99 protein-coding genes are annotated in these 112,665 nt (G+C 62.7%); 57 read left to right on the top strand and 42 right to left on the bottom strand.

What is annotated here, in order from left to right; all coding sequences use genetic code 11:
* Positions 1-602 precede the first annotated feature (602 nt).
* The 5 genes from dnaB to rpsF all read right to left on the bottom strand — a co-directional run bounded on the left by dnaB (position 603) and on the right by rpsF (position 4,510).
* Entirely contained in the window at positions 603-2,000 is a 1,398-nt protein-coding gene (dnaB, locus tag ACFSJC_RS14645; RefSeq protein ID WP_386027761.1) for a replicative DNA helicase, read from the bottom strand.
* A gap of 297 nt (positions 2,001-2,297) precedes the next feature.
* A complete protein-coding gene (gene rplI, locus ACFSJC_RS14640) occupies positions 2,298-2,747 on the bottom strand; it encodes a 50S ribosomal protein L9 (RefSeq protein ID WP_386027760.1) in 450 nt (149 codons plus the stop codon).
* 48 nt (positions 2,748-2,795) lie between these two features.
* Positions 2,796-3,707 carry a YybS family protein gene (locus tag ACFSJC_RS14635; protein WP_386027759.1) on the bottom strand — a complete coding sequence of 304 codons (912 nt, stop codon included), beginning with the start codon at positions 3,705-3,707 and terminating at the stop codon, positions 2,796-2,798.
* 96 nt (positions 3,708-3,803) lie between these two features.
* Entirely contained in the window at positions 3,804-4,028 is a 225-nt protein-coding gene (gene rpsR / locus ACFSJC_RS14630) for a 30S ribosomal protein S18 (RefSeq protein WP_007042066.1), read from the bottom strand.
* 68 nt (positions 4,029-4,096) lie between these two features.
* Complete coding sequence (rpsF, locus tag ACFSJC_RS14625) at positions 4,097-4,510, bottom strand: 30S ribosomal protein S6 (protein ID WP_386027758.1); 414 nt, start codon at positions 4,508-4,510, stop codon at positions 4,097-4,099.
* 211 nt (positions 4,511-4,721) lie between these two features.
* Here rpsF and ACFSJC_RS14620 point away from each other — a divergent pair, with 211 nt between their 5' ends.
* Positions 4,722-5,207 carry a cyclic nucleotide-binding domain-containing protein gene (locus ACFSJC_RS14620; RefSeq protein WP_386027757.1) on the top strand — a complete coding sequence of 162 codons (486 nt, stop codon included), beginning with the start codon at positions 4,722-4,724 and terminating at the stop codon, positions 5,205-5,207.
* 36 nt (positions 5,208-5,243) lie between these two features.
* Here ACFSJC_RS14620 and ACFSJC_RS14615 read toward each other — a convergent pair whose 3' ends face one another.
* Positions 5,244-5,759: a hypothetical protein gene (locus ACFSJC_RS14615; RefSeq protein ID WP_386027755.1), complete on the bottom strand. Its 516-nt coding sequence runs from the start codon at positions 5,757-5,759 to the stop codon at positions 5,244-5,246.
* Positions 5,760-6,179: 420 nt separating this feature from the next.
* Between ACFSJC_RS14615 and ACFSJC_RS14610 the strand changes: the two genes are divergently transcribed.
* Positions 6,180-6,380, top strand: coding sequence for a YgaP family membrane protein (locus ACFSJC_RS14610; RefSeq protein WP_386027754.1), 201 nt, complete (start codon positions 6,180-6,182; stop codon positions 6,378-6,380).
* 46 nt (positions 6,381-6,426) lie between these two features.
* On the opposite strand, the gene ACFSJC_RS14605 is transcribed toward ACFSJC_RS14610, so the two are convergent.
* Complete coding sequence (locus tag ACFSJC_RS14605) at positions 6,427-7,002, bottom strand: hypothetical protein (protein ID WP_386027752.1); 576 nt, start codon at positions 7,000-7,002, stop codon at positions 6,427-6,429.
* 83 nt (positions 7,003-7,085) lie between these two features.
* On the opposite strand from ACFSJC_RS14605, the gene ACFSJC_RS14600 reads away from it, so the two are divergent.
* From ACFSJC_RS14600 to ACFSJC_RS14585, 4 genes are all read left to right on the top strand, one after another.
* Complete coding sequence (locus ACFSJC_RS14600) at positions 7,086-7,760, top strand: Fe2+-dependent dioxygenase (protein ID WP_386027751.1); 675 nt, start codon at positions 7,086-7,088, stop codon at positions 7,758-7,760.
* Between the two features lie 126 nt (positions 7,761-7,886).
* On the top strand, positions 7,887-8,426 hold the full coding sequence (locus ACFSJC_RS14595) for a glycine cleavage system transcriptional repressor (protein ID WP_386027750.1): 540 nt from the start codon (positions 7,887-7,889) through the stop codon (positions 8,424-8,426).
* 97 nt (positions 8,427-8,523) lie between these two features.
* Entirely contained in the window at positions 8,524-8,997 is a 474-nt protein-coding gene (locus ACFSJC_RS14590; RefSeq protein WP_386027749.1) for a peroxiredoxin, read from the top strand.
* A 96-nt stretch (positions 8,998-9,093) separates the two neighbouring features.
* Complete coding sequence (locus tag ACFSJC_RS14585; RefSeq protein WP_386027748.1) at positions 9,094-10,509, top strand: PhoH family protein; 1,416 nt, start codon at positions 9,094-9,096, stop codon at positions 10,507-10,509.
* 122 nt (positions 10,510-10,631) lie between these two features.
* On the opposite strand, the gene ACFSJC_RS14580 is transcribed toward ACFSJC_RS14585, so the two are convergent.
* The 13 genes from ACFSJC_RS14580 to ACFSJC_RS14520 all read right to left on the bottom strand — a co-directional run bounded on the left by ACFSJC_RS14580 (position 10,632) and on the right by ACFSJC_RS14520 (position 24,201).
* Entirely contained in the window at positions 10,632-11,087 is a 456-nt protein-coding gene (locus ACFSJC_RS14580; RefSeq protein ID WP_386027747.1) for a BLUF domain-containing protein, read from the bottom strand.
* A 22-nt stretch (positions 11,088-11,109) separates the two neighbouring features.
* Complete coding sequence (locus ACFSJC_RS14575; protein ID WP_386027746.1) at positions 11,110-12,429, bottom strand: TldD/PmbA family protein; 1,320 nt, start codon at positions 12,427-12,429, stop codon at positions 11,110-11,112.
* Entirely contained in the window at positions 12,426-13,868 is a 1,443-nt protein-coding gene (locus ACFSJC_RS14570; RefSeq protein ID WP_386027744.1) for a TldD/PmbA family protein, read from the bottom strand. Before ACFSJC_RS14570 ends, ACFSJC_RS14575 begins: the two co-directional genes overlap by 4 nt.
* 65 nt (positions 13,869-13,933) lie before the next feature.
* A complete protein-coding gene (locus ACFSJC_RS14565; RefSeq protein ID WP_386027742.1) occupies positions 13,934-14,851 on the bottom strand; it encodes a response regulator in 918 nt (305 codons plus the stop codon).
* Between the two features lie 132 nt (positions 14,852-14,983).
* Positions 14,984-16,048, bottom strand: coding sequence for a tRNA pseudouridine(13) synthase TruD (truD, locus tag ACFSJC_RS14560; RefSeq protein WP_386027740.1), 1,065 nt, complete (start codon positions 16,046-16,048; stop codon positions 14,984-14,986).
* Complete coding sequence (ispF, locus tag ACFSJC_RS14555) at positions 16,041-16,520, bottom strand: 2-C-methyl-D-erythritol 2,4-cyclodiphosphate synthase (protein WP_386027739.1); 480 nt, start codon at positions 16,518-16,520, stop codon at positions 16,041-16,043. The genes truD and ispF overlap by 8 nt, the downstream gene beginning before the upstream one ends.
* A gap of 176 nt (positions 16,521-16,696) precedes the next feature.
* Positions 16,697-17,404: a 2-C-methyl-D-erythritol 4-phosphate cytidylyltransferase gene (gene ispD / locus ACFSJC_RS14550; RefSeq protein ID WP_386027737.1), complete on the bottom strand. Its 708-nt coding sequence runs from the start codon at positions 17,402-17,404 to the stop codon at positions 16,697-16,699.
* Entirely contained in the window at positions 17,401-17,694 is a 294-nt protein-coding gene (gene ftsB, locus ACFSJC_RS14545; protein ID WP_386027735.1) for a cell division protein FtsB, read from the bottom strand. The genes ispD and ftsB overlap by 4 nt, the downstream gene beginning before the upstream one ends.
* A 64-nt stretch (positions 17,695-17,758) precedes the next feature.
* Positions 17,759-19,036, bottom strand: coding sequence for a phosphopyruvate hydratase (eno, locus tag ACFSJC_RS14540; RefSeq protein WP_386027734.1), 1,278 nt, complete (start codon positions 19,034-19,036; stop codon positions 17,759-17,761).
* 173 nt (positions 19,037-19,209) lie between these two features.
* Entirely contained in the window at positions 19,210-20,004 is a 795-nt protein-coding gene (locus ACFSJC_RS14535) for a TIGR01458 family HAD-type hydrolase (RefSeq protein WP_386027733.1), read from the bottom strand.
* Between the two features lie 85 nt (positions 20,005-20,089).
* A complete protein-coding gene (locus tag ACFSJC_RS14530) occupies positions 20,090-21,430 on the bottom strand; it encodes a diguanylate cyclase domain-containing protein (RefSeq protein WP_386027732.1) in 1,341 nt (446 codons plus the stop codon).
* Between the two features lie 294 nt (positions 21,431-21,724).
* Positions 21,725-22,561: a 3-deoxy-8-phosphooctulonate synthase gene (kdsA, locus tag ACFSJC_RS14525; RefSeq protein ID WP_386027731.1), complete on the bottom strand. Its 837-nt coding sequence runs from the start codon at positions 22,559-22,561 to the stop codon at positions 21,725-21,727.
* Positions 22,558-24,201 (bottom strand): CTP synthase, encoded by a 1,644-nt coding sequence (locus ACFSJC_RS14520; RefSeq protein ID WP_386027730.1) that lies wholly within the window; start codon positions 24,199-24,201, stop codon positions 22,558-22,560. Before ACFSJC_RS14520 ends, kdsA begins: the two co-directional genes overlap by 4 nt.
* Positions 24,202-24,480: 279 nt before the next feature.
* On the opposite strand from ACFSJC_RS14520, the gene fnr reads away from it, so the two are divergent.
* Complete coding sequence (fnr, locus tag ACFSJC_RS14515) at positions 24,481-25,242, top strand: fumarate/nitrate reduction transcriptional regulator Fnr (RefSeq protein ID WP_386027729.1); 762 nt, start codon at positions 24,481-24,483, stop codon at positions 25,240-25,242.
* Between the two features lie 40 nt (positions 25,243-25,282).
* Here fnr and dnaQ read toward each other — a convergent pair whose 3' ends face one another.
* Genes dnaQ through ACFSJC_RS14500 form a run of 3 tightly spaced genes read right to left on the bottom strand, consistent with a single transcriptional unit; the run spans position 25,283 to position 27,201 of the window.
* Positions 25,283-26,002, bottom strand: coding sequence for a DNA polymerase III subunit epsilon (gene dnaQ, locus ACFSJC_RS14510; protein WP_386027727.1), 720 nt, complete (start codon positions 26,000-26,002; stop codon positions 25,283-25,285).
* Positions 25,983-26,444, bottom strand: coding sequence for a ribonuclease HI (gene rnhA / locus ACFSJC_RS14505; RefSeq protein ID WP_007042042.1), 462 nt, complete (start codon positions 26,442-26,444; stop codon positions 25,983-25,985). The genes dnaQ and rnhA overlap by 20 nt, the downstream gene beginning before the upstream one ends.
* Positions 26,437-27,201: a class I SAM-dependent methyltransferase gene (locus tag ACFSJC_RS14500; protein WP_386027725.1), complete on the bottom strand. Its 765-nt coding sequence runs from the start codon at positions 27,199-27,201 to the stop codon at positions 26,437-26,439. Before ACFSJC_RS14500 ends, rnhA begins: the two co-directional genes overlap by 8 nt.
* 178 nt (positions 27,202-27,379) lie before the next feature.
* On the opposite strand from ACFSJC_RS14500, the gene ACFSJC_RS14495 reads away from it, so the two are divergent.
* Entirely contained in the window at positions 27,380-28,813 is a 1,434-nt protein-coding gene (locus tag ACFSJC_RS14495) for a transglycosylase SLT domain-containing protein (protein WP_386027724.1), read from the top strand.
* Between the two features lie 141 nt (positions 28,814-28,954).
* On the opposite strand, the gene ACFSJC_RS14490 is transcribed toward ACFSJC_RS14495, so the two are convergent.
* Positions 28,955-29,494: a cytochrome b gene (locus ACFSJC_RS14490; protein ID WP_386027723.1), complete on the bottom strand. Its 540-nt coding sequence runs from the start codon at positions 29,492-29,494 to the stop codon at positions 28,955-28,957.
* 94 nt (positions 29,495-29,588) lie between these two features.
* On the bottom strand, positions 29,589-30,653 hold the full coding sequence (locus ACFSJC_RS14485; protein ID WP_386027722.1) for an extracellular catalytic domain type 1 short-chain-length polyhydroxyalkanoate depolymerase: 1,065 nt from the start codon (positions 30,651-30,653) through the stop codon (positions 29,589-29,591).
* 276 nt (positions 30,654-30,929) lie between these two features.
* Here ACFSJC_RS14485 and moaA point away from each other — a divergent pair, with 276 nt between their 5' ends.
* From moaA to ACFSJC_RS14470, 3 genes are all read left to right on the top strand, one after another.
* Positions 30,930-31,952 (top strand): GTP 3',8-cyclase MoaA, encoded by a 1,023-nt coding sequence (moaA, locus tag ACFSJC_RS14480; protein ID WP_386027721.1) that lies wholly within the window; start codon positions 30,930-30,932, stop codon positions 31,950-31,952.
* A gap of 178 nt (positions 31,953-32,130) precedes the next feature.
* Positions 32,131-32,769 carry a GTP cyclohydrolase I FolE gene (gene folE / locus ACFSJC_RS14475; protein WP_386027719.1) on the top strand — a complete coding sequence of 213 codons (639 nt, stop codon included), beginning with the start codon at positions 32,131-32,133 and terminating at the stop codon, positions 32,767-32,769.
* A 155-nt stretch (positions 32,770-32,924) separates the two neighbouring features.
* Positions 32,925-33,551 (top strand): GGDEF domain-containing protein, encoded by a 627-nt coding sequence (locus ACFSJC_RS14470; protein ID WP_386027718.1) that lies wholly within the window; start codon positions 32,925-32,927, stop codon positions 33,549-33,551.
* A 90-nt stretch (positions 33,552-33,641) separates the two neighbouring features.
* Here the strand turns inward: ACFSJC_RS14470 and ilvC are convergent, their stop codons facing one another.
* From ilvC to ACFSJC_RS14450, 4 genes are all read right to left on the bottom strand, one after another.
* Positions 33,642-34,658, bottom strand: coding sequence for a ketol-acid reductoisomerase (gene ilvC, locus ACFSJC_RS14465; protein WP_386027766.1), 1,017 nt, complete (start codon positions 34,656-34,658; stop codon positions 33,642-33,644).
* Between the two features lie 121 nt (positions 34,659-34,779).
* Positions 34,780-35,271 (bottom strand): acetolactate synthase small subunit, encoded by a 492-nt coding sequence (gene ilvN, locus ACFSJC_RS14460; protein ID WP_386027716.1) that lies wholly within the window; start codon positions 35,269-35,271, stop codon positions 34,780-34,782.
* A gap of 37 nt (positions 35,272-35,308) precedes the next feature.
* A complete protein-coding gene (locus tag ACFSJC_RS14455; protein ID WP_386027715.1) occupies positions 35,309-37,090 on the bottom strand; it encodes an acetolactate synthase 3 large subunit in 1,782 nt (593 codons plus the stop codon).
* A gap of 243 nt (positions 37,091-37,333) precedes the next feature.
* Positions 37,334-38,404 carry a PilZ domain-containing protein gene (locus ACFSJC_RS14450; protein WP_386027714.1) on the bottom strand — a complete coding sequence of 357 codons (1,071 nt, stop codon included), beginning with the start codon at positions 38,402-38,404 and terminating at the stop codon, positions 37,334-37,336.
* A 219-nt stretch (positions 38,405-38,623) separates the two neighbouring features.
* Here ACFSJC_RS14450 and ACFSJC_RS14445 point away from each other — a divergent pair, with 219 nt between their 5' ends.
* Positions 38,624-40,357: a proline--tRNA ligase gene (locus ACFSJC_RS14445; protein WP_386027713.1), complete on the top strand. Its 1,734-nt coding sequence runs from the start codon at positions 38,624-38,626 to the stop codon at positions 40,355-40,357.
* A 144-nt stretch (positions 40,358-40,501) separates the two neighbouring features.
* Complete coding sequence (gene fabA, locus ACFSJC_RS14440; RefSeq protein WP_386027711.1) at positions 40,502-41,017, top strand: 3-hydroxyacyl-[acyl-carrier-protein] dehydratase FabA; 516 nt, start codon at positions 40,502-40,504, stop codon at positions 41,015-41,017.
* Between the two features lie 93 nt (positions 41,018-41,110).
* On the opposite strand, the gene ACFSJC_RS14435 is transcribed toward fabA, so the two are convergent.
* Entirely contained in the window at positions 41,111-41,926 is an 816-nt protein-coding gene (locus ACFSJC_RS14435) for a MipA/OmpV family protein (protein WP_386027710.1), read from the bottom strand.
* A 298-nt stretch (positions 41,927-42,224) separates the two neighbouring features.
* On the opposite strand from ACFSJC_RS14435, the gene ACFSJC_RS14430 reads away from it, so the two are divergent.
* The 15 genes from ACFSJC_RS14430 to ACFSJC_RS14360 all read left to right on the top strand — a co-directional run bounded on the left by ACFSJC_RS14430 (position 42,225) and on the right by ACFSJC_RS14360 (position 55,289).
* Complete coding sequence (locus ACFSJC_RS14430; protein WP_386027708.1) at positions 42,225-43,190, top strand: chorismate transformation FkbO/Hyg5 family protein; 966 nt, start codon at positions 42,225-42,227, stop codon at positions 43,188-43,190.
* A complete protein-coding gene (locus ACFSJC_RS14425) occupies positions 43,172-44,068 on the top strand; it encodes a class I SAM-dependent methyltransferase (RefSeq protein ID WP_386027707.1) in 897 nt (298 codons plus the stop codon). The genes ACFSJC_RS14430 and ACFSJC_RS14425 overlap by 19 nt, the downstream gene beginning before the upstream one ends.
* Positions 44,069-44,096: 28 nt before the next feature.
* On the top strand, positions 44,097-44,366 hold the full coding sequence (locus ACFSJC_RS14420; RefSeq protein ID WP_386027705.1) for a phosphopantetheine-binding protein: 270 nt from the start codon (positions 44,097-44,099) through the stop codon (positions 44,364-44,366).
* 14 nt (positions 44,367-44,380) lie between these two features.
* Positions 44,381-45,709 carry an AMP-binding protein gene (locus ACFSJC_RS14415; RefSeq protein WP_386027704.1) on the top strand — a complete coding sequence of 443 codons (1,329 nt, stop codon included), beginning with the start codon at positions 44,381-44,383 and terminating at the stop codon, positions 45,707-45,709.
* The gene (locus tag ACFSJC_RS14410; protein WP_386027703.1) at positions 45,706-45,990 is read left to right on the top strand and encodes an ApeI family dehydratase; all 285 of its coding nucleotides are present in this window, start codon (positions 45,706-45,708) and stop codon (positions 45,988-45,990) included. Before ACFSJC_RS14415 ends, ACFSJC_RS14410 begins: the two co-directional genes overlap by 4 nt.
* The gene (locus ACFSJC_RS14405; protein ID WP_386027702.1) at positions 45,987-46,889 is read left to right on the top strand and encodes an LpxL/LpxP family acyltransferase; all 903 of its coding nucleotides are present in this window, start codon (positions 45,987-45,989) and stop codon (positions 46,887-46,889) included. The genes ACFSJC_RS14410 and ACFSJC_RS14405 overlap by 4 nt, the downstream gene beginning before the upstream one ends.
* 67 nt (positions 46,890-46,956) lie before the next feature.
* Positions 46,957-47,562 carry an outer membrane lipoprotein carrier protein LolA gene (locus tag ACFSJC_RS14400; RefSeq protein WP_386027701.1) on the top strand — a complete coding sequence of 202 codons (606 nt, stop codon included), beginning with the start codon at positions 46,957-46,959 and terminating at the stop codon, positions 47,560-47,562.
* Between the two features lie 115 nt (positions 47,563-47,677).
* Positions 47,678-50,020, top strand: a complete 2,343-nt coding sequence (locus ACFSJC_RS14395; protein WP_386027699.1) for an MMPL family transporter — start codon at positions 47,678-47,680, stop codon at positions 50,018-50,020.
* Positions 50,021-50,087: 67 nt separating this feature from the next.
* Positions 50,088-51,278 carry a beta-ketoacyl-[acyl-carrier-protein] synthase family protein gene (locus ACFSJC_RS14390; RefSeq protein WP_386027765.1) on the top strand — a complete coding sequence of 397 codons (1,191 nt, stop codon included), beginning with the start codon at positions 50,088-50,090 and terminating at the stop codon, positions 51,276-51,278.
* Positions 51,275-52,111, top strand: a complete 837-nt coding sequence (locus ACFSJC_RS14385; protein ID WP_386027697.1) for a beta-ketoacyl synthase chain length factor — start codon at positions 51,275-51,277, stop codon at positions 52,109-52,111. The genes ACFSJC_RS14390 and ACFSJC_RS14385 overlap by 4 nt, the downstream gene beginning before the upstream one ends.
* Positions 52,105-52,542 (top strand): hotdog family protein, encoded by a 438-nt coding sequence (locus ACFSJC_RS14380; protein WP_386027695.1) that lies wholly within the window; start codon positions 52,105-52,107, stop codon positions 52,540-52,542. Before ACFSJC_RS14385 ends, ACFSJC_RS14380 begins: the two co-directional genes overlap by 7 nt.
* On the top strand, positions 52,539-53,258 hold the full coding sequence (fabG, locus tag ACFSJC_RS14375; protein WP_386027693.1) for a 3-oxoacyl-ACP reductase FabG: 720 nt from the start codon (positions 52,539-52,541) through the stop codon (positions 53,256-53,258). The genes ACFSJC_RS14380 and fabG overlap by 4 nt, the downstream gene beginning before the upstream one ends.
* A complete protein-coding gene (locus tag ACFSJC_RS14370) occupies positions 53,255-54,046 on the top strand; it encodes a glycosyltransferase family 2 protein (RefSeq protein ID WP_386027691.1) in 792 nt (263 codons plus the stop codon). The genes fabG and ACFSJC_RS14370 overlap by 4 nt, the downstream gene beginning before the upstream one ends.
* On the top strand, positions 54,046-54,723 hold the full coding sequence (locus tag ACFSJC_RS14365) for a YdcF family protein (RefSeq protein ID WP_386027763.1): 678 nt from the start codon (positions 54,046-54,048) through the stop codon (positions 54,721-54,723). Before ACFSJC_RS14370 ends, ACFSJC_RS14365 begins: the two co-directional genes overlap by 1 nt.
* A gap of 134 nt (positions 54,724-54,857) precedes the next feature.
* Positions 54,858-55,289 (top strand): DNA polymerase III subunit chi, encoded by a 432-nt coding sequence (locus tag ACFSJC_RS14360; protein ID WP_386027689.1) that lies wholly within the window; start codon positions 54,858-54,860, stop codon positions 55,287-55,289.
* A gap of 310 nt (positions 55,290-55,599) precedes the next feature.
* Here the strand turns inward: ACFSJC_RS14360 and ACFSJC_RS14355 are convergent, their stop codons facing one another.
* The 4 genes from ACFSJC_RS14355 to ACFSJC_RS14340 all read right to left on the bottom strand — a co-directional run bounded on the left by ACFSJC_RS14355 (position 55,600) and on the right by ACFSJC_RS14340 (position 65,525).
* Entirely contained in the window at positions 55,600-60,249 is a 4,650-nt protein-coding gene (locus ACFSJC_RS14355) for a PAS domain-containing hybrid sensor histidine kinase/response regulator (protein WP_386027688.1), read from the bottom strand.
* A 79-nt stretch (positions 60,250-60,328) separates the two neighbouring features.
* Positions 60,329-61,438 carry a response regulator gene (locus tag ACFSJC_RS14350; RefSeq protein WP_386027687.1) on the bottom strand — a complete coding sequence of 370 codons (1,110 nt, stop codon included), beginning with the start codon at positions 61,436-61,438 and terminating at the stop codon, positions 60,329-60,331.
* A 401-nt stretch (positions 61,439-61,839) separates the two neighbouring features.
* Positions 61,840-64,092 carry a DNA topoisomerase IV subunit A gene (gene parC / locus ACFSJC_RS14345; RefSeq protein ID WP_386027685.1) on the bottom strand — a complete coding sequence of 751 codons (2,253 nt, stop codon included), beginning with the start codon at positions 64,090-64,092 and terminating at the stop codon, positions 61,840-61,842.
* Positions 64,093-64,289: 197 nt separating this feature from the next.
* On the bottom strand, positions 64,290-65,525 hold the full coding sequence (locus ACFSJC_RS14340; RefSeq protein ID WP_386027684.1) for a multifunctional CCA addition/repair protein: 1,236 nt from the start codon (positions 65,523-65,525) through the stop codon (positions 64,290-64,292).
* Between the two features lie 196 nt (positions 65,526-65,721).
* On the opposite strand from ACFSJC_RS14340, the gene ACFSJC_RS14335 reads away from it, so the two are divergent.
* Positions 65,722-66,204 carry a DUF2939 domain-containing protein gene (locus ACFSJC_RS14335; RefSeq protein WP_386027682.1) on the top strand — a complete coding sequence of 161 codons (483 nt, stop codon included), beginning with the start codon at positions 65,722-65,724 and terminating at the stop codon, positions 66,202-66,204.
* Positions 66,177-67,370 carry a 2-methylaconitate cis-trans isomerase PrpF gene (prpF, locus tag ACFSJC_RS14330; protein ID WP_386027680.1) on the top strand — a complete coding sequence of 398 codons (1,194 nt, stop codon included), beginning with the start codon at positions 66,177-66,179 and terminating at the stop codon, positions 67,368-67,370. The genes ACFSJC_RS14335 and prpF overlap by 28 nt, the downstream gene beginning before the upstream one ends.
* A 138-nt stretch (positions 67,371-67,508) precedes the next feature.
* On the opposite strand, the gene ychF is transcribed toward prpF, so the two are convergent.
* Both ychF and ACFSJC_RS14320 read right to left on the bottom strand, forming a co-directional pair.
* On the bottom strand, positions 67,509-68,600 hold the full coding sequence (gene ychF, locus ACFSJC_RS14325) for a redox-regulated ATPase YchF (protein WP_386027678.1): 1,092 nt from the start codon (positions 68,598-68,600) through the stop codon (positions 67,509-67,511).
* Positions 68,601-68,700: 100 nt separating this feature from the next.
* Positions 68,701-70,203 carry a mannose-1-phosphate guanylyltransferase/mannose-6-phosphate isomerase gene (locus ACFSJC_RS14320; protein WP_386027676.1) on the bottom strand — a complete coding sequence of 501 codons (1,503 nt, stop codon included), beginning with the start codon at positions 70,201-70,203 and terminating at the stop codon, positions 68,701-68,703.
* 153 nt (positions 70,204-70,356) lie between these two features.
* On the opposite strand from ACFSJC_RS14320, the gene ACFSJC_RS14315 reads away from it, so the two are divergent.
* Positions 70,357-71,175 carry an inositol monophosphatase family protein gene (locus ACFSJC_RS14315; RefSeq protein ID WP_386027675.1) on the top strand — a complete coding sequence of 273 codons (819 nt, stop codon included), beginning with the start codon at positions 70,357-70,359 and terminating at the stop codon, positions 71,173-71,175.
* 95 nt (positions 71,176-71,270) lie between these two features.
* Positions 71,271-71,714 (top strand): tetratricopeptide repeat protein, encoded by a 444-nt coding sequence (locus tag ACFSJC_RS14310; protein WP_386027674.1) that lies wholly within the window; start codon positions 71,271-71,273, stop codon positions 71,712-71,714.
* Positions 71,715-71,805: 91 nt separating this feature from the next.
* Here the strand turns inward: ACFSJC_RS14310 and ACFSJC_RS14305 are convergent, their stop codons facing one another.
* The 4 genes from ACFSJC_RS14305 to lapB all read right to left on the bottom strand — a co-directional run bounded on the left by ACFSJC_RS14305 (position 71,806) and on the right by lapB (position 79,180).
* Entirely contained in the window at positions 71,806-75,888 is a 4,083-nt protein-coding gene (locus ACFSJC_RS14305) for a PAS domain S-box protein (protein ID WP_386027673.1), read from the bottom strand.
* A gap of 433 nt (positions 75,889-76,321) precedes the next feature.
* Entirely contained in the window at positions 76,322-77,194 is an 873-nt protein-coding gene (gene galU, locus ACFSJC_RS14300) for a UTP--glucose-1-phosphate uridylyltransferase GalU (RefSeq protein WP_386027672.1), read from the bottom strand.
* A 23-nt stretch (positions 77,195-77,217) separates the two neighbouring features.
* Positions 77,218-77,934, bottom strand: coding sequence for an orotidine-5'-phosphate decarboxylase (gene pyrF, locus ACFSJC_RS14295; protein WP_386027670.1), 717 nt, complete (start codon positions 77,932-77,934; stop codon positions 77,218-77,220).
* A 46-nt stretch (positions 77,935-77,980) separates the two neighbouring features.
* Positions 77,981-79,180 (bottom strand): lipopolysaccharide assembly protein LapB, encoded by a 1,200-nt coding sequence (gene lapB, locus ACFSJC_RS14290; protein ID WP_386027668.1) that lies wholly within the window; start codon positions 79,178-79,180, stop codon positions 77,981-77,983.
* Positions 79,181-79,449: 269 nt separating this feature from the next.
* On the opposite strand from lapB, the gene ACFSJC_RS14285 reads away from it, so the two are divergent.
* Positions 79,450-80,163, top strand: coding sequence for an SDR family oxidoreductase (locus ACFSJC_RS14285; RefSeq protein WP_386027667.1), 714 nt, complete (start codon positions 79,450-79,452; stop codon positions 80,161-80,163).
* A 7-nt stretch (positions 80,164-80,170) separates the two neighbouring features.
* Complete coding sequence (locus ACFSJC_RS14280; protein ID WP_386027666.1) at positions 80,171-80,695, top strand: hypothetical protein; 525 nt, start codon at positions 80,171-80,173, stop codon at positions 80,693-80,695.
* 61 nt (positions 80,696-80,756) lie between these two features.
* Here the strand turns inward: ACFSJC_RS14280 and ACFSJC_RS14275 are convergent, their stop codons facing one another.
* Positions 80,757-81,236 carry a hypothetical protein gene (locus ACFSJC_RS14275; protein WP_386027665.1) on the bottom strand — a complete coding sequence of 160 codons (480 nt, stop codon included), beginning with the start codon at positions 81,234-81,236 and terminating at the stop codon, positions 80,757-80,759.
* 370 nt (positions 81,237-81,606) lie between these two features.
* Here ACFSJC_RS14275 and ACFSJC_RS14270 point away from each other — a divergent pair, with 370 nt between their 5' ends.
* Both ACFSJC_RS14270 and ACFSJC_RS14265 read left to right on the top strand, forming a co-directional pair.
* On the top strand, positions 81,607-82,419 hold the full coding sequence (locus tag ACFSJC_RS14270) for a phosphate/phosphite/phosphonate ABC transporter substrate-binding protein (RefSeq protein ID WP_386027664.1): 813 nt from the start codon (positions 81,607-81,609) through the stop codon (positions 82,417-82,419).
* Between the two features lie 3 nt (positions 82,420-82,422).
* Positions 82,423-84,591, top strand: coding sequence for an EAL domain-containing protein (locus ACFSJC_RS14265; RefSeq protein ID WP_386027663.1), 2,169 nt, complete (start codon positions 82,423-82,425; stop codon positions 84,589-84,591).
* Between the two features lie 73 nt (positions 84,592-84,664).
* Here ACFSJC_RS14265 and ACFSJC_RS14260 read toward each other — a convergent pair whose 3' ends face one another.
* Positions 84,665-86,020, bottom strand: a complete 1,356-nt coding sequence (locus tag ACFSJC_RS14260) for a hypothetical protein (RefSeq protein ID WP_386027661.1) — start codon at positions 86,018-86,020, stop codon at positions 84,665-84,667.
* Positions 86,021-86,216: 196 nt separating this feature from the next.
* Between ACFSJC_RS14260 and ACFSJC_RS14255 the strand changes: the two genes are divergently transcribed.
* The 21 genes from ACFSJC_RS14255 to ACFSJC_RS14155 all read left to right on the top strand — a co-directional run bounded on the left by ACFSJC_RS14255 (position 86,217) and on the right by ACFSJC_RS14155 (position 112,516).
* The gene (locus ACFSJC_RS14255) at positions 86,217-87,482 is read left to right on the top strand and encodes an inorganic phosphate transporter (RefSeq protein WP_386027659.1); all 1,266 of its coding nucleotides are present in this window, start codon (positions 86,217-86,219) and stop codon (positions 87,480-87,482) included.
* 112 nt (positions 87,483-87,594) lie between these two features.
* Positions 87,595-88,242 carry an ATP-binding cassette domain-containing protein gene (locus tag ACFSJC_RS14250; RefSeq protein ID WP_386027658.1) on the top strand — a complete coding sequence of 216 codons (648 nt, stop codon included), beginning with the start codon at positions 87,595-87,597 and terminating at the stop codon, positions 88,240-88,242.
* Complete coding sequence (locus ACFSJC_RS14245) at positions 88,214-89,689, top strand: metallophosphoesterase (RefSeq protein ID WP_386027657.1); 1,476 nt, start codon at positions 88,214-88,216, stop codon at positions 89,687-89,689. The genes ACFSJC_RS14250 and ACFSJC_RS14245 overlap by 29 nt, the downstream gene beginning before the upstream one ends.
* A gap of 401 nt (positions 89,690-90,090) precedes the next feature.
* On the top strand, positions 90,091-90,837 hold the full coding sequence (locus ACFSJC_RS14240; protein ID WP_386027656.1) for a hypothetical protein: 747 nt from the start codon (positions 90,091-90,093) through the stop codon (positions 90,835-90,837).
* Between the two features lie 173 nt (positions 90,838-91,010).
* Positions 91,011-92,297, top strand: a complete 1,287-nt coding sequence (locus ACFSJC_RS14235; RefSeq protein WP_386027654.1) for an outer membrane beta-barrel protein — start codon at positions 91,011-91,013, stop codon at positions 92,295-92,297.
* Positions 92,298-92,363: 66 nt separating this feature from the next.
* Complete coding sequence (locus ACFSJC_RS14230; RefSeq protein ID WP_386027653.1) at positions 92,364-92,891, top strand: polysaccharide biosynthesis/export family protein; 528 nt, start codon at positions 92,364-92,366, stop codon at positions 92,889-92,891.
* A gap of 158 nt (positions 92,892-93,049) precedes the next feature.
* On the top strand, positions 93,050-95,341 hold the full coding sequence (locus tag ACFSJC_RS14225; protein ID WP_386027652.1) for a GumC family protein: 2,292 nt from the start codon (positions 93,050-93,052) through the stop codon (positions 95,339-95,341).
* Entirely contained in the window at positions 95,331-96,092 is a 762-nt protein-coding gene (locus ACFSJC_RS14220) for a hypothetical protein (RefSeq protein WP_386027650.1), read from the top strand. Before ACFSJC_RS14225 ends, ACFSJC_RS14220 begins: the two co-directional genes overlap by 11 nt.
* A gap of 45 nt (positions 96,093-96,137) precedes the next feature.
* Positions 96,138-97,133, top strand: a complete 996-nt coding sequence (gene fcl, locus ACFSJC_RS14215; RefSeq protein WP_386027649.1) for a GDP-L-fucose synthase — start codon at positions 96,138-96,140, stop codon at positions 97,131-97,133.
* Positions 97,134-97,135: 2 nt separating this feature from the next.
* The gene (gene gmd, locus ACFSJC_RS14210) at positions 97,136-98,221 is read left to right on the top strand and encodes a GDP-mannose 4,6-dehydratase (RefSeq protein ID WP_386027647.1); all 1,086 of its coding nucleotides are present in this window, start codon (positions 97,136-97,138) and stop codon (positions 98,219-98,221) included.
* A 312-nt stretch (positions 98,222-98,533) separates the two neighbouring features.
* Positions 98,534-99,994: an undecaprenyl-phosphate glucose phosphotransferase gene (locus ACFSJC_RS14205; RefSeq protein WP_386027646.1), complete on the top strand. Its 1,461-nt coding sequence runs from the start codon at positions 98,534-98,536 to the stop codon at positions 99,992-99,994.
* A gap of 90 nt (positions 99,995-100,084) precedes the next feature.
* Positions 100,085-101,080 carry a GDP-L-fucose synthase gene (fcl, locus tag ACFSJC_RS14200; RefSeq protein WP_386027645.1) on the top strand — a complete coding sequence of 332 codons (996 nt, stop codon included), beginning with the start codon at positions 100,085-100,087 and terminating at the stop codon, positions 101,078-101,080.
* A 2-nt stretch (positions 101,081-101,082) separates the two neighbouring features.
* Positions 101,083-102,168, top strand: a complete 1,086-nt coding sequence (gmd, locus tag ACFSJC_RS14195) for a GDP-mannose 4,6-dehydratase (protein ID WP_386027644.1) — start codon at positions 101,083-101,085, stop codon at positions 102,166-102,168.
* A 290-nt stretch (positions 102,169-102,458) separates the two neighbouring features.
* On the top strand, positions 102,459-103,481 hold the full coding sequence (locus tag ACFSJC_RS14190; RefSeq protein ID WP_386027643.1) for a glycosyltransferase: 1,023 nt from the start codon (positions 102,459-102,461) through the stop codon (positions 103,479-103,481).
* Positions 103,478-104,602 carry a glycosyltransferase gene (locus ACFSJC_RS14185; protein WP_386027642.1) on the top strand — a complete coding sequence of 375 codons (1,125 nt, stop codon included), beginning with the start codon at positions 103,478-103,480 and terminating at the stop codon, positions 104,600-104,602. The genes ACFSJC_RS14190 and ACFSJC_RS14185 overlap by 4 nt, the downstream gene beginning before the upstream one ends.
* Positions 104,603-104,637: 35 nt before the next feature.
* Positions 104,638-105,846 carry a glycosyltransferase gene (locus ACFSJC_RS14180; protein ID WP_386027640.1) on the top strand — a complete coding sequence of 403 codons (1,209 nt, stop codon included), beginning with the start codon at positions 104,638-104,640 and terminating at the stop codon, positions 105,844-105,846.
* Positions 105,843-107,321 (top strand): lipopolysaccharide biosynthesis protein, encoded by a 1,479-nt coding sequence (locus tag ACFSJC_RS14175; protein WP_386027639.1) that lies wholly within the window; start codon positions 105,843-105,845, stop codon positions 107,319-107,321. Before ACFSJC_RS14180 ends, ACFSJC_RS14175 begins: the two co-directional genes overlap by 4 nt.
* A gap of 69 nt (positions 107,322-107,390) precedes the next feature.
* Positions 107,391-108,668, top strand: a complete 1,278-nt coding sequence (locus tag ACFSJC_RS14170; protein ID WP_386027637.1) for a hypothetical protein — start codon at positions 107,391-107,393, stop codon at positions 108,666-108,668.
* Between the two features lie 236 nt (positions 108,669-108,904).
* On the top strand, positions 108,905-109,675 hold the full coding sequence (locus ACFSJC_RS14165; protein ID WP_386027636.1) for a sulfotransferase domain-containing protein: 771 nt from the start codon (positions 108,905-108,907) through the stop codon (positions 109,673-109,675).
* Positions 109,676-109,888: 213 nt separating this feature from the next.
* The gene (locus tag ACFSJC_RS14160) at positions 109,889-110,746 is read left to right on the top strand and encodes an aldo/keto reductase (RefSeq protein ID WP_386027634.1); all 858 of its coding nucleotides are present in this window, start codon (positions 109,889-109,891) and stop codon (positions 110,744-110,746) included.
* Between the two features lie 234 nt (positions 110,747-110,980).
* Entirely contained in the window at positions 110,981-112,516 is a 1,536-nt protein-coding gene (locus ACFSJC_RS14155) for a heparinase II/III domain-containing protein (RefSeq protein ID WP_386027633.1), read from the top strand.
* Positions 112,517-112,665 lie beyond the last annotated feature (149 nt).

The following is a 112,665-nucleotide window of genomic DNA, read 5'->3' as shown; positions in this document are numbered from 1 at the left end:
TTCCATCTTCCGGAGACGCGATATGCTGCTCAATTTTAATGTCCGGATATCACATTAGATGGCTATACACCTCCGAAGTCGAGATCCTTAACGGTCATGCCCAAGTCTTTTAGATCCATCGCTAAATTCTCGCAGATTGCTTACAAGTGCGCCCAACAATGGATTATACCGTTTCCGTGTAACGTACCACTTCTCGTGAGGCGTTGGCGCGAAAACCGCTCTCGCGGTGGGAAATCTCCGTCTATCCTGGTTCGGTAGGCGTGATAAACAGAAGGACGGCTATATGCCTTGCGTTGGTTCCAGCCCGATTTGTCCTCCTGATTCGACGAGACCTTGTTGCGGCGAATTCGAGTGTTCCGCTGAGGGTCTATGCAACTTGTAACCATGCTCCTTGTCCGCCGTCTACCCGAATGCAGACCCCAGCCAACGATCCCCCGGCGACCGCAACTGGGACAGAGCAGGCAGATAGAACAAACTCCAGAGAACCCGCTTACCGAGGCATGTTAAGGGAGCTGGGCGAGAGCATGCTCTTGAATTCTGAACAACACGAAGGAGCAAATCGCGGTTTGTGAAATGGCCACTTGCTTCACTCCACTCCTAGTTCACTCGCCGTAATAGTTACCGATGAAGTTCTCGAACTTGGTGTACTTGCCAAGGAAGGTCAGACGCACGGTTCCGATCGGGCCGTTACGCTGCTTGGCGATGATGATCTCGGCGACACCCTTGTCGTTGCTGTCCTCGTGATAGACCTCGTCGCGATAGATGAAGACGATGAGGTCTGCGTCCTGTTCAATGGCTCCAGACTCACGAAGATCCGACATCACCGGACGCTTGTTCGGACGCTGCTCCAGGCTGCGGTTGAGCTGCGAGAGCGCGATGACCGGGACGTTGAGCTCCTTGGCCAGTCCCTTGAGCGAGCGCGAGATGGCCGAGATCTCGGTCGCCCGGTTCTCGCCCGCGCCCGGAGCCTGCATGAGCTGCAGATAGTCGAGCACGATCAGGCCCAGGTCGTTCTGCTCGCGCTTCAGACGCCGGGCCCGGGCGCGCACCTCGGTCGGGGACATCGCGGGGGTGTCGTCGATGAACATGGGCGCGCCGGCGAGGATGTTGACCGCCGAGGTCAGACGCGGCCATTCGTCGTCCTCCAGCTTGCCGGTGCGCACCCGGTGCTGATCGATGCGGCCCAGCGAGGACATCATGCGCATGGCGAGCGAGTCGCCCGGCATCTCCATACTGAAGACGGCCACCGGTCGCTTGGACTGGATGGCGACGTTCTCGGCGATATTCATCGCGAAGGTAGTCTTACCCATCGACGGGCGTCCGGCCACGATGATGAGATCCGAAGGCTGCAACCCAGAGGTCATCTCGTCGAAGTCAGAAAATCCGGTCCCCAGCCCGGTGATAGGCTCGTCGCGCTGATAGAGCGTGTCGATGCGCTCCACCGCCCGGCTCAACAGCACCTTGATCGATTGAAAACCGCCCCCGCCGCGCGACTCCTGCTCGGCGATGGCGAACACCTTACGCTCGGCATCATCGAGCAGCTCGGAGGCATCGCGCCCCTGAGGGTTGTAGCCGCTGTCGGCGATCTCGGTCCCGGCGGAGATCATCTGCCTGAGCACCGAGGTCTGACGCACGATCCGTGCGTAGGCCTTGATGTTCGCGGCGCTAGGGGTCTCGTTGACCAGCGTCCCCAGATAGGGCAAGCCGCCGGCGTCGCTCAGACGCTCGGTGCGCTCGAGCGTCTCCGCCAGCGTCACCACATCGAATGGCTGATCGCTCTCGGCGAGCTTGACGATGGCCGCAAAGATGAGCCGATGCTCGCGCCGGTAGAGATCCTTTTCCGCGACCATGTCGGCCACCCGGTCCCAGGCGCTGTTATCGAGCATGAGACCGCCAAGCAGGGACTGTTCGGCGTGGATATTGTGTGGAGGAACGCGCAGGTCGTCGACCCCCGCCTCCGATGCGAGTTTCGCAATCTCGTCGGCATCTGAATCGAACATGAGTCCTCGAACAGGCGAAGAAGCAGGCCGCGCTCTAGGGCGATAGACCTACGGAGACAATGGCGGAAGAAGGCGGTCACCGCACCCGGAGGCGGGAGACGACGGCCTCGTCGTAAGGCGTCATTCTGTCGCGCTGAACGAAGTGAAACAAGAGCGCCGCAGACGGAGCGAGGACAGGACAGAAAGCCCTGATGGGCGGAAACGGAAACGGATTCGAACGCGGCTACCCGGCCGAATGGGCCGAGCCGACCGAACGATCAGGCCCCATCCCGGCAAGGCCGGGATGGTCGCGAGACATCAGTCCCCAGGGACGACGTCGACCTTGATCTCAACGTCCACATCCACGTGCAGATGCAGAACGACGTCGTACTCGCCAACCGTACGGAAGGCGCCATTCGGCAAGCGGACCTCGGACTTGTCCAGCTCGAAACCGGCCTCGACTGCCGCCTGGGCGATGTCAGCGGTTCCGACCGAGCCGAAGAGACGACCCTCGTCGCCAGCCTTACGGGCGACGGTCAGTCGAACGCCTTCCAGACGCGCCTTGCGCGCCTCGGCCGCAGCCAGCAGCTCAGCAGCCTCGCGCTCCAGCTCGGCACGACGGGCCTCGAACGCCTCCAGGTTCTCCGGCGTCGCGGCGACCGCGAATCCGCCCGGAAGCAAATAGTTGCGACCGTAGCCCGAGCGAACCTTCACCTTGTCGCCGAGCACACCCAGGTTGCCCACATTCTTCAGCAGGATGACTTCCACTTGTGTATTCCTCTCAAAATTCGTTTGGATGCCGCAATCCGAATGATGTCAGCCTGGCTTTGAGGTACGACGCGCCACTCGGCCACGAATGTCCAGCCAGACATCCACCAAGCCGAGACAGGCAACCAACAGCCCCATCTGCGGCATGAACAACACCATCAGCACATATAAACCGATCAACCATCCCCGAGGAGCATTCCGGATGTGACGCACGCCATGCGCCACGGCCAGGCCCTGCAACAGCAGGAGCACGCCCGACACCGGCAACAGCCCAGCCGCAACGCCCGCGCCGGCCCCTATGAGGACCCAGCCCAACAGGACCAAAAACAGGCCCCCTGCGACACGACCGATGTCGAGCGCTCTGAATTCCTGCCCGAAGCCGCCCGGATTGAAGAGCACCGCCTGCCACCAACGCGCCAGAAAGAGACCGACGAGCGATTGCAGCACGAGCCCGGCCGCAAAGGCGCCGGTCATCCAGCGCTCGATTTCCGCAAACAGCGCCTGGCTGGACTCCGCCTCGATCAGACCATCTTTGAGCAGCGACTGGCGAACCGGATCCAGCAATTGATGCCAGTAGTCCGCCGGATCGCCGATCAGCGTAAAGAGGACGACCACCAGCAGCAGACCGCCGAGCCCTGCCAGCTGGACCGTTAGATCGAGCGAGCGCCCCAGACGCAGAACGACGGCCAACGCCCAGACGGGCAGCCAGAAGACTAGCAGGACCCCCAAGGCCGGCCAAGGCGAGCCGAGCGCGAGCCAGGCGAACATCCCGGCCCCCAGCGTCGACAACAGCATGAGCAGGGCACCCGCGCGCGCGCCATTGCGAAGCGTCACCAGCCCGACCGAAGCCGAGCTGATCAGCCCCAGAAGCGGCATCAGCATCGACAGCAGAGCCGAAACCGCAGCGACCAACGCCGCCTGCGAATAGCCCCGCATAACGAAATGAGCGAGCGCCTTCAATGCGGAGACCTATACCGGGGATGTCATGCGAGCGCGCCGGAAGTCAACATGGGCGCCGCAACGCGACGACCCACGAGACCCCGAGCGCGCCCTCGATCAGTGGCCGTCGGTGTAGGGGAGCAGGGCCAGATAGCGCGCGCGCTTGATGGCCTGGGCCAACTGACGCTGATACTTGGCCGAGGTGCCGGTGATACGGCTCGGCACGATCTTGCCGGACTCGCTCACATAGGCCTTGAGCAGGTTGAGATCTTTGTAATCGATCTCGGTGATGCCCTCAGCGGTGAAGCGGCAATAGCGCTTGCGGCGAAAGAAACGAGACATGGATTTCTCCGTAGTTTTTTAGCTTGAGCAGGATTCGCGATACGCGACGGATTCAGACGAGCGACGAATCAATCGTCGCTGGAATCGCTGTCACGGGAGCGGGAATCGTTATCGGAACGAGAATCGTCGTCGGACGAATCGGAATCGGAACGCTCACGCTCCTCACCAGTCTTCGCGAGCGGCGAAGGCTCGGTGACAGCGTCCTTGCGGCTGATGATCAGATTGCGCAGAACAGCGTCGTTGAAACGGAAGGTGTTCTCGAGCTCGTCGATCGTTTCCTGATCGCACTCGATGTTCATCAGCACATAATGCGCCTTGTGAACCTTGTTGATCGGATAGGCCAGCGGACGCCGCCCCCAGTCCTCAAGGCGATGGATGACACCGCCACGCTTCTCCAGATTGCCCTGATAGCGCTCGATCATGCCGGGCACCTGCTCGCTCTGGCTGGGATGAACCAGAAAAACCACTTCGTAATGTCGCATTGCTGCTCCCTTCGGATTGGCAGCCTCCCGACGAAAATCGGTGAGGCAAGGAGTATCCCCGATATTTCAGGGAATCGCGCATTCTATATGAAAAGAGCGCAACGATAAAACCCTAAAAAGCAACCCGCCACGAAGCGCCCCGCTTGCTCAAATTTCAACCCTGGATCAAACTGACGAAACATCAGTAAATCAGAATATTGGGGACTTCCAGATGAGCATCGAGAACGACTTCGCCTCGCTTCGCCGGTCTACTCTGAGTGCCAGCCTCACGGACGACGAGGTCGAGGCGCTGGCCGTCATCGCCTGCTGCAGACGGCTCGCCGACCAAGAGGTTCTGATCAAGGAAGGGAACGTGGACAACAGTCTGCACATCATCACGGAGGGGGCGATCGCGGTAACGCGCGATATCGGCAAGGGCGAATACACCACCATCCATGTGCTGCGCACCGGCGACCTGGCGGGCGAGATGGGCTTCATCAGCGGACAACCCCATACTGCGACGCTCCGCTCGCTCGGACGCACCCAGGTCTGCAGCTTCGAGCGCGACGCCTTCGAATCGCTCCTGGCCGAACACCCCTGGCTGGTCTATCGCGTGATGCAGAACATCGTCAAGGTGAGCCAGGACATTTTGAGACGCATGAACGCACAGCACGTCGAGCTGACCAAATACGTCAGCCGCTCGCACGCCCTCTACTGAGCGCCCGAGAACCCAAAACGCGGATCGTTCGCCGAGCTATCGCGACTGCAGGTCATGCAACCCCTGCCCGAGCTGCCGCGCCGCATCCTCGACGCCGCGCTGCGCACGCTCCAGCAGATCGCGCCCCTGCCCCAGCATGGCCCGACCGACCGCATCGGCCAGCTCGCGACCCGAGACCTCACGGCCGTTCAGGATGACGCGACTCGGCGAGGTCGAATAGGCGGACAGAGGGTCGGCCAACGTCAAGGCCGTATCCTCAACCGCATCGTACCGATAAAAACAGGCCGCGCGCATGGATCGGGGCGAGCCATCCCCGGCGCGGGACTCGAAGCCCAGATCCACCCTCAGCTCCTCGCTGCGGCGCATCCGGGTCTCGACCCGGGTCCATTCGACCGATTCGGGTGCAGGCCGCGACAACTCCAATGCGAGATCCTTGCACAGGACGACCCGCACGTCCTCGCGGGAATCCGAGCATCCGTTCACCGCGACGACCCCGGCCACCAAGAGCGCGCGGATCGCGGCACTCTGGAGATTCGAGAAGATGGCATTCATGCAAAGGCTCCAGGAAACAGCATCATTTTAGAAACGAACGGACCGGCGCTGCGGACGAAAACGCGGACACCACATATCGCAATCACGAAGGACGAGCGCGACGCGTATACTAGGCACGCCTACGCCATCCCTCTTCAGACGCGTGCCGATCGAAGCTGGGACTCATCGCAACCGAGGGCCGCGACCAGAGCGCCTTCCTCCGAAGAGCCGCTCGCGCCGAACCGACAACGACCGACGGACGCGCTCGGTCTCTCCCGCAAGGACGCAGCCCAAAGGGGCGCGACCGCACGCAGTGCCGACACCCCGAAGAAGGCAGGCCCGTTCGACCGAGATTCGAGCACGGCGGCTTCAAGCACGAAACGACGACTGACGACGAATCAACGCACGACAACGTAAACTCAAATAGCAGGAGATTCGACGATGACACTCCCTAAGAATGTCGGAACCATGGACCGCAACATCCGCCTGGCCGTAGCAGGCGTCCTCATCCTGGCCGGTCTCATGACCTCCTCGGTGATCCTGGACATCCTGGGCCTGATCGTGCTCGCCACCGGTGCGTTCGGTACCTGCCTGGCCTACATCCCGCTCAAGATCGACACCACCGAGAAGAAGGAAGACTGATCCGTCCGGTCTTCGGCCGAGGGGCGCGGCCATGCGGCCGCGCCCCTCAAGCTTCGCCCTTCAGCAGGGACTCGTAGCGCTCTCGAAACGCCGCCTGACGCAAACGTCCCGCCTCCTCTTCAGTAGCGATCAGCGGCGAATCGCACCAGTCCCCGGACACGGCATCGAACACCGAGAAACGGTAGCCGCGACCGACCTTGAAGACCTTGGTCACCGCATTTCCAGCCTGCTCCATCGCCTCCAGCTTGCTCAGCCCCGGCGACACTTCCACCGCCACGGCGCTCGATTCGACCGGCCGCTCCTCGATCTCGAAACTGTTGTTTTGCACCTCGCCCTGGATGTCGAGCTGGACCGACTTCAACCCTGGCATCCGCGCCAAGAGATAGCCTGCCATCATGACCCCGAGCCGCTCATTCTCGGACTCCATGGCCGTGAGAAGCTTGTCGGCCACGATCTGGCAGCGCTGAACCCGATCCGGACACTCCACCCACTCGCGCCCCATCTGCCAGCCACCGTCCATGTCGCTGTCGAGCTTATCGAAGAAACCCTCCGCCTGACCGAGCAGCGCATCCGGCACGTTGAGCTCGCAGACCTGATCGTCGATGATGGCATTCAGGATCATAGACACCCCCTCGTCTTCAAAGATGTGGATTCATCGGTATGGGGCGGTTCCCGCCCCCACGAACACGCGTGGAACCTCAGACCATGCTACTCACAATTCCCGAGCTCCTGAATCCGGCCCAACTCGCCAAGATCCAGGAAACCCTCGCCGACGCCCCGTTCGTCGACGGCAAACTCAGCGCCGGCTTCGCGGCGGCCCGCGTCAAGCACAACCAGGAGCTCGGCCCGGATCCGCAGCGCCAGCAGCGACTGACCCGAATCCTCATGGCGAGCCTGGGCCATCACCCGACCTTCCGCTCCGGGGCGCTTCCGCACAAGGTGGCCGAACTCATCTTTGCCCGCTATACGCCGGGCATGGCCTACGGCGAACATGTCGACGACCCCATCATGGGCACGAACGGACCGCGTTTTCGTAGCGACATCTCCATGACCGTATTCCTCAATTCACCCGAAGCCTACCTGGGCGGAGAACTGGTGATCCGAACCTCATTCGGCGAACGCCAGGTCAAGCTCCTGGCCGGAGATGCCGTCATCTATCCCTCATCGAGCCTGCACCGGGTCGCCGAAGTCGAGCAGGGCGAGCGACTGGTCGCTCTCACCTGGATCCAAAGCCATGTTCGCGATCCGGCACAGCGCGAGCTCCTCCACGAGCTGAACCTGGCCCGCGAGCAACTGCTGACGGATGCGCCCGACCAGTCGGCGACCGCCTACGTGAACCGCACATATGCCAATCTAGTGCGAATGTGGAGCGATCTCTAGCCAGAACGGAGGATTCGGACCGACACACCGCCCCTCTATCAGCGGCAATGTGGTTGCAGGTTGGCCCATGCTAAACTGCCCCCAAGCAATACAGCCCCCCTTAAACTCAGGATCCCCGGCACCTCCATGACCAGGCAGAAGACATTCCTCGTGATCTCGGCACTCGGCGAAGACCACCCAGGTATCGTCAACCAACTCTCGCAGGCCGTGCTCGACCACGGCTGCAACATCGAGGACAGCCGCATGACCGTCCTCGGCGGGGAATTCGCGGCGATACTGCTGGTGGAAGGCAAGTGGAACACACTGGCCAAGATCGAAAACACGCTTCCCGAGCTTGAGCGCCAGCTCGGCATGACCATCATCTCCAAACGCACCGGCGAGCGCGCCTCCGGACGCAACCTGCTGCCCTACGCGGTGGACGTGGTCTCCATGGATCACCCCGGAATCGTCAACAACCTGGCCGGATTCTTCGCCGAGCGCAGCATCAACATCGAGGACATGGCGACCAGCACCTATGCCGCCGCCCACACGGGCACGACCATGTTCTCGGTACACATGACCGTCGGCATCCCAGCCGACATCCATATCGCGGGTCTGCGCGAGGAATTCATGGACTACTGCGACGGACTCAATCTGGACGCGGTGTTGGAGCCGCTCAAAGGCTGACCCCTCACCTGGGGAGGACGTTCCCACCCGGCCCCTCGCCGGATCCGCGCGACGCCCTCCTCGTTTCGACGACGAGCTGACTTCGGAGCCCTCGACCATGCCTCCCGCTATCGGTGCAACGATCCCAGACCTCGAACGGCCGGCCACCGGCGACCAGACCATCAAGCTCTCCGACTACCGGGGCAAGCAACTCGTCCTCTATTTCTACCCCAAGGCCAGCACCCCCGGCTGCACCCAGGAAGGACAGGATTTCCGCGATGCCGCTGACGCCTTCGCCGATGCCAACACCCGGATCCTCGGCGTCTCGCGCGACGGCATCAAGGCCCAGGAAAACTTCAAGGCCAAGCAGGGATTCCCGTTCGATCTCATCTCGGACAAGGACGAGTCGCTCTGCCAGGCGTTCGACGTCATCAAGCTCAAAAAGATGTACGGCAAGGAGAGCCTGGGCATCGAGCGCAGCACCTTCCTGATCGACGCCGAGGGCGTCCTGCAACGCGAATGGCGCCAGGTGAAGGTCAAGGACCACGTCGAGGAGGTTCTGAACGCCGCTCGCGAACTCGCCGGACGCTGATTCTCTCGACGCCAGCCCCTGAAGCCGGCCTCGGGCCGGCTCCACGGCCAGACCCACGCCTGTCCTTCAGGACGGCCAACCGATCCCCGGCACCCAATGATCAAGCGCGAAAACGACAAGCCCTGCCTGTTCATTCTGGACACCAACGTGCTGATGCACGATCCGACCGCCCTCTTCCGCTTCCAGGAGCACGACATCTTCCTGCCGATGATGGTCCTGGAGGAACTCGACCACGGCAAGAAGGGCATGTCGGAGGTGGCCCGCAACGTGCGGCAGGTGAGCCGTTTCCTCGATCAACTGATGATCGACGCGGACAAACAGGAGATCGACGCCGGATTAGAGCTCATGCAATCCGGCACGAGCGGCGGCGTCGCCAGCCCCGCCACGGGGCGCCTCTTCTTCCAGACCGAGCCGCTCGATCTCAAGCTGCCCAACTCGCTCCCCGGCAGCACCCCGGACAACAACATCCTGGGCACCGCCCAGGCGTTGCGCGAACTGCGCACCGACCGCCAGGTGATCATCGTCTCCAAGGACATCAACCTGCGGATCAAAGCCGCCGTGCTCGGCATCCCGGCCGAGGACTATTCCAACGATCAAGTCCTGGACGATGCGGACCTTCTCTACACCGGGCTCGAGATCCTGCCGGAGGACTTCTGGGAGCGCCACGAAAAGAACCTCGACGCCTGGAAGGAGGAAGGACGCACCTTCTATCGCGTTACCGGACCGGATGTCGCCGACTGGTACAGCGCTCAATGCCTCGCACTGAGCGAGGACGCAAGCTTCGAGGCGATGGTGCACGAGAAGCGCTCCGACACCGAGGCCGTCATCGAGCTGATCGAGGACTACCGGCTCCCGCGCCACAATGTCTGGGGCATCACGGCGCGCAACCGCGAGCAGAACTTCGCGCTCAACATGCTGATGAATCCCGAGCTCGACTTCGTCACCCTGCTCGGCTCGGCCGGAACCGGCAAGACGCTGCTCGCGCTGGCCGCCGGGCTGGCGCAAGTGCTCGATCGCGGTCTCTACCGCGAGATCATCATGACCCGCGTCACGGTTCCGGTCGGCGAGGACATCGGCTTCCTGCCCGGCACCGAGGAGGAGAAGATGACACCCTGGATGGGCGCGCTCATGGACAACCTGGAGGTGCTCACCCAACCCGAGGGCGGCGAGTGGGGCCGGGCCGCGACCAACGACCTCATCCGCAATCGCATCCGCATCTCATCGCTCAACTTCATGCGCGGACGCACCTTCCTCAACAAGTACATCATCCTCGACGAGGCCCAAAACCTCACCGCCAAGCAGATGAAGACGCTCATCACCCGAGCCGGCCCCGGGACCAAATTCGTCTGTCTCGGCAACATCAGCCAGATCGACACGCCCTATCTGACCGAAACCACCTCCGGCCTGACCTACGTGGTGGACCGTTTCAAGAACTGGCCGCACAGCGGACATATCACGCTGATGCGCGGAGAGCGCTCGCGGCTCGCCGACTTCGCCTCTCAGGAGTTGTAGGCGACGCTCAAGAGCTACGCTGTCGCAGATCGGCGCCACCCGAGCATTCCGAGGTCCGCTTCGGTACGAGGGCGGGCCGACAAGGCCCGATGAAACGCCCTCGCGCCGCATGAGAAAACCCTTCAGTCCGCCCCGTCCTCCCAAGGCCGCCCCTGACACAGGAAGCGGGCGTCGAGCAGCAATGCGTAGACCTCATGGAGCCGCTCCGGGATGAGAATGGCGCCGTCACGCACGGAATACTTGCGCTCCAGCAGATCGCGCGCCGGCTTGGGCAGGTCGTAGAGATCGACCAGGGACATGCCCCAGTCGTCGAAATGGCGCTCCGCAATCGACTCATAGGAGATCAGCCTCAGATCCTTGTGACGCCGGTCGGCCATGATGTACGCATAGAGCCGGTTGACCGCATCCGCCGGCCCCTCCAAAACCTGCAGGAATTGGTCCCCACTCAGGATCAGCATGCCGGTAATCCCGGCGGCCCGGTTGTTATCGGCGCTCTTTGCGATCAGATCGCGCAACTGGGCGTTGTCGATAAAGCCGTCGCGACAGGTACTGCGATAGATGAGCCGGCAGTTTTCCATGATTCCCCCCAGAGATGTGCAGCTAGAGCGCCAGATCGATCCCCGACACCAGCAACCCAGGCAGCAAGGCACTGCTCGTCGAGCGCCCGTCGTAGGTATCGGCGGAGAGTATGAGCTCTCGATCCTGCGTCAGACCTTCCAGTCGATCGCCCAGCACATGATAGAGGCTGTCGTCGAACCGCATCACCTTGACCGGCCCCTGGACCTCGCCCTTCTCGATCCAGAAGGTACCGAAACGGGTCATTCCGGTGACGCGGCAGTCGTTGGCGTCGGACCAATTGCAATACCAGAGATTGCCAATGTAGAGCCCCGTATCCAGTCGCGCGGGGATATCCGCGAGCGGCAGATCGCCCGCGTCCAGGGCAAGCGACTCGGGCGACTCTCCGGCCGCGTTCACGGATTCGCCGTACTCCTTGGCGCTGCGGGCATCGACCAGGCACTCGGCATGACGGCCCTCCTCGATCAAGGTCACGGAGTCGGGCTGCAGAAACCCCTCGGAGGTGAAGGCCGGCGCCAGACCGCGTGACGACTCCTCGCGGATGCAAATCCTCGGATCCAGATGCCGCTCGCCCCGAATCAGCTTGAGCAGAGGCGTTTGCTGGGTACGATGGCTCTTGAGATCGAACCCGCCCCAGGCCAGCATCTCCATCAACTCCTGAACGGCCGCCGGCGCCAGATAGGCACGATAGCGACCCGGCGCGATGGTCACCGCCGGCTGCGCCATGACGTGCAAGGCATCCCGCATGGCGCCCAATTTGTTGCGCAGGACAGAAGGATCCCAACGGAATCCGCCGTAACCCGACTTGAGCGCCTTATCGGACTCCAGATGACAGCTCCAATCCAGATTGAAGCTGGTGCTCTGATGCCAGTGACGATGACCGATCGAGCTCGACAACCCCTCCTGGATCTCCCCGCTCGCCCAGATTCCGACCAGATCCAGCCCGTCGGCCGCACCGATCAGCTCGGCCAACGCCTCCTCGACCGGCGGCAGCTCGGCCTCGACTCGGCGCAGACTCTCGCTCGGCTCGGTCGAGTAGTGAAGATAGGGATCCTCCGGGACATGTCCGATACGGTTGCGCAAGGCCTGGAGCAAGCGGATGGCCTGGAGCAGATCCGGGCCAGAGTCGCCGGCCAGGTCGCAGCTGCCCTCGGCCTGGCGCGCACCGGAGATGAGCGTCAGCCCCAGGGTGGCCGAATGTACGTTCCCGGCCTGACGGATACGATTACGGGTCAGGCGAACGAAGTCGGAGGTCTCGCCACCCAGCGAGCAGAAGAGAATCTCCTCACCGTCCAGCCGGACGAAGAGGTGCTCGGCCAGTTTTTGAAAGTATTCCTGGTTCATTCACCACCCCCGAAGACGGCAACGTCACGAAACAGGCATGGCGGCGAGGCATGTCCGACAAAGATGGTTTGATTCGGCTCGCCTTTGCCGCAGTTGGCGACACCGCAGACCTCGCGGGTCTCGGGACCGCCGACCCCATCGAGACTGCGCCAGAACTCGGCCGAGATCCCTCGGTAGCCGGGATTGCGCACCAGACCGGTCAGCTGCCCATCTTCGATCAGACGCCCGAGCTCGCAACCGAACTGGAACTTGTTGCGACTGTCGTCGATCGACCAGGAGCGGTTGGTATCCATGAGCACGCCGCGTTCGACCCGGGCGATGAGATCCTCCAGACTCCCCTCGCCCGGCTCCAGATTGATGTTGCCCATGCGATCGATGGGCGGGCGGTCCCAACTGGACGCGCGACTACAGGCCACGCCAGGCAGGCCGGCACGCGCCTGGGATAGCGGACCGCCGAGCGGCCGCTCCAGGATGCCGCGCCGAATCAGATAGCGGCGACCGGCCGCGTTGCCCTCGTCGTCGGCGGCCATGGAAGCCAGCTCGCCAGGTACGGTGGGGTCGAAGGTGACATCCAGCAGATCGGACCCATAGCGATAGCGACCGAACATACCGGGCGTGACGAAACTGGTCCCGGCATAGTTGCGCTCGTCACCGAGGATGCGATCCAGTTCGAGCGGATGGCCGATGCTCTCATGGATCTGCAGCGCCATCTGATTGGGCAGCAGGATGAGGTCGCGGGTATCGGAGGGACATTCCGGGGCGTCCAGCAGGGCGATGGCCTCCTCCGCGATGCGCGGAGCCTCTTCCAGCAGCCGCGCAGCGACCAGACGTTCCAGCCCCCCCTGTTGCACGCTGTCCGCACCGCCGCCGTGGCGACGCTGTGTCTGAGAGCCGGCATTGGCGACGGCCAGCAAGCCGGGAAAGACGTATTCGAGTCGCTGCGCGATCCGCCCGCCGTCGCTGGTCACCAGGAGCTGTTTGAGCCGGCTGCGGGTGAGCCAGGCCGAGCCGTCGAGAATCCGTGCGTCGATGTCGAGCGCCGCGTCGGCCTGCTGTAGCAGGTCGAGCTTGTCCGCGACCGACATCCCCTTCCACGGCTCGGAGACCGGAGAGCGATAATCGGCCACCGTCGCGCTACGCGGAAAAAGATCGGCCTCGAAGAGACCGTAGCTCGCATGCATGTGCGCCCAGTCCGCCGCGCGCTCGGCGGCGCGACGTAGGCCGGCGGAGCTGAGATCGCTGGTGGCGCCGTAACCGACCCCGCCGGCGGTGACGATCGTGACCATCGCGCCCAGCGTGGAGGCGATGACGCTGGGCTCGACCACGCCCTGGCGCACCTCCAGATGGTCGGACTCCTCGGCGACCAGACGCAGGGTCCAGTAATCGCAGGCGGGTGCCTGCGAACGAAAACGTTCAGCGATGTCGTCGAGTAGTTCCATGGTTCGAGCACGTCCGTCTGGCTTGGAATGAACCGACTTTCGTCAGACGCGCCCCTCTTGTCAACCTAGGGGACAGGTTGGCCGTCCTCGCCCCCCTCCTCGATCGGGACGACCGTGACCCTGACTTGGCTGCCGCAGCCGAGGTATTCGAGCGAACTGAAGGCAAGATGGCGCGCCATCGCAATCCCGCGCCCGTGGCTGTCGAAGGCGCGCGCGGCGTCCAAATCCAGATAGCGGCCCCACTCGAATCCAGACCCCTGATCGCTGATGAGGAATGAAAGATGGTCGGACTCGCGACGGAATTCGATGGTCGCAAAACGCTCGGCCTGAGCCGGATCGGCCAGACGCCGCTCCACCTCCGCCTGCCAGTCCCCTGCCTCGATCAGTCGGCCCTTCTCGGCATAGTCGATACCCAGATTGCCGTGCTCCACGGCATTGAGCATGAGCTCCGAGAGCCCCATCGAAACCGCCTCCGCATGGGGACAGGCCTGCGCCAGCACGGATGCCAACATCGAGACATCGTCGAGATGACGAAAGGCATAGGTCGCCTGCTGCGTCATGGAGAGCATGCCCTTCATCTCCGAGCCCAGACGCGCGAGATCGCGCCGGCTGCGCCGGTCGTCCAGCGCGGCGGCGAGGATGCGGGTCAGCGCCTTGGTCGAATAGGGTTTCGCCAGGTAATACCAGGCACCGGCCGCCAGCCCCTCGGCGACCTCCTCCGAGCTGTCGGCCGCGCTCTGCATGATGACCGGGACATCCCTGAAGCGGATATCGGCCTTGAGCCGACGCAGCACGTCGATGCCATCCATGCGCGGCATCATGCGATCGAGGATGACGCCATCGAAGACATCCGGTTCCGATTGAAGAATCTGCCAGGCTTCCAGGCCGTCGTGGGCGAAGCTCAAGGTGTGATCATCACCGAGACAATGCGCAATGATTTCGAGATTGATGGGCTCATCGTCGACGATCAGCAGCCTAGCCATGTCACACGCCCTTTCGTTTTGGGTTTTGCAGGCAAAATCTTAGCCCCCTTCGCGTTCCCTCGAACCCTGAATTGGGACGCCACAGGATGAAATCCAGCGGACAACATGGCCCACGCGGCCAGAGTTCCTCGATCAGTCCTCGGATCGATCGGATGTCCAATCGATCAATTCGCGCAGCACGGCCGTGGCATAGGCGCCCGAAGTCAGGGAGAATTCGAGCACCAAATCCTCGCCTTGCAGTTCACCCAGCAGATCCGTCACGCCAAGACGCAGCGCACGGCGCTCCTGCTCCATACCGAAGGTCGCGAGCCCCAGCGCCCAATCGTCGAAGTCACGGGCGACCGACTCTTCGAGCGTGCGCGTAGCACCCAGGCTCGGCGGCATAGCCGCGCCCCAGAGGGGGCCGGTCGGATGCACGTCCATGCGCCGTGCGCGCTCCTCGAGCGTCTCGTCGATCCGTTCCGCAACGAAGAAGGAATGGCTGGCGTCGAGCTGGAGACAGTCGCCGTCCAGCGGACGATCCCAATCGCCGCGCTCGACGCGCCTGGCCAGTACCTCGTTGAAGATTTGAGAACGCGCCGCAGACAGCCAGAGGCTGCGCAGATGACGCGGAACACGCCGCGCCGCGCCGGAGAAGAGTTCGCCGGCCCGGATCAGATTCCCGTCCTCACGTCCGAACCGCTGCTCGCCGAAATAGTTGGGAACGCCACGCTCGACGATCGCTGCGATCCGCTCGGACAGCCGTGCCGCATCGAGTTGGCAGTCGCGAACCCGAATCCGAAAGCGGTTCCCCTGCAACGCCCCTCGACGCAGCTTACGCCGATGGGCATGCACCTCCAGCACCTCGATCCCCAGAGGCGCCAGCTCGGACCAATCTGGCAGCGATTCGCGCGGACGCGGCAACGAGAACCATTGGCAGGTAACCGCGTGGCGATCCTTGAGTCCGGCATAACCGACCGCCGACAGGGTCGCCCCGGCAAGGGAGGCCAGCTTGCGCGCCACCCATTCGGTATTGGCGCCGGTCTTGCGCACCCAGAGCAGGAGGTGCTCGCCTTCGCCGTCCGGCTCGAAACCGAGGCGCTCCTCGACCTGAAAATCCTCGGGAAGCACGCGCAGCCGACCGCTTCCGAGCGTGCCGCCATACGCCCGTGGCAGGGCCGTGAAGCGCGTCCAGCGCGTAGAGAGGGCCTCAGTCATCGGATTCTTTCAGGAGCACGGCCGCCGAGGCCGCAATCCCCTCGCCACGCCCGGTGAATCCCATCTTCTCCATGGTCGTCGCCTTGACGTTGACCCGCTCGACCGAACAGCCAAGGTCGCCGGCCAGGACCTCGCGCATGGCATCGATATAGGGAGACAGCTTGGGCTGCTGGGCGATGAGCGTCAGATCGGCGTTGTGCACCGAAAGACCGCGCCCAGCGAGGCTTTCCATGACGCGACGCAGCAGGATACGGCTGTCGATGCCCGCAAAGGCCGCGTCGGTGTCGGGGAAATGGCGCCCGATGTCGCCCAGTCCGGCGGCGCCGAGCAAGGCGTCGCACAGCGCGTGAATGAGAACGTCGCCGTCCGAATGGGCCAGCATTCCTTGGTCGTGAGGAATCTCGACCCCGCCCAGAATGAGCGGACGATCCGGCGCGAAACGATGGGCGTCGAAGCCCTGACCGATAAGCATGTGTCTGCCTCCAGCCGCCAGCTGCCAGCCTCCAGCTCCAACCTCGAGCCGCCATCGGGGACTCGTCCATGGCTCCAGACCGATCCATGCGATCGAGCAATGAACGGTCGAGGAATGAGTACCCCGAGGCTAGCGGCTGGCGGGTGAAAACTGGAAGCTGAAAGCTGGAAGCTCCGTCAAATACGTCCCTGCTGTTGCAGGTAGAAACGGGCCAGAGGAAGATCCTCGGCCCGGGTGATCTTGATGTTGTCCGCATGCCCCTCGATCAGACGCGGTGCCTGGCCGATACGCTCGATGGCCGAGGCGTCGTCCGTCACCAGATCGTTGGCCTCCAGGGCATCGCGCAGAGCATGCCGCAGCAATCCGAGACGAAACATCTGCGGCGTGTAGGCATGCCAGAGACTGGAGCGGTCGACGGTGGACTCGATACGCCCCCCCTCCCCGGCGCGCTTCATGGTATCGCGCACCTGGATGCCAAGCAGGCCACCCACCGGGTCGTCCATCAGTGTATCGATCAGACGATCCAGGTCGGCCACCCGCAGACAGGGCCGAGCGGCATCGTGCACCAAAACCCAATCGGCATCGTCGGCGCGCCCGTCGAGCGCGGCCAGCGCATTGAGTACCGAATGGCAACGCTCCGCCCCGCCGGGTGCGCGCACCACCTTGGGGTGGTCGGCGTAGCAGGTATCGCCCCAATAGGCATCCTCCAGCCCCAGCGCGACCACGACACCGCGAATCCGCTCATCCGCGACGAAGAGATCCAGGGTGTGCTCGATCACGGCGCGACCGGCCAGATCGAGATACTGTTTGGGGACGGTGCTGCCCATGCGGCGTCCGACGCCGGCAGCGGGCAGCACCCCCCAGAGTGCCGGATGCCCCGTCATTTGACGGCCTCCGGCCTAGGCGCCTCGATGACCTGAATGAAGGTCTCTCCGGGTTTGATCATACCGAGCTCGCTACGCGCCCGTTCCTCCACCGCATCCAATCCATCGCCGAGATCCTCGACCTCGGCCTGGAGCTCCTGGTTACGCGCGATCAGGCGCTTGCTCTCGTCCTCTTGGAGGGCGATCTCCTGCTTGAGGGCATGCAATTCGGCGAGGCTGCCCTCGCCGACCCAGAGCCGGTACTGGAGGGCGACCAGAAGGACGACCAAAATGGTGATCAGCCAACGCATATCCAGGCCTATGGCGATCAGAGGGAGGGACCAGCGAGACGACGCGATCCCCCATGACAGGGTATCAAAGCCACTTGAAGGCAGAGCGACCCGCATACTGGGCCTCGTCGGCCAGCTGATCCTCAATGCGCATCAGCTGGTTGTACTTGGCGACGCGGTCGGAGCGCGACAGCGAGCCCGTCTTGATCTGACCGGCGCTGGTGGCGACCACCAGATCGGCGATCGTGGTGTCCTCGGTCTCGCCCGAGCGGTGCGAAACGACGGCGGTATAACCCGCCTTGTGCGCCATGGCGATGGCCTCCAGGGTCTCGGTCAGTGTCCCGATCTGGTTGACCTTGATGAGGATGGAGTTGGCGACGCCCTTGTCGATGCCTTCCTGGAGGATGCGGGTGTTGGTGACGAAGAGGTCGTCCCCGACGATCTGCACCTTGCCGCCCAGACGGTCGGTCATGCGCTTCCAGCCGTGCCAGTCGCCCTCGGCCAGACCGTCCTCGATCGAGAGGATCGGATACTGGGAGACCCAGGCGTCGAGCAGGTCGATCATGCCGTCGGAATCGAGCGTGCGCCCCTCGCCCTTGAGCACGTACTTGCCATCCTCGTAGAACTCGGAGGCGGCCACGTCCAGCCCCAGATAGATATCGGAGCCGACCTTGAATCCGGTCTTCTCGATCGCCTCCAGGATGGCCTCGATCGCCGCCTCGTTGGAGGCGAGATCGGGCGCGAAGCCGCCCTCGTCGCCCACCGAGGTGGCCAAACCACGACCGTGCAGCACGGATTTGAGGGCATGAAAGACCTCGGCACCGTAGCGGACCGCCTCGCGGATGCTTCCGGCGCCCACGGGCAGAATCATGAACTCCTGGAAGTCGACGCTGTTGTCGGCATGCTCGCCGCCGTTGATGATGTTCATCATGGGCACGGGTAGGCGGTAGGGACCGGCGGACAGCGACTGGAACAGCGGCAGCGCCTTCTCCTGGGCCGCCGCATGGGCAGACGCCAGAGAGATACCGAGCAGCGCGTTCGCCCCGAGCCGACCCTTGTTGTCGGTACCGTCGAGCTCGATCATGCGTTGATCGAGCCCCTTCTGGTCGGCGACCTCCATGCCGATGATGGCATCGCGCAGCTCGCCCTGGATATTGGACACCGCCGTCCGAACGCCCTTGCCGCCAAAGCGAGACTTGTCGCCGTCGCGAAGCTCCAGTGCCTCGCGCGAACCGGTGGAGGCGCCGGACGGAACGATGGCGCGCCCGATGGCGCCGTCGGCGGTGATGACGTCGGCCTCGACGGTCGGGTTTCCACGGGAATCCAACACCTCGCGGGCGCGGACATCGACGATTTCAGACATGTTTGATGACTCCTCAATATTTGAGGGAAGGATTCTAACCCGCGCTTGGCAATACGTGGGCTGTTAAAGAGCCGCCAGCCGCCAGCCGCCAGCCGCCAGCCGCCAGCCGCCAGCCGCCAGCCGCCAGCCGCCAGCCGCCAGCAAGAGTGTACTGACGGCTGGCGGCCGCCCAATCACCGCGAAGCCGCGAACCAGGTCGGCAGATCGGCGAATGAATCGATCACGCCTGTGGGGCGGATCGGCTGCCCGAGATCGCTCGGTTGGAACTTTCCGGTTCTGACCAACAGGGCGCGCACACCGGCGCCTTGGGCTCCGCCGATGTCGCCCTTCAAATCGTCACCGATCATGCACGTCTCGTCGGCACCGACCCCGAGCACCGAGAGCGCGGTCTCGAAAAAAGGCGCGGCGGGTTTGCCCAGCACCACGGCGGACCGTCCGGTCGCCTGCTCCAGCGCGGCGACGAAGGGCCCCGTGTCGAGCCGCAGACCGTCCTCGGCCTTCCAGTAGCGAGTCATGCCGAGCGCAACCAAACGGGCATCATTCGAGCGCATCAGACAACGGAATGCCCGATTGAGCCTGGCAAAGCTCCAGTCATCGCCGAGATCCCCGATCACCACCGCGCCGACAGGTGCCTCGCCTTGCGGATCGGCAAACGGCAGTGCGGCGAAATCCGAGACGGTCCCCTCCGCGACGAAGAGCGCAACTGGACCGTCGACATGAGCGGCCAGCCAGTCTGCGGCGGCGACCGGCGGAGTAAGGATCTGGCCGGGCTCCGCCGCGATCCCGAGACCGGCGAGCTTCTCGACCAGCACGGAACGCGGACGCGAGCTGGTATTGGTCACGAAGAGGTACGGAAGCCCTTCGCGCCTCAGCCAATCGAGCGCCTCGGCCGCGCCGGGGATGGCACGCTCACCCTCGTAGAGGACGCCATCCATATCGATCAGGAACGCACGAATGCGGGTTGCCATCGTCTTCGCCTCGCCTCAAGCCCTATATCTACCAAGACTGTAGGGCGAAGCAGGCGGCCTTCAAGCCTAACGGACACGCTCGCGTTCAGACCGCCGTTTCGCTGCCGCCCGAGACCAATCCGCTCCCCTTGGACAGGCACGGCTCGGGCGCGAAGAAGCGATAGACGTCTCCACCCTGACCCTTCGCGCGGTAGAGCGCCCGGTCGGCATGGACGACCAGACGCTCGAAAGAGTCGTCGTCATCCGGATAGAGACTGATCCCGATGCTGCAGCCGATCCGCACCGAGTGCCCGTCCAGATCGATCGGCGCGCAGACCGCCTCCAGAATGCGCTCCGCAACCTGAACGATCGTGGCGCGACCGGTCGCCTCGGCAACCAGAACCAGGAACTCGTCCCCGCCATGCCGACAGACCGAATCGCCACTTCTCAAAGCATGGCGCAACCGCTCGGAGACCAAGCACAGCAGGCGATCTCCAGCGGCATGCCCCAAGGCATCGTTCACCTGCTTGAAGCGATCGAGATCGACGAAAAGTATCGCGACCAGCCCTCCCGAGCGCGAAACCCGCGCGGCGGCCTGGGCGAAGCGGTCCGACTGGGTGCGACGATTGGGAAGTCCAGTGAGCACATCATGAGTCGCCAGGAAATCGCTACGCGCCTCCGCACGCTTGCGCTCCTCGATTTCGCGGGCGAGATCCCGGTTGACCTCGCTCAACTCCTCGTTGGTCGCGGTCAATGAGCCGACCAGATGCTCGTTCTGAACCCTCAGATCGATGTTACGGCTGACGATCGCGCTCACCTGCCAGACCGTCACGATCATGGTGATCTCGAAGGCGACCGATAAGCCAGCCATGAGCAGGGCGTCATTCCCTCCACGCCACACCAAGGTACCGATCAAGGTGACGATCATCGGCACCGTGAACGCCAGGTAGGCCGATCTCAGCGAGCCCAGGGTCGCCACCGCAGCCGCCACGATCCCACCGATAATGAAGGGCGCAAAACCGACCTGAATTGGACTGGCGTAACGCATCAGCAAGACACAGAAGACGCCCCACCAGGTTCCTTGCAAGGCCAGAATGAACATCAGGGCGCGCACCCAGACGCCCGAAGAGGGCCGACGATCGTCCGACCGCCGGTCGTACCGCCGAGTCATCCACCCGCGAACCAGAGCGATCAGCATGAAAACGGCGAACCAGGACACCGATAAGATCGCCGGCGCCAGCGGAAAGACGATCACCAGCGCCAACACGGCCACCAGCAGGTTGCCGGTCAGCGCCGCGCCCGTGTTAGCGAAAAGCAAGGCAATCCGTTCTGCGCGAATACGCGCGCCCAGATCCGACTCATGGGCGCCGACGGATTGCACACCGGACGTCAGCCCCAGGGATTGAGGACCAGTCGAGACGACGGTTCGAGCGGGCGGCGATGGCATTTGAAACGAGTCTCGATGATCAGTGCTCCAAATCGATACGGAGATGAAGAGAGAATCGGGAGCCGATCCGCGCGCACCAAGACATTCCGCAACGCATTCCCGACACTGGCCAACGGTACGGCATTAAGTCTGCCGAGCCTCTCCGCAAAGGCGCATCAGCAACCCCAGATGCTTGCGCGCACGGAACCACCGCCAGATGGTTCGAGACTCAACGACCTCCATCGACGCGCGGCCTCACCGAGCCGCGACATCACAAACCTGCAATCACCCCGAAAGCGGCAGCGGATGGCCGCCTTAGAGGGTCGACTCGACAAACCCGGCGGACTTCACCAAACGGTCGACCTCGATCAGGGTCACGAGCAACTCGCGCATGCGCCCCAGCGGCCAGGCATTGGGACCGTCGCTCAGCGCCCGGTCGGGATCCGGGTGCGTCTCCATGAAGATCCCCGCGACCCCGGCGGCCACGGCGGCACGCGCCAGCACGGGCACGAACTCGCGCTGACCACCCGAGCGATCGCCCTGTCCGCCCGGCAATTGCACCGAATGGGTCGCATCGAAGACGACCGGACAACCGGTCTCGCGCATCACGGCAAGCGCGCGCATGTCTGAGACCAGGTTGTTGTAGCCGAAGGAGGCCCCGCGTTCGCAAACCATGATGTGCGCGTTGCCGGTCGAACGCGCCTTCTCGACCACATTGCGCATGTCCCAAGGCGCCAGAAACTGCCCCTTCTTGATATTGACCGGCTTCCCCTGACTCGCCACGGCGCGGATGAAGTTGGTCTGACGACAGAGAAAGGCCGGCGTCTGGAGCACGTCGACAACGTCCGCGACCTCCGCCAACGGGGTGTCCTCGTGGACGTCGGTCAACACCGGGACACCGATACGCTCCCGGACCGACGCCAGAATGCGCAGCCCCTCATCCAGGCCCGGTCCGCGAAAGCTGCCGACCGAGGAGCGGTTGGCCTTGTCGAAGGAGGATTTGAAAATGAAGGGGATGCCAAGCGCGTCGGTCATCTCCTTCAACGCGCCGGCGGTCTCCTGCGCCAGCGTCTCGCTCTCGATGACGCAGGGGCCGGCGATCAGAAACAGGGGCCTATCGAGCCCGACCTCGAAGCCGGCCAGTTGCATCATGCCTCCGTGCCTCCGGTCTTCTCCTGCTGAACCAATGCCGCGCGGACGAAGCCCTCGAACAGCGGATGTCCGTCACGCGGCGTCGAGGTGAACTCGGGATGGAATTGGCAGGCGATGAACCAGGGGTGGTCCGGGATCTCGATGATCTCGACCAGACGGCTATCCAGCGACCAGCCGGAAAAGCGCATGCCGGCATCCTGCATCTGGTGGAGATAGCGGTTGTTGAACTCGTAACGATGCCGATGGCGCTCGCGCACCTGAGGCTGGTGATAGACGGAACGCGCCAGGCTGCCGGGCTCGAGACGACAGTTCTGTCCGCCAAGCCGCATCGATCCACCGAGATCGGTACTTTCGCTGCGGGTCTCGACCTTTCCGGTCTCATCGCGCCATTCGGTGATCAGCCCGATGATGGGATGCGGGGTCTGGCGATCGAACTCGGTGCTGTGGGCGCCTTCCAGACCGGCGACATGACGCGCGTATTCGATCACCGCGATCTGCATGCCGAGACAGATGCCGAGATAGGGGATGCGCTTCTCGCGGGCATACTGGGCGGTCGCGATCTTGCCCTCGATCCCACGCTCGCCGAATCCGCCGGGAACCAGGATGGCATCGAGCCCCTCCAGACAGCCGCTCCCCTGCTGCTCGATCTCCTCGGAGTCGACATAGAGCACCTCGACCTTGCTCCCGGTGCGCACGCCGGCATGGGCGAGCGCCTCGGACAACGATTTGTAGGCCTCGGTGTTGTTCATGTACTTGCCGACCATCCCGATGCGAACCTTGCGCGTTGGATGGTCGAAGCCCTCCATGACCCGATCCCACTCGGAGAGATCCGCCTCGGGCACGTCGAGATGACATTGACGCACGACCAAGTCGTCGAGCTGCTGGGCGTGCAGCAAGCGCGGGATGCGGTAGATATTGTCGGCGTCCACCGCCGAGATGACGGCGTTCTCCGGAACGTTGGTGAAGAGCGCGATCTTGCGCCGCTCCTCGTCCGGCAGCAGCGTCTCGGAGCGGCACAGGAGGATATCGGGTTGGATACCGATGGAGCGCAGCTCCTTCACCGAGTGCTGGGTCGGCTTGGTCTTGATCTCGCCGGCGGTACGAATGAACGGCACCAAGGTCAGATGCATGAAGAGCGCGTTCTCGCGGCCCTCTTCGACACGCATCTGACGGATCGCCTCCAGGAATGGCAGCGATTCGATGTCGCCGACGGTGCCGCCGATCTCGACCATGGCGACATCCGCGCCCTCGGCCCCGAGACGGATGCTCTGCTTGATCTCGTCGGTAATGTGCGGAATGACCTGCACGGTACGGCCCAGATAGTCGCCGCGCCGCTCCTTGCGGAGCACGCTGTCGTAGATCTGGCCCGTGGTGAAATTGTTGTTGCGCCCCATGCGGGTGCGCAGAAAGCGCTCGTAGTGGCCCAGGTCGAGGTCGGTCTCGGCACCGTCGTCCGTGACATAGACCTCGCCATGCTGAAAGGGACTCATGGTGCCCGGATCCACGTTGATGTAGGGATCGAGCTTGATCATGGTGACCTTGAGGCCACGCGCTTCGAGCAATGCCCCGAGGGAAGCCGATGCAATACCTTTGCCCAGCGATGAAACGACACCGCCGGTGATGAAAATATACTTGGTCATAGGGAAACAAAAGGAGGGTCGAGGGGTGATAGCCCGAATGCCCGGACAAACTACCAAAATCGCCGCCCCGGCTCAATCGAGCGCGCGACCAGCTGGCACCTGGAACAGCCCGTGATCAGGCACCGAGCGACGAAAGGTATCTGGAGCCGAAGAGCCTTCGCACACGGAATGCCGCCCTTGTATTCTGATGTGGATCAGGTTACAAAATGCTAATATTTGATCCAGATCAAACAGCAGAATGAAAACCCTACCGTCGATGTCAGTCTAAGGGGCGGCGCCTTGAATCAGCGAAAAGTGATCTCTCTAGAAACCATCCGTGTCGCCTGTAAAAATTGTACGCTGTCCTCTCTATGCCTGCCCATGGGCCTGGTTGCAGAGGACGTCGAGCGTTTGGACGACATCGTCAAACGAGCCCGTCCCCTGCATCGGGGCGACTTCCTGTTTCGCGAGGGCGATCGCTTCCGCTCTCTGTACGTCGTCAAAACCGGATCGGTCAAGACTTTCGCGCCCAGCCCAGAGGGCGGGGAGCAGGTGCTCGGCTTCCACCTGCCGGGCGAGATCATCGGCATGGACGCCATCGACAAGGATGCCCATGCCTGTTCGGCCAAGGTACTCGAAACCTCCGCGATCTGCGAGATACCCTTCGGCCGTCTCGAAGAACTCACCTCGATCATCCCCAGCCTTCAGCATCAGATGTACCGGTTGCTGAGCAAGGAAATCGGACAGGACACGGACATGCTGCTGCTGCTCGGCAAGAAGAACGCCGAGGAACGCCTGGCCGCCTTTCTGCTGAGCCTGTCGCAACGTCTGCACAAGCGCGGACTGTCGCCGTCCGACTTCTATCTCAGCATGTCGCGGCACGAGATCGGCAACTATCTCGGTCTCGCGGTCGAAACCGTCAGTCGGCTCTTCACGCGCTTTCAAGAAGACGGCCTGATGCGTGTCGACCGCAAGCATATCCAATTGCTCGATCTCACCGCGCTCGAATCCCTGGTCGGCGGATCCGGACAGGGACGCCGCCAGCAACAACAGCAAACCTGAAGGAGCACCTGGACGCAACGTTCAGGGCAAAGACAAAGACTCAAACGTCCTTGAGCCAGAGACAACCGTCGGAACAGCCCGACTGAATGGCCGACAGGCGCCGTGCGTGCGCCTCCAGGGCCGCATCGTCGGCACGCACCACCCGCAGCGACGGGCGCTCCGGATCGATCCGGCCGCGATGCACCACGCGCGAGCCCCCGCCATCCTCTTCGCGCGATTCGCTCCCCAGGTGCAGCGCCACCTGCCCCCCCGTCATCGCGAGATAGACGTCGGCGAGGATCTCGGCGTCGAGCAAGGCCCCGTGCAGTTCGCGGTGCGAATTGTCGACCGAGTAGCGCTTGCAGAGCGCATCCAGGCCGTTGCGCTGCCCGGGATGGAGCCGCCGCGCCATCGCGAGGGTATCCGTCACCTCGCACAGATCGGCGACACAGGGCGCATCCGGGCGCCAGCGCCTGAATTCGTGATCGAGGAAGCCGACGTCGAAGGGGGCGTTGTGTATGATGAGTTCGGCGCCCGCGACGAAGCGCACGAAGGACTCGGCCACCTCCTCGAAGCGCGGCTTGTTGGCGAGGAACTCGTTGGTAATCCCATGCACCTCGATCGCGCCGGCGTCGATCTCGCGGTCGGGCTGAATGTAGTGATGGAAGTTGTTGCGTGTCAGGCGGCGGTCGACCATCTCGACGCAGCCGATTTCGATGATGCGGTGCCCCTCTTTCGGGTCCAGACCGGTGGTTTCGGTATCAAGAACGATCTGACGCACGACTGCCCTCCTGATCGATGACGCCTCGGTTGGCGAGACGGTCGGCGCGCTCGTTTTCGGCATGCCCGGCATGTCCCTTGACCCAGTGCCAGCCGACCTGATGCGCGCCCAGCGCGCGATCCAGACGCTCCCAGAGGTCGCGATTCTTGACCGGCTGGCGCCCGGCGGTCATCCAGCCGTTGCGCTTCCAACGCGGCATCCACTCGCCGACACCGCGCTTGACGTACTGAGAGTCGGTCGTGATCTCGATACAGGTCGGACGCGTCAGCGACTCCAGGGCGGCGATGACGGCCATCAGCTCCATGCGATTGTTGGTGGTCTCGCGCTCGCCGCCGAACAGCTCCTTCTCCACCTCGCCCCAGCGCAACAGCACACCCCAGCCTCCCCGACCGGGATTGCCCTTGCAGGCGCCGTCGGTGAAGGCCTGAACGCAATCAGACATGACCTGTTCCTCGTGTCGTCGGACGGACCGCGCGGCCCGATAGCAAAGCGGAAGCCTTCGCCATACGCGGGCGCAAAGGCGTGACGGTGGCGACGCGCTTGACCGCGCGCATCACATAGATGCCGCCCAGAATCGGCCAAAAGCGTCGCCCCATGAGATCGAAGCCCCCACAACGGGGCCCCTGAAGACTCGCCAACGGCGGGCGGAACATCCTGTATTCGCAGCATTCCAGATCGCAGCCCTGCACCGACAGCCAATCCCGAACCTGTCCGGGACGATGAAAGCGACCGCACCAGGGCATCCGTCCCTTGGAGCGCCAGAGAAGACGACGTGCACCCCAGGGGCTCAAGGCGTTGAATCCCACGATCACGACCCGTCCCTCGGGGATGAGGATTCGCTCGACCTCTCCCAGCACTCCCTGGGGATCGGAGGCGAAATCCAGCGTGTGAGGTAGAAGCACGGCATCGATGCTGTCGGAGGAGAACGGAAGCTGCTGAACCGATCCGATGACCCGAGAGCCCTCCGAATCGAGCACGGACTCGAACGGCATGAGAACGCGGTGGCGGATGCGGCTGGCGGCGAGAACGTCCCGGAAGACCTCTGTCGCGCCGATCTGCACCAGATGGTAGCCGAAGATGGTGTTGAGCAACCCCTGCACGCAGGCACACTCAAGCCTCGCCACCTCCTGTCCAAGCGGGGAGCGATACCAGTCTGGCAAGCGGGCCAGCGGGGATTCCTGACGGGTGGAAACGATCATGGGGATGCCTCTTGAGGCCGCACATGGTACCAGGATCGACACGCCTGTCGTGCCGCCGATAAGACCCAAGCCATACGGCAAACCTGGAATTAAGCCGCCCCTTTGCGTATGATGGCACGCGTAAAATCATAATATCTCGCTCAAACAGGCAGTTACATAATTTCAAGTCGGGGTTCCCATGACTGAAGCCAGCCTTGTCGGACGCGCAGCCTGCGCGCTGGCTGTCCTTGCCCTGCCGCTGATGCCGGGCTGCGCGAACCGAACGGATGTCGCGACGATCGAACAACCCTACGGCAGTTATGCCGGCACCGTTTCGGCACGCGAATACGGATTCGTCAAGCCCGCTCGCGATGTCTCCGTTTCCGGACGCACCAAGTTGGCCCAGGGAGGCAGCAAAGGAGATCTCTGGTCACGCGTTCGAGCCGGGATGCAGCTCGACCTCCACGCGAACGCACGCATCGACAGCACGCTGGAGCGATTCAGGCGCGATCCGCGCTACCTCGAAAAGCTCTCCCAGCGCGCTTCGCCCTACCTGCCTCAGATCGTCGCCGAAATCGAGAGCCGCGGGTTCCCAATGGAACTCGCCCTCCTGCCGCATGTGGAAAGCCGCTACAACCCCGCAGCAACCTCACCGAAAGCCGCCGGCGGCATGTGGCAGTTCATGCCCTATACTGCGCGGGAAATGGGCCTGAGACTGGATGGCGGTTATGACGAGCGTCGTGACGTCGTCGCATCAACGCGTGCCGCGCTGAACTATCTCGAACAGCTCAGCCGTCGCTTCGATGGGGACTGGGAACTGGCAATGGCCGCCTACAACTGCGGCCCAGGACGCGTCGAATCGGCGATCGCCGCCAACCGCCGCAAGGGCAAGCCCACCGATTTCTGGTCGCTCGACCTGCCCTCCGAGACCAAGAATTACGTTCCGCAGATCCTCGCCGACGCACGATTGATCGCCGAAGCCCGCAAGTATGGCCAGCACCTGCCGAGCATCCCCGACCGACCTGGCATGGAAGTCATTCGCAGCCGCGAACCCATGGACCTGGTCAAGGTGGCAACCGCGAGCGGGGTCGATCTCGACGTGCTGCGTCAGCTCAACCCAACCCTCAAGATCAAGGCCGGTCGATCGATACGCCAGCTGAGGGTTCCGGCCGGGATGGGAGCCAAGATCAGCGCCAAGTCCGCGAAGATCGACGTCATACCGATGGTGCCCGGCGCCATGTCCTCGCGCGTTGCGGTCCGAGTCCATCAGCGCCAGCCGAGCTTCGTCGACGAATCCATGCTCGACAACAAGGATCACGTCGTGCGTAACGGCGAGACACTGGCCTCGGTCGCCTTACGCCACGGACTGGACCTCAAGACCCTGGCCGACTGGAACGGCATGTCGGTTCGCGACCCGCTACTGCCCGGACAGACCCTGAGCATCCCGACCCAGAAGCGGACCTCCGCCGTGCTCACCCATCGCGTGCGCAAAGGCGACTCCATTTCGGCTATCGCCCGTCGCTACGGGGTGACGACCGCCGATATCCGCCGCTGGAATCCGGTCGTGGAGAAACGCTTCAACCCGGGCGATACGCTACGCATCTATCGCCGCACCGCGAACGGATCCAGCTAAATCGACCTGGCGATCGCCTGACGAAGACGTCGAGAGCCGCGCGTCTTCGTCAGGCGATCCATACGCCCCCACCTCGCGACACCGCCGAACTCCGCACGGTGTCGCGGCAACGGACTCCGAAGACCCCATCGCCGCAACGACCTACCAAGGCAGCATGCGCCGAAGCCCGTTGTCCTTCAGAACATACTGATGCCAGAGCGCCGCGACCACGTGCAGCGCGATCAGCGCATAGAGAAAGAGTTCCATCGGCTCGCCATGGAAAACGTTCTCCATGAGCTCGTGCAGGGCATGCATCTCGCCCGTGATAGACGGAATCTGAGTGCCGAAGAAATCAGCCGCATAGCCCTTCGAGGCGACACGCAGATAGCCGAAGATGGGAACCAGCAGGGTTGAGAGATTGAGCAGAACGTGGGCCGCGTTGGCCGCGAACTGACTCCACTTGGGCGCATCCAGCATGGCCGGCGGAGGGACGATCTTGCGCCAGCCGATCCGGGCGATGGTCACCAGGAAGACCAGGATGCCGAGCGACATGTGGAGCCGAAGCCAGAAAAGCTCGGACTCCTCGGGAGCGGCCTCGCGCAGACTGTTGGTGACGAAGAGACCAAGTAGAAGCAGGGCTACCAGCCAGTGAAACCCCTGTGCGACCAGGCCATAACGCGCGACCTTGATATCTTGACTCACGGACGATTACCTCATGTTGAGTATCAGGAAACCGCGATTCTTACATGGGATTGCGCAAAAAACTATTTGGCCTGAATCGACTCCCCGGCGCGGATCAGCCGCCCTTGGGGTGCTCAAGAAAGAATCGCAGGATCTCACGCGAGGCATCCGGCCCTTGCGGTTCGGTAAAGGCATGCAGGGCACTACCACCCGACCAACCATGTCCAGCTCCATGGATCGACCAGAACTCGGCGCAACGACGACCAGCAGGATCGGCGTAGACCCAGCGACTATACGCGTAGCCGTCAGGCACGCGCCCCTGCTCCGCCGGTCGTTCATCAGGGCCGCCGACGACGAAACCAGCCTGCGCGATCAGACGCGCGGCGTTGTTCGGATGCACCGTCGCGTCCGCGTCGCCCTGGAACAGAATCATGGGAACGGGCGCGCGTCCTAGCCCCAGGCTCGCATTCGCCGCCGGCGCACCCTGATGCATGACGACCAAGGCGGACATGAGATCGCGCGCCGCGCCATAGACCAACCCTGAATGAACGCCTGCGGCCGCGAAGAGCTCTGGATAGAGCGCGGCCAGAGTAGCCGCCATGGCCCCGCCGGCCGAAAAGCCCGCGACATAGACCCTGCGCCTATCGACCGGATGGCTGGAGAGGATCTGGCGAACCAGGCCGGCAATGATTCCGGGCTCCCCCTGATCGACCGATTGATTCGTCTCTTCGTACCAGCCCCAACAGCGATTGGCATTGGCCGCAACGGACTGCGCCGGGCATAGCAGATACACGCCCTGCTCCATCGCCAGCGCCTGCATTCGGGTCGATGCCACGAAATCATCGGGATCCTGCGTGCACCCATGGAGCATGAGCAACAGCGGACGTGGAGCATCCGCCCGAGGGCCGGGCGGAGGGACAAAAAACCGATAATCTCGCGCACCCGATGCGTTCGCGAAGGTCCCGGACGACCACCCCGGAGATTCGACCGATGCCGGCGCGTGCGCGTCCCGAACGACCTCGAATTCGCCATCGATCACTGAACCCGAAGCGGCGCCAGGCTCGGGAGCGGATGGACCCTTGCTCAGCGCGCGCCCAATGAGCGCCGCCGCCTCGGCAACCTGGCCGGCTCGTGTCAACCGAGTGGCCTCCTGCATCGCGGCCTTCCAGGAATCTTTCATGGGAACGCGTCCGATTGATACGGCGATCGCCCGCCGCCCGCCAGAAATCCCGAGCCCAAGCCCGAGGACGAAACGGCAGGCTAGAGCATGGCCTTCACCGGGTCAACGCGAGCCCCTGTCGACGCAGCGCAGAACCAACCGACCGAGCTGGACAAAACCACCATTTCCTCGGGTTGCCGCCGACCTCAAGTCCTGCGAGAGTAAACCGCTCTGAATGACACCGAATTAGAAGCACGATCGGCCATCCGAGCCGACGGGACGAGGAGCGCCGAGCACATGAACCCATCCACCCGAAAGACCATCGATGCGGGAAGCGCACTGACCGACCGCTTCGGCCGGCGCATTCACTACGTCCGTCTATCCATCACGGATCGATGCGATCTGCGTTGCGTCTACTGCATGTCCGAGGACATGAAATTCCTGCCGCGCAACCAACTGCTCACACTCGAAGAGATGGCGCGGCTCGGCCGCTGTTTCAGCGAACTCGGCGTCACCCGCATCCGCATTACCGGCGGCGAGCCCCTGGTCCGCCGCAACGCCATCTGGCTATTCGAGCGACTCGGCGAGATCCCGGGGATCCAGGACCTGGCGCTGACCACCAACGGAAGCCAGCTCCGCCAGCACGCCCCGGCGCTGAAGAACGCAGGCGTCAAACGCATCAACGTCAGCCTGGATTCGCTCAGGCCCGAGCGTTTCAGACGCATCACCCGACTCGGCGACATCGACAAGACACTGGACGGGATCCAGGCGGCCATCCGCTGCGGATTCGAGCGCGTCAAGCTCAACAGCGTCATCCTCAAGAACCGCAACCACGACGAGATTCTCGACCTCACCCGATTCGCCATCGATCAGGGCATCGACCTGAGCTTCATCGAGGAGATGCCCCTAGGCGTCATCGCCGATCATGACCGGGCCGAGGCCTACTATCCGAGCGACGCGATCCGCCGCGATCTGGAAGGGGCATTCGAGCTGCTGCCGACGACGGAAATCACCGGTGGCCCGTCCAAGTATTACCGCATCGCCGGAACCGAAACCCGGGTCGGCTTCATCTCGCCTCACAGCCATAATTTCTGCGGGGACTGCAATCGCGTCCGCGTGACCGCCGAGGGACGGCTTCTGCTCTGCCTGGGACAAGAGCACTCGGTCGACCTCCGACGCGCCCTACGGGCCAACCCCTGTGACGATGCGCCGGTCAAGCAGACCATCGTCTCCGCGATGGACCTGAAACCGCGCGGCCACGACTTCAACCTCTCCGGTCAACCCCTTGTGTTACGCCACATGAACGTCACCGGAGGATGAGCGAAAACCGCCCACCCAAACCCGATCTCATCCGACCAGCCTTGACGATTCGCAGCGCCGGGTCCGATTCCCTTTTGTGGAATTGCCCCAATTCTTGCATTCAAGCACTAAACGGAAGCCGTTCGCGGGACGGACAAGGCCGCCCCGTAGCGAGCGCAAAGGATATCGAGGCCATCGCATGTCAGAGAAGACCAAGCTGTCTCAGGTACTGGCACACAGCCATTACGCAACCAGTTTCGAACCCGAATCCAACGAGGAGGTTTACGACCCGCTGAAAGAGGATCTGATCCGGCGCATGCTCGTCGAAATCGGCGAGGACGCAGATCGCGAGGGACTGAAGCGCACCCCCTTGCGGGTCGCGAAGGCGCTGGACTTCCTGACCAGCGGCTACGGCCTGTCCGCCGAGGACATCATCAAGGGAGCCGTCTTCGCCGAAGACGTCAAACAGATGGTCGTAGTGCGGGATATCGAATTCTATTCCATGTGCGAGCACCACATGCTGCCCTTTTTCGGACACGCCCATGTCGGCTATCTGCCCAACGGCAAGGTCGTCGGACTGAGCAAGATCGCACGCGTGGTCGACGTCTTCGCCCGCCGACTACAGGTCCAGGAACGCCTGACCAATCAGGTCGCCGACGCCCTGATGGAGCATCTCGGAGCGCACGGCGTCGCGGTCGTCTTGGAGGCCAGCCACACCTGCATGATGATGCGCGGGGTACAGAAACAGCGCAGCACGACGGTCTCGAGCGCCATGCGAGGCGCCTTCGACGAGGATCCCCGCACCCGCGCCGAATTCATGTCCTTCATCAAGGCTTGATCCTTATCATCGACAGCACGTTTGCGAAAGGAAGAATCTCATTATCGTATCGGCTTTTTCATATACTCTGTTGGATACCCACCGATGCCACACGAGTTGGACCTGGGTCGACGCCGAACACATAACGACAAGCCGTCTACGATGATGAGGACAAGATGGTTGGACCGAATTCCCCCAATCCCGACAGCATGCAGGCCGAACGGCCCGATTCGGAACGCGGCAACCGCTCAACGAGGACACTGACCCCTCGCCGCACACTCAACGCCAGCGATTACGATCTACAGACAGGTCTCATCAACCGCAAGGCCTTTCTCGATCGCTTGACCGACGCCGTCAGGTATCACCGCAGCCATCGCGGCTCGTTCGCACTGCTCCTGCTGAGAATGGACGATCTTGAGTCCATCTCGGAGCGTTACGGCAACGGGATCGCGGAGCAGGTCATCGGCAAGTACGCCGAACAGCTCCGCACCGGAGTACGCAGTACCGACACGGTCGCGCGGATCGGAGAGGATCAGTTCGCCGTCATTCTGGAAGGAATCATGGAGCCGTCGAAGGCCCAGGGTGTCGCAGACCGGCTCGCCAAGCGCCTCGCCAAACCCATCATGGCCAAGGGGGCCCTGCTGCAGGTCTTGAGCGACATGGGGTATGCGCTCTATCCGCAAGAGGGCATTGAGGCCAAGGCGATCTTCGAGCGCGCCGACCAGGCCACGCAGGACTCACGCGGCAACCGCACGCCCAACACCCAGATGCGGCCCGCCCGACGCCTCACGAGCGTCGCCTGAGCCTTACCTCCTCCTGAAAACGCGAATGGCCGCGCAAGGCGGCCATCCAGATGCGCGGAGCGCCGGTCAGGGCCGGCGCAACCGGTGCGATCAGTTGCGGGTCTTGTCGACCAGCTTCTTCTCGCGAATCCAGGGCATCATCTCGCGCAGACGCTCACCGACCTCTTCGATCTGGTGCTCGGCACCGAGGCGACGCATGGCCTTCATGGAGGATGCGCCAGCCTGGTTCTCGAGGATGAACTCCTTGGCGAACTGACCGTTCTGGATCTCGCCCAGGATGCGCTTCATCTCGGCCTTGGTCTCGCCGGTGATGACGCGCGGACCGCGGGTCAGGTCGCCATACTCGGCGGTGTTGGAGATGGAGTAGCGCATGTTGGCGATGCCGCCCTCGTAGATGAGGTCGACGATCAGCTTCACCTCGTGCAGACACTCGAAGTAGGCCATCTCGGGCGCGTAGCCGGCCTCGACCAGGGTCTCGAAACCGGCCTGGATCAGAGAGGTCAGACCGCCGCAGAGCACGACCTGCTCGCCGAAGAGGTCGGTCTCGCACTCCTCGCGGAAGCTGGTCTCGATGATGCCGGCACGGCCGCCGCCATTGGCGGAGGCATAAGCCATGGCGATGTCGCGCGCCTGGCCGGTGGCGTCCTGATAGACGGCGATCAGGCTCGGCACGCCGCCGCCCTGAGTGTAGGTGGAGCGCACCAGATGGCCGGGACCCTTGGGGGCGACCATAATGACGTCCAGGTCCTCGCGCGGGGCGATCTGGCCGTAATGGATGTTGAAGCCGTGAGCGAAGGCCAGGGCGGCACCCTGCTTGATGTGCGGAGCCACCTGATCGCGGTACAGGGCCGCCTGATGCTCGTCGGGGGCCAGGATCATGACCACGTCGGCCTCGGCGACCGCCTCCTCGATCGACTTGACGGTCAGACCGGCGTTGCTCGCCTTGACTGCGGACGCGGAACCAGGACGCAGACCGACCGTGACGGAGACGCCGGAGTCCTTGAGGTTGTTGGCATGGGCGTGGCCCTGCGAGCCGTAACCGATGATGGTCACCTTCTTCCCTTGGATCAGGGAGAGATCGGCGTCTTTGTCGTAATACACGTTAATGGTCATTTGCTGGATCCCATTGGAATGAAACGATCCGCATGCATCGATGCCAGAGGCCCCTATGCCCGTGGACATACCACGGGACCGGGCCGGATCTTTGCGTCTGCGGACGATGGATATGTTAGAGGACGAGTCCCTTCTCGCCCCGCGCGATGCCGGTCGGCCCGGAGCGGACGACCTCGATGATCGCCCCGCCGGGAAGCGCATCGATGAAGGCATCGAGTTTCCTGGAGGCACCGGTCAGCTCGATCACGTAGCTGGTATCCGTCACATCAATGATCTTGGCGCGGAAGATGTCGGTAAGGCGCTTGAGCTCCTCGCGATCGTCGCGTTCGGCGCGCACCTTGACCATCATCATCTCGCGCTCGATGTGGGGCCCCTCGGACAGGTCGAGCAGTTTCACCGTATCGATCAGCTTGTTCAACTGCTTCTTGATCTGCTCGACGATCTCGTCGTTCCCGGTCGTCACCAGCGTCATGCGGGACAGGGTGGGGTCGTCGGTGGGCGCGACGGTCAGAGATTCGATGTTGTAGCCACGGGCCGAGAAGAGCCCGGCGACGCGCGAGAGCGCACCGGCTTCGTTCTCAAGCAACACGGCAATGATGTGTCTCATTGGCTCAGTCTCGTATTCGGTCTATGTGAGGATGACGTCAGGCCAACTCGCGGTCGGACAGGCCGGGCGACAACTGCATCTCGTGATGGCCCTTGCCCGCGACGATCATGGGATAGACGTTCTCCGTCGGATCGACCAAGACATCCATGAACACGAAACGATCCTTCATGGCGAAGGCATCGCGCATGGCGCCCTCGAGATCGCCCGGGCGCTCGACCCGCATCCCGACATGACCGAAGCTCTCGGCAAGCTTCACGAAATCCGGCAGGGCGTCGACGTAGGACTGGGAATAGCGGCTCTCGTAGAAGAGCTCCTGCCACTGACGGACCATGCCCATGTAGCCGTTGTTGAGCAGCAGCACCTTGATCGGCAGCGAATACTGCAGACAGGTCGCGAGTTCCTGGATGCACATGAGAATGCTGGCATCGCCCGAAATACAGGCGACCTGCGCCTCAGGATGGGCGAGTTGGGCCCCGATCGCTGCCGGCAACCCGAACCCCATGGTGCCCAGACCGCCGGAATTGATCCAGCGACGCGGTTCGCCGAAGGGATAGAACTGGGCCGCGAACATCTGGTGCTGACCCACGTCGGAGGCCAGATAGAGTTCGCCCTGAGTCACCTTGTAAAGTGTCTCGACCGCGAACTGCGGCTTGATGGCCGCCGCCGCGTCCTGATCGTAACGGAGACATTCGACACGCCGCCATTCGGCGATCTTGGCCCACCAGTCGGCGAGCTGGGACGCCCTCTGACTGGAGGCTTGCTCCTGATACAGGCGCAACATATCGGCCAACACGCTCGCCACCTGCCCCACGATGGGCACGTCCACCTTGACGTTCTTGGAGATCGACGAGGGATCCACGTCGACGTGGACGATCTTTGCATGCGGGCAGAAATGCTCGATCTTGCCGGTCACCCGATCGTCGAAGCGCGCACCGACGGCGATCAGCACATCGGTCTCGTGCATCGCCATGTTGGCCTCATAGGTGCCGTGCATGCCGAGCATACCGAGGAACTGCGTATCCGTTCCCGGCACGGCCCCGAGCCCCATGAGCGTACTGGTGATGGGGAATCCGGTCGCCTGGACCAACGCTCTCAGCTCGGCCGAGCCCTCTCCGAGCACCACGCCACCGCCGGTATAGAAGATCGGCCGCTTGGCCGCGAGCATGAGATCCACCGCCCGCCTGATCTGCCCAAGATGTCCGCGCTCGACCGGACTATAGGAGCGCAGCTTGACGTCCTTGGGGTAGGCGTAGGGCACCTTGACGTTGGGATCCGTCACATCCTTGGGGATATCGACCACCACCGGCCCCGGACGCCCCGTGGTCGCGATATAAAAGGCCTTGCGGATGGTCGAGGCCAGATCGCGCACATCCTTCACCAGGAAGTTGTGCTTCACGCAGGGACGCGTGATGCCGACCGTATCGACCTCCTGAAACGCATCGCTGCCGATGAAGGGCGTCGGCACCTGACCGGTGAGCACCACCATGGGCACGGAATCCATATAGGCGGTCGCAATGCCGGTGACGGCATTGGTGGCGCCAGGACCCGAGGTAACCAGACACACGCCACACTTACCGGTCGAGCGCGCGTAGCCGTCGGCCGCATGCGCCGCCGCCTGCTCGTGCCTCACGAGGATATGCTTGACCCCGCCCTTGTTGAACAGGGCGTCATAGATGTGCAGAACCGAGCCGCCCGGGTAGCCGAAGACGTATTCGACACCTTCGTCCAGCAGCGCCTGGACGACGATCTCTCCCCCGCTCAATTCGATGCCAGCCGCCGTCACATCCGCCCCATCTGGTTCCGCTCCAGTCAGTGCCACCTTTCGCGACCTCCGATCAGCCTCCTCCCCGGCGACGTCTTCGGCCCACACCCCCGGCACACCACGAGCGGCCCGGCCGGCGATCGGCGAGGCCCGCAAGAGGACGAAGGAGGAGCCGGTTTTTCCGGTCGAGGAGGAGTTTGGAAAAACGTTGAAAAAGAGTCCGAACTTACCGCGATCGCAACCGAGGGTCAAGCAGCGCCAAGCGACCGACGCACGTCCAGGTCCATGGAGACCCGTGATTCAGGTGACCCGCCCCCCTTTCAGGATCGCGCTACGTTCGGAAGACTTCCCGTAGGAAAGATCGTGCACGTCCTGAAGCATCTCCAGCTCGGCCCAGGCATCGGGCGGCCAACCGCCGGGCAATCCCTGATCCCCCAAGGTCAAATCCCGAAACAGGGACTCGAACATCTCGACATCGCCCCAGCCGACGATGAGCCGATTCAACGCCTCAGGAAAGTCGGCCTCAAGGACGCTCAGGGCATTACTTCCCGGCAAGAAGCGCGCTCGGTCCGCAACCGTCGGGCGCGCGAAAGGTGTCGCCCTCAGCCAGTCCGGCGCAGCCTCCGACGCCAGGGCGCTTTCGCGCTCCGCAGGAAGCTGTTCGAGCAACATCTTGACGCTAGCCCTGAGCGCCTTGATCGGGTGTTCGAAACCAAGCATCAAGGTATAGAGTTCGGCCCACTCGAAACCTTTGGCGTGAGATTTTTCCACATGGATCACGCGCGCCCGAAGCCGGATGCCAGGCAGATTTTTGGCCCCGACGATCGAGAGACTGATGCTCTGATTGGGCTCGTAGGCATCGAACACGGTCAGCGAATGCTGCCCCTTGGCAATCTGTTTGAGCATGCTGCGCAGGTTGTCGGCATCGTTCACCTCGACCTCGAGTTCGCGGACGAGCGCGCTCGTATCCGACGCATCGGCCGAATGACGACCGTTGCGCAGCAACTTGAGCAGCTTCACCAAACGCGACTGGCTGCGGGGAGAGAGACTGACGAACCGAACCGCGACCTCATAGTGGCGACCGTCGTCGAGCGGCTTGGCGCGTAGCATCCGCCCCTCGATCGCGATGCTATCGCCCTGCTTCCAGGGATAAACGAGTCGTATATTACCCGCCACCTTGGGAAGAGGCCCTGGGATCCGCAGCAAGGCCCCACCCCAGGAAATATCCTCGTTCACTCCAGTGATCGAGCCCTCCTCCCCTGGAAGCGTGACCTTGACCGGGATCCGCACCTCGATTCGCGCCTGCGTGCGCCGATCTGGGGCGATCTCTCCCGACTCCGAATGGTTCATAGTGCGAATACTCTGTTGCATGATGGCGTGGTGTCCTTATCCAAATGCCTCATCACGTTTCGACCGGTGCGTGTATCTTAACCGCACCCCTCAATTTCAAGCCTTTTTCCTAAAAGGTCGCTTCAGGTCGAACCCGCCGATTCGACCCGAGCGTCAAAGGGACCGACAGTGGTCCGAAAGTTGTGTCCATCTGCGTTGAACAATAGACTCTCGCGTTTTCCCCGATCGACTGCCGTCGCCATGCGCACCTCTCAGTTTCCTCTACAGACCATCAAAGAAACCCCTGCGGACGCCGAAATCGCCAGCCACCGGCTGATGCTGCGAGCCGGCATGATCCGCAAGCTCGCGGCCGGGCTCTACACCTGGCTGCCCCTGGGCCTGCGTGTCCTGCGCAAGATCGAGCGCATCGTGCGCGAAGAGATGGACCGGGCAGGCGGGCTCGAGGTCGCCATGCCAGCGGTTCAACCCGCTGAATTGTGGCAGGAATCCGGACGCTGGGAGAAATATGGCCCAGAGCTGTTGCGCCTGCGCGACCGCCACCAGCGCGAGTTCTGCTTCGGCCCGACGCACGAAGAGATCATCACCGATCTGGCGCGCAATGAATTGAGAAGTTACAAGCAACTTCCGGTCAACTTCTATCAGATCCAGACCAAGTTCCGCGACGAGATCCGACCACGCTTCGGCGTCATGCGCGCGCGCGAGTTCCTCATGAAGGACGCCTACTCCTTCCATCTGGACGAGACGTCCCTGTCCGAAACCTACCGCCAGATGCACGAAACCTACTGCCGCATCTTCAGCCGCTGCGGACTCGATTTCCGCCCGGTGCAGGCGGACACGGGCAGCATCGGCGGCAACGCCTCGCACGAATTCCATGTGCTCGCGGCCTCGGGCGAGGACGCCATCGCCTTCTCGACCGAAAGCGATTATGCGGCCAACGTCGAACTGGCCGAGGCCATGGCCCTGGCGCACGCCCTACCCCCAGCACGCGAAGAGGCGCGCCTGGTCGACACGCCCAAGGCCAGAACCATCGCCGATCTGGTCGAGCAATTCCAACAGCCGATCGAGCACACGGTCAAGACGCTGGTGGTCGCGGCTTCCGAGGCCATCGATGCCGATCTGGTCGCGCTCCTGGTGCGCGGCGACCACGAACTCAACCCCATCAAGGCCGAAAAGCTACCCCAAGTCGCCTCGCCACTGCGCATGGCCACCGAGGAGGAGATCCGTGCCGCGATCGGAGCCGGTCCAGGCTCGCTCGGGCCCAAGGACCTGACCATTCCCTGCATCGTCGACCGCACCGTCGCCGTCACCGCCGACTTCAGCGCCGGAGCCAACCAGGACGGCAAGCACTGGTTCGGCCTCAATTGGGGACGCGATCTGCCATTGCCCGAAATCGCCGATCTGCGCAACGTCGTCGAGGGCGACCCCAGCCCCGACGGCAAGGGAACCCTGACCATCGCGCGCGGCATCGAGGTGGGACACATCTTCCAACTCGGTCGCACATACAGCGAGGCACTGAAGACTACGGTACTGGGCGAGGACGGCAAGGCCACCACCCTGACCATGGGCTGCTACGGCATCGGCGTCTCGCGTGTCGTCGCCGCCGCCATCGAACAGCATCACGACGAGCGCGGTATCTGCTGGCCCGCCCCGATCGCCCCCTTCGAGGTTGCGCTGCTGCCGATGAAGCTCGGCAAATCCTATCGGGTGCGCGAGGCGACCGAGCAGCTCTACGCCGATCTCCAGGCGGCCGGAATCGAGGTACTCCTCGACGACCGCGATGCGCGCCCGGGCTTCATGTTCGCGGATATGGAGCTCATCGGCATCCCGCACCGGATCGTCGTCGGAGACAAGGGACTGGACGATGGCGTCATCGAATACAAGGGCCGCACCGATGCCGAGATGCAGCTCATCCCCATCGCCGAGATCGTAGACGTCCTCAAGGAACGCCTGAAGGCCGAGTGCGACGCCTCCTAGACGAGATACGCCCGCGCGGAGCATCAGCATTCCGCGCGGGCGAAACCGGGAATTCGAGACGAATCACCTACGACCCGTCAGCGATTCCGCTACGAAAGGGCACGGACAGCCAGACGCCAACCACCTGAACAATACAAGGATCACATGAACAAAGAAGCTTCATTCGATCGCGATCAACTCCTGGCCTGTGGCCACGGCGAGATGTTCGGCCCAGGCAATGCCCAATTGCCAACCCCGAACATGCTGATGATGGACCGCGTCGTGCGCATCGCGAATTTCGGCGGCGCCAACGGCAAGGGCGAAATCATCGCCGAACTCGACGTCCGCCCCGACCTCTGGTTCTTCGAGTGCCACTTCCCCGGCGACCCCGTGATGCCCGGCTGCCTGGGTCTCGACGCGCTCTGGCAGATGGTCGGCTTCTATTTGGGCTGGATCGGCAACCCAGGACATGGGCGCGCGCTCGGCGTCGGCGAGGTCAAGTTCACCGGCCAGGTGCTTCCGACCGCCAAGAAGGTCACCTATCACGTCGACATGAAACGGGTCATCAGCCGCAAGCTGGTGCTCGGCATCGGCGACGGTGTCGTCCAGGTCGACGGGCGCACCATCTACACCACCAAGGACCTGCGCGTCGGACTCTTCACCTCCACCGACGGCTTCTGATCCAGCCCCCGTAGCCCGGATGGAGCGCAGCGCCATCCGGGAAGGCCGAAGACGGGCAGACACGATCCAAGAGCGGCGCTTTTGGACGAAGACTCACCAATCCAGCCCTCCCGTCTCGACCGTCCGGTCCGACCTGAACAGAAACCAGCTCACCAGAAAACCGAAGGTCACGCCACTGTCGCGCTGGACCAGCGGGCTGTCGGCGAAGACGGCCCCATCGACCGAGTCGTACATGGCATAGACATTGACCAGAAAATCCTTGTGACGGTGGTAGAGGGTCCCGATCATACGCACGCCGCCATAACCGCCGTCAGGATCGTAGGCCGCGCGCGCGGACGTCGCGTCCCGACTGGAGACACGGTAGAAATAGTCGTGATGGCTCTCGGTCCCGAACAGGGGACCGCCCGACAGACGCACCCGCCAGCGCTGTCCGATCAGGTCCAGATCCTGTCGATAGGTGAGATGGGGATAGGCGGTATAACCGATGTGCTGGAGCCCGTCCCCCACGGCGAAGGCCGCGCGAACCGGCAGGTTGAGACTCAACGACCGATTCCGATCCTCGCGATCCCATAGCAGATAGCGAAACATGGGGCCGATCTGAAAGGTCGGGTCCAGGTCGTCCATACCGCGACGCGCTGGATCGTCGCTGCTCGATGCCGGGACGGTCCCGTCCAGACTCACATCCAGCTTGATGCGCTCGGACTCGAAGAAGAGCCCACGGATGCCGTTCTCGTCCGACTTGAGCACCTCGCCGCGATAATAGGGCAGGACGAAGGGATAGACGTAGCCATTGGACTGGCCCGCGCCGCGATAGTCGGGCAAGGTCAGCGCGCCGCCACCGAGCGCGACCTCCCACAGCGGCTCGCGCGCGGCCTGGACGACACCCGAACCGAGCAGCAGCAGAACCAAAAGCCCCCTTTCGACCGTCCTCCCGGAGCCATACCGGGGGACTCGAACGCTCCGCCTCACCTTCCGAACGACCTCGGCCAACACGCGCATTCCATCCCCCCGGACAACAGCCGCATCCAAAAAACCAATCGCCGATTACCTTGATGCGAATCAGCGCTATGCGTAGACTCCCGCCCACCCCGTCAGGCGGCCTGAGCGCGATGACGGACGACTCGAAAGGAACCTGTCGAACTCACTCAGAACAGACCGCGATCATGCCGACGACAGCTCCAGCCCCAAGGCCGCGACGCCGCACCAGATGATACTGTCATATGGGACGGCGGACAGTGTCGAACCCCCTTCGCTCGACGCGCACACATTCGCCCGAATTGGCTTCGGCCGCCGACACCTGCGCTCGGAGGATCCGCGCGCGCTGACCGTCGGCCTCGCCCCGCTGGGGCCGAACCAACCGTTCGAGCACTGGGGCGTCGAGCGCATTGAGGATCTCGGCTGGGAGGGCGGCATGGGCTTCGTGGAGGGCGAGGACCTGATGCTGGTCCATCGTCTGATCGAGGACACCGACCGCGACGCACTCGCCGCAACGACCGAGACGCTCTATGGAGAGATGCTCGAACTGACGGCTCGACGCGGCTATCCGCATCCGCTGCGCATCTGGAACCTCGTCGACTCGATCCACGACCCGGCCGACGGACAGGAGGGCTACCGAGCGTTCAGCGCCGGTCGGGCCAACGCCTTCGACCATGCCGGATTCGGGGTCGAACGCATCCCGGCCGCGAGCGCCATCGGCGCCCATTGCGAAGGACTCCTGGTCTACGGGCTGTTCGCACGCTCGCCGGGGACGGCGGTCGAGAACCCTCGCCAGGTCCCGGCCTATCGCTATCCACCGGAGTACGGCATCCGACCGCCCTATTTCGCGCGCGCCATGCAGGGCACCGGCGGCCTGTTGGACACGTTTTTCATCTCGGGCACGGCGAGCGTCGTGGGACACGCCTCGAACCACCCGGATCAGCCCGAAGCGCAACTGACCGAGACGCTGCGCAATCTGGAGACGCTGATCGAAGCGGCCGGAGCGCCCGGAGGATGTCGCCCGAATCTGCTCCGCGTCTATGTCCGCGCCCCGCACGACATCGACAGGATCGAACCGCCCCTGCGCCGCTGGTGCGGACCGGCGACCAGGATCCAGTATCTGCGCGGCGATATCTGTCGGCGCGATCTCGCGATCGAGATCGAGGGCGTGCTTCAGCCATGCGACGCACCGAGCTGAACCGTCGAGCATCCCCGGACAGACCGCACATCACCTCCGGGCTCGACCGAACCGACTTCCACGCGGTGCGCCCCCATGCGCCGCCTGCGTCCGCCAAGCAAAGAGCCATCGCCATGACTCGCACCAAGACGCCATCCGCCGAGCTCCCGCCCCACCCGGTCTTGGACGAACACTACGCCAGCCGCGAACAGCGCGTTCCCTATATTCGCCAGCTCTTCGACCAGACCGCGCCGAGCTACGACCGCATCAACCGCTGGATGAGCCTCGGAACCGGCGAGCGTTACCGGCTGCAGGCACTGCGTCGCGCCGGCATTCGGGCCGGAGACCGGGTCCTCGACATCGCGACCGGCACCGGGGTCCTGGCGCGACATGCCTCGGAACTGGTCGGCCCCGAGGGCACGGTCATCGCCATCGACCCCAGCCTGCCCATGCTCCAGCAGGCGGGCAAACGGGGCGTCGAGCACCGCACCTGCGGTATCGCCGAATCGCTGCCGCTCGACGACGCCTCGGTGGACCTCATCTCCATGGGCTACGCGCTACGCCATGTCTGCGATCTGAGGGTGGCCTTCGACGAGTATCTTCGCGTGCTCAAGCCGGGCGGCCGGCTCCTGCTGCTGGAGATGGTGCCGCCCGATTCGCCGCTGGGCTACCGCATGACCCGCTTCTACCTCAAGCATCTGGTGCCTTCGCTGGCGGTCCTGGTGACAGGTCGCACGGATGCGCGACGCCTGATGCAATACTATTGGGATACGGTCGATCGGTGCGTTTCTCCCAGAACCATCGAGACCGCACTGAAGGCATCGGGATTCTCCGCCGTTAAGCGATCGGTCCTCCATGCCATCATGAACGAATACACAGCGGTTAAACCGGGACTCTGACTCGGATTACGCCCTTAAGGAAGTCGATTTGGAAACGCTTGCACCACTCGAACAAGAAGTCGCTCAACTGATCATCGAGACCCTACATCTCGATGGCATGCAGGTCTCGGAGATCTCCCCCACCGCCCCCTTGTTCGGCGACGGCCTGGGGCTGGACTCGATCGATGCCCTGGAACTCTCGCTGGCCGTCACCCAGACATACGGCATCACCATCAGCTCCCAGGATCCGAACGTCCGCTCCATCTTCGCCTCGCTACGCGATCTCTGCGCCCACATCGCGGCCAACCGCGCGCATTAGTGAGGAATCCTCGCGTGAATGCGCTCATGCCCGCTCACCGGCGGGAAGGACCGATCGCCTGGCGAGAGGGCAGAACCGTTTCGCGCGAGACATTCCTCTCCCAGGTCGCACTGATCGCGGAGCGACTGCCGCCGGCGACGCACCTCATCAACCTCTGCGAGGACCGCTATCGCTTCATGCTGTCGCTGTGCGCGGCCCTGGCGCGCGACATCCCAACACTGTTGCCGCCCAACCGGCTCGACGCCACCGTTCATGGAATCGCCAAGCGCTATCCGGGCTGTGTAACGCTCTCGGACGGCGCGGCCACGAACCCGAGCCTGCCGCATCACCCGATCCAGGAGCCAGACCCCGTCGATCTGAAACCGGCTCGCGCCCCCGAACTGTCCGATCGAGCGGACGCCATCATCGCCTTCACCTCCGGCAGCACCGGCACGCCCCAGCCGCACGCCAAGCGCTGGAGCGACCAGATGCGCTGCTCGCTGCGCGCAGCCGAACGCTTCGGCATCGGGCCCGAGACCCGCATCGTCGCCACCGTGCCGCCGCAGCACATGTACGGCCTGGAACTCTCGGTCTTCATCCCGCTGGCGACCGGCGCCTCCGCCCATGCAGGGCGCCCCTTCTTCCCCGATGACGTCCGTCGCGCCCTCGCCGAAACCGGCCGTCCGCGCATCCTGGTGACCACGCCCGTCCATCTGCGCGCCTGTCTCAAGGCCGGGCTGGAATGGCCTGAGATCGACCATGTCATCTCGGCCACCGCCCCGCTCGACACCGACCTGGCGCAATCGGTCGAGTCGACATTCTCGACCCAGGTCAGCGAGGTCTACGGCTGCACCGAGACCGGGTCCATCGCCAGCCGCCGCACCGTCGCCGGCCCCGTCTGGCATTGGTACGACGGCGTCCGCGCCACCGCGCTGGACGCCGAGCGGACTCAGGTCGAGGCCGACTTCCTGCCCGGCAGCATCCCGCTCAACGACCGGCTGGAGCTGATCGACGAGACCCATTTCCGACTCCTGGGCCGAGGCAGCGACATGGTCAATATCGGCGGCAAACGCGCCTCGCTCGCCGACCTCAACCGCACGCTGAACGCCGTTCCAGGCGTGCACGAGGGCGTGATCCTGGTCCCGGACGAGCGAGATCCATCGCCCGGCCGTCTCGCCGCCATCCTGGTCGCGCCCGGACTCGATCGCGCCGAACTCGTCGCCCGGCTGCGCGAACAGATCGACCCGGTCTTCATCCCGCGCCCCATCCTCTTCGTCGATGCCTTGCCGCGCAACGAGGTCGGCAAGACGCCGCACCAATGGCTGCTCGCACTCCTGAAATCCGAGGAGGGGCGGAAGACATGACACGCACGACCCGATTCAGCGTCCCGGCGGATCACCCGGCGCTGGCCGGACACTTCCCGGGTAACCCCATGGTTCCGGGCTCGGTGATCCTCGAACGCATCCTCGCCCTCTGCCCGACCGGCTCCAGCCGTCTCGATTTCATCAAATTCCAGCGTCCGCTGATCCCGGGACGCGAGGCAGAGGTCGAATTCGGTCCGGCGCGCGACGGACGCGCGCTGGATTTCCGCTGTCTCCAGAACGGCCGGAGCATCTGTGCCGGACGTCTGACCATCGCACCATGAGTCTGCAATGGACCGCCCAGCGCGAGCGCGGATCGCGCGCATCGCTGCGGCTGATCCGCTGGATCGGGCTGCGTCTGGGACGCCCGGTGGCGCGGGCCTTCCTCTACCCCATCACGCTCTATTTCCTCATCAAGGCCAGACCGCAGCGCATCGCCTCGCGGCTCTATCTGACCCGCGCGCTCGGCCGAACGGCGAACCTGCTCGACGTCGCCCGTCACATCCACTGTTTCGCGGCGACCATCCTCGACCGGGTGTTTCTGCTCTCGGGCCGCGAGGACCTGCTCGATATCCGGCTGCACAACCCCGAATGCGTCCTGGAACGCATCGACGCGGGACAGGGATTCCTGCTGCTCGGCTCGCATCTCGGCAGCTTCGAGGTGGTGCGCGCCCTGGCCATCGGACGCCGCAACCTGCCGCTCAAGGTGCTCATGGTTCCCGAGCACAATCAGGTCATCACCGAAATCCTGCACGCGCTCAATCCGCAGGCCGCCACGACCATCATCCCGCTCGGCACCCCGGAAAGTCTGCTGCAGGTCAAGGAGAGCCTGGACCTGGGCTGCATGGTGGGCCTGCTCGGCGACCGATCCAGATCGGACGAAGACACCCTGACCTACCCCTTCATGGGCCGACCGGCAGGCATTCCGACCGGCCCCATGACGCTCGCGGCCGCGACCCGCGCACCCGTCGTGCTCTTCTTCGGGCTCTATCGCGGCGGCAACCGTTACGACGTCATCTTCGAACCCCTCACCGAAGCGGTCGCCCCGGAGCGCGGTCAGCGCGCCCAGGCCGTGGAGCGATGGACCCAGCGCTATGCCGAGCGGCTCGAACACCATGCCCGGCAGGCGCCCTACAATTGGTTCAATTTCTATGACTTCTGGGATGAAACCGGATCGGCTTGAGAGCCAGCCTCTATCCAGCCAAGCGCCTTGGTTTGAACCCCGAGCCGGCCGCCAGCGCAAACGTCTCTTGACTGCGCTCACCATGGCCGCCATCGCGCTCCTGCCATGCACGGCAGACCTGATCGCCGCGCCGACCGACCTGGAGACTCGGATGCGCTCGCTCGCCCAGGTGATCCAGGTCGAGGCCGAGTATCGGGAGGCGGTCGAACTCTCGCTGCTCGAACAGCCGCTCGAATCGCGCGGTCATCTCAGCTACCAAGCCCCCGACCGTTTGACCAAGACCAGCGACCGAGGCGATGCCGTCCATATCGACGGGGATCGCATCGAGCTGATCGAAGGGGGCAGGAAAACCCAATTCATGATTTCGGATCATGCCGCGCTCGCCAATGTCGTGCTGGCACTGAGGGCGACCTTCGCCGGCGATCTGGAACGGCTGCGCAGCCTCTTTCAACTTGACTACCAACCCCGCGCCGACGGCTGGACGCTCGCGCTCACCCCGCGCGAGCGCGGTATCGGCAACATCGTTCAAACGATCCGCATCGAGGGGGCCGATAACCGGATCGATCGGTTGGAGATCCTGGAGGGCAACGGCGATCGACGCAGCATGCGACTAAGCGATCAGCACCTGTTAGCGTGCCCCGGGCCGGATAAGGACTGCCGGAGAACGCAGTGAACGCCCCAAAGGCCATCCAATGGCAAAGGACGCCGAACACTTCAATCCGTTGCCCAGGTTGCGGAGCGCTCTCGAAGGCGACGCAGACCTCTCGGCCGGCTTGATGGCACCCCGCATGCGCCTCCCGCGAACCGGCCCTCTGCTCGGCGTCTGGCTACTCTGCCTGCTGCTCCTGACGCTCTGGAACCTGAACCAGACGACCCTGCATCGCGACCTCTCCATGTTGCTGCCGCGCACGGCGACGCTCCAGGAGCGTCTGCTGCTGAACCAGTTGCGCGAGGGGATCGCCGCCCGAACCCTGCTGATCGCGCTCCAGGGCGATCTGGATCCCGAGCGTCTGGCGGATGCCAGCCGGGCACTGAGCGCCACACTCGATGCAAGCGGGCGCTTTCGTCGTGTCGCCAACGGTTCGGAGACCTTCGAGGCGGACGCTCTGGCACCGACGCTCGCGCACCGCTACCTGATCGGTCCGCGAGGACCCTGTCAGATAAATCTCGACACGAAGGGTCTGCGCGGCGCGCTCGAACGGCGCCTGGATGAGCTGGCCGGTCCAATGCCGCCGATCGACACATCGCTCATCGCCCGGGACCCGACCGGCTGCTTTCGCGCCTGGCTGCTCGACCTGAAACCGCCCACCAGACCACACCAGCAGCACGGCATCTGGGTCTCGGGAGACGGTCGCGAGGCACTGCTGCTGGCCGAGACGCGCGCCCAGGCATCGGACCTGGCGGCTCAGGCCGAGGCTGTCGCGGCCGTTCGCGCCGGATTCGCCGCGCTCGCCGACACCGCGCGGCTGCGCCTGACGATCAGCGGGCCGGGCTATTTCGCGGTCGGATCACAGGAGACCATCCAGACCCAGACGACCTGGCTCAGCGCCGCCGCGTCACTGGTGGTTGCGACCCTGCTGTTCGCCGCCTTCCGCTCGCCGCGACTGGTGCTGATCGGCGCATTGCCGCTGGCGACCGGCATCCTGATCGGCACCACTGCCGTCGTCCTGGCCTTCGGCTCCATCCACGGCATCACCCTGGCACTCGGCGTAACCCTCATGGGTGTGGCGATGGACTACCCGGTGCACATCTTCGTGCACGCCGAGCGCCGAGAGGATCGGATCGAGGGCCTGAGCGAGATCGGTCCGAACCTGCTGATCGCGGTCGTCACCACGGTCTGCGGATACGCCGCCCTGGCATTGGCCGAATTCGAGGGACTGGCTCAGTTGGGGGTGCTCGCCGGAGCCGGATTGGCCAGCGCAGCCGCCTGCTCCAGATTCCTGCTCCCGGTCCTGCTCCCGGAGCCTTACCGTTGGACGGCGCCCAGCGCCCTGCCCGGCCTGCTCGACCGTCTCCCGACGCTCGACAGCCGCCCCGCCCGTCTCATCACGCTCGGTCTGACCGGACTCCTGGCCGCACTGCTGGCGCTGCATCCCGATCCCTGGAGCAGCGATCTCTCGCGTCTCAGCACGGTCCCCAGATCCGAGATCGCCCTGGACCAGCGTCTGCGCACCGAACTGGGCGCACCCGAGGTGGCGCAGATTCTCTTCATCGTCGGCACGAATCCCGAACAGGTGCTGCAACGCATCGAGTCATCGAGCGCCGAGCTGAATCGACTGGTCGACGCCGGCCTCATCGCCGGCTTCGACACACCCACACGGATCCTGCCCAGCCAGACCGCCCAGCGCGCCCGTCAATCCGAGCTACCGAGCCGGGACCAGCTGCAACGGCGACTCGATCAGGCCGTCGCCGGACTGCCATTTCGCACCGGCGCCTTCACGCCCTTTCTGGACGACCTGGATCTGGCGCGCGCCCAGACGCCACTGACATCCGATGATCTGAAAGGAACGCCCATCGGCGAACGACTGGAGACGCTCCTCCAGCCCTTCGACGATGCGTGGGTGGGACTCATCCCGCTGATCGGTGCCGATCACCCGGCTGCCATCGCCGCGCTCCAGTCGCTCGATCCCGCCAACGGACTGCGGTATCTCGACCTGCGCGAAACCAGCGCCGGACTGATCGACCGTTTCATCCGGGAAACGCTGAACAGTCTGACGCTCGCCGCCGCGCTCATCGGCGTACTCATCTGGCTGGGCGTCCGCCGTCAGGGGCGCACACTGAGGGTGATCCTGCCCATCGCCCTGACCCTCGTCCTCGACTACGGCCTGCTGCTGGCCATCGAAGGCGCGATCAATCTCTTCCATCTGGTGTCGCTGCTGCTGGTGCTCGGGCTCAGCATCGATTACAGCCTCTTTCTCAGCCGCCGATGCGCGGATCCGGCCGAATCCGCGCGGGCCGCCTTCGCCGTCGCCCTCTCGGCGCTATCGAGCCTGCTCATGTTCGGTCTGCTCGCCCTGTCCAGCATCCCGGTGCTGCATGCCATCGGTCTCACCACCGCGCTCGGCATCGGCTTGGCGCTGCCGGCCACCTTTCTGCTCGCGCGCCCTCGGCGGCCGACTCTGAGCGGTTGAGGCACGAGCACAAACTGCTATGATGCGGCCCGAACGTGTTTGTCTTTCCGTGCCGAGTCAGATGTCTATCGAGCCCCTCAGCGTCACCGCCTTCACACTCGTCAACGCACTGGGACTCGGATGCTCGGCCTCGCTGCAGGCACTGCGCGAGGAGCGTTCGGGCCTGACGCGCTGCGATCTCCCCGACATCGCGCTCGACACCTGGATCGGACGCGTCCCCGACCTCGAATCGGCCCCATTGCCGGACGCACTCCAGGCGTTCGACTGCCGCAACAACCGGCTCGCCCACCTGACGCTGCAACAGGACGGATTCGACCGAGAGGTCGAGCGTGTCCGCGCGGGCTACGGACCCGAGCGCATCGGTCTCTTTCTCGGCACCAGCACCTCGGGCCTGGAACATACGGAGGCGGCCTATCGCCGTCGCGCCCTTTCCGGCAGCCAGGACCTGGGCGACGATCTGCGCTTCGACCGGACCCACAGCAACTTCTCGCTCGGCGCCTTCTGCCGCGCCCGACTGGGGATCAGCGGCCCGACCCAGGTCGTCTCGACCGCCTGCTCGTCGAGCGCCAAGGTCTTCGCAGCCGCCGGCCGTCATCTGCTGTCGGGACTCTGCGATGCCGCCATCGTCGGCGGCGCCGACACGCTCTGCTCCACCACGCTCCACGGATTCGCCTCGCTGGAGCTGCTCTCGCCTCGGCCCTGCCAGCCCTGGGGGCGCGACCGGCGCGGCATCTCGCTCGGCGAGGGCGCCGGATTCGTGCTGCTCGAACGCCTCCCGCCCAGCCCGAACCGACCGGCGCTGCTCGGCTACGGTGAGAGCAGCGACGCGCACCACATCTCGTCGCCCCATCCGAACGGATTGGGCGCCGCGCTGGCGATGCGTGCCGCACTCGATCGTGCCGGTCTCCCCCCCGAGGCGATCGACTATCTCAACCTGCACGCGACCGGAACCCCGGCCAACGACCGCGCCGAGGATCGGGCCATCGCCCAATGCTTCACCCGCCCGCCGCGCGCCAGCGGCACCAAGGGCTGGACGGGACACACGCTGGGTGCCGCCGGGGTGACCGAGGCGGTCATCTGTCTGCTGGCGCTGGAACGGGGCTTCCTGCCCGCGAACCTCAATCGCGGCGCCAGAGATCCGGATCTAGCCCTGGACGTCCTGGAAACGGGCCTCGAATTCAGACCCCAGGTCCTCATGACCAACGCGTTCGGCTTCGGAGGCACCAACGCCTCGCTCGTCTTGGGGTATCCGCGATGATCCCGCCGCTCCTGATCCGATCGATCGGCGTCATCGCACCCGGTCTGACCGACTGGCCCACGACGGCGGCCATCCTGCGCGGCGAGATCCAGTACCGGCCGGCCCCGCTGCCGCCGCTCGCGCCCCTGCTGCTGCCGCCCAACGAACGCCGCCGCGCGACCCCTCCGACCCGTCTGGCGATGGAGGCGGCACGACAGGCGATCGAGCAGGTCGAGGCGAATCTCGCCCATCTGCCCAGCGTCTTCGCCTCCTCGGATGGCGACCTGAGCCTGATCGACCGGCTCTGTCAGGGAATCGCACAGCAACCGGTCGCGCTTTCGCCGACCCTATTCCACAACTCGGTGCACAACGCAGCGGCCGGATACTGGTCGATCGGCAGCGGCTGCATGTCCCCATCGACCAGCCTGGCTGCGGGCGACGCCACGCTGTCCGCCGGGCTTCTGGAGTGCGCCACCCAGCTCGCGACCGAGTGCGACGAGATACTGCTGGTGGCCTACGACCTTCCCGGACCGCCGACGTTCGACGTCCATCGGCATTTCGAAACGCCGTTCGCCTGCGCCTTGCTGCTCGCACGGGACCGGGGCCAGACCGCGCTGGCGCGCATGGCGCTCGATCCAATACGCGCCCCCCAGGGCCAGGAAGAGAACGAAACGCGTGCACGCCCTCCGGCACTGGAGTCGATGCGCGCGGGAAATCCGGCCGCCCGCGTTCTGCCGCTGCTACAGGCCATCGCCCAGCAACGCGCGGGCACGGTGCGGCTGCCCTATCTCGACGGTGCCGCTCTGTCTGTCGCCCTTGGATTTCAACCCATGCCGAGTGAAGCGCCATGCTGAGCGACACGCTGCGCGCACTCATCCCGCACGCGGGCGACATGTGTCTCATCGACGAGGTGCTGTCCTGGGACGCCGATGGACTGATCGCTCGAACGCACTCGCACCGACGAACCGACAACCCGCTGCGAACCGATGGGGTCGTTGCGGTAGCCCATGTCATCGAATATGCCGGACAGGCCTGCGCGTTGCACGGAGGGCTTCGGGCACGCGCGCGGGGAGCCCCGCCGAGTCCAGCTCTATTGGTCGCAGCATCCCAGGTCGAGCTACCGTCCAATCCGCTCTCGGATCTGGCCGACACGCTGGAGATCCGGGTGACGCGGCTTCAGGGATCGGATCAAGACGCCATCTATCGCTTCGAAATACAGGACGGCGAGCGGCGACTGTCCAGCGGTCGCCTCACCGTCATGGCGCAACGCCAGGAGACAGCATGAAACGGGCGCTGGTCACGGGCGCAACCGGCGAGATCGGGTCCCGCATCGCGCGCCGACTGGCCGCCGAAGGGCTCAGGGTCCATGTCCACACCCATCGCCGGATGGAGCGTGCAGAGGCATTGGTCGAGGAAATCGCAACCGCTGGCGGCAACGCATCGGTCGTGAGCTTCGACGTCACCGACCCGGAGGACAGCAAGCGTGCGCTGGACCGCCTGTTGAGCGAGGGCCCGATCCAGGTCCTGGTCAACAATGCGGGCATCCATCGCGACGCCCCCATGGCCGGGATGGACTTCATGCAGTGGAAGGCCGTCGTCGACGTCTCGCTCAGCGGCTTCTTCAACGTCACCCAGCCGCTGCTGCTGCCCATGATAGGCACCCGCTGGGGACGCATCGTCAACATCTCGTCCATCTCCGGGGTGCTCGGCAACCAGGGCCAGACCAACTATGCCGCCGCCAAGGCCGGTCTGCACGGCGCCACCAAATCGCTCGCGCGCGAGCTGGCCAAGCGCGGGATCACGGTCAACGCCATCGCGCCAGGCATCATCGACAGCGAATCGACCCGAGCGCTCTTCGACCGGGCCGCCATCGAGCGACTGGTGCCCATGCGCCGCGCTGGGCGTCCCGAGGAGGTCGCCGATCTGGTCGCCTATCTGGTTTGCGGCGACTCGGGCTATCTATCGGGCCAGATCATCAGTCTCGATGGAGCCATGACATGAGCCGCATATGGGTGGTGATGCCGGCCTTCAACGAGGCCGCGAGCATCCGCGAGATCTGTCTGCGGGTGCTGGAGCAACCGATAGAACGGCTGGTCGTGGTCGACGACGGTTCGACCGACGGCACTGCCGCCGCCATCGCCGACCTGCCGCTCGTCCGTTTGATCAACCCGACCAACCAGGGCAAGGGCGCCAGCCTGCTGCGCGGAATGCGGCGCGCCAGGGCGGCCGGTGCCAGCCACATCGTCAGCATCGACGCCGATGGACAGCATCGGCCCGAGGACATCCCACGCCTCACCGCCCGAGCGCAGGAGTACCCGGAGCGCATCCTGATCGCGGCGCGTCTGAGGCGTCGCGAGCAGGCGCCACCGCTGCGCCGCTTCGCCAATGCATTCGCCGACTTCTGGATCTCCTGGGCCTGCGGACAGGCCATCCGCGACACCCAGTCGGGATTCCGGCTCTATCCGGGTCCGCTCATCGACCGACTCGCCACCATCCCACGCACGGACGCCGGATTCGCCTTCGAGAGCGAGATCCTGATCGACGCCGCTCGCCAAGGCTATTCCACCTTCGCCATCCCCATCGAAACCCTCTACCATCCGAACGCCCGTCCCAGCCATTACCGCGCCTTCAAGGACACGGCGAGCATCGTTCGCATGGTTGCCGCCAAGCTGGCGCGCCGCAGCTTCTATCCGCTCGGTCTCTGGCGATCGCTCATGCGCCTGCCTCCGCCACAGCCGCGCCAGGAGCTGCAACCACTTGAAGAGCAGCGCGAGGGCGGTTCACCGTGATGCTCAATCCGCGACAGCCCGACTGGGACGGACTCTTCACCATGACACTGACCGTCGCCGTCGTCCTTGCGACCTTCGGACTCGCCTATCTCTACTGGCTGAAACGCGTGATCGAAACCGCCCGAGCAGTCAACGCCTCACGAACCGAATACGGCGGCTGGCTGGTGGTGCCGGGCAAGCGCCTGATCGAGGATCGACCCGACGCCGATTTCCGCCAACGGCTCGATCGCGCAGCAACCCTCGCGCGCCCACCTTTCGCCGGACGACTGGCCATCCTCGGGGGCAGGACGGCACATGCCAACCTCAGCGAGGCACAAGCCGGGGCCGACTATCTGGAACTCAGAGGGATGAATCAGGACCTCTCATTGATTCTGGAAGGTCAATCGCGCAATACGCTCACCAACCTGCGCAATCTGCGCGAGCTGGCCAACCGGGAAAACGACCGTCAGGCACGCTTCCTGATCGTCTCGAGCCGCTACCACCTGGCCCGGGTCGGACTCATGGCCGCCAGCCTGGGGCTTCGCCATCGTCTGGAACCGGCCGAGCCGCGACTGAGCCATCGACCAGCGACCCTCCTCCAACTGGCGCGCGAGAGCTTCCTCTGTCTCTGGTTCATGGTCGGCAAGGGATGGGCGGCCATAACCCGCAACCAGCGCATGCTGGCGCGCGTGACATGATGGGGGGAAGCTTCCAGCCTCCAGCAGTGGCTAGATATGAGCCGCATCCGCAGCTGTGAAGTCTGGCTGGAAGCTGGTCGCTGGAGGCTGGAAGCTCCCCCTTGAGCAATCCTCACGACCCACGAGCGACGTCCATGCCCCAGATCGATTTCTACAGCCTGAAACCCACCAGCCGAGGCGACCGTTTCCAGGTCGCCTGCCGGCTGGCGGAACGCATCCGCGCCCAGAATCTGCGCCTGCTCATCCACTGCCCTGACCGCGATGAGGCGCGCCATCTCGACCGGCTGCTCTGGACCTATCGCGAGGACAGCTTCCTGCCGCACGGATTGGCCGGCAAGGTCGATCAGGAACTGACCCCCATTCTGATCGCCGAGGACGGACGGCCCGAGACGGAGACCCAGGTACTGCTCAACCTGGGCCGAGAGGTGCCGGGGTTCTTCACGCGCTTCGATCGGGTCTGCGATCTGGTCGATCTGGATCCCACACTGCGCGCCGCCGGCCGCGAGCGATTCAGGTACTACCGCGACCAGGGGCATCCGCTGAGACATCATCAGATTCAGCTCTAGCGTGCGAGCCGACGCCCGGACACCAATCGACCGGAAGGTCGCACGCTGTCTTTCCAAGAACGTCGATACCAAGCCAAACCGAAGGAAGAAGCCCCGCCTCGGGTAGGGCACAATAGGCCGTCTTCAGCGGGTGGCTGTGCCGCATTCGCTGGCGATACATTCCATAGAACGGCCGTCGTTCGGCCCTGGAGCGGCCGTATTGCGCCGTATGCGAGCACCGGGGGAGATCGAAGTCTTGTAGTTACCCGCCATGCGGCGCAATACGCTTTCGCTATTGCGCCCTACGCAGGGAGTGCGGATACATTCGCACCTACTTGGGCGGCAGATCGGGGTCGACGAGATATCGTGCCGCACGCAGGGCTGCCAGAGCAAGATCGAAATCGAAACTCTCGATCTTGCGCATCAGGCTATCGCAGGTATCGCCCAGCCCCTCGCGCAGCAATTGGCGCGAATCGCGGGCGAACTGCACGGCCCGACTGTCATCCGCCGACAAGAGCCTCTCCAGTTCGTCCAGAACGGAATGCAGGCGTTCCGAGCCGGCGACGGACGATCCGGACGCGCCCGAACGCTCGCCCCCGAGCGCCCCGATCGACTCCACCAGCCGCTTCAAGACCAGATCCGTCTCGCGGATACTCGCTTCGAGATCCTCCTTGCCTGCGCCTTGGCGCAACGCGACATCGATCGAGGCGGCCAACTCCGACACCCGGTCGGCCCCCAGAGTCGCCGAGGCCCCCTTGAGGGCATGGGCAAGCAAACGCGCCTCATGCATCTCTCCAGACTCCAGGAATGCCGAGAGGCGCTCCATGTCCGCGCCGTGCGACCGGACGAACAGTCCGAGGAGACGCCGATAGATCTGCTCCTGTCCGTTGACAGCAGCCAATCCACGCACCCTGTCGAGCCCCTCGATCTCGCCGAGAGGGCTGGCCGAATCGGCTGAGTTGTCCGCCGCTGGCTCAACGTGCACCGACATCTCAACGGGAACAGCCTCGCCGGCGTTCGCGCCCAGCCATTTCACGAGACTCGCATAGAGCGCGCCCGGCTCGACCGGCTTGGGGACGAAATCGTCCATGCCCGCCCGCAGACAGGCCTGACGATCCTCATCGAAGGCATTGGCGGTCATCGCCAGGATCGGTCGGCCGGCATGGGCGCCTGCGGCGCGAATCCGACGGGTGGCCTCCAATCCGTCCATGACGGGCATCTGAACGTCCATCAACACCAATGCATACTCAGCGGACCCGACCCGCTCCACCGCCTCCTGACCGTTCTCCGCGATGTCCACCGAGAGCGAGACGGCATGGAGCAACTCCAGCGCGACCTCCTGGTTGATGGAATTGTCCTCCACCAACAGCAGACGCGCCCCGGAATGGCGCGCTCGCAATACGGCGTCGGCGTTGACCTGCTCGCCGGGCGTCGCCACCGAAGAAACGACATGGCCCAGGCCAAGCCTGGCGGTAAACCAAAACGTGCTTCCACGACCCTGCTCGCTGTCCACGCCAGCATCGCCGCCCATGAGCAACGCCAGACGACGCGTGATGGCGAGCCCCAATCCGGTTCCGCCATGCTTGCGCGTGGTCGAAGCGTCGGCCTGAGCGAAGGGGGAAAAGAGGCGCGACAGCTCCGAGGGAGCGATCCCGATCCCGCTATCGCTGACCTCGAACCGGACCAGAAGCGCATCTCCATGTCTTTCCTCCAGACGACAGCGCAGCAAAATACGCCCCCGATCGGTAAACTTGATGGCATTACCGGCATAGTTGAGCAGCGCCTGACGCAACCGGGTCGGATCGCCCCGCAGCCATTTGGGCACGTCGCCCGGATCCACCTCGATCGCCACACCCTTGGAGCGCGCCTGATCGGCGATCATGGAGCAGGCGTTGTCGAGGATGCTGGACAGGGCGAAATCGGTCTGCTCCAGCTCAAGCCGTCCGGACTCGATCTTGGAGAGATCCAGGATATCGTTCACGATCGACAGCAGGTGCTGGGCGGCCGAATCGATCTTGGCGAGACGATCCGCCTGCTCGTGCGTGACACCGCTCTGACGCAGCAGAAAGGTCAACCCCACGATGGCGTTCATAGGGGTACGAATCTCGTGGCTCATATTGGCCAGGAAGGCGCTCTTGGCGCGGTTGGCCGCCTCGGCCTCCTCGCGCGCTGCCTCGCGCGCGCGCTCGATCTCTTTCTGGACGCGGATGTCGCGCGAGAATCCGACCGTCCCCAGAACGCTGCCGTCGGCATCGAACACGGGCGCCTTTAGGGTCTCACTGAGGATCTCGGGCACGGTCGGAAACGGCTCCTCGACCGTGATACCCTGCCCCAACTCCATCACCCGAATGTCGTCCGAGCGATAGCGCTCGGCAAACGAAACCGGCCAGAGATCCAGGTCCGTCTTGCCGAGAAGCTCATCGATGGGCCGCCCCGTGACCTCGCCCATGGCGCGGTTCGCCGCCAGGAAGCGTCCGTCGCGGTCCTTCAACCAGATCATGTGCGGGATATTGTCGATGATGGCGCGCAGGGACTGACTCTGACGCCGCAGCTCGGCGGTGCGCGTATCGACCAACTCCTCAAGATGATGCCGGTAACGCTCGATCTCCTGGATCGCACGCTTCATCTCCGTGACATCTTGTATGGAGCCCCGCACCTTCGTCAGCCGACCATCCTCGAAGACCGGACGCCCAATGGCCCGAACCCATTTGACCTGCCCGTCCGCCGCATGCAGCTCCAACTCGAGGTCGTAGGCCTGGCCCTGGCTCACGACCGCCGCGACCGCCGCCTCGATCCGCTCGCGTTGCTCGCCCTCGAAAAAGCTCAAACCCAATTGCAGATTGGTCGGCGCACTGGGATCCAGGCCATGGATATAGGCGACCTCGTCCGTCCAGGCACCCTCACCGGTCGTCGCATTGAACTCCCAGGCACCGATGTGAGCGATGGCGCTCATCTCGGCCAGGAGCTGGTTGGTGTCGCGCAGCAGCTGTTCGGCACGTCTGCGATCGGTGATATCGCGGCAGATACAGAGGACGAGGTTATCGCCTCCCCAGACGACACTGCTGGTGCTGACCTCGACGTCGTACTCCGAACCGTCCTTGCGGCGATGACGGGATTCGAACTGGACGTGCGGACTGGAGAGGTCGACGAACCGCTCGCGGATCTCTCGCTCCGAGAAACGCGTATCGATGTCCCAGATTCCCAGACCGATCACCTCCTGGGACGCATAACCCAGCATCTCGGCGAAACGCCCGTTGGCCTCAATGATCCGATAGGCCTGATCCAGAACCAGGATGCCGTCGCGCGAGCTTTCGATCAGCGCCTGACGGCGCGCCGTCTCCTCGGAGAGTTCACGATTGATGCGGTCGAGTTCGGTGATGTCGCGCGAGACGCCGAACATCCCGATGAGCGTTCCCTGGGCGTCGAGCAACGGCCCCTTGATGGCCAAAAAGGCGCGTGAACCCTGAGCCGTGTCCAGATATTCGTGGAAGCTCTGGATGCAGCCGGCCTCGATCACCGAACGGTCGTGCTGACGAATCCCGGCGCTCTGCTCGGGCGGAAAGAGCTCGGCGTCGGTGAAACCGACGACCTCTTCCGAGGCACGGCCGACGAAATCCGCCGCCGCCTGATTGAAGAGGATATAGCGACCTTCAAGATCCTTCGCGAAGATGGCATCGCTGGAGCCGTCGACGATCGCGTCGAGCAGATTCAGCGCGTTCAGTCGCTCGCTCTGGGACCTGTGCAGCCGCTCGGCCCATTCGAGCTGCTGACGCTGACGCAGCATGAAGGCACCGCTGGTGACCATGAGGAGCGCCAACAGACCTGCGAGCGCGATCCAGATCCCACTCCCGACCGCATCGGCATAGATCTCGGCGAGATCGATCTTGACCAGAAGAATCCAGTCGGTCCAAGGCACCGCCATCGCATAGCCCATGACGGAAGAACCGCGATAGTCCAGCCCCTCGATCCCGGTTCCCAACAGTCGACCGTTCCGTCCATACCTCGCCGCCAGAAGTTTCTCGTCGTTCAAGGGCAGATGAAACAGAACCGCATCATCGTCCCGATAACGCAGCGGATTGAGAAACTGGACCTGATCCCTCTCCACCCGAAACAGCAACGTCTCACCGGTTTGGGTCGGCAGCGGCCAGATCTGGAGGGAGGGATAGAGATAGGAAGCCGGATCGGTATGCAGCACCACAACCAGGGTCCGCGTGCCTGCGGAGTCAGCCGGTAACGGAACGACGAAGTCCAGATGCACGCCACCCTCCCGATCCCTATAGGGTCCGAACAGCGAGATGGACTGAGACTTGGATGCCTCTCCGATGACGCGCACCAGACGCGCTGAGAGCGGGTGCGACAGAGGCTCGGAGGCCCAGAGCACCTCGCCCTTCAGATCGGCCACGACCAAGTTGGAGATGGCATTCAGATGGGAAAACTGGCGCATTCGCTCGGCCAGATGCTCGTTCCAGGGCGCCTTACCCTGCTCCAGCCCCGACAAGAGCGATTCATGGAATGCGCTCATGCTGGAGCGTAGAAACTCGGCGTCTCCATGACGCTCGTCCAACCAGTCGGCCAGCTGCGTGGTCTTGAGCTCGGCGATCGTTTTCAGATTCTCGGCCGTGCTCTCCTCGTGTTGCCGAACGTCGAGCAAAATGGCACCCGCCGTGAAGGAAACGACGGCGACGGAGAGCAGAACCATTGGCAGGGTCAGGGAGCCCTGGAGCTCGTTTCCCGATCTGCCGAAAGGACGCCGGAACATTCGCCTCATGAGAACATAGAGCAGTCCGCTGCTGACGACCACGAAGACGCTGGCCTTGAGACTGCTGATCAGGATGAAGCGATCCGGCGTCTTGAGCAGCCAGCCCAGCAACGGATCGGAAAAGAGAATCCAGACGCCAGCGAAGACGGCGTAAACGAGAACGATGAGGACAAGGCTGCCCCGAGGGGTCTCGGGTATCTGCGGATCCGAATCGCTGCTCATGAGATCTCCATGCGCTCATCCCACGCCAAGGCGCTCTTCCGTATCCATTCTGGCGCCTGCCCGCAAGAACCGGCGACGATCAACCGAGCGAGACCTTCTCGGTTTCGCTGTAGCGTTTGGCAATCTCGCGGAACTCGTCGTAGGTCTGGGAAAAGGCGTCGGTGACATCCGGGTCGAAATGGCTGCCGCGCCCGGCGAGGATGATGTCGCGAGCCTCTTGAAACGCCATGGGCGGCTTATAGACACGCGGAGAGATGAGGGCATCGAAGACATCGGCAAGCGCCATCAGTCGGGCCGATATGGGGATGTCGTCGCCGGCCAAGCCGTCCGGATAGCCGGAGCCGTCCCAGCGCTCATGGTGATAATGCGCGATATCCTTGGCCAGCACCAAAAACTCGACCGGCCGGTCGACATCGCGCTCGGCGTACTCGATGGCATCGCTGCCGAGCTTGGCGTGGGTCTTCATGATCGTCCACTCCTGCGGGGTCAGCTTGCCTGGCTTCAGCAGAATGTGATCCGGAATGCCTACCTTGCCGATGTCGTGCAAGGGCGCCGACTTGAACAGCTGGTCGATGATGTGGGCGGTGAGAAAATGGGCGAATTTGGGATGATGACGCAACCGGTTCGCCAAGGCGCGCACATAGCCCTGGGTACGGCGCAGATGGTTGCCCGTCTCGGGATCGCGAATTTCGGCCAGATGCGCCAGGGCATGGATACTGACATCCTGGACGAGCAGGTTCTCCTTCATGCGCCGCCGCAGCTCGCTCTCCAGATAGCTGTTCTGATCCCTGAGCCAATCGCGAGCCTGCTTGAGTTCGAGCTGAGTGTGCACGCGCGCGCGCAGGATGGGCGGCACGATCGGCTTGGCGATGTAGTCCACAGCGCCCACGTCCAGGCCGTGGATCTCGGCATCGGTGCTATCCATGGCGGTGACGAAGATCACTGGGATGTCGCTGGTACGCTCGTCGCTGCGCAGACGCGAGAAGACCTCGTAGCCGTCGATGCCGGGCATCATCACGTCGAGCAGGATGATGTCCGGTCGCGGCGGAGTGGCAACGACACGCAACGCCTTTTCGCCAGAGGTTGCCGCACGCACCCGATACTCTGGTTGCAAAAGCTCGCTCAGGACCGTGAGGTTCTCCGGCGAATCATCGACGATCAAAATTGTCGGCAGTGCTGCATCCGTCATCCGAATTTCTCCTGAGCCTGCGCTCACCGTGCGTCCGTGCGACTGGATCGAAAATCCGGCCACCGAATGAAGATCGCGCAGATAACGCGCCTCCCCTGAGCCGTGCCGAAACACCCTGACCCGAACCCGGACCAAGGCGATCTCCGGAAAAGAATCTCACCATAGATGCATCGAGCGTGCGAACCGCATCTGTCGCAACCGATGCGGTGTGTTCCTCACCACGTCCTACGATAGGTACGCTTTCGTGAAAACCGATAAGGCGTACCCCCATTATAGGTAAGGTGGCCAGTACGACAGGTCCAAAGGGGCCAAGACCCTAGACCGCGCAAGGACGCATGGCACGCCAGCCTACAGCCATCGCGCCTTACCGTTCGAACCGCGCACGGAAAGGGAGATCTGCGTCAAGGATCTTGGAGCGCGACAGTCTCCAACGCATCGACCCGCTGGAATCCGCGCGACAGCAGACGTCCGCGACGTCCACGCTCGCCCCGGTAAGTCTCCAGATCGGCCGGCTTGAGCGTCAGGGTGCGCTTACCCGAGTGCACGATCAGACTGCCGCGCTCGGGCACCACGGCGAGCGCGATCATCCGTTCGTCGGCGGCGGCCGGAAGCGCGAGGATCTTGTTACCTTTGCCGCGCGCCATCTCGGGCAGCTCGGTCACCGGGAAGACCAGCAGATGTCCGCCGCTGGTCACGGCCGCCAGGCGCGCCCCGGCCGAATCGCCGATCGGAACAGGCGTCAGGACCGCCGCCCCTTTGGGCAAGGTCAGCACCGCCTTTCCCCCCTTGGGCTTGGCCAGCAGGTCCTCGAACCGGGCGATGAAACCGTAACCGGCATCGGAGGCGAGCAGATAGCGCGCCTCGGGCCGATCGCCCAGCACGGCGACGAATCGCGCCCCCTGTGGCGGATCGAACCTGCCCGTCAACGGCTCGCCCTGTCCGCGCGCCGAGGGCAGCGTGTGCGCCGCGAGCGAATAGCTACGCCCGGTGGAGTCCAGAAAGACGGCGGTCTGATTGCTCCGCAGCCGCGCTGCACCGAGGAAGCTGTCGCCCGAGCGATAGCTCAGCCCCCCGGCATCCACATCGTGCCCCTTGGCCGCACGCACCCAGCCCTTCTCGGACAACACGACCGTCACCGGCTCGCTCGGCGCCAGCTCGGTCTCGTCGATCGCGCTAGCGGCCGCCCGGACGACCAGGGGAGAGCGGCGATCATCGCCGTACTTCTCGGCATCGGCGGCGATCTCTTCGCGGATCAAACGGTTGAGCGCCTGAGCGTCGCCCAGCAGACGCTCAAGCTCCGCGCGCTCGACGGCCAGCGCATCCTGCTCGCCTCGGATCTTCATCTCCTCAAGCCGCGCCAACTGGCGCAGACGGGTATTGAGGATGTACTCGGCCTGGGTGTCGCTCAAAGCGAACCGCTTCATCAGGACCGGTTTGGGCTCGTCCTCGGTCCGGACGATGCGGATCACCTCATCCAGATTGAGAAAGGCGATCAAGAGCCCTTCCAGGAGATGCATGCGCTCCAGCACCTTCTCCAGACGGTGCTGCAAACGACGACGCACGGTCTGGGTGCGGAAGACGAGCCACTCGGCCAGCAGCTCGCGCAGATCCATGACGCGCGGACGGCCATTGAGCCCGATCAGATTCATGTTGACCCGATAGCTGCGCTCCAGGTCGGTGGTCGCGAACAGGTGCGACATGAGGCGCCCGACGTCCACCCGGTTCGAGCGCGGCACGATGACCAGTCGGGTCGGATACTCATGATCGGACTCGTCGCGGAAATCCTCGATCATGGGCAGCTTCTTGGCATTGAACTGGGCCGCGATCTGCTCCAGCACACGACTGCCCGAGACCTGATAGGGCAAGGCCGTGATGACGATATCGCCGCGCTCCATCTCGTAACGGGCGCGCTGCTTCACGCTGCCGCCGCCGGTCTGGTAGAGCTTGAGCAGATCCTCCGGCGGGGTGACGATCTCGCCCGAGGTCGGGAAATCCGGCCCCGGCACGAAGCGCATCAGATCGGTCACGCTCGCCTCTGGATGATCGAGCAGATGGATGCAGGCCCGCGCGACCTCCCTGAGGTTGTGCGAGGGGATGTCGGTGGCCATGCCGACCGCGATGCCGGTGGTCCCGTTGAGCAGCAGATTGGGCAGACGCGCTGGCAGCAGCAGCGGCTCATCCAGGGTGCCGTCGAAATTCGGCTGCCAATCGACCGTGCCCTGCCCCAGTTCACCGAGCAGAAGCTCGGCATAGGGCGTCAGTCGCGACTCGGTATAGCGCATGGCCGCGAACGACTTTGGATCGTCCGACGAACCCCAGTTGCCTTGTCCATCGATCAGCGGATAGCGATAGCTGAAGGACTGAGCCATGAGCACCATGGCCTCGTAGCAGGCCGAATCGCCATGCGGATGGAACTTGCCGAGCACGTCGCCGACGGTACGGGCCGATTTCTTGAATTTGGCCGCCGCCGACAGCCCCAGCTCGGACATGGCGTAGAGGATGCGCCGTTGAACCGGCTTGAGGCCGTCGCCCAGATACGGCAGGGCGCGGTCGAGAATGACGTACATGGAATAGTCCAGGTAGGCCTTCTCGGTGAAATCCTTCAGCGGGAGTCGTTCGAGACCCTCGGCGTTGTAGGTCAAGGTTTCCGTCATGGTTGATTCATGGATTCGATCGCAAACAGGGCGGGCATGATGCGACAAGGCGTCGCGAAGGACAAACTGTGGGGCAGCTACCAGCTACCAGCTACCAGCTACCAGCTACCAGCTACCAGCTACCAGCTACCAGCTACCAGCTACCAGCAAGAGTGTACCGGCGGCTGGCGGCTGGCGGCTGAAAGCTGGCGCCCGAATCAGCGCGCGGACTTGATCGCCGCGATGCGCGCCGCGCGAATGCGCTCAGGAATCAGGCGCGGCTCGGGGGCCGAGCGCGCGATGGTTCCGACGTCGACCTCGACGACGGCGGCGAACAGGCGCCGCAGGATCTCGGCCTGCGGATAGTCGCGCTCGGCATAGCCGGTGCGGCCTCGATAATCGGCCTCGCAGGCGATCAGCATTTGCTCGAAGCGCTCCGGGCGACGGAATGCATCGGCCCGCTCCATCAGATTCAGCAGGGTTGCGGGCCGCAGCTCGTCGACCTTGTGGACCAGGCCGTGCAGGGCGGAGGTGATGCGCGCCAGATCGCGACAGCGAACCGGAACCCGGAAGCGCTTGCACACCGCCTCGATCAGCGCCAGACCGCGCTCCTCGTGACCATGATGGCTCGGCAGGATGTCGGCCGGCGTGGTGCCCTTGCCCAGATCGTGACAGAGCGCGGCGAAGCGCACCTCCAGGTCGGGAGAGAGTCGAGCCGACATGTCGACCACCAGCATCACATGAACGCCGGTGTCGATCTCGGGATGCCAGCGCTCGGGCTGGGGCACGCCCCACAGCCGGTCCAGCTCCGGCATCAAGCGCTCCAGGGCACCGCAGGCACGCAGCACCTCGAAAAAGGGCGAAGGACGGACCTCCCCGAGCGCGCGCGACATCTCCTGCCAAACGCGCTCCGAAACCAGGGCATCGACCTCGCCGGCCGCGACCATCGAGCGCATCAGCGCCAGGGTCTCATCGGCGATGCTGAACCCCAGATCCGAAAAACGCGCGGCGAAGCGGGCAAGCCGCAGGATGCGCACAGGATCCTCGGCGAACGCAGGAGAGACATGGCGCAGAATGCGCGACTCCAGATCGGCGAGCCCGCCGTAGGGGTCGATGATGGAGCCGTCCGCGTCCAGGGCCAGCGCATTGATGGTGAGATCGCGCCGCAGCAGATCCTGCTCCAGCGTCACCTCCGGGTCGGCATGCACCTGGAAACCATAATAACCGGGGGCCGTCTTGCGCTCGGTGCGCGCCAAGGCGTACTCGTCCTTGGTCTCGGGATGCAGAAAGACCGGAAAGTCCTTGCCGACCTGCTGGAAGCCGCGACTCAGGAGGTCATCGACCGTCGCGCCCACCACCACATAATCGCGCTCGTGAACGGCACGCCCCAACAGACCGTCGCGCACGGCGCCACCGACGAGATAGGTGCGCAGACCTCGGGTCGCCTCGCTCATCGTCCACTCCCGGTCATCGATCGTCTCGACAACGCCAAGCCCCCCAGGGTCGCGCCATCGGCATACTGAACCATTGCATCCGCACTCCGCTGTCCATCCATCTCGACCTCCATCGCCCAAGCCACCATCCGGGGGATTATATCCGTCCGCCTCCGACGGGTTAGAATTCACGCTCCCCCTAGCAGGAGTCAGACGCATGCGCTTTATCGGTTACTTGATCCTATTGGCCGCGATCGGTTACGGAATCTGGCCCTATTACAGCGTCTATCGGCTGGACGACGCCATCAGTCTTCAGGACGGTAGCCAACTGGCCGAAATGCTGGATCTGCAGGCGATCCGCGACAACTACAAGCAACGTATCGCCTCGGGCGTCGAGGGCGTGCTCCCGACGGATAATGCCGACAGCGTCGTGGGCTGGATCCGCCAGAACGTCGCACGGCTGGGCGACGCGGCACTGGAGCAGGCCATCACGGTCGACTGGGTCCGCAAAACCCTGCGCGACGCCGTCACCCAGGCCACCGGACAAAGCCCACCCTATCTGCTCGCCGCCGTCGATTTCGCCTTCTTCGAGTCCTACAACCGCTTCCTCATTCGCATCGGCAAGTTGGGACAAGGCCCGACCCACGTGCGTCTCTCGCTGATCGGCAAGGAATGGAAGATCACGGACATCATCCCTTGACGGCGGACCGAACGCGCCCATCCAGGCGCATCCCGGCGGTCTGGATGCGCGGCGGAACCAGCAAGGGACTCTTCTTTCGCAGCGACGTCCTGCCGAGCGACCCTGCGGAACGCGACGCGCTCATCCTGCGTGCGCTCGGCAGCCCGGATCCCTACGGCACCCAGATCGACGGTCTCGGCGGCGCGACCTCCAGCACCAGCAAGGCCGTCATCGTCGGCCCCTCGTCACGGCCGGATTGCGACCTCGACTATCGCTTCGGCCATGTCTCGATCCAATCGCCCCTGATCGACTACAGCGGCAACTGCGGCAATCTCACCGCCGCAGTCGGTCCGTTCGCCATCGCCGAGGGGCTGGTCGCTCCGGTCGAGGGCGTCACCGAGGTCCGCATCTGGCAGGCCAACATCGGCAAGCGCATTCTCGCCCGCGTGCCGGTGCGAGACGGGCTACCGCTGGAAACGGGCGATTATCACCTCGATGGAATCCCCTGGAGCGGGGCGGCGATCGAACTGAGCTTTCTAGATCCGGGCGGGTCGAACGAAGCGCCATTGCTGCCGACCGGACATGAAGTGGACAGCCTGGAGATCCCGGAGTTCGGCCGAATCGAGGCGACCCTCATCAATGCCGGCAACCCGACCGTTCTGGTGCGCGCGGCCGATCTCGGCCTGACGGGATGCGAACTGCCCGCCCAGATCGGTGCCGATCGTGCCCTATTGGAGCGCTGCGAGCGCATCCGCGCCCACGCCGCCGTCACCATGGGGCTGGGCGACACGCCCGACGAGGTCAGCCGATCGCGACCGGCCACGCCCAAGCTCGCCTTCGTCGCGCCCGCTGCGGATTCGCTCGACACGCGCGGCGAGCCCATCGCCGCCGAGCGCATCGACCTGCTCGCCCGCATCCTCTCCATGGGACGTCCGCACCACGCCTTCACCGGCACCGGAGCCGTCGCGCTCGCGGTGGCCGCCGCCATGCCCGGAACCCTGGTCAACGCCACGACACCCTGGGCCGGACAATCCGGCGTCCATCACTGCCGGCTCGGCCATCCGTCCGGCACCCTGGAGGTCGGCGCCGAGGTGATCGCGGACGCCAACGGCTGGCAGGTCCCGCGCGCCATCCTGCGGCGCACCGCCCGCCGACTGATGGAAGGAGTCGTGCTGGTGCCTGAGTGAGTGACTCAAGCGCGTCTAACGATGCACTGGCCAGTGCATCGACAGCGCATTATGGATTAAGCGCTGAATTAGCGAGCAGTCACGAAGCCAAAGCTTCGTGACTCAACCAGCTGGAGGCTGGAGGCTGGCAGCCGATCGCTAGACGTTGAAGCGGAAGTGGATGATGTCGCCATCCTTGACCACGTACTCCTTGCCTTCCGAGCGCAGCTTGCCGGCCTCCTTGGCACCCTGCTCGCCCTTGAAGGCGACGAAGTCCTCGTAGGCGATGACCTCGGCGCGAATGAAGCCGCGCTCGAAATCGGTATGGATGACACTCGCGGCCTTGGGTGCCTTGGCGTTGCGCGGAATGGTCCAGGCACGGACCTCTTTGGGGCCGGCGGTGAAATAGGTATCCAGCCCCAGCAGGCTGTAGCCGCCGCGCACTACTCGGTTCAGACCGGGCTCGTCGAGCCCCAGTTCGGTCAGGAATTCGTCGCGCTCCGACTCGTCGAGGGCGACGATCTCGGCCTCGATCGCAGCACAGACCGAGACCACGATGGCGCCCTCGGCGTCCGCCAGCGCCTGGACCTTGTCCAGCAGCGGATTGTCCGCAAAGCCGTCCTCGGCCACGTTGGCGATGTACATGGTCGGCTTGGCGGTCATCAGGAAGAGATCGCGCAGCTCGTTCGTCTCGTCGTCGTCGAGCCCCATGGAACGGACCGGCTGGCCGGCGTCCAGGTGATCGCGCGCCCGCTCCAGCAGCTCCTTGCGGAAGAGGATCTTCTTGTCGCCGGTCTTGGCCGCGCGCTGGGCGCGGTCGAGCGCCTTCTCGACCGATTCCATATCGGCCAGGGCCAGCTCGGTGTTGATGACCTCGATGTCGCTCAAAGGGTCGACCCGACCCGCGACATGGATGACATCATCGTCCTCGAAGCAGCGCACCACGTGAGCGATGGCGTCGGTCTCGCGGATATTGGCCAGGAATTTGTTGCCGAGCCCCTCGCCCTTGGAGGCGCCCGCGACCAGCCCGGCGATGTCGACGAACTGCATGGAGGTCGGAAGCACACGCTCCGGCTTGGTGATGGCGGCGATCACATCGAGCCGAGGATCGGGAAGCGGCACCACCCCGACGTTGGGATCGATGGTGCAGAAGGGGTAGTTCTCGGCCGCAATGGTGGCCTTGGTGAGGGCATTGAAGAGGGTCGACTTGCCAACGTTGGGCAGGCCGACGATGCCGCATTTGAATCCCATGAGGAGAGTCCGCTCGGAGAAAATCGGGTGATGTTACAGACTTGCGCCAACAGGCGCCAGAGCTGGCCAACCCTGTCGAGAAGGTCGACCAGCCCCGCCGTCAGGATCCGTCCTGAGTGCCGCGATTGTAGCGGTCCTCGAAGCGGACGATGTCGTCCTCGCCGAGATAGCTGCCCGATTGGACCTCGACCAGCTCCAGCGGAATGCTGCCCGGATTCTCCAGCCGATGCGTTGCACCCACGGGGATATAGGTCGACTGGTTCTCGGTCAGCAGGAAGGTGCTGTCATCGCAGGTGACCCGGGCGGTACCCGAGACCACGATCCAATGCTCGGCGCGATGGTGATGCATCTGTAGCGAGAGCGTCTCGCCCGGCGAGACCGTCAGGCGCTTGACCTGATAGCGCGATCCCTGACCGATCGACTCGTAGGAACCCCAGGGGCGATGGACGCGCTGATGATGCAGATATTCGTGACGCCCTTGGCGCTGCAGGAACTGGATCACGGCCTTGACGTCCTGGGCGCTCTCCTTGCTCGCCACCAACACGGCATCCGGGGTCTCGACCAGGATGAGGTCGTCGACGCCGACTGCGGCCACCATGCGGTGATTGGCCATCAGCAGGTTGTTGCGGGCGTTGTGGACGAAGGCGTCGCCATCGAGGACGTTGCCGGCGTCATCCTGCTCGCGCACCTCCCACAGCGCCGACCAGGCACCCACGTCCGACCAGCCGACATCGAGCGGAATCACCACCGCCGGCGGCAGATCATCTGCGTCTGCGTCGGCAGACGGACCACTGAGTCGCTCCATGACCGCATAGTCGATCGAATCGCTCGGCGAAGCGCCGAACAGATCGGCATCGAGCCGCAGGAAATCGCCGTCCTCGGTGGCGGCCACGAAGGCCTTGCCCACCGCCTGGGCGATGTCGGGGCAAAAGCGCTCGACCAGGCCGAGCCAGAGCGACGCCTTGAGCACGAAGATGCCGCTGTTCCACAGATAGTCGCCGCTGGCCAGATAGCCCTGCGCGGTCTCGGCATCCGGCTTCTCGACGAAGCCATCGAGCACATAGGCCCGCCCGGCGAGCCCTTCGGCCTGATAGACTCGGCCCTGGCGGATATAGCCATAGCCGGTCTCGGGCTTGCTCGGCACGATGCCGAAGGTGACCACGGCCCCCTCGCGGGCCAGCAGATAGGCATCGGCGACCGCAGCCCGGAATCCGGGTTCGTTGCGGATGGTGTGGTCGGCCGGCATCACCAGCAGGATCGGATCCTCGCCATCCTGGGTCGCCGCCAAGGCGGCCAATGTCAGGGCTGGCGCTGTGTTGCGCCCCTTGGGCTCCAGGACGATGCAGGCGGGCTCCACCCCGATGACGCGCAACTGCTCGGCGACGAGAAAACGATGCGCGTCGTTGCAGATCACCAGCGGTGCGGCCTGCCCCACGGCATGGCGCGGATGCTCCGCGTCCAGGCCATCGAGCCGAAGCAGCGTTTCCTGGAGCATGGTGTGCTCGCTGGTCAGGGGAAGAAACTGCTTGGGATAGGCCTCGCGGGAAAGCGGCCACAGCCGCGTCCCGGAGCCGCCCGAAAGAATCACTGGTTGCAAAGACATCGCGAGGAACCTGCTCCTTTAGGATCTTGATAGGAACTGAAGCGACCTGAATGTAAATGGCAGGGTTGGACTAGCGTCAGCTCGCACGATTAGAGCAACCCGCTCCGGTCAGGTCAAACCGATCCGCCCGAAAGACCGAATGAGCCAGACACCATGACGCCGACACTCTCCCATCTCTCCGCTCTGCTCCGAGACACGGCCGCCACCGAAATCCTGCCGCGTCTTCAACACACCGAATCCCATCACAAGTCCGACGGCAGCCTGGTGACCGCATCCGATCTCGCGGTTCAGGAGCGACTGACCGAGACGCTGGCCCGGGATTTCCCCGGAATCCCCCTGCTCGGCGAGGAGATGAGCCAGGCCGAACAGCAGCGCATTCTCGCCGACAACGGACGCGGTGTCTGGGTGCTGGATCCCGTGGATGGCACCAGCAACTTCGTCAGCGGGTTTCCGGGCTTCGCCATCTCGCTGGCACTGGTCGAAGACGGACGGGTCACGCTGGGTGCCGTGCTGGATCCCGTGCGCGACGAATGCTTCACCGCCGCACGCGGCGTCGGGGCCTTTCTCGATGGCGAGCCCATCCGCACCCAGGCACGTAGCGCACAGCTCGGGGACTGTCTGGCGATGATCGACATGAAACGGCTTCCACCGGAGACGCTGCCGGCGCTCTTTCGTCCAGGGGGATTCGGGTCCCAACGCAACCTGGGCGCCGTCGCGCTGGAATGGTGCTGGCTGGCCCAGGGACGCGTTCAGCTCTATCTGCACGGCGGACAACGTCTCTGGGATTATGCGGCCGGGCGCCTGATCGCCGAAGAGGCTGGCGCCGCCGCACGGCACTACAGCACCTGGGGCGCGCAACCCTCGCAAACACTGGGGCTTGAATCACGCCGTGCCGTAGCTGCGGCCAATCCTCGCCTCCTCGACGCCTGGCTCGACTTTCTGCGCCCACTCTGGGACGGAGCATTAGACTGACGCGACACCGTCGGCGCCCCGCGAGCGGCCCTCCGATCATCTCAAGCCCCTTCCGATTCACAGGCTCGATTAGAAATTAGAAAGAGGACAGACGCATGGACCAAAACCAAGACGATCGCGACATGGAGCTGGCGAGCGGCATCGCCGCCTTCGAATCCAAGCAGTTCTCGCGTGCCGTGGGGCTGCTGTCGCCTCTGGCCGATCAGGGCGATATGGAGGCGCGCTACCGCATGGCCATCATGGCGCAGAACGGACTGGGCATGCTGCCGAACCCACTGCTCGCATACAGTTACATGAAGAGCGCGGCCGAGGCCGGAATGGGGCTGGCGCAGCATGGACTGGCCTTCATGTATATGCAGGGTGAGTGCACCGAGCGCAATCCGGCCAAGGCGGTGGAATGGTTCAAGCGCGCCGGGGAGCAAGGGCTGATCGGATCCATCACCACGCTGGCGATGATGTACGAGGAGGGACATGGGGTCGAAAAGGACCCTGAAGAGGCTGCTCGCCTCTATCGACTGGCCGGATTCGACGAGCGTTGAAGGGACGCGCTCCAACCCCGTACACGGCACTGAGCGCCCCTGGGTTTCGCTACGCGATCCGGGAATGCCGGTCGCAGCGGGGGAATCGGCTCTATGAGTGCGGACGTCGGCGAACGCGCTCCAGCAGCTCGCTGGCGGTACCAAACTCGAAATTGGAGATCGATTCCTCTAATCCGGAAAAATCCTCCCCCAGAGCGGCCTTCAGCAGCACGGCCTCGGATCGCATCACATCAATGGAACGCGTGTCGTATTGCGCGAGCATGGTTGCAAGCTGATCCTGCACCGCATCCAGACGCTCCCAATCCACCGCCTCGTGCTCGGACGCGGATTCGGCCGCCTGAGGCCCGGGCTCGCTCATGGCCAGGAAGGTCAGATAGGGCTCGAAGGTATCGGCAATCATTCGAATCAGGTCGCCGACGCGAGCCGGGTCCGGCGGCGTCCCGCTACGCAACAAGACATCCAGACGCGCGGCCGATTCGGCCATGGACCTCAGCCCCAAAGTGCCGGAAACGCCTTTGAGCGCATGCGCCAGGCGGCGGACAGCTTGGAGATCGCCGGCCTCGAGCGCGGAGATCATGCGCTGGGAATCCTCACGATGGGAGAGCAGAAATCGACGCAACAGCAGCAGATACTTGGCACGACTCCCGGCCAGGCTGGCGAGCCCTTGGGCGAGGTCCAGTCCAGGCAGTTCTTCGAGGAAGCGAAAGAGCGCGTCCGATTGGGCCTGTGGATATGCGGCCGTCTCGACATCCCGACTCGACGGACGAGCACAGCCCGTTCCGCCCTCTCCGGGAGCAGGAAGCCATTTGAGCAGCGCCTCGAACAAATCCTGAGGATCCACGGGCTTGGCGACGAAGTCGTTCATCCCTGCGTCGAGACAGGCATGGCGATCATCGTCGAAGGCGTTGGCGGTCACGGCCAGGATGGGCCGCTCCGACCAGCCTGGCAGGCCGCGAATGGCGCGCGTGGCCTGTAGCCCGTCCATCACCGGCATCTGCACGTCCATCAGCGCGAGCGCATAGTCTCCCTCGGCGGCCATTTCGAGCGCCTGCTGTCCGTTCGCGGCCGTCTCGACGACGAACCCCACCGAACGCAGCAACTCCAGCAGCACTTCGCAATTGATGGAATTGTCCTCGGCCAGCAAGAGTCTGGCTCCGGAGTGGATGGATCTCAGGTCGGCCTCGGCGGCTGCCCAGCGACCATGTCCGACGGAAACGCCTCGCTCGCCGCGCCTCAGACGCGCCGTGAACCAGAACACGCTTCCCGTGCCCTCCCCTGTCTCGACCCCCGCCTCGCCGTCCATCAGATGCGCCAATTCATGAGTGATGGCCAGCCCCAGTCCGGTGCCGCCGTATCGCCGCGTGGTCGAGCTGTCGGCCTGTTCGAAGGCATGGAACAACCGCGAGACCTTGTCACTCGGGATACCGACGCCGGTATCCTCGACCTCGAAGCGCATATGCATGCATTCTGCATCCTCGTCGAGCACGCGTGCGCGCAGGACGATCCCCCCGCGCTCGGTAAACTTGACCGCGTTACTCGCATAGTTGAGCAGCGCCTGAAGCAAACGCGTCACGTCCCCGCGCAGCCACAGCGATGGCTGATCGGTCTCGATCGAGACATGCAGTCCCTTGGCCTCCGCACTCTCGATGACGAGCGAGCGGACCTGATCGAGGAGCGCGCTCAGGGCGAAATCGCCTTGATTCAGCTTGAGCTTTCCGGCTTCGATCTTGGAGAGGTCGAGGATGTCGTTGATGATGGTGAGCAGATGGCGCGCGGCGGTGTCGATCTTTTCCAATCGCGCGATATTGGTGGCATTGGCCAGATCGCGCCTCAGCAGATGCGTCAGCCCCAGGATGGCATTCATGGGAGTGCGGATCTCGTGGCTCATGTTCGCGAGGAAGGCGCTCTTGGCACGCGCCGCGCTTTCGGCCTCATACGCCCGGCGCTCGAGCTCTATCTTCATGTCGCGCTGCGGCTTGATGTCGCGCGCGCAGCCAACCATCCCCAGCACGCCCCCATCCTCGTCGAGGACCGGTGCCTTGAAGGTCTCGAACAGCACGTCCGGGCGTTCAGGCAGCCTCAACTCGACCGTCATCTGACATCTGGTCGACATCACCTGGTCGTCCTCGGAACGGCTCTTCCTGGCAAACTCCGGCGGCCACAGATCGGCGCTCACCTTGCCGATGACGTCCTCCGGGTCGAGCCCGTGAATGTTGGCGAACGATCGGTTGACGGCAACGAATCGCCCCTCGGCATCCTTGAGCCAGGCCATCAGCGGCAGATTGTCGATCAGCGCCTGAAGCGCACGCGTCTTATGGCGCAGCTCAAGTGTGCGCTGCTCCACCAGTTCTTCCAGATGATCGCGGTGACGATCCAGCTCCTCGGCAAGACGTTTTTTTTCGGTGACGTCTTCCTTGACCGCAACATAGTGGGTGACACGCCCATCCGCCTGACGAATCGGAGAAATGACGGACGCTTCGTTATAGACCTCGCCGTTTTTACGCCGATTGATGAATTCGCCCTGCCAGACCTGCCCTTTATCGAGCGTCGACCAGAGGGAAACGAAGGTCGCGGAAGGCGTCAGTCCAGAGTTGAGTATGCGCGGATTGCAGCCAATAGCCTCGTCGCGCGAATAACCGCTGACCGCGACGAAGGCATCGTTGACGTATTCGATCAGCCCGTGGACATCCGTGATGACGATGCTCTCCGGGCTCTGCGCGACCGCCTGGGAGACCTTATGCAGCTCGCCCTCGATCCGTTTGCGCTCGGTGATGTCGCGATAGACCCCGCGACGCCCCAGATAGCGTCCATCTTCGGTGAGCACGGGATTGCAAACGTGCTCGATCCAGCGCTCGGTCCCGTCGCGCGCGCGAAGCCGAACGATCAAGGGATCGTCGTCCGGCTCGAACGAGGCAAGCGCATGGCGGACATGATCGCGCCAGATATCCAGATCCTCGGGATGGATGAGTCGCCCCAGAAGACGGGGATCGCCAACGAACTCCTCGGAGCGGTAGCCCGTGATACCGAGACAGGCCGGAGAGACGTACTGGCAGGTACCGTCCGGGTTCATCCAATATTCCCAGTCCGGACTGTATTCGGCGAGCACCCGATAGCGCTCGCGCGTCTCGAGCAGCCAGAGCCCCTCCTGGTGGCGCTCGAAATAGACCGCGATGTGCGAGGCGACGGCCTCCAGCAAATCGGCCTCCCCTTGCGAAAAGGCGTCGTCTTCGAAGCCGGGCGGCGCCCGGTAGGCTACCGTCAGCCGCCCCTCCTGCCCACCGGCGAGCTCGACAGACCGCTCCAGCATCCAATCCGTTCGCGCGAAACCCGGCGTCGACAGGATCGTATCGGCCAGCTGGATTCGAACCTCGGCCAACTCCGGATGACGCACCACGTCCGGCAGCCTGTCCAACACCCGCTGCAGCACCAGATCGATCGAGACATCGGCCCACCGCGTGTCTTCCAGCACGCCATACAGCAGGGTCAGCTTCTTGACCTTGGATTGGAGATCGACCTCGCGACGACGCAGCCGCTCGCTCGCATCCCGAAGCAACCTCCGCTGGCTCACCGCCTCGCTACGATCGACGACGGCACACACGTACTGCTCGGCCTCGCCGCTCAAAGACGGCAGATGCGCAATATGCACATCGGCGTAGAAGACCTCAGAGGGCGCGCGGCGGAAACGGATCTCGGGAAGCCGCAGGGTTCGATCGGGCTCAAGCCGCCCCAGGGCCTGGCCGACCGAATCACGATCCGAGTCATCGATCAGACGGGTGAAGTAGTGTTGATGCAGATGGGTGTGACGGAGGCCGAAGAGCTCTTCTGCGGCCAGATTGGTCTCCAGCACCAATCCACGACGGTCGATCACCAGCTCTGCGACCGGCAAACTGCTGAAGAAGGAGGCAAAGCGATCGAGCGCGAACTGGGTCTTACGGTGACTCTGCTGCAGCTCCTCGTTCTGGATCTGCAGCTCGGCCTGATAGATGCGCAGACTCTCGACCAGCGCCACGACCTTGACGTCCGCATCGTGCAAAACCTCGTCGGGGATGCTGAACCGCCCCGAGCGCAACGCCTCCAAGGCACGCTCGCGGATCTGATCGCCCGAAAGGTCGGTCGTTGCCGAAGGCACCTCGGAGGTATCCAGCACCGGGGGACCCGAGGACTGTTCGTGCATCACCAACTCCTCGACACCTAAAGAATGCGCCTAGGTCATTCGTAAAAACGAATTCGAATATAGATTCCCTGATCCAGCACATTCCCTGGCGCAGGGCTCCAGCGCCGGCGACAAACCGACGACCATCGAAGGGACGCGAAACGGGGCGATGAAGCGAACATCCCGTGCGATCCAATCGGGCAACCCGAACAATCGGCCGATCGAACACAGCTAAGGATACAGGATCGGCACGACAGCAATTGCGAAACCGACCGCAGGTCGGTGGGCCGACACGGGGATATTCGCCAAGGTTGTGACGCAGGTCTATTCGTACCTGGGTGCCGCGTAGCGAAACCCAGGAGTCTACCTCGACGGCATCCCCGGATTAGGCTCGCGCGCCATCCGGGCTAGGGGTCAGCCTGGATGCAGCGCGGCGAAACCCAAGAAGGGCCGTTTATCGGGTGAAGTCGCGCAGATAGGCCGAAAAGCGTTCACCCAGATCTGGATGAGCCAGACCGAACTCGACTGTCGCCTCCAGATAGCCGAGCTTGCTGCCGCAGTCGTAGCGCTTGCCCTCGAAGGGATAGGCGATCACGTGCTCGTCTTCGAGCAGATTGGAGATGGCATCGGTCAGCTGGATCTCGCCGCCCGCACCCTCGCGGGTATTCTCCAGCTTGTCGAAGATGCGCGGCGTGAGCAGATAACGTCCGACGACCGCCAGGTTGGAGGGGGCATCGGCCGGGGCCGGCTTCTCGACGATCGAGATCACGCGCAGCTGACCATCGCGGCCGGGCTCGACCTCGACGATACCGTATTTGTGCGTCTCCTCGTGCGGGACCTCCTGAACGGCCAGCACGCTGCAGCGGTGACGCTCGTAGACCTCGGCCAGCTGCTGAACGACGCCCTTGCCGTTACCTCGGATGAGATCGTCGGCCAACAGCACCGCGAAGGGCTCGTTGCCGATCACTGACTTGGCGCAGAGTACGGCATGCCCGAGCCCCAGCGCCTCGGCCTGGCGCACATAGATGCAGGACGCACTCGTTGGCAGCACGTTACGCACGATATTCAGGAGCTTGTCCTTACCGGCCTGCTCCAGTTCCGCCTCCAGTTCGTAGGCCTTGTCGAAATGGTCCTCGATCGAACGCTTGCTGCGCCCGGTAATGAAGACCAGCTGATCCACGCCGGCCTCGACGGCCTCGTCTGCGGCATATTGGATAAGTGGTTTGTCGACGATCGGCATCATCTCCTTCGGGCTGGCCTTGGTCGCCGGCAGAAAGCGCGTACCAAGCCCAGCCACCGGAAACACCGCCTTACGGATTCTAGCCATCGCTACTTCTCCTTTCGTTCGTGTCAGATGATCGCATCAGGCGCCAGCGAGCGCTCGATCTCAAGCAGCGCAGCCAGCGGATCGGGCGCCTGGGTGATGGGTCGCCCGATCACCAAATAGTCCGATCCGGCGGCGAGCGCCTCGGCTGGAGTCATGATGCGCTTTTGGTCGCCAACCGATGCACCGGCGGGTCTCACGCCCGGCGTCACCAGCAGAAAGTCGCAACCGAGAGCCTCGCGCACGGGCGCGGACTCCAACGGGGAACACACGATACCATCGAGCCCAGCCTCCCGCGCGAGCCGCGCGAGGGCCAGCACCCGCTCACGCGGATCCCCAGGACAGCCGAGCGCCGCCAGATCCGAAGCGTCCATGCTGGTCAGCACGGTCACGCCGATCAGCAGCGGCGGGCGAGACGACTGGCTCAACCGCGCACGCGCTGCCTCCATCATGCGCGGACCGCCGGAGGTGTGGACATTGACCATCCAGACTCCGAGATCCGCAGCCGCCGCGCAGGCCGCCGCCACCGTATTGGGGATGTCGTGGAACTTGAGATCGAGGAATATCTCGAACCCGCGCCGCTGGAGCGTCTCGACGAAGGCCGGCCCTAGACGGGTGAAGAGCTCCTTGCCGACCTTGAGCCGGCAGCGGGCAGGATCGAGCCGATCGGCGAGTTCCAGTGCGGGGGCTTCAGCGGCGTAATCGAGGGCGACGACGATGCGGGGGGATTGGGTCGGGGACATGGATTCACTCGGTATGGGGGCTTGACTACTGCGGACGGACGACGAATCAGGCGGAGCTCGCCTCGGTCCGATCCGTCTCGCGGACGATGGGTTCCGGCTGCAAAGGCACCACCCGCCCCCAGCATTTGCAGCTTGGACACTGCCAATGCAGGGCACGGGCCTGGAAGCCGCACTGTTCGCACTGATAGGCGGGCTGACCGGACAGTAACTGACGCACCGCATCCAGCGCGACGGTCATTCGGTGGCGCCCGGGCGTGATGCACAGATCCAGCCGGGTCTCCAGATCCAGCAATCGCTCAAGGACGGCCAGATCCGCAAAACGCGACAGATAGAGCGTCAGAAGATCCAGGGCCGCCTCCGCGCCGGACTCCCGCAGCACCACGTCACAGAGACTCAACAGCAAGGGCGGGCTCGGATGACGCTTGGCCAGATCCTCCAGCAGCCCTCGCGTGTCGAAGCGCCGCGAACGCTCCGCCGCCTCGATCAGGGAGGGCAGGATCTCGGGAACATAGGCCGCGCCGCGCTTGGCGACGCGTAGGAAGATGACCACGGCCTGATCGGGATCGCCCTCTTCCAGGGCCATCATGCCCTCGAGCATGGCGGCACGAATGCAGTTGGGATCCACCCGTTGCGCCTCGATCAGACAGCGCCGCGCGCCGTCGAGATCCTGCTTGCGGTGGGCATCCTCCGCCAGCTCGCAATGGTAGTGGGCCATCTCGGCGGTCATCGGTTGGTCGGTGAGCGATTGCAACCGTTCGGCGACCCGCAGGCAGCGCAGCCAATCGCGCTCCTGCTGGTAGATCTCGCGCAATGCGTTGAGCGCGCTCAGACGATGCAAGCCGATCTCGACCAGTTCCTCGAAGAGCCCCTCGGCGCGGTCGAGCAGTCCCGAGCGCATATAGTCCTGCCCTAACTCGTAGAGGGCGTATCCCCGTAGATCGGGACCGAGATGCTTGCGCGCGATCAGGTTCTGGTGGATGCGAATCGCCCGGTCGACCTCGCCTCGGCGCCGGAACAGACTGCCGAGCGCCAGATGGGTCTCGACCGTTTCCCCGTCGACCTCGGCCAGCTTGATGAAGGTGTCGATCGCCTTGTCCGGCTGCTCCTCAAGGAGATAATTGAGTCCGCGCAGAAAATCGGGATGGGACGGAACACCGCCGTCGCGCTTGCCGCCGCGCTCGCGCCGCGCCATCCACCAACCCGAGGCCGCCGCCACCGGGAGGAGCAGAAACAGGAGTTCGATCATGTCCTCACCCCATCCTCCATGGCATTCAACACATCCGGCGCACGCCGGAACCCCCGAGACGGCCGCACCGTCTCGCCTCTCGTCTGGTCGACGGCCTCGAACCAATCGCTCGAACCCCGAATCATACAGACAAGCAGGCCGAGCCGCATGAACAGGGTCCCCTGCAAGCGGTCGACGTTCCGAGGACAGGCGCGCATGATCGGAAGGGGCCGCAATGAGACCATCGCGACACGCACGACCGACACCCATTCGCCGAGGAAGCCATCGTCATGACAGACCTGCACGGCAAGACCCTCATCATCACTGGCGCGACAGGGAACCTGGGACAGGTGCTCGCGCGCGCCCTCTCCGAGCGCGGAGCCCGGCTCGCCCTGGTCGGGCGCGATCCGACGACGCTCGCCGCCACCCGCCAGCGGCTGCCCGCGCAGTCCGAGGTGGCGACCTTCGTCGCCGACCTGCTGAACCCGAACGAGATCGCCGAGATGGTCCAGGGGGCCGTAAAGCGCTTCGGCTCCATCCATGCGCTAATCAACGCTCAGGGCGGATTCGCCATGGGACCGCACATCCAGAGCACGAGCGATGCCGACTGGGATTTCATGATGGACCTGAACCTGCGCACGGTGTTCAATACCACGCGAGCACTGATTCCAACGCTACTGGCGTCGGGGAATGGACGCATCGTCAACGTCTCGGCGCGAGCCGCGACCCGAGGCGTCGCTGGTATGGCCCCCTACTGCGCCTCGAAGGCGGCCGTCGTCACACTCACCGAAAGCCTCGCTGACGAACTCAAGCGGGATGGAATCACGGTGAACTGCGTCCTGCCCGGAACACTCGACACCCCACAGAATCGCGCCGCCATGCCGGATCTGGATGACGACAGCTGGGTCTCGCTGGAGGCCCTGGCCGACGTCATCCTCTTCCTGGTATCGGACGCATCGCGCGCCATCACAGGCGCGGCCATCCCAGTCTATGGCCGAAGCTGATCCAAGGATGGACGACACACTTAAACGCTGGAGCGGATTGAACGTCACCAAACGCGGCGACGATACGACGATCGAGGTTGAGAACAGCAACATGAGGATCCTTTTCGACTCCCAATCGACGGCACCGAGACGCATGCGACCGGTCGCACTGATCCTGCTCGCGGGTTTGGCGCTCCCGAGCGTCTCGGCACCCAACCTCAATGAGGAGACCCAAGAACTACTGGTCTCCGCCGTCACCGCGGCGGCCGAACTCGACCTCTACAACGCCCGTTGCCGTGGCGACCAATCCGGCCGCCAGACCGACAACCTCAACAAGGAAATGGTCGGCAAGCTCGGCATCACCGTGCTCGGGGTCGAGGACGATCTCTTCCCCGAGCGTAGCTACCGCGCCACCCAAAAACGTCTCGAACGCGACTTTCTCGCCGAACTGCGCGACGCCGGGGGCTGTCCGGGCGCGAAGGAATCCGATCTGCCCGAGGTCCTGAAGGCCCGCTATTACGAGCGATTGAATGCGGTCCGCGAGCTGCCCTGAATGGGGCCTGAAGCGACGCGCCGCCTCAGATCCCCACTCGCCGCCCATTCGAAACCGAGCCCTAATCCATGACGAGCGAGATCGTGGCTGCTGCATGGGTCAGAGCCGTGTCCAGCGCATAGGGAGTCTGGGACTGTCCGGCATAGACCAGATCGGACGAGGCATCCCAAACCTGGCGATTCACGAAGTCGCCGCCTAGCCCGGCCGGACCGTTCCCGATGCCTTGCGCCGTCAGATCGCGATCGCCCGCGTCGAGATAGGAACGAATGCACATCTGGGCTTCGTTCTGATAGTCGCAACCGAAGCTACTGATGAAGATGAGACCGGAGACCGGATTGCCACCGACCTCGCAGGCCCCGACGCCCCGGGACACGAACTCGGCGGCCATCCCTTCGCCCGTCTTGCCCTCGGCGAGCGCCTCGGACGGAGGGACGTCGGCGAAGGTCGCGTCGGACCCGACCCGATCGGCGAGACGGTCGGCGAACAGCCGATAGACGGTGTCGGCCTCCTCCAGACTGTAGGAATCACTGCGGAAACGCATGAATGCACAGCTATTTCCCGATTCACTGTACACGAACGTATAGCCGACATACCATTCCGCTTGCGCCGAAACAGCAGACGCCAAGGGAAGCAGGGAAACCATCAGCGCGCAGCAAAAAGATCTCATCTTCGAACACCTCCTCAGTTGTCGATACCAGCCATGTCGATCGCCGAGCGAGATTCGACGCTATCCGCTTGGACGATTGATGCCGCCGAGACCTCGCCTCGCCAGACACCCATCAGTGACGCCAATGCATAAAGCCGCCCGAAAAGGCGCGAATCGAACCCTCGTCGCGACATGCGTCGGTCTCTGCCTCGGTCTTTGCTCGCCCCCGCCCATCTGGGCGACCCCGCCCGAGCAGGCACTCCATATGGGGGTGGTCAGCGAGCGCCCGGAATACCCGGAACTGACGTTGGAGCAATATCAGCCGTTCCATCGTTATCTGTCCGAGCGCCTGGAAGCCAAGAAGGTCGCGGTCGGAAAACTGGGCATCGCCGCCCACCTCTCCGACATGCGCCAGCGAATCGAGCGCGGAGAAGTCGACCTCCTGCTGGAGAGCCTGATCTCGACCCTGACCCTAGAACGCCAGACCAACCGCATCCATCCGGAACTTCTGGTCTGGCGCAAGGGCCAGCGTCAATACCGCACCCTGTTCTTCGCCCGCAAAGATAGCCCGATTCGACAGCTGACCGACCTGCGCGGCAAACACCTCGTTTTCGAGTCCGAGCGTTCGACCTCGGCCTTCTTCATCCCCCTGATCACGCTCGAGACCGCTGGCGTCGAACTCATACCGACGCAAACGGACCCGATCCGGGAACAGGCGTCGAGCTATGCCTTCGCCGGGTCCGAGCTCAACCAAGCCTACTGGGTGCAGCGCGGCAAGGCCGAGGCCGGCGCATTCAACGACGGAGACTGGAAACGCACGCCGGACTCCATCCGCAAGGATCTGCGCATCTTCCACACCACGCCGCCCATCCTGCGATACATCGCCTCCTATCGCGATGGAATCCCGCCCGAAACCAGGGACGCGACGACCCGGATACTGGTCGAGATGTCCGACACCGAGACCGGTCGAGCGGCGCTCGCCAAGGCGTCCCATATCACCCGCATCGAGCCGCTCACAGACACCGACCGCGCCCAAATCGAGCACTGGCGCCAAACACTTGCGGCACACGACGACTGAGCCATGCTGCGCACCATCCGAAGTCGTCTCGCACTCAGCTTCACGCTCCTGATCGCCGGTCTGCTCGTCGTGATGCTCGCGCTGACCGGCTGGCTGGCCTACCGCATGCTGAGCGACCTTCGACCACGCATCCAGAACGCCTTTGAAGAAACCCAGACCCTGAACGAGAAGAACGTCCTGCTCAACAGCGCGGGGTATCTCGGCGAGCGTCTCTTTCCGCCGTTGTTCTCACTGAACATCTCCGGGATCAATCGCGAGATCGAGCAAATCCGGGGCTGGCTTCCGATTCAATCCTTCGTCGTCGCCGACAGCGAGCGCCGCATCCTGACCGACGGATCCAAACGCAACCCGAGATACGGTCAGATCGTCGCCATCCCCAGCGAGCTCTTGCCGCAACAGCCCATCCTCCAATCGCGACCCGACGGCAGCGAACTCTATTTCACCATCGGCAATGGCGGCCAGATCGCGGGCTACGCGGCGGTCCGAATCTCGGGCGTGGCACTTCAGACCTCCCTGACCATGCTGGACCAGGAGGTCACCAAGCTCTGGACCTCCTACGCGCGCTCACTGATGCTGGGCGTCGGGCTGGCCTCGCTGCTGGTGGCGCTCGTCACCAGCCTGCTGATCTGGCGCCTGGCCCGTTTGGCGAGCGAGCCCATCTCGGAAATGATCGCGGCCGCCGAGGGCATCGCCCTCGGCAACCTCGACATTGCGCTCCCGGTGCGCTCGGACGACGAGGTCGGCCATCTGGCGCTGGCGCTCAACACCATGACCCAGGAACTCAAGGTCAGCCAGCGTCGCATGCGGCATCTCGCCAACTATGACACCCTCACCGGGTTGCCCAACCGTCATCTCTTCCAGGACCGGCTGCGCCACGCGACCCAGGCGGCCGACCGCAACGGCACGCGACTGGGGCTCCTGTTTCTGGACCTGGACGGATTCAAATCGGTCAACGACTCGCTCGGGCACGGACTCGGCGACGAGGTGCTCAAGCTGGCCGCGCGCCGCTTGCGAGAAACGGTCCGCTCCAGCGACACGGTCGCGCGCCTCGGCGGCGACGAATTCACCGTCATCGCCGAAGGGGTGAAGGACCCCGAAGACGTCGAGGCGCTGGCCATCAAACTGCTCGCCGCCCTGGAATTGCCCTATCGGGTCCAGGAGCACGACCTGACGCTCTCGGCCAGCATCGGCATCACACTCTACCCCGAAGACGCCCGCTCACCCGAAGACCTGCTGCGCAACGCCGACGACGCCATGTATCAGGCCAAGCGCGAGGGCAAGAACGCCTACCGCCTCTTCGGCCCGGAGCTGGGCACCTCCATCGCGCAGCGGCTGAGCCTGGAACAGATGCTGCGCGAAGCGATCACGCAGCACGAGTTCGAACTCCATTACCAGCCGCAGCTGGATGCCGCCAACGGCGACCTGATCGCTGTCGAGACACTGCTGCGCTGGCGCAATCCGCAGGAACTCATCCAACCGAGCGATTTCATCCCGCTCCTGGAGGACATGGGGCTCATCACCCGCCTGACCGAATGGATCTTCGGCGAATCCTGCAACCGGCTGACCAAGTGGCGCGCCGACGGCTTAACCGGCCTGCGTCTGGCGGTGAACCTGTCCGCCCGACAGCTGGCGCAACCCAACTTGCTGACCACGCTGGAGGAGATCCTCCAGGCCACGCAACTGCCTCCAGACGCGCTGGAGATCGAGATCAGCGAGCAGACCCTGCTCCATGCCGAACAGAACAAGAAGACCCTAGACCTGGACCGGCTGCACCGGCTGGGCGTGCGGCTCGCGATCGACGACTTCGGAAGCGGCGACTCCTCGCTGGCCCATCTACACCGCTTCGCGGTCGATACGCTCAAGATCGACCAGAGTCTCATCAGCGAGATCGCCACCGACCGCAACAGCGCCAACCTCACCGCCGCCGCCATCGCACTGTCGCGCCAGCTCGGAACCCAGACCGTCGCCAAAGGCGTCGAACGCATGGAGCAATGGCACACCATGCGCGCACAGGGCTGCGATCTGGTTCAGGGCTATCTGATCAGCACGCCGCTGCAAGCCGACAGCTTCCTGTCCTGGGCTCACGATCATGTCGCAACAGGACACGAGCCGGAGCGCTTCGGCCAATCCCGCGAGCCCGCAAACGCATCGTCATCCAACGATCAAAAGTGAGGCGTAGCCCGGATGAAGCACAGCGCAATCCGGGAACCCTCCGCCACCTCTGCCCTATCCTCCAATACCGACATCAGGCCGTATCCAGCACCTCCAGCAATTCACGCACGGTCTCGGCGGCACGCCGTAACGCCTGGACGTCCTCGTCTTGGCCGGCATGCCGTCCCTCCAGTCGGGCTGACGCCTTCAGCACGCGCTCGCATTCACGCAACAACTGACCCTGCAGCCCCCTCAACGTCTCGACCTTGCCGGCGAGCGCCTGGCGCAACTCCTGCGTGGCCTTGTCGCGCTCGATCTCCGAACCCGCCATCTGGGCGTCGCGCAGCGCGAGTGCCTCACGCATCGCGTCGCGCCACCAGCGATCGAAGGTCGATTTGTGATCCGCCAGGGTGTTCACCGAGATCGCCATGGCCATGATCTCGTCGCGCGGATCGGCCGGAATCGCAACCCGCTCGCTCGGGTTCTCGTGGGTCAGACGATCGAGCAGTTCGGCCATGAGGCGCACGGGCCGCACGATCCGGTGGGTGAGCAGCATCGCAAAGATCACCCCGAAGAGGGTCGCGGCGATCGCAATCGAGCGATCGAGACGGGCACGTTCGACCAAGGTCGCCGCAAGTTCGGTCGAACTGCGCTCCATCAGCGCATTGGCCTCGGCCAGCGTCTCCTCGACCAGAGGCGTGATACGCTCGGCGGCACGGTTCATCGTCTCGGTCAGCGCGCCGATCAGCCGATCCTGCTCGACCAAGGCGCTGAAGTCGCGGCCATAGTCCCGAACCAGTGACGACAGGTGCGCGCGCGCCCCGGACTCCAGCGGCGACGCGTCGATCGAGAGGGCCAGCACGGCGAGGATACCCTCCACCATCTGCACATACTCCTCGCCTCCGCGCAGCAGATAGTCCTTCTCGCGTCGACGTAGCTGCAACACCTGGGTCTGTAACGCGGGAAGCGCGCGGGCGACGCGTTCCTCAAGCTCATGGGCGCTCGCGCGAAAGGCCCCCTGCAAACCGGAATTCTCGTCGAGCCCCTTGCGTCGCCAGGCGGTCTCGATGGCCGAGAAACGGCTGCGGAACTCCTGCGTCAGCGCGCCGAGCAGATCGACCGTGCGCCGCTCGACCGAATCGATCCGCGCCAGCGCGGCGATCGCCGCCGTCATCCCGTCTGCCTCGACGCGCACCGCATCGGGCAGAAGCGGATCGCGGGTCATGAGAAAGCGGTCGGCCGCGCCGCGCATGCGAGCGAGCCGGCTCTCGATGGCGAAGGCATGGGTCTGGCGCGCGCCGACCACCTCGGTCAGATAACGGTAGTCCGCGAGCGAAGAACGCAGCACCACTTGGTCGTGCCAGACGACGCCGAGAAAGACGATCAGCACCACGCCGAAACCGATTCCGATCTTCTCGCCGATGCGCAAACGGCTCGCCACTCGATTCACGCCCCACCTCCCGCAAAAAAGATGACCATCCGGTGACCGTTATTTGACAAAATATCCCCCGCCAGGCCGGGTCCGTCCGAGCGGACCATGGCGGGACATTCCAACACGCTCACATGCATGGCCGCGCGCCCAAACCGCTCGGCCGCCCCCGATTTTCATCACATTCCGTCCGAATCAGCCGTTTTCTGGAGATACAGTGGACATCATCAACGAATGGGGATCCGTCTTCCTCATCCTCGCCATTCTGTTCGGCCTCTACATGACCTGGGGCATCGGCGCCAACGACGTCGCCAACGCCATGGGGACCTCCGTCGGCTCGGGCGCCATCAGCATACGCCAGGCGATTATCATCGCCGCCATTTTCGAATTCGCCGGCGCCTTCATCGCAGGCGGCAACGTCACCTCCACCATCCGCAGCGGCATCATCGACGCCGACAGCCTGGCCGGCCATCCAGAGTTGCTCATCTACGGCATGCTGGCCGCACTCCTGGCTGCTGCCATCTGGCTCATGATCGCCTCCACACGCGGCTGGCCGGTATCCACCACGCACTCCATCGTCGGCGCCATCGTCGGCTTCGCGGTCGCGGGGATCGGCATAGACTCGGTCCACTGGGGCACGATCGGACAGATCGTGGCAAGCTGGGTGATCTCGCCCGTACTCGGAGGCGTCGTCGCCCTGCTTCTGATGCTCAGCATCCGCCACCTCATCCTCAACGCCGAGCACCCCTTCCGGCAGGCCAAACGCTGGGGGCCCGTCTACGTCTTCCTGGTCGGCTGGATCGTCAGCCTGGTCTCGCTCTTCAAGGGACTGAAGCACCTGGATCTGCACTTCTCGACCCTGGAGAGCGTCGGCATCGCCACCGCCATCGGGTTGCTGACGGCGGCCATCGGCAAATTCCTGATCGACCGGGTACAGATGGACCCGGCTGCCGACCGCAACTTCCACTTCGCCAGCGTCGAGAAGGTCTTCACCCCCATGATGATCTTCACCGCCTGCGCCATGGCCTTCGCGCATGGCTCCAACGATGTCGCCAACGGCATCGGCCCCATGGCCGCCGTCGTCTCCGCGATCCAGAATGGCGGCGAGGTCGCCAGCCATTCACGACTGCCGCTGTGGATCCTCACCCTCGGCGGGATCGGTATCGTCATCGGACTCGCGACCATGGGCTACCGGGTGATGCAAACCATCGGCACCAAGATCACCGAGCTGACCCCAACGCGCGGATTCTCCGCGACGCTCGCCGCCGCCTCCGTCGTGGTGCTCGCCTCCAAGACCGGACTGCCCGTATCCACCACCCACATCGCCGTCGGCGCCGTCATGGGCGTCGGCCTCTCGCGCGGCATCGCCGCGCTCGACATGCGCGTCATCGGCAACATCGTCATGTCCTGGATCATCACCCTGCCCGCCGGGGCCATACTGGCCGCGATCTTCTTCTATCTGTTCAAGGCGATCTTTGGGTGAACGCTTCCAGCCGCCAGCGGCCAAGTTCCAGCTTGCCGCCGTATAAGACCGAGAATACAGGGTCGCATCACGGCCGCTGGTGGCTGAAAGCTGGCGGCTGGACGCTGCTTCGATGCCCGAGCTGACCGACTCCTACCCCTACTTGCCACTGGTCTCCATCGCGGACCTCTGGTGGACCCGTGGGGTGGCGTTGGCCAGCGAGGAGCATTTCGGCCAAATCCTGGTGACCGGTCCGCCCGGATCGGGTAAGTCGACCCTGATCGGACAGCTCGGCGGCTGGCCCGAGGAAGGCTACATCGATCTCACGCTGAACGGCTGGTGGCGGGCCAGATCGCTCGCCCTGCGCCCGCGAGAGCTTCACCTCGGGCTCCCGTTCGTCGGGCAGCGCCAGGCGCTCTCGCTCTTCGATGCCGCTTGGCTGGAACAGTGGCGCGCGCTTCGACTCGACGAGAACCGTATCCTGCTACCGCCGCCCAAGCGGCATTTCTTCTCGACCGAATGGCGCCACCGCTTCGTTTTCGAGTTTCTGCTGCCGCCGCCGCAGGCCATCGTCGCCGACCGCACCGAGCGCGCCCGTCTCGGCACACACCCCATCGATCGAATCATCGACCCGGAACAGATCGCGGCCCAGGTCCGCCTCTATGCCCAGGTCGCACTTCACTTCCACCGAGGGGGTATGATCGTGCACCTTCGAGAACGGGCGGAGGATCCGCCGCTACGGATCGACGACCATGGCACAACCGAACCGCATCTCCCGTAAGAGCTTCCTCAAACGCTTTCGCGACGTGGTTCAGGGCATGGATGCCTGCGAGGATGTCGACCTGGACAGCGCGCTCAAGATCACCGGGGAGAAGGTACGGATTCCACCACCCGCCCTGCCGCTGCAGATCCAACTCGGCGACGAGGAAGGCTACCGTCTCAACCTCTATCCAGAGCTGCGCTTCGAGGAAGACGGCCGACTCGTCCACCGCGACGACTATCTGCTCTTCGACCCGACCACCTATTTCTCCGATATCAGCGGCTTTCTGCGTCTCAATCAGGGCGACTCGCTACTCCTCGGACGCCAAGATCGGCTGCAACGCCTCCTGCTGCGCTATCCCAAAGTCGTCGCGGACCAGCACCTGCGGCTCAAACTCTCGCCAAAGGGACTGGCGCTCAAGAACAAGTCCTCGACCGCCGATGCCTGCGTCGCCCCCATCATCGTGCCGGATCAGGTCGAACGCATGGCCTCGTGGCGTCTGAGCAAGCTCGCCAAGCTGCGCGAGATCCTGGACGGACCCATCGAGCCGCCCTCGCGTTCCGAGGCGCTCGACCTGATCCAGCGGGTGAACAGGCTCATGGCCAAGGAGCCCTACCGGGTGATGGACGCGCATGACCGGCCCGGCGGTCTGCTCGCCCTACCCGACCGGCCGCGCCCCATCTTCGTCGGCGACCTCCATGCCCGTATCGACAATCTGCTGGTGGTGCTGACCCAGAACGGCTTCCTGGAGGCGCTACTGGACGGCAGCGGACTGATCATACTGCTCGGCGACGCGATTCAGCCGGACATACGGGGCGAGGAAGGCGACATGGACAGCTCGATGCTAATGATGGACCTCATCTTCCGGCTCAAGCTGCGCTTTCCGGAGCGGGTCTTCTATCTGAGGGGCAACCACGACAGCTTCTCCGATGATATCAGCAAGGGCGGCATTCCCCAGGGACTGCTATGGGAACAGGCACTCCACGACCGGCGCGGGCTCAAATACAAGGAGGCCATGCAAGACTTCTACGACCTGCTGCCCTACGTCGCCGCCTCCGCCGGATACCTCGCCTGCCACGCCGGACCGCCCACCTCAAAGATCACCTGGGAGATGCTGCGCGACATCCGCCAGCACCCCAAGCTCGCCCACCAGCTCACGCATATCCGGCTGCGCCGTTCCAATTCCCCCAGCGGGTACGGACCAAACGACCTCGACCGGCTACGCAAACGGCTCGGCGCCAAGCCAAGCGCGCCCGTCATCCTCGGCCATACCCCGATCTCCGAACAGGACACCTGCTGGATCAACGCCGGCGGCATCCCCAACCACCACGTCCTCTACGGCGCCCACCCCGACTGGATCGGCGTCATCACTCGAACGGGCAAGCAACTGCTGCCGCTCGTGTATCCGAGCGAGCCGATGCTGGGGGTCTATAACCGTCGTGTACGGACGAAGATGGCCGAACCATGAACACATTCAATACACGAAACCAAATCGCAGCGCGAATTCATGGCAGCACGCGGGCGGACTGCAATGTGACAGTTCGTACTCGGCCTCCGGAGACTGAACCGCACTCCATTCGCAAAACCACGCCCCTCGCGCAACAGTGAAATAATACTTTCAAAACAAATATATGCGCCGAAAATCGCAAAAAGCCCACCCCAAATAAAGCAAGCAGGCAAACAGAAACGATCCGAATCAATGATGTCCATCAAAAGTCCGGGCGAGACGCAGAAAGCCACACTGTCGGCTCTATAATTTGCGTGCCGGACGTGCACTGAGCATGTATTATTCGGCCGAACGAAGTCGGTAGACTTTCAGTGTTTGCTGAACCGCTCTTCAATTAGTTGATTTCATGGAGGCAGAGACCAATGCTGAACCGAGTGACAGCAACCGCCTTGTCCGTTGCGCTGGCAGCAGCGCTTCCCGTCCTCGCGCACGCCAGCGTGCCATCCCAATCTGCGGTGGTGAGCGCAAGCAGCGATCAGGTATCCCTGGATTCGCTGCTCTCATCCGCGCTCGGCGATACCCCCTCGGCCCAGGATATTTCTGGCCTTGAGGGTCTCCTCAGCAGCCTGGCCACCTCGAATCCAGCGGTCGCGGCTGACCTGGCGCTGTCCATCGCTCGCCTGGCGTTCAACATTGCCGGAACGGATCCGGAGCTCAGCACCCGCATGATCGGTATGGCGATCAACGCCATCAGCCGCGATAACGTCATCGCGGCCAACCCCAAGGTCGCTGGCGATGCCCTCGCCGCACTTGAGGGCGCAACCCAGCTCGCCAAACGGTCGGCCGCTTCCAAGAGCATCACCCTATCCAACCTCGGCTCGATCGAAAGCGCGCTTACGGCACTCGCCGCCAATCAGGCGATCCTCGGTGCGAACCCCGACCTTTCGAACATGATCGCCGCCCAGCTCGACGACGCTAACGCGATCGCCGACGCCAGCGGATTCGCGACCGCTGCGGGTGGCCCCGGCACGGGAGCCGGAGGTCCCCCCGGAACGACCGGAACGGGAATCACTGCCGGCTCGTTCTCGGGGCCGAGCGGTGGCGGCGGTGGCGGCGGCACGGGCACCGTAGTGACCGGCGACGGAACCCCAGCCAGCCCGGCGGGCTGAGGTAGCCAACCATCAACATAGCGCCTCTAGACGCACGCACCGCCTACAACTCTCTCTTATAGAATCATTTGGAGACAGACCGGTGACTAGGACCTGGGTCGGACGGTGTCGTGCGCAAGGAGCCCATTTCGAAGACGACAAACCGCCAGGAATTGTCACTTGGAGCGTCCGAAATGAACAAATGGATCTATGTATGCGCAGCCATGACCCCCGTGCTGACCGCCGGCCAGACAGCCGGGGCGCAGGGATTGGGGGCCGAGTCGGCGGAGAGGGCATCCGTCGACTACAGCCGCAGCGTCGCCGAGCGACCGATCGAGACCTATCGCAACAGCATGGTGCAGCTAGGTGCCTGGCAGTTCTATCCAGGTATCGAACTCGACGAACTCTACGACTCCAATATCTACGCGACCCCGAACGACGAGAAGGATGACTTCATCACCATTCTCAAGCCACGGGCACGCTTGGAGTCGGATTGGTCCGTGCACGAGATCAAGTTCGAGGCCGGCGGCGACTTCGGCTTCTACGGCGATTACACCGACGAGAATTACCAGGATTACTACATTCGCAACAGCGACCGCTTCGAGATCGTTCGCGATACCAACCTGATCGTCGGAGCGCTCTATCAGCATGCCCACGAGTCCCGTTCGTCATCAGACAACATCTACTCGTCCGCCGAACCCATCACCTACGATCTTCTAAGCGGCACGCTAGGTTTCGAGCGCAGCTTAGGCATCATCTCACTGCGCATCGACGGCAGAATCGACGACATCAGTTACGACAACACTGACATCATCGGTGGCGGAACGATGGATAACTCCATTCGCGATCGAGAGATCCTAGATGGAGGAATCAGGCTTGGCTACAAGCCGATGGAAGGCAGCGAGGCCTACTTCAAGGCCCGAATGAACGAAGTCACCTACGACGATTCAACCAAGTACGGCGGTCCAGATCGGGACAATTCCGGATTCGAGCTCTCGGTAGGCCTTTCCAAAACCATCAGCGATCTCTGGGTCTTCGACGCCTATCTGGGGTACGCGCCAAGCGACTACGTCGATGCATCACTGGAAGACGTCTCGGGCGGCGATGCCATCATCGCCGGAGCCAGCGTTCTATGGAACCCAACCGCCCTAACCTCCGTGATCGGTACTCTCGACCGCCGCGCGTATCAGACGACCCAATCCGGCGCCTCCGCCGAGATCGACACATCGATTTCGTTCGAAGTTCAGCATAAACTGACGCGCTCGGTGATTCTCGACACCAGTCTAGGCTACTCAAACCAGGACTACGCAGGCTCTTCAAGAGAGGACGACGTCTATCGACTCGGCCTCGGAGCCTCTTACTTTTTCACCAACCTCATCAGCGTGCGCGCGGCCTACGGTTATCAAGAACGGGATAGCTCGATCGAATCCAACGAATTCGACAAACACATGGCGTCTTTGCAGTTGAGAGTCAATTATTGACCCCCGCAAACAATAGCGTAGCGACGCCAACCGATCCGACCAGACGAATCAAGCGGTAACTAAGAGATGCGGTTCATCGTTTTCATACTGGCGACCTTCATGATCGCCACCCTCCAACTGCCCCCCACCCATGCGGCGAACGGCGACACCTACAGACTCGGCGCGGGCGACAAGGTTCGTGTCACCGTATTCGGCGAGTCCTATCTATCCGGTGAATTCAACGTCAACGCCAACGGCACGATCTCGCTCCCCCTCATTGAGCCCGTACCCGTTGCCGGCAAGACCCTGGCCGAAGCCGAACAGCTCATCCGCACCAAGCTCGCCGCCGGATTCATCAGCGATCCCAAGGTCAGCGTGGATATCCTCGAATACCGCCCCTTCTTCATCATCGGCGAGGTATCCAACCCAGGGAGCTATCCCTATATCGCCGACATGACCGTCCTGCACGCCGTCGCCATCGCTGGCGGCTTCACCCCGCGCGCGGCCAAAAGCAAGATATTCATCCAGCGCGGCGCAAAGGAAGGCATCCCGGTGCAGCACAACACCCCCGTCCTGCCGGGTGACATCATTACGGTGAAGGAACGCTTCTTCTGATCGAAGAGAGCCTCCCCCACTCATCCACCTTGGATGAGGGGTTATTGCATATCGCATGGGCTGGCCCATCCACCTTCTCCGAGGCTAATGGGATGCGAGGTGAGAGAAGGCCGCGCTAGAGCACGCAGGAACGTATCATTCATGGAGCCTCAGACAAGGTGAACCCCGGCATCCCGCAGTCAGCGCAGTACCCCGTTCAGCAGCAGCCCCCGTTCGATCCGGCACAGATCGACGACGACGCGGACCTGATCGACATCAAGGAGCTTCTCAGAACACTGTGGCGCCGCCGCATGGTCATTCTGGGATCCGTATTGTTCATCACCAGCCTAGCGCTGCTGATCGTCTTCCAACTCACGCCCCGCTACACCGCCTCCGCGTTGCTGACGCTCCAGACCCGCCAAGAGGCCGTGGTCGACATCCAGGCCGTCATGTCCGGACTCTCGACCGACGCCAGCGTCATCCGCACCGAGCTGGACGTCATCTCATCACGCCGTCTGATCGGCAAGTTGGTCGACACGCTCAAGCTGACCAAGGACCCCGAATTCAACGGGGCACTGCGCGAACCCAACCCCTTCACCCAGGCGCTCAACCCCAAGACCTATCTCTCGCATGATTGGCTGTTGGCATTGGGTCTCGCCTCGGTCGACGAGGAAACGCTGAGCGAAGAAGAACGCCAGGCGATGGAACAGGCGAAGGTCGTCGATGCCGTGACCGAGGCACTGAATGTCAGCAACCCCAAGCTGTCCTACACCATCCAGATCGCCTTCGAATCCGAAGACCCCAAGAAGGCCGCGCAGCTGGCCAATACGCTCGCCAACCTCTATCTCACCGACCAGCTCGAAGCCAAGTTCGAGGCCACCCAGCGCGCCACCGACTGGCTCAGCGAACGCATCGGCGACCTCAAGACTCGGGTCGTCAACGCCGAGCAGGCGGTTCAGGAATATCGGGAAAAGAACGAAATCATCGAGTCAGGCAAGGATGGAACCGTCAACGAGCAGCAACTCGCCGAGCTCAATGCGCAACTGGTCACCGCCCGCACCGATCTCGCCGAGGCCGAGGCCCGTTACAGCCAAGTCAAGTCGCGGCTCGGAGGCCGTACCAGCGCCGCCTCGCTCGGAGAGGTCCTGAACTCGCCCCTGATCCAGCGCCTGGGCGAACAGGAGGCCGAGGTTCGGCGCAAGCTCGCCGAGATCGCCAAGCGCTACGGCCCGCGCCACCCCGACACCATCGCCGTCACCTCCGAGCTGAACGACATCCGAGGCAAGATCTCAGAGGAAACGGCCAAGATCACCAAGAGCGTCGAGAACGAGGTGCGCGTCGCTCGGGCGCGGGTCGACACGCTGTCTCAAAACCTGGAGGTCCTCAAGAAAGAGAACACCACGGCCGAAAAGGCCAGAGTCGAGCTGCGCGAGCTGGAACGTGAGGCCCAATCCAGCCGCGTGCTGCTGGAGACCTTCCTCTCCCGCTTCAAAGAGACCTCCAACCAGGAAGATCTGCAGCAGGCCGACGCCCGCATCATCTCGCAGGCCGAGATGCCGGTTGAGGCATCCTTCCCCAAGAAAAAACTGATCCTGGCCGTCGCTGTCGTACTGTCGGGAATGGTCGGCCTGGGCCTCGCCTTCCTGCTCGAAGCGCTCGACAACGGCTTCCGCGCACTGGAGCACGTCGAGAAGGTCAACCGCATCAAGGGGCTCGGCATGATCCCCAAGCTGACCGCGCTCAAGCTCAAGGGGCTGACGCCCTTCCGCTACGCGGTAAAAAAGCCAACCTCAGCCTATTCGGAGGCACTCCGCTCCGTCTACACCTCGCTCATGTTCGGACATCCGGGCGACAGTCGCCCCAAATCGCTGCTCGTCACCTCTTCGCTACCCGGAGAGGGCAAGACCACCTTCTCGCTCAGCCTGGCCCTGCTGCTCTCCAGGGCCGGCAATCTCAAGGTGCTCTATATCGAGGCCGACCTGCGGCGTGCCAACATCGCCAAATCCATGATCGAGACCGACGAGAAGGCACCATCAATCGCCCAATATCTCTCCGGCGCAGTCGAGCATTGGGAGGAGTGTCTGTTCAAGGACGGCGCAACCGGCCTGGATCTGATCTTGGCCGGCGGCAAGACCGACTATCCGCAGACCCTGCTGCAGTCGGATCGGATGAAACGCCTGGTAACAGACGCAGACGAACGCTACGACCTCGTCATCATCGACACCCCGCCGCTGCTCGCGGTCTCCGACGCGGTCATCATCAGCCATTACGTCGACGTCGCGCTCTTCGTCGTCAAATGGGAGTCCACCGCCCGCGACGCCGTGCGCAACGCGCTCGAACTGCTGCGCAAGGCCGGCGCACCGCTCGGCGGCGCCATCCTGACCCAGGTCGACGTCAAGCGACATGCCTACTATGGCTACGGCGACTACGCCAGCTACTACGGACGCTACGGCGACTACTATGCCAACTGAGGCGGTTCGAGGCAGCGGTCGCCGGCAATGGACTGCGGCGGACACCCTGGCAGGACTAGGCGTCGCTCTGATCGCAGCCATCCTGCTCAGATCCGCCGGCGGCGCCCTGTTCGCGGACCTGCAGCGGATCCCTCCCAACCGCTTCTTCGTCGCCCAGGAGGAACGCCTCCAAAGCCCGGATGACGCGGGTCGTAGCCTAATGAAGGGCATCGAACTCTATCGCCGAGCCACCAAAGAGATGCTCGGGCCGCAGGAGCAACGCCAACTCGGCCTGCTCTTGTTGCTCGAAGGCAAGCGGACCACCGAGGACAGGGACCCGGCGGACCGAGAGACAGCCGCCAACGCCGCCATCGCAGCGCTCACGACCAGTCTGCACCGCGCCCCTGTACAGCCGCGGACCTGGACCTATCTGGCCGATGTTGCGCTGACCTACCGGGCATCTCCTAAAGACGCCCTGCGCGCACTCAAGGAGTCCTATCGAATGGCAGCGGTCGATCCCAACCTCGTCCTCTACCGCTTCGAACTCGCCACCCGATTGCGTGGCTACTGGGATACGGAATTACTGCGACTCATCCGCCCCGACATCATCGCCCTCTTCCCCGAACAGGGCTGGTCTCCCAAGCGCAACGCCTTCATCAAGCGGATCAAGGCCAATCCCGAGCTAAAACCGCTCGTAGCCGCCATCCTCAGACCCGACCCAGGCGCCCTCGAACGCTTGCAAAAGGCCATCAACCCACCCAAGAAGCGTTAGGCAGTCAGACTAACAGCCAACGCGAACGCCGAGCACATGACAGGAATGACCACCGCCCCTCAAGCCAGTCCCACGCCAGTAACCGGCAAGATCTACCTCGCCGGCCATCGCGGCATGGTCGGCTCGGCCATCCAGCGTCGGCTGGAGCAGACCGACGGCGTGGACGTGCTCACCCGCACCCACGCCGACCTGGATCTCACCAACCAGGCGGCGGTCGATGACTTCTTCGCCACCGAGCGCCCCGATCACGTCATCCTCGCCGCCGCCAAGGTCGGCGGCATCTGGGCCAACGACCGCTATCCGGCCGATTTCATCTATCAGAACCTGATGATGGAAGCCAACGTCATCCAGGCCGCCTACCGCTCAGGCGTCAAGCGTCTGCTGCTGCTCGGCAGCTCCTGCATCTATCCGCGCCTGGCGCCCCAGCCCATGGCCGAGGAGGCGCTGCTGACCGGCACCCTGGAGCCGACCAACGAGCCCTATGCCATCGCCAAGATCGCCGGCATCAAGCTCTGCGAGTCCTACAACCGCCAATACGGCACCGACTTCCGCAGTGTCATGCCCACCAATCTCTACGGTCCCGGCGACAACTTCGACCTGGAGCACAGCCACGTCATCCCGGCCCTGATGCGCAAGCTCCACGAAGCCAAGGAATCCGGATCACCCAGTGTCGCCATCTGGGGCACCGGCACGCCACGCCGCGAGTTCCTCCATGTCGACGACATGGCCGAGGCCTGTCTGCACGTCATGGGCCTGCCGCTGGAGACCATCCAGGCCCACACACAGCCGATGCTCTCGCACATCAACATCGGCGCCGGCACCGACATCAGCATCCGCGAGCTGGCCGAGACCCTCGCCGACATCATCGGCTTCGCGGGCGAACTGAGCTTCGACGCCAGCAAACCCGACGGCACGCCCCAGAAGCTGATGGACGTCTCGCGCCTCCAGGCATTGGGCTGGCAGGCCCGAACCGGGCTACGCGAGGGGTTACAACAGACCTATGCCTGGTTCCTCGACAACCGGCAGAACATGAGGAGCTGAACGTGAAGAAGGCATTGATCACCGGCGTCACCGGCCAAGACGGCGCCTATCTGTCGGAGCTGCTGCTGGAGAAGGGCTACGAAGTCCACGGCATCAAGCGCCGCTCCTCCCTCTTCAACACCGACCGCATCGATCATCTCTACCAGGATCCGCACGCCACGGACCGCCGCTTCGTCCTGCACCACGGCGACATGACGGATTCATCCAGCCTGATCCGCATCATCCAACAGGTGCAGCCGGACGAGATCTACAACCTCGCCGCCCAGAGCCATGTCGCCGTATCCTTCGAGGAGCCCGAATACACCGCCAATTCGGACGCCCTCGGCCCGCTGCGCGTGCTGGAGGCCATCCGCATCCTCGGTCTGGAGCAGAAGACCCGCTTCTATCAGGCCTCCACCTCCGAGCTCTACGGCCTGGTGCAAGAGATCCCCCAGCGCGAGACCACGCCCTTCTATCCGCGCTCGCCCTATGCGGTGGCCAAGCTCTACGCCTACTGGATCACGGTCAACTACCGCGAGGCCTACGGCATCTACGCCTGCAACGGCATCCTCTTCAACCACGAGAGCCCGATTCGAGGCGAGACCTTCGTCACCCGCAAGATCACCCGCGCCCTGGCCCGTATCAAGCTCGGTCTGCAGGAGCGGCTCTATCTCGGCAACCTCGACGCCAAGCGCGACTGGGGCCATGCCCGCGACTATGTCCGCATGCAGTGGCTCATGCTCCAGCAGGAAGCCCCCGAGGACTATGTCATCGCCACCGGCGAGCAACACAGCGTGCGCGAATTCGTCGACATCGCCGCCGCCGAGGTGGGCATCCGCATCCGCTGGGAAGGTCAAGGCGTCGAGGAAAAGGGCTACGACCGGGACACCAATGCCTGCATCGTCGCCGTCGACCCGCGCTACTTCCGCCCCACCGAGGTCGAGACCCTGCTCGGCGATCCGACCAAGGCCCGCGAGCGACTCGGCTGGACCCCGGAGGTCAGCTTCGCAGAACTGGTCAGCGAGATGATGCGAGAGGACATGACCGAGGCCGAACGCGACCAGCTCTGCAACCGCGAAGGCTTCACCACCCTCCAACACAACGAATAAGACGATTCCCCCGTAGGGCGCAATAGCGACAGCGTATTGCGCCGCATGAGCGCCAGAGTATAAGCGCCAGAAACATCCACCCCGCCATTCCATCGTCATACCGACCGCGTACCCAAACGCTACTTCGCGACCGCCCAGCTTGGGGACGAGAGAAGATCATGGACCTGCTCCCTCACGCCCAGAGAGGAATAGACCTGCATCACACAATTCGTTAAAGTACACGCCGTTCTGACGAGTCAAACCAGCGATCCAACCCGGTCACTGGCAGATGCATGCTCGGCGAGAACGTCAACGCTTATATGGAACCGGCGTATGGAAGGCAGTCTTGTTCAGGTGAGAACGTTTGGAGACACGCGCAATTTTTCAGCCCGTCTCAAGGGACGGCTGCATTATTGGCTGTACTTCGTTGACATCGGCGTCATCGCCCTGTCGGCCGCACTGGCCTATGCCCTGCTCGACATGGCGAGCAGCCCTCAATCCCTCGTCGAATACGCCCTTCTCGTCGCCATCGCAATCGCCGCCTTCAGCTTCTTCGCCTTCAACAGCGGAGTCTACGACTGGCGCCAGTTCCGCCAACACCTGAACCGACCGACCGCCACCTTCGGCGCCATCCTCTTCGCCTTCGGCTGCCTGCTGATCATCGGCTTCACCTTCAAGATCACCGGCCATTTCTCGCGGCTGTGGACGGGATCCTGGTTCTCCAGCGTCATCACCTATCTCCTCGTCAGCCGTTTAGCGCTCGCGTGGTATCTGAACCAACCGACCCAACGCGCGCTCATGAGCCGTCAAGCGCTCATCCTAGGCGCAGGCGAAAGCGGCCAAGAGGTCCTGGACCACATCCTGCGCTTCGACGGTCAAGGCATCGAGGTCGTCGGCTTCCTCGACGACCGCGCCAGCCGCCTGCCCAAATCCTATCGCGGCGTCCCCGTGCTCGGTCGCACCGACCGGCTGGAGCAACTGCTGCACGGCAAAGGCCCGGACCTCATCATCATGGCCCTGCCCCGTAGCGCAGTCGACCGCATCCAGTGCCTGATCAAGAAGCTCTCCCAATGGTCGGTGGACATCTATATCGCCCCCGACAAGCTGGGCCTTATCTATGCCGACCGTCCGGTGTTCCGTCTCGGCGGCATGTCCGTGCGCAGCCTCAAAGACCGCCCCATCAGCGAATGGAGCGCCGTCGTCAAGCGTATCGAGGATCTCTGCATCGCCGTCCCGGCCGTCATCCTGCTCTCGCCGCTGCTGGCGCTCATCGCGCTGGCGATCCGGCTGGAATCCAAAGGCGGTGCGCTCTTCGTCCAGAAGCGCTATGGCTTCAACAACAATTTGATCCCGGTCTACAAATTCCGCTCCATGTACACCGACATGACGGACGTGAACGCCGAGCGCCTCGCCACCAAGGATGACCCGCGCATCACCCGCGTCGGGCGTTTCATCCGCAAGACCAGCATCGACGAGTTGCCCCAGCTCTTCAACGTCATCCAGGGCGACATGTCGATCGTCGGCCCACGCCCGCACGCCACGCGCGCCAAGGCGGGCGACCAGCTCTATCAAGAAGTCGTCGACCAATACGCCAGCCGCCACCGCGTCAAGCCCGGCATCACCGGCTGGGCACAATGCAACGGCTGGCGCGGCGAAACCGACACCCGCGAGAAGATCGAAAAGCGCGTCGAGCACGACCTCTACTACATCGAGAACTGGAGCGTCTTCCTCGACCTGCTGACCATCCTCAAGACACTGATGCTGCTGATCAAAAAAGACGTGAACGCCTACTAATCCACCAAACCGTAGGGCGCAATAGCGAAGCGTATTGCGCCGCATGGAAACACACGCCGACACCCAACCCCAATCAGACCAACATCCCCAGTGAGCACTCCAGACAAAGACACACCCGATCCGCTGACCGGCCGGATCTACCTCGCCGGCCATCGCGGCATGGTCGGCTCGGCCATCCACCGCCGGCTGGAGCAGACCGACGGCGTGGACGTGCTCACCCGCACCCACGCCGAGCTGGATCTCACCAACCAGGCGGCGGTCGATGACTTCTTCGCCACCGAGCGCCCGGATCACGTCATCCTCGCCGCCGCCAAGGTCGGCGGCATCTGGGCCAACAACCGCTATCCGGCCGACTTCATCTATCAGAACCTGATGATGGAGGCCAACGTCATCCACGCGGCCTACCGCTCAGGCGTCAAGCGTCTGCTGCTGCTCGGCAGCTCCTGCATCTATCCGCGCCTGGCGCCCCAGCCCATGGCCGAGGAGGCGCTGCTGACCGGTACCCTGGAGCCGACCAACGAACCCTATGCCATCGCCAAGATCGCCGGCATCAAGCTCTGCGAGTCCTACAACCGCCAGTACGGCACCGACTTTCGCAGTGTCATGCCAACCAACCTCTACGGCCCCGGCGACAACTTCGACCTGGAGCACAGCCACGTCATCCCGGCCCTGATGCGCAAGCTGCACGAGGCCAAGGAGCGCCAAGCCACCAGCGTCGCCATCTGGGGCACCGGCACCCCGCGCCGCGAGTTCCTCCACGTCGACGACATGGCCGAGGCCTGTCTGCACGTCATGGGCCTGCCGCTGGAGACCATTCAGGCCCACACCCAGCCGATGCTCTCGCACATCAACATCGGCGCCGGCACCGACATCAGCATCCGCGAACTGGCCGAGACCCTCGCCGACATCATCGGCTTCGCGGGCGAACTGACCTTCGACACCAGCAAGCCCGATGGCACGCCCCAAAAGCTGATGGACGTCTCGCGTCTCCGGTCACTGGGCTGGCAGGCCCGAACCGGGCTGCGCGAGGGGTTACAACAGACCTATGCCTGGTTCCTCAACAACCGGCAGAACATGAGGAGCTGAGCGTGAAGAAGGCATTGATCACCGGCGTCACCGGACAGGACGGCGCCTATCTGTCGGAGCTGCTGCTGGAGAAGGGCTACGAGGTCCACGGCATCAAGCGCCGCTCCTCGCTGTTCAATACCGACCGCATCGATCATCTCTACCAGGATCCGCACGCCACGGACCGCCGCTTCGTCCTGCATCACGGCGACATGACGGATTCCTCCAGCCTGATCCGCATCATCCAACAGGTGCAGCCGGACGAGATCTACAACCTCGCGGCCCAGAGCCATGTTGCGGTCTCCTTCGAGGAACCCGAGTACACCGCCAACTCGGACGCGCTCGGCCCGCTGCGCGTGCTGGAGGCCATCCGCATTTTGGGTCTAGAGAAGAAGACCCGCTTCTACCAGGCCTCCACCTCCGAGCTCTACGGCCTGGTGCAGGAGATCCCCCAGCGCGAAACCACGCCCTTCTATCCGCGCTCGCCCTATGCGGTCGCCAAGCTCTACGCCTACTGGATCACGGTCAACTACCGCGAGGCCTACGGCATCTACGCCTGCAACGGCATCCTCTTCAACCACGAGAGCCCGATTCGAGGCGAGACCTTCGTCACCCGCAAGATCACCCGCGCCCTGGCGCGCATCAAGCTCGGACTACAGGAGCGGCTCTATCTCGGCAACCTCGACGCCAAGCGCGACTGGGGCCATGCCCGCGACTATGTCCGCATGCAGTGGCTCATGCTCCAGCAGGACGCCCCCGAGGACTATGTCATCGCCACCGGAGAGCAGCACAGCGTGCGCGAATTCGTCGACATCGCCGCCGCCGAGGTGGGCATCCGCATCCGCTGGGCAGGCCAGGGTGTCGACGAAAAGGGCTATGACCAGGCCACCAACGCCTGCATCGTCGCCGTCGACCCGCGCTATTTCCGCCCCACCGAGGTCGAGACCCTGCTCGGCGATCCGACCAAGGCCCGCGAGCAGCTCGGCTGGACCCCGGAGGTCGGCTTCAGCGAGCTGGTCAGCGAGATGATGCGCGAGGATCTGAAGGAAGCCGAGCGCGACCAGCTCTGCAACCGCGAAGGCTTTACCACACTCCTTCGTAATGAGTAAGCATTCGTCAATCTCGGCATGTTCCACAAACTGACGTATGTCTATTGATGCCAGCTTATTAAGTATTCATAAACATGCGCCGATCGCATCTATGATTTCCTCTTGGAGCAATAGCACACGCACTAGCAATCATTCAATCGCTATTGGTTGCAAGCGGTAAATTCATGACCTGCTTAACATATTTCGAGCCGTTTGAAACCGGCCACCGCACCCTTTGGGCCCGTATGATCCTACTTACGGCTGCAAGGGACGCCCGCATTTCTCGGCTGCGCCTGATAACAAGCGACACTATGGCGCAAAGACTCACCGACGTTGTTGAGACAAGTAGTTTAGAGCTTCAGATCCTATCTGAAGCACAACTCATTCCCTTGCGCCAAATGCATCTGACAGCACGCGGGCTTGCGCAATGGTCTTTTGCGCGCAGAACGCTTCAAGAATGCGGCGGGCAGCTTTTCTTACCCTTCTTTGATCATGCGATTCTTGGCGCCGTACTAGATCGCCGACATGTAGAGGGTCAAATCTCAGGCATTATTTTCCGCCCGCCTAATGCGTATAACTATCCATCATCAATACGCCATAAGCTCGACAGCATGAGACGTTGGGGCACTTATCTAGCAGCCCATCGCGGAGCTGTGCGCCGACTATTCACATTGGACGAAGTTGCTCCCCAAACCATCGCGCCAAGCTTGGCAGGAATACTCACCTTTCTCCCGGATCCCGCGCCAGACCTGTCGCTTCTTCATGCACGGGAAAGACGATTACGTACCGATGGTCGTCGGGTGTTCCTACTGTTCGGCTCGTTGAGCCGTCGAAAGGGAATCTTCACGATACTCGAATCCCTGTTGTACCTAAGGCAGGGTCTACGCGATTCAATGGTATTACGCTTCGTGGGTCGCATCCCGCCACAAGACTGCGAAGCGTTCATGGAGCGTATAGATGCCGCACGCAACGCCTTCCCCGAAATAACCATTGAATGCCTCAATGACTTCGTATCCGACGAAACCCTAGCGCAAGAAGTCATCGATTGTGATGTAGTTCTCGCACCCTACGAAAACCATATTGGATCTTCGGGTGTGTTGTTCTGGGCAACGGCGGCGAGGAAGCCGCTTATCAGCCAGCGCACCGGCCTGATCGGCTACCAGATGGAACGCTATGACCTCGGATTCGCCGTCGACACGACTGACCCGCGCGCCTTGGCCCGTGCGCTGGAAGCCGCCAATACCAGCGGCACCAGACCATGCAACGATGACTTTCTACAAGCGCATCATCCCGTAACCTTCACCAGCTCACTTCTGGACGAGCTTCTGTCATGATTCTCGCGACGAGCATTGCCCTGACATTCTGCCTTTTGATTGTCATCTACCCCTATTCGATTTATCCGCTGCTGCTGAAAATACTGCCGTCCCAACCCATCAAGCGCAACCCCGATTACCGATGCCGCGCGACCTTGGTGTTCTGCGCTTACAACGAAGGCGGGGTGATCGGTGAAAAGCTGAGCAACATCGAATCCTTGAAAGCGCGCCATCCAGATCTCGAGGTACTCGCCTTCGATGATGGCTCCTCGGACGATACCTACCGGAAGTTACGAGCTCGGCAAGACCTCCTGAACGTGATCCAGGGCAGTGGCCGCAATGGTAAAGCCCATGGCATGAAGCAGCTCGCCGCCCTCGCAACGGGCGACATTCTGATCTTCACCGACGCCAATGTGCTGCTGGATGCAGATGCCATTGATAACCTATTCGCATGGTATGCCGATTCTGAAATTGGTGGTGTCTGTGGCGCGCTGAAATACCTCGGGAGCGCGGAATCCGAGACGGCTCGAATCGGTGGGCTTTATTGGCGACTTGAAGAATGGCTCAAAGCGGAGGAATCGCGCACTGGAAACGTGATGGGTGCGGACGGATCGATCTTTTCCATACGCCGCGCGCTCTATCCCGAGTTCCCCGACACCGTACTGGACGACCTGACAGTCTCGATGGCCGTGGTCTTCGCCGGTAAGCGCCTGCTCAAGGTCGAAGATATCGTCGCCTATGAACGGCTCGTTGCGGAACGTGGTGATGAGTTTTCCCGCAAGATCCGCATCGCCGCCCGCGCCTATCACACCCACCTTTACTTGACTCCTCAACTAGTAGGCATGACCGTAATCGACAAATTCAAGTATGGCTCACGCAAACTGATGCGTTGGTTCGGCGGCCTATTCCTGATCCTCGGCATGGTGCTGACGCTGTTGTTGAGCATGCTCATCTCGCCCGTTCTTGGAATCGCGGCACTCATGGCTATAGTGATAGCGGCCCTCTTGGGCTACAAAGTCAAGCATGGACCGATCGCAACGGTCGCTGAAATCGTCTTGGCATTGATCGCTACCTTGTTAGGTATCATACGGGCCATGCGCGGTCAGACAGTCGCGACTTGGGCACCAGCAAAGTCGCGATGAAACGGAAAGGCGAGGGATCAATGGAGCATTCAGCCTTGAGCGAAGAGCACAAACCACGTGTGCTTTTCTTGGCGAAGGTCTATCCATATCCGCCGGCTGTCGCTGGAGATGCGGTCTATTCGCGTGGCGTCATCGAAGCAATGTCGCACATCGCCCGGATGACCGTGCTGTGCGCCGACAGCGCATCCGAGCACCAACAACCCCCTGAAATCATCTGGCATGTCGTCGACCCGCCGCGTGCGGGGCGCGCTGGATCTGTGCTGTCACGCTGGCCTCTGATTGCGTGGAAAGGCGCTACGCGGAGTTACCACACCGCGCTCGATCAACTCTTGAAGGACTCTTGGGACATCATCCTACTAGACAACCTAGGTACAGCGCATGCGCTACCCAAGGTGATGCGCTACCGGGACGCACACCCGGGAATGCGCCTAGTCTATGTCTCGCATGAATATGAATACCCCATGCGCCGCGCCAAATATGACAGCTATGCCATGAACTGGCCAAAGCGACTGATGGCCATCCGCGACCTTCAAAAAGTCCGCAACAGCGAAGAGCGGCTACTGCGCCATTGCGACATCGTCACCGTCATCAACACCAACGATATCGAGCCGTTCCGCCTCGTTGCACCGGGCCGAAAGTACTTGCCCATACCGCCAGGCTATGACGGCCCCATCGTTTATCAGCGGAAGATAACGGAGGAAACACCGCGTCGCGTATTGATTCTCGGTGGTCGGCGCTCCGAGCAGAAGCGCCAGATCCTGCTGGAGTGGATGGTTGCGGCTTATGACCGCTTGACTGCGGCTGGCATCGAAATGGTAATCGCTGGCGACATGGATGAAACCCTCTCTCAGCAGTTGCGCAAAGACTATCCCGAGGCAACCGTACTGGGTTTCGTCGATGCTTTGGATGCGCTGTTTGCCTCCGCGCGGATGGGGGTGATCGCGGATACCTTGGGAGGTGGGTTCAAACTGCGTCTGCTGACACAGGTGTTCCAACGCCTGCCGATCATCGGCTTACGAGGCGCCATCTCTGGTCTCCCGACCGACCGCTCCGCTGGCTATCTGGATGCACCCGATCTACCGATGCTGGTCAACCTCGTCTGCGATACGATGGATGATCTCGACCGGTTGAACAGCCTTCACAATAGGGCCTTCGCTGACTGTGCAGCGGCGTTCTCATGGCAGGCTCGGGCGGAAGATTTTGCTGCCGCAGTGTCCGAGAATCCAAAGCGCGTCCTGCAATGACTGCCGACCAACAGCCGAAAATCATAGATGGCGCTGAACAAGAGGTGCTAGTTCGGCGGAATTTGGCGCGCTCCCGCGTGATCGTGCTGATTGCCTTCATGGCTAATGCAGGTCTGAACCTCATACTACTCGGCATACTGACCCGACTGGGTGGCTTGGAGCTTGTGGGGGACTGGTCGTTCCTGAACGCGATATTACTTTTTGTTCTACTTGCTGATTTCGGTATCACAAATGCGCTGACATATCAGATCGGGTTGGAGGGCATCAAGGCAGCAGCACCGAAACTCCGTACTCTACTACTCGTGTTGACTGTCGTTGCCATGCTATTCATGGTCGCAGCAATATTTGCCGATCGGATCAATGCAGCATGGGGGCTCCCGCTGTGCCTGACCGTGCTTGCGGGCGTGGCGCAGTTGGCCTCGAACTGGTTGATCGCGATTCGCATGGGGCAGCATGAACAGTACTGGTTCAACGTGAAGACCGTGCTGCGCGTCGTTGTGCAAACGGGGGCTGCGCTCGGCCTGTATTTTGCCATGCCCGCTCAGTCAAAGTTGGCCTTTAGTGGAGCGCTATTGCTCGGCGCTATCGCCGAAATACTCCTCGCGCAGTGGATGATACGAAAACATTTTAGGCTACGAGGACCGCTCAGCCCAATGATACACATTGTCATCATGACTAAAGGATTTGGAGTGCTGGCACTGGTACAAAGGGCATTAGACCCACTGTCACGGCTATTGATATCGGTAATTGCTGGCCCTACCACTTTAGGTGTATTTACCGTCGCTCAGCGCATTCCAGCAGTCATCAATCAATCAATTAGCGCAGCCCTACGGGGATTGCTGCCTGGCCTCTCGCAGATGCAGGGCGATATTGATCGGGAGCGAGTGATCCAGCTGCTCTGCGATGCCGTCTTCGGACAGATCGTGATGGTCGGCATGCCAATGTTGGCTATTGCAATCCACGCTGGCTCGCTTTTCGAATTTTGGCTCGGCCACTCTAGCTTAGAGCTTGAGATATCGTTGCGCGCGCTATTGATAGGGACCTTCATAATGGGAATCACGACACCATTATACTGGACAGCTCAGGCTTTCGGCAATACGAAGCAGCTTGCCCACCTAACTCTCATTAGAGTTGTAATAACCCTTTTTTTAGGATCGACTCTACTCATCATTTGGCAGAATGTTGTACTATTCAGTATCATATACTCCTTATCACAGGCAAGCATTGGCATTATCGCATTTAGACTAGCTAATCGTCACGATGTGCTTGCATCTAAAGTCTTCAGTCATTTACCTCTACTTCATATTATCGCCTTTCTGTCGATAACAGTCTTTTTGAATCTTTTTCTAGCATCCAGCCTTGAAGAAGTTAGCCCATCTCTATCGTTACTCGTTGTTGGATTTGTCAACACAATCGCTCTCTGGGCAATATCTATGCATTTAACGAAATCGCCGCATAAAAGTAAATGCGATTAAGATCTGTCGAAATAATAATAAACAGACGCCTGCATACGATCAGTGATAACTTAAAGCGCTTTCAATAAAATGACTTCTTTAGCTTCCATAAAAAATACGAGCGAGCAAAAACTCATAGTTATCTCTGCTTTGATTGCTGTATTTCTACTATCCCCTCTTCCTATGCACCTGTTCACATTTGGTTTCGGCTATGCCGTTGAGATCCCAATCGTTTTCATCATTATCATTGCCATCCTTATACACAAAGGCATATCCAAACGTGTTTCCATTAGCGCCCTGACAGGAATGTCTCTAGGTTTTTTTGCTCTTTCACCCTTTTTACTTGAAAGCATTTTAAAGGGAATAGCCTTTAAATCTTATTATCCAGACTTACGCGCCATGCTGGCGCTTATAGCGACCTATTTTATTCTTCGAGCATTACCGCTTGAAAGTGCGCTACGTTTTATTTACCTCGCCAATTTTTTCAACCTTCTTGCATGGGGCGGGCTCTTCGCGGCAGGCAGTATATTTCATGCTATCGAAAGTCATATGGGCATATTCTCGGCAAGGTTCTTCCCCCCGTTATTTTCAGGCATGATACTTACATTGTACTACGTGCGCGCCAAAGCAGGTATCGGAGCTATAGTTGGCTTATTGATTTTGGCCACCATATCTACAAGCACATCCTATCGCCAGGTGGTTATTGTACTTGCATTGCTAGCGATTTCTATTTTTTACAACACAGCAATCAATTCAACGCTTCGGCTCAAGCCATTAATGGCAATATTAATATGCACAGCATTGGTTACCGCCGCCTTTTATTTAATCCGTTTAGACACAATGTCTATTTATTTAAACCTTGTTTACTATTCCAATTTGCTTAGCGAAATTGGTCTTCCTGATCGCACTATCGAACAGCTGTTACTAAAGACCGCACAATTATCCATTGGTGAAGTTACCGCAACCGGAGATGGGCAATATCTTTTTTACCTTCAAAACATTTTTAATATTTCCTTATTCTCGCTTCCAGAAGGCATAGGTCAAGCGGCATCGATTGGCGACCCAAAAATATGGGAGGGCAACACTATTGATAACTCAATTATTTTTTTCAACTATCATTTTTCTATATTTATCTTTTTCCCCTTATTGGTAACATATATTTTTTGGACGACAAGACTATTTTACGACCTAACCATTGAGAGGTGGCCATCAGTTTTCTTTATTTGGCTTGCCCTTACGTTATTTCTCTATTTTCGTGCTTGGCCATTTGTTGCCGTTGAAGCCGCGATCCCGTTTGCAATGCTTTTATTTTCCGGCATACGGCTTACAGTCAGACATAATCAACACACACCAAAAATACTAAAATGAACCAATGAAGTGAATCACCACCACCAGAAACCCATACTATTTATGGCAACTTATCATCAAGACTTTTCATAAACTTCTTCTCTGCTAAATTAACGCTAGCGGTTTCTATTCCGCATTTGCAATTCTGCAGAGGCGCTTATAGAAATTGCGTTGTTGCAAAAATTCTGCAGACTTACTCAGCCGTCTCAAATTTTTTATTCTATCTGTCACGAATGCGTTACTCTTGGAGCAAAAGTATGAAGAAAGCATTTATCAATTCGATGCCAAAAGCCGGCACCAATCTATTGTCGCGTTTTTTATGTTTATCAGGATTAACCAAAGTTCGGTTATCTTTCCGGCAAATCCCGTTCGATCCACTGACAACCCCTATACTAGACTACGGTTATCCACTGGGTGGTGATTATATACGCCCCGTCAAGCGGCACCTTGTTGATCGTCGATTTTCCTCTCTAAAGGATGGTCAATTTTTGATCGGTCACTTTGGCTACAGCCACTGCTTCCTTGATCTTGCGTCAAAGATCGACGCGCAAGTGATAGTAATGATTCGGGACCCTCGGGCAGTTCTTAATTCGTTCGTACACTATGTAGTTAAGGAACGCCGACACCCGATGCACAAATATTTTAATAGCCTCTCGCACGAGCAACGCTACGAAGTGGCATTTAGGGGAGGATGGGCAGGTAAGGCCTATCTGGAGCCTATGATAAATCGATGTTATATGCTTCAGCCTTGGTTGGATTTACAAGACGCATTGCTAGTGCGATTTGAAGAACTTATTGGAGCAAAGGGCGGCGGAAACGACAATCATCAGACCAATGTAACGAAGGTCATCGCTGACAGACTCGGAATACCTGAGAATTCTCGCAGTAACGCAGTGAAATTGTTGTTTGGTGAGTCAAACACTTTTCGTTCTGGCCAGATTGATAGCTGGCGATTAGAAATCCCAGTAGCTTTGCAACCAGAAATAGATCACACTCTTCGTAATATCCTTGAAGCATGGCATTACTGAATATTGTTACAAGCTCTGGGGTTTGAAACCAATTGGCTAAGTTTCTGCCCAGGCATTCGATGCTTAAGTGGATATTGGGATGATGTGCCTTGGCTGTGGTACGCGTATAAAGTAATTCGGCGCTCCGTTTACACGCCCACTTTCGGCTGTTCGGTTACACGCTATCGCCTGCACTACTTTTTTTGGATTAGCAATACATGGGATTTACATCCAATGAGCAGAGATATTATTTCAATAGATACTTTGCCACTTGGTCTTGGCTGTAGCCGCCTCGGTTCAGTTAACGGAGCCTCAGGTAGAGAGGCAAAAGTTCTGCTGCAACGAGCGTTCGATTTGGGAATCCGTTTCTTCGACACATCGAATGTCTACGGTCAAGGCGATAGCGAAAAGCTTATAGGCGAAGCTCTAGGTAGGCATAACGATTGCGTCATTTGCTCCAAAGCAGGGAAATATTTCCCGTGGCCAAGGCGCATGCTAGTGCCATTGAAGGGGGTATTGCGAGGAGTCACGCGCCGATCTCAGAAAGCTCGGCGTGGGATAGCCTCCGCACGAGCCAAGCCCATGCCGAGTCGCTGGGATGAGCCTTTTCTCCTTAGCAGCATCCACGGCAGCCTGCGCCGATTAAAACGCGACCGGATCGATGTTTTCATGTTGCACAGCCCTCCTGCTGATATTCTCGCCCTGGGTGAAGCCCTGGATGTCCTAGAAAAGGCTCAAGTGGCGGGGAAAATCGGCATCATCGGTGCCTCGGTCGATGATGTTCCTGCCGCTGAGGCGGCACTGCCCGACCCCCGCATTCGTGCCTTGCAGCTACCGCTTCTGCCCGGAAACCACGATTTTGATGGTGTTGTCCGGCGGGCCGCCGAGAACGACGTTGCGGTCATTGCTCGCGAGATTCTCGGTGGAGCCGCGACGATTTCTGCCACTACCGATCCTGCGGCTTTTGTCCGATCTCGGGTCATCGAAATGATACGTTCCCCCGAGATCGCTCTCCCCCTTGTTGGCACCACACGCCCAGCTAATTTATTCGCTTTGGCCGAAGCCGCTCGTGAAGGGATGAGCCAACAATGACGATCCGACACACATGCCGCGCACCTTCCTGCCCTATTGGTTAGATGTCCAATGGTCAGCATTGCAACGTCCCGAGCAGTCTCCCGCTTATCGCCAAAGATGGTTGCTTATCATCTCAAGCGCCAGATCCGAAATAGCGTCGCCCACCGGTTTCCTACTGTCTATGCTCGATACATTGAGCAGTTAGCGATACAACTGCCCCCAATCGCGGTACCAGGGTCTGCGGCACTGGACATGGCGCGAGTAGTCTCGCCCTATTACTACAATGAATACATTGATGTCATCGACGCTGCCGCCAGCGGCACTTTTCGCTTCTTCGGCCAGACGGTAGACTTCGGCTCCCCCCGCGCGATCGACTGGCATCATCAGGTCGAAGCTGAAAGCGACTTTCATCTCTGGCGCATGAAGCTTGGGCACATGGGCTTCATATGCCCAATGCTGATGTCTGGTACCGCTACGCACCTAGAAGCCGTCGCACAACTCATCGCCAGTTATCGCGAGCAGGCCGATTTTGGTGTCTCGGGATGCTTTTCGTCGTACTGGTTTCCTTACAGCGTCTCACACCGCATCCTAGCCGTTTTGTGCGGCTACCTGCTTGCACGTCAGACCCGTGATCTTCCCGAGTCGCTCTGCGATCAGATCGAAGCGTTCCTGCGCTGGAACATTGGCTTCGTGCTGGCCAACGTCGAGCATGAGCTGAAGAATAACCATGTGGAGCGCAACCTCGCCGCGCTCTGTCTCTATTTCAACTGCGTCGAGACCGTGCCTGCGCGTCTTGCGCGGCGACTCGACAGAGACGTGCGGGATATCATCAAGGCCAGCGTCCTCGACGATGGTCTATTAGCCGAGCGTTCAGCCATGTATCAAGGACTGACGGTCATGGCGCTGCACATCTTCGCGGAAACTGAATTCCTAACGACAGCCACACGTCAGCTTGCTAGTGAGCGTTACCAACAGGCGGTTCGAGCTTGGCGTTTCATGACGCATCCCGACGGTGAGATCGCGCTCTTCAACGATAGCTGGTTTGGGGAAGTGCCTCCGCCCTCGACGATTGCGGCGAAACAGGATTTCGGCCCATTGGAACGGCTACCCACGGCAGGCTACGCACGCCTAGAGGCTGGAGCGTTTTTCGCTCTCTTCGATGCTGGTCCGATCGGACCGCGCTGGAACCCTGGCCATGGCCACGCCGATTTCCTGGCAATCGAGCTTGATGTGGTAGGGAAACGCTTCATCGTCGATCCTGGAACCTATCAGTATTCAACAGGGCCACGTCGGCGTTTCGAGCGCTCAGCCGACAGTCACAACGGCCCTGCCCTCGAGGGGAGAGAGCCTGTTGAATACAAGGGTTGCTTCCGGGTCGGTCGCATGGCCTCGGCGCAGCTCACAGGTCACACCATGGAAGAGACTGGAGGACGGGTCAGTGGCGCGCTTCAACTGCCAGGCGTCCGATTTCAGCGTGAATTGCAACTCAGCACCCGTGGCTTACGTTGTACGGATGACTGGATAGGAGCGACGAATGGCGCCAAAGTCCGACTGATCGTTCCGGGCACTTGGTCAGTCACCTCCTGGAATCCCATACAGGCGAGCTTCAAGTCAGATGAAACCCGCGTGCACATCACCGTTCACGAAGGGTCGCTAGTAGGCGTAGAACCTGGCTGTTGGTCGCGACACTACCTGCAAAATGAAGACGCGATGGTTCTGATCCTGAAACCTCGTCAAACGGATGAACGCTCAGCACAGCTCATCTGGGCAGTCGATCAGGCAACTTGAGCGCTAAGCTTGCTATCACTAGATCGCGACGAAGTCATGACCTAATCCCAAGGCTTTATCACTGCACGTGGCTTTATCTTAGATGTTACGTCCCGTGTGATTATCTGCCGCGACGGAGCTATCCTTTGTTCCGTGCCCGCGAGGTGCTA

Origin of the sequence: Thiorhodococcus fuscus (genome assembly GCF_042682685.1) — a bacterium.
Classification (GTDB): domain Bacteria; phylum Pseudomonadota; class Gammaproteobacteria; order Chromatiales; family Chromatiaceae; genus Imhoffiella; species Imhoffiella fuscus.
This window is presented reverse-complemented; position numbering and strand designations above follow the sequence as displayed.

Bases quoted from the DNA above. Each gene is read 5' to 3' on its own strand.
- dnaB (WP_386027761.1), bottom strand. From the start codon at position 2,000: ATGTTCGATTCAGATGCCGACGAGATTGCGAAACTCGCATCGGAGGCG.
- rpsR (WP_007042066.1), bottom strand. From the start codon at position 4,028: ATGTCTCGTTTCTTTCGCCGCAAGCGCTATTGCCGCTTCACCGCTGAG.
- rpsF (WP_386027758.1), bottom strand. From the start codon at position 4,510: ATGCGACATTACGAAGTGGTTTTTCTGGTTCATCCCAGCCAGAGCGAG.
- ACFSJC_RS14620 (WP_386027757.1), top strand. From the start codon at position 4,722: ATGAGCATCGAGAACGACTTCGCCTCGCTTCGCCGGTCTACTCTGAGT.
- ACFSJC_RS14615 (WP_386027755.1), bottom strand. From the start codon at position 5,759: ATGAATGCCATCTTCTCGAATCTCCAGAGTGCCGCGATCCGCGCGCTC.
- ACFSJC_RS14610 (WP_386027754.1), top strand. From the start codon at position 6,180: ATGACACTCCCTAAGAATGTCGGAACCATGGACCGCAACATCCGCCTG.
- ACFSJC_RS14605 (WP_386027752.1), bottom strand. From the start codon at position 7,002: ATGATCCTGAATGCCATCATCGACGATCAGGTCTGCGAGCTCAACGTG.
- ACFSJC_RS14600 (WP_386027751.1), top strand. From the start codon at position 7,086: ATGCTACTCACAATTCCCGAGCTCCTGAATCCGGCCCAACTCGCCAAG.
- ACFSJC_RS14595 (WP_386027750.1), top strand. From the start codon at position 7,887: ATGACCAGGCAGAAGACATTCCTCGTGATCTCGGCACTCGGCGAAGAC.
- ACFSJC_RS14590 (WP_386027749.1), top strand. From the start codon at position 8,524: ATGCCTCCCGCTATCGGTGCAACGATCCCAGACCTCGAACGGCCGGCC.
- ACFSJC_RS14585 (WP_386027748.1), top strand. From the start codon at position 9,094: ATGATCAAGCGCGAAAACGACAAGCCCTGCCTGTTCATTCTGGACACC.
- ACFSJC_RS14580 (WP_386027747.1), bottom strand. From the start codon at position 11,087: ATGGAAAACTGCCGGCTCATCTATCGCAGTACCTGTCGCGACGGCTTT.
- ACFSJC_RS14575 (WP_386027746.1), bottom strand. From the start codon at position 12,429: ATGAACCAGGAATACTTTCAAAAACTGGCCGAGCACCTCTTCGTCCGG.
- ACFSJC_RS14570 (WP_386027744.1), bottom strand. From the start codon at position 13,868: ATGGAACTACTCGACGACATCGCTGAACGTTTTCGTTCGCAGGCACCC.
- ACFSJC_RS14565 (WP_386027742.1), bottom strand. From the start codon at position 14,851: ATGGCTAGGCTGCTGATCGTCGACGATGAGCCCATCAATCTCGAAATC.
- truD (WP_386027740.1), bottom strand. From the start codon at position 16,048: ATGACTGAGGCCCTCTCTACGCGCTGGACGCGCTTCACGGCCCTGCCA.
- ispF (WP_386027739.1), bottom strand. From the start codon at position 16,520: ATGCTTATCGGTCAGGGCTTCGACGCCCATCGTTTCGCGCCGGATCGT.
- ispD (WP_386027737.1), bottom strand. From the start codon at position 17,404: ATGACGGGGCATCCGGCACTCTGGGGGGTGCTGCCCGCTGCCGGCGTC.
- ftsB (WP_386027735.1), bottom strand. From the start codon at position 17,694: ATGCGTTGGCTGATCACCATTTTGGTCGTCCTTCTGGTCGCCCTCCAG.
- eno (WP_386027734.1), bottom strand. From the start codon at position 19,036: ATGTCTGAAATCGTCGATGTCCGCGCCCGCGAGGTGTTGGATTCCCGT.
- ACFSJC_RS14535 (WP_386027733.1), bottom strand. From the start codon at position 20,004: ATGGCAACCCGCATTCGTGCGTTCCTGATCGATATGGATGGCGTCCTC.
- ACFSJC_RS14530 (WP_386027732.1), bottom strand. From the start codon at position 21,430: ATGCCATCGCCGCCCGCTCGAACCGTCGTCTCGACTGGTCCTCAATCC.
- kdsA (WP_386027731.1), bottom strand. From the start codon at position 22,561: ATGATGCAACTGGCCGGCTTCGAGGTCGGGCTCGATAGGCCCCTGTTT.
- ACFSJC_RS14520 (WP_386027730.1), bottom strand. From the start codon at position 24,201: ATGACCAAGTATATTTTCATCACCGGCGGTGTCGTTTCATCGCTGGGC.
- rnhA (WP_007042042.1), bottom strand. From the start codon at position 26,444: ATGTCTGATTGCGTTCAGGCCTTCACCGACGGCGCCTGCAAGGGCAAT.
- ACFSJC_RS14500 (WP_386027725.1), bottom strand. From the start codon at position 27,201: ATGATCGTTTCCACCCGTCAGGAATCCCCGCTGGCCCGCTTGCCAGAC.
- ACFSJC_RS14495 (WP_386027724.1), top strand. From the start codon at position 27,380: ATGACTGAAGCCAGCCTTGTCGGACGCGCAGCCTGCGCGCTGGCTGTC.
- ACFSJC_RS14485 (WP_386027722.1), bottom strand. From the start codon at position 30,653: ATGAAAGATTCCTGGAAGGCCGCGATGCAGGAGGCCACTCGGTTGACA.
- moaA (WP_386027721.1), top strand. From the start codon at position 30,930: ATGAACCCATCCACCCGAAAGACCATCGATGCGGGAAGCGCACTGACC.
- folE (WP_386027719.1), top strand. From the start codon at position 32,131: ATGTCAGAGAAGACCAAGCTGTCTCAGGTACTGGCACACAGCCATTAC.
- ACFSJC_RS14470 (WP_386027718.1), top strand. From the start codon at position 32,925: ATGGTTGGACCGAATTCCCCCAATCCCGACAGCATGCAGGCCGAACGG.
- ilvN (WP_386027716.1), bottom strand. From the start codon at position 35,271: ATGAGACACATCATTGCCGTGTTGCTTGAGAACGAAGCCGGTGCGCTC.
- ACFSJC_RS14450 (WP_386027714.1), bottom strand. From the start codon at position 38,404: ATGCAACAGAGTATTCGCACTATGAACCATTCGGAGTCGGGAGAGATC.
- ACFSJC_RS14445 (WP_386027713.1), top strand. From the start codon at position 38,624: ATGCGCACCTCTCAGTTTCCTCTACAGACCATCAAAGAAACCCCTGCG.
- fabA (WP_386027711.1), top strand. From the start codon at position 40,502: ATGAACAAAGAAGCTTCATTCGATCGCGATCAACTCCTGGCCTGTGGC.
- ACFSJC_RS14430 (WP_386027708.1), top strand. From the start codon at position 42,225: ATGATACTGTCATATGGGACGGCGGACAGTGTCGAACCCCCTTCGCTC.
- ACFSJC_RS14425 (WP_386027707.1), top strand. From the start codon at position 43,172: ATGCGACGCACCGAGCTGAACCGTCGAGCATCCCCGGACAGACCGCAC.
- ACFSJC_RS14410 (WP_386027703.1), top strand. From the start codon at position 45,706: ATGACACGCACGACCCGATTCAGCGTCCCGGCGGATCACCCGGCGCTG.
- ACFSJC_RS14405 (WP_386027702.1), top strand. From the start codon at position 45,987: ATGAGTCTGCAATGGACCGCCCAGCGCGAGCGCGGATCGCGCGCATCG.
- ACFSJC_RS14395 (WP_386027699.1), top strand. From the start codon at position 47,678: ATGCGCCTCCCGCGAACCGGCCCTCTGCTCGGCGTCTGGCTACTCTGC.
- ACFSJC_RS14385 (WP_386027697.1), top strand. From the start codon at position 51,275: ATGATCCCGCCGCTCCTGATCCGATCGATCGGCGTCATCGCACCCGGT.
- ACFSJC_RS14380 (WP_386027695.1), top strand. From the start codon at position 52,105: ATGCTGAGCGACACGCTGCGCGCACTCATCCCGCACGCGGGCGACATG.
- fabG (WP_386027693.1), top strand. From the start codon at position 52,539: ATGAAACGGGCGCTGGTCACGGGCGCAACCGGCGAGATCGGGTCCCGC.
- ACFSJC_RS14370 (WP_386027691.1), top strand. From the start codon at position 53,255: ATGAGCCGCATATGGGTGGTGATGCCGGCCTTCAACGAGGCCGCGAGC.
- ACFSJC_RS14365 (WP_386027763.1), top strand. From the start codon at position 54,046: ATGCTCAATCCGCGACAGCCCGACTGGGACGGACTCTTCACCATGACA.
- ACFSJC_RS14360 (WP_386027689.1), top strand. From the start codon at position 54,858: ATGCCCCAGATCGATTTCTACAGCCTGAAACCCACCAGCCGAGGCGAC.
- ACFSJC_RS14355 (WP_386027688.1), bottom strand. From the start codon at position 60,249: ATGAGCAGCGATTCGGATCCGCAGATACCCGAGACCCCTCGGGGCAGC.
- ACFSJC_RS14350 (WP_386027687.1), bottom strand. From the start codon at position 61,438: ATGACGGATGCAGCACTGCCGACAATTTTGATCGTCGATGATTCGCCG.
- parC (WP_386027685.1), bottom strand. From the start codon at position 64,092: ATGACGGAAACCTTGACCTACAACGCCGAGGGTCTCGAACGACTCCCG.
- ACFSJC_RS14340 (WP_386027684.1), bottom strand. From the start codon at position 65,525: ATGAGCGAGGCGACCCGAGGTCTGCGCACCTATCTCGTCGGTGGCGCC.
- ACFSJC_RS14335 (WP_386027682.1), top strand. From the start codon at position 65,722: ATGCGCTTTATCGGTTACTTGATCCTATTGGCCGCGATCGGTTACGGA.
- prpF (WP_386027680.1), top strand. From the start codon at position 66,177: ATGGAAGATCACGGACATCATCCCTTGACGGCGGACCGAACGCGCCCA.
- ychF (WP_386027678.1), bottom strand. From the start codon at position 68,600: ATGGGATTCAAATGCGGCATCGTCGGCCTGCCCAACGTTGGCAAGTCG.
- ACFSJC_RS14320 (WP_386027676.1), bottom strand. From the start codon at position 70,203: ATGTCTTTGCAACCAGTGATTCTTTCGGGCGGCTCCGGGACGCGGCTG.
- ACFSJC_RS14315 (WP_386027675.1), top strand. From the start codon at position 70,357: ATGACGCCGACACTCTCCCATCTCTCCGCTCTGCTCCGAGACACGGCC.
- ACFSJC_RS14310 (WP_386027674.1), top strand. From the start codon at position 71,271: ATGGACCAAAACCAAGACGATCGCGACATGGAGCTGGCGAGCGGCATC.
- ACFSJC_RS14305 (WP_386027673.1), bottom strand. From the start codon at position 75,888: ATGCACGAACAGTCCTCGGGTCCCCCGGTGCTGGATACCTCCGAGGTG.
- galU (WP_386027672.1), bottom strand. From the start codon at position 77,194: ATGGCTAGAATCCGTAAGGCGGTGTTTCCGGTGGCTGGGCTTGGTACG.
- pyrF (WP_386027670.1), bottom strand. From the start codon at position 77,934: ATGTCCCCGACCCAATCCCCCCGCATCGTCGTCGCCCTCGATTACGCC.
- lapB (WP_386027668.1), bottom strand. From the start codon at position 79,180: ATGATCGAACTCCTGTTTCTGCTCCTCCCGGTGGCGGCGGCCTCGGGT.
- ACFSJC_RS14285 (WP_386027667.1), top strand. From the start codon at position 79,450: ATGACAGACCTGCACGGCAAGACCCTCATCATCACTGGCGCGACAGGG.
- ACFSJC_RS14280 (WP_386027666.1), top strand. From the start codon at position 80,171: ATGGACGACACACTTAAACGCTGGAGCGGATTGAACGTCACCAAACGC.
- ACFSJC_RS14275 (WP_386027665.1), bottom strand. From the start codon at position 81,236: ATGCGTTTCCGCAGTGATTCCTACAGTCTGGAGGAGGCCGACACCGTC.
- ACFSJC_RS14270 (WP_386027664.1), top strand. From the start codon at position 81,607: ATGGGGGTGGTCAGCGAGCGCCCGGAATACCCGGAACTGACGTTGGAG.
- ACFSJC_RS14265 (WP_386027663.1), top strand. From the start codon at position 82,423: ATGCTGCGCACCATCCGAAGTCGTCTCGCACTCAGCTTCACGCTCCTG.
- ACFSJC_RS14250 (WP_386027658.1), top strand. From the start codon at position 87,595: ATGCCCGAGCTGACCGACTCCTACCCCTACTTGCCACTGGTCTCCATC.
- ACFSJC_RS14245 (WP_386027657.1), top strand. From the start codon at position 88,214: ATGGCACAACCGAACCGCATCTCCCGTAAGAGCTTCCTCAAACGCTTT.
- ACFSJC_RS14240 (WP_386027656.1), top strand. From the start codon at position 90,091: ATGCTGAACCGAGTGACAGCAACCGCCTTGTCCGTTGCGCTGGCAGCA.
- ACFSJC_RS14235 (WP_386027654.1), top strand. From the start codon at position 91,011: ATGAACAAATGGATCTATGTATGCGCAGCCATGACCCCCGTGCTGACC.
- ACFSJC_RS14230 (WP_386027653.1), top strand. From the start codon at position 92,364: ATGCGGTTCATCGTTTTCATACTGGCGACCTTCATGATCGCCACCCTC.
- ACFSJC_RS14220 (WP_386027650.1), top strand. From the start codon at position 95,331: ATGCCAACTGAGGCGGTTCGAGGCAGCGGTCGCCGGCAATGGACTGCG.
- fcl (WP_386027649.1), top strand. From the start codon at position 96,138: ATGACCACCGCCCCTCAAGCCAGTCCCACGCCAGTAACCGGCAAGATC.
- ACFSJC_RS14205 (WP_386027646.1), top strand. From the start codon at position 98,534: ATGGAAGGCAGTCTTGTTCAGGTGAGAACGTTTGGAGACACGCGCAAT.
- ACFSJC_RS14190 (WP_386027643.1), top strand. From the start codon at position 102,459: ATGGCGCAAAGACTCACCGACGTTGTTGAGACAAGTAGTTTAGAGCTT.
- ACFSJC_RS14185 (WP_386027642.1), top strand. From the start codon at position 103,478: ATGATTCTCGCGACGAGCATTGCCCTGACATTCTGCCTTTTGATTGTC.
- ACFSJC_RS14175 (WP_386027639.1), top strand. From the start codon at position 105,843: ATGACTGCCGACCAACAGCCGAAAATCATAGATGGCGCTGAACAAGAG.
- ACFSJC_RS14170 (WP_386027637.1), top strand. From the start codon at position 107,391: ATGACTTCTTTAGCTTCCATAAAAAATACGAGCGAGCAAAAACTCATA.
- ACFSJC_RS14165 (WP_386027636.1), top strand. From the start codon at position 108,905: ATGAAGAAAGCATTTATCAATTCGATGCCAAAAGCCGGCACCAATCTA.
- ACFSJC_RS14160 (WP_386027634.1), top strand. From the start codon at position 109,889: ATGAGCAGAGATATTATTTCAATAGATACTTTGCCACTTGGTCTTGGC.
- ACFSJC_RS14155 (WP_386027633.1), top strand. From the start codon at position 110,981: ATGGCGCGAGTAGTCTCGCCCTATTACTACAATGAATACATTGATGTC.